The 114449-nt window shown below is 65.2% G+C and carries 96 protein-coding genes and 1 pseudogene (2 of these 97 only partly in view); 58 read left to right on the top strand and 39 right to left on the bottom strand.

Annotated elements, in window-relative coordinates; all coding sequences use genetic code 11:
* The 4 genes in view from ACVI1L_RS41130 to ACVI1L_RS41115 are tightly spaced (at most 31 nt apart) and all read left to right on the top strand, a layout consistent with a single transcriptional unit that may run on beyond the window.
* Nucleotides 1–860: the 3' portion of a branched-chain amino acid ABC transporter permease gene (locus ACVI1L_RS41130; RefSeq protein ID WP_456785412.1), read on the top strand. The gene continues 172 nt to the left of window position 1, outside the view; the window shows 860 of its 1032 coding nt (coding positions 173–1032); the start codon falls outside the window, past its left edge; its stop codon occupies nt 858–860.
* A complete protein-coding gene (locus ACVI1L_RS41125; protein WP_456785411.1) occupies nt 857–1609 on the top strand; it encodes an ABC transporter ATP-binding protein in 753 nt (250 codons plus the stop codon). The genes ACVI1L_RS41130 and ACVI1L_RS41125 overlap by 4 nt, the downstream gene beginning before the upstream one ends.
* On the top strand, nt 1602–2318 hold the full coding sequence (locus ACVI1L_RS41120) for an ABC transporter ATP-binding protein (protein ID WP_310880057.1): 717 nt from the start codon (nt 1602–1604) through the stop codon (nt 2316–2318). Before ACVI1L_RS41125 ends, ACVI1L_RS41120 begins: the two co-directional genes overlap by 8 nt.
* A 31-nt stretch (nt 2319–2349) precedes the next feature.
* Nucleotides 2350–3468, top strand: a complete 1119-nt coding sequence (locus ACVI1L_RS41115; RefSeq protein WP_456785410.1) for a cobalamin-independent methionine synthase II family protein — start codon at nt 2350–2352, stop codon at nt 3466–3468.
* Nucleotides 3469–3597: 129 nt separating this feature from the next.
* Here ACVI1L_RS41115 and ACVI1L_RS41110 read toward each other — a convergent pair whose 3' ends face one another.
* Nucleotides 3598–5331 carry a caspase family protein gene (locus ACVI1L_RS41110; RefSeq protein WP_456785409.1) on the bottom strand — a complete coding sequence of 578 codons (1734 nt, stop codon included), beginning with the start codon at nt 5329–5331 and terminating at the stop codon, nt 3598–3600.
* A 197-nt stretch (nt 5332–5528) separates the two neighbouring features.
* Here ACVI1L_RS41110 and ACVI1L_RS41105 point away from each other — a divergent pair, with 197 nt between their 5' ends.
* The 3 genes from ACVI1L_RS41105 (at nt 5529) to ahcY (ending at nt 9695) form a co-directional block, all read left to right on the top strand.
* On the top strand, nt 5529–6884 hold the full coding sequence (locus ACVI1L_RS41105; RefSeq protein ID WP_016843649.1) for a hypothetical protein: 1356 nt from the start codon (nt 5529–5531) through the stop codon (nt 6882–6884).
* Nucleotides 6885–6944: 60 nt separating this feature from the next.
* A complete protein-coding gene (gene metK / locus ACVI1L_RS41100) occupies nt 6945–8141 on the top strand; it encodes a methionine adenosyltransferase (RefSeq protein WP_057016728.1) in 1197 nt (398 codons plus the stop codon).
* Nucleotides 8142–8267: 126 nt separating this feature from the next.
* On the top strand, nt 8268–9695 hold the full coding sequence (ahcY, locus tag ACVI1L_RS41095; protein WP_057016727.1) for an adenosylhomocysteinase: 1428 nt from the start codon (nt 8268–8270) through the stop codon (nt 9693–9695).
* 268 nt (nt 9696–9963) lie between these two features.
* On the opposite strand, the gene ACVI1L_RS41090 is transcribed toward ahcY, so the two are convergent.
* The 3 genes from ACVI1L_RS41090 to ACVI1L_RS41080 all read right to left on the bottom strand — a co-directional run bounded on the left by ACVI1L_RS41090 (nt 9964) and on the right by ACVI1L_RS41080 (nt 13927).
* Nucleotides 9964–10758, bottom strand: coding sequence for an IclR family transcriptional regulator (locus ACVI1L_RS41090; RefSeq protein ID WP_057016726.1), 795 nt, complete (start codon nt 10756–10758; stop codon nt 9964–9966).
* A 237-nt stretch (nt 10759–10995) separates the two neighbouring features.
* Nucleotides 10996–12714 (bottom strand): FAD-dependent oxidoreductase, encoded by a 1719-nt coding sequence (locus ACVI1L_RS41085; RefSeq protein ID WP_456785408.1) that lies wholly within the window; start codon nt 12712–12714, stop codon nt 10996–10998.
* 10 nt (nt 12715–12724) lie between these two features.
* Entirely contained in the window at nt 12725–13927 is a 1203-nt protein-coding gene (locus ACVI1L_RS41080; protein ID WP_433994802.1) for an ABC transporter substrate-binding protein, read from the bottom strand.
* Nucleotides 13928–14281: 354 nt separating this feature from the next.
* Here ACVI1L_RS41080 and ACVI1L_RS41075 point away from each other — a divergent pair, with 354 nt between their 5' ends.
* Nucleotides 14282–15211, top strand: coding sequence for an aspartyl/asparaginyl beta-hydroxylase domain-containing protein (locus ACVI1L_RS41075; protein WP_057016724.1), 930 nt, complete (start codon nt 14282–14284; stop codon nt 15209–15211).
* Between the two features lie 90 nt (nt 15212–15301).
* Here the strand turns inward: ACVI1L_RS41075 and ACVI1L_RS41070 are convergent, their stop codons facing one another.
* A complete protein-coding gene (locus ACVI1L_RS41070; protein ID WP_016843659.1) occupies nt 15302–15457 on the bottom strand; it encodes a hypothetical protein in 156 nt (51 codons plus the stop codon).
* A 325-nt stretch (nt 15458–15782) separates the two neighbouring features.
* Between ACVI1L_RS41070 and ACVI1L_RS41065 the strand changes: the two genes are divergently transcribed.
* The 4 genes from ACVI1L_RS41065 to ACVI1L_RS41050 all read left to right on the top strand — a co-directional run bounded on the left by ACVI1L_RS41065 (nt 15783) and on the right by ACVI1L_RS41050 (nt 21437).
* Nucleotides 15783–17480 (top strand): NAD-dependent malic enzyme, encoded by a 1698-nt coding sequence (locus tag ACVI1L_RS41065; RefSeq protein WP_456785407.1) that lies wholly within the window; start codon nt 15783–15785, stop codon nt 17478–17480.
* A 245-nt stretch (nt 17481–17725) separates the two neighbouring features.
* Nucleotides 17726–19408, top strand: coding sequence for a gamma-glutamyltransferase (ggt, locus tag ACVI1L_RS41060; RefSeq protein ID WP_456785406.1), 1683 nt, complete (start codon nt 17726–17728; stop codon nt 19406–19408).
* Nucleotides 19409–19694: 286 nt separating this feature from the next.
* Nucleotides 19695–21041 (top strand): MFS transporter, encoded by a 1347-nt coding sequence (locus ACVI1L_RS41055; protein ID WP_016842171.1) that lies wholly within the window; start codon nt 19695–19697, stop codon nt 21039–21041.
* Between the two features lie 21 nt (nt 21042–21062).
* Nucleotides 21063–21437, top strand: a complete 375-nt coding sequence (locus tag ACVI1L_RS41050) for an SPW repeat protein (RefSeq protein ID WP_229191981.1) — start codon at nt 21063–21065, stop codon at nt 21435–21437.
* Between the two features lie 91 nt (nt 21438–21528).
* Here the strand turns inward: ACVI1L_RS41050 and ACVI1L_RS41045 are convergent, their stop codons facing one another.
* Complete coding sequence (locus tag ACVI1L_RS41045; RefSeq protein ID WP_283070194.1) at nt 21529–21801, bottom strand: hypothetical protein; 273 nt, start codon at nt 21799–21801, stop codon at nt 21529–21531.
* Between the two features lie 209 nt (nt 21802–22010).
* Here ACVI1L_RS41045 and ACVI1L_RS41040 point away from each other — a divergent pair, with 209 nt between their 5' ends.
* Nucleotides 22011–22235, top strand: coding sequence for a hypothetical protein (locus tag ACVI1L_RS41040; protein WP_057016719.1), 225 nt, complete (start codon nt 22011–22013; stop codon nt 22233–22235).
* A 67-nt stretch (nt 22236–22302) separates the two neighbouring features.
* On the opposite strand, the gene ACVI1L_RS41035 is transcribed toward ACVI1L_RS41040, so the two are convergent.
* Nucleotides 22303–23004: a fumarylacetoacetate hydrolase family protein gene (locus tag ACVI1L_RS41035; RefSeq protein WP_076825777.1), complete on the bottom strand. Its 702-nt coding sequence runs from the start codon at nt 23002–23004 to the stop codon at nt 22303–22305.
* Nucleotides 23005–23157: 153 nt separating this feature from the next.
* On the opposite strand from ACVI1L_RS41035, the gene ACVI1L_RS41030 reads away from it, so the two are divergent.
* On the top strand, nt 23158–24336 hold the full coding sequence (locus tag ACVI1L_RS41030; protein ID WP_456785405.1) for a dipeptidase: 1179 nt from the start codon (nt 23158–23160) through the stop codon (nt 24334–24336).
* Nucleotides 24337–24342: 6 nt separating this feature from the next.
* Here ACVI1L_RS41030 and ACVI1L_RS41025 read toward each other — a convergent pair whose 3' ends face one another.
* Complete coding sequence (locus ACVI1L_RS41025; protein ID WP_456785404.1) at nt 24343–26154, bottom strand: ABC transporter ATP-binding protein; 1812 nt, start codon at nt 26152–26154, stop codon at nt 24343–24345.
* A 109-nt stretch (nt 26155–26263) separates the two neighbouring features.
* Nucleotides 26264–27277, bottom strand: coding sequence for a UDP-glucose 4-epimerase GalE (galE, locus tag ACVI1L_RS41020; protein WP_456785403.1), 1014 nt, complete (start codon nt 27275–27277; stop codon nt 26264–26266).
* Between the two features lie 138 nt (nt 27278–27415).
* On the opposite strand from galE, the gene ACVI1L_RS41015 reads away from it, so the two are divergent.
* A complete protein-coding gene (locus tag ACVI1L_RS41015; protein ID WP_456785673.1) occupies nt 27416–28456 on the top strand; it encodes a glycosyltransferase family 4 protein in 1041 nt (346 codons plus the stop codon).
* On the opposite strand, the gene waaF is transcribed toward ACVI1L_RS41015, so the two are convergent.
* On the bottom strand, nt 28438–29502 hold the full coding sequence (waaF, locus tag ACVI1L_RS41010) for a lipopolysaccharide heptosyltransferase II (RefSeq protein ID WP_456785402.1): 1065 nt from the start codon (nt 29500–29502) through the stop codon (nt 28438–28440). The genes ACVI1L_RS41015 and waaF overlap by 19 nt on opposite strands.
* Before the next feature lie 135 nt (nt 29503–29637).
* On the opposite strand from waaF, the gene rfaD reads away from it, so the two are divergent.
* From rfaD to ACVI1L_RS40980, 6 genes are all read left to right on the top strand, one after another.
* Nucleotides 29638–30618, top strand: a complete 981-nt coding sequence (gene rfaD / locus ACVI1L_RS41005; RefSeq protein WP_456785401.1) for an ADP-glyceromanno-heptose 6-epimerase — start codon at nt 29638–29640, stop codon at nt 30616–30618.
* An 18-nt stretch (nt 30619–30636) separates the two neighbouring features.
* Nucleotides 30637–32109 (top strand): D-glycero-beta-D-manno-heptose-7-phosphate kinase, encoded by a 1473-nt coding sequence (gene rfaE1 / locus ACVI1L_RS41000; protein WP_438072806.1) that lies wholly within the window; start codon nt 30637–30639, stop codon nt 32107–32109.
* Nucleotides 32110–32117: 8 nt separating this feature from the next.
* A complete protein-coding gene (locus ACVI1L_RS40995; RefSeq protein ID WP_456785400.1) occupies nt 32118–33398 on the top strand; it encodes an O-antigen ligase family protein in 1281 nt (426 codons plus the stop codon).
* Between the two features lie 84 nt (nt 33399–33482).
* Nucleotides 33483–35396, top strand: coding sequence for an SDR family NAD(P)-dependent oxidoreductase (locus ACVI1L_RS40990; RefSeq protein ID WP_456785399.1), 1914 nt, complete (start codon nt 33483–33485; stop codon nt 35394–35396).
* A 48-nt stretch (nt 35397–35444) separates the two neighbouring features.
* Complete coding sequence (locus ACVI1L_RS40985) at nt 35445–36659, top strand: glycosyltransferase family 4 protein (RefSeq protein ID WP_456785398.1); 1215 nt, start codon at nt 35445–35447, stop codon at nt 36657–36659.
* A complete protein-coding gene (locus ACVI1L_RS40980) occupies nt 36656–37597 on the top strand; it encodes an NAD-dependent epimerase/dehydratase family protein (protein WP_316397638.1) in 942 nt (313 codons plus the stop codon). Before ACVI1L_RS40985 ends, ACVI1L_RS40980 begins: the two co-directional genes overlap by 4 nt.
* A 5-nt stretch (nt 37598–37602) precedes the next feature.
* Here the strand turns inward: ACVI1L_RS40980 and ACVI1L_RS40975 are convergent, their stop codons facing one another.
* On the bottom strand, nt 37603–38613 hold the full coding sequence (locus ACVI1L_RS40975; RefSeq protein ID WP_456785397.1) for an MraY family glycosyltransferase: 1011 nt from the start codon (nt 38611–38613) through the stop codon (nt 37603–37605).
* Nucleotides 38614–38623: 10 nt separating this feature from the next.
* Nucleotides 38624–39610, bottom strand: a complete 987-nt coding sequence (locus ACVI1L_RS40970; RefSeq protein ID WP_038385544.1) for a lysylphosphatidylglycerol synthase transmembrane domain-containing protein — start codon at nt 39608–39610, stop codon at nt 38624–38626.
* Between the two features lie 354 nt (nt 39611–39964).
* Between ACVI1L_RS40970 and ACVI1L_RS40965 the strand changes: the two genes are divergently transcribed.
* The 6 genes from ACVI1L_RS40965 (at nt 39965) to ACVI1L_RS40940 (ending at nt 48390) form a co-directional block, all read left to right on the top strand.
* Nucleotides 39965–41377, top strand: a complete 1413-nt coding sequence (locus ACVI1L_RS40965; protein ID WP_456785396.1) for a mannose-1-phosphate guanylyltransferase/mannose-6-phosphate isomerase — start codon at nt 39965–39967, stop codon at nt 41375–41377.
* 250 nt (nt 41378–41627) lie between these two features.
* Nucleotides 41628–42644 carry a Gfo/Idh/MocA family protein gene (locus tag ACVI1L_RS40960; RefSeq protein WP_092089548.1) on the top strand — a complete coding sequence of 339 codons (1017 nt, stop codon included), beginning with the start codon at nt 41628–41630 and terminating at the stop codon, nt 42642–42644.
* Nucleotides 42645–42677: 33 nt separating this feature from the next.
* A complete protein-coding gene (locus ACVI1L_RS40955) occupies nt 42678–43829 on the top strand; it encodes a DegT/DnrJ/EryC1/StrS family aminotransferase (RefSeq protein ID WP_456785395.1) in 1152 nt (383 codons plus the stop codon).
* A gap of 43 nt (nt 43830–43872) precedes the next feature.
* A complete protein-coding gene (gene murJ / locus ACVI1L_RS40950) occupies nt 43873–45402 on the top strand; it encodes a murein biosynthesis integral membrane protein MurJ (protein WP_229192307.1) in 1530 nt (509 codons plus the stop codon).
* 128 nt (nt 45403–45530) lie between these two features.
* Nucleotides 45531–47840, top strand: a complete 2310-nt coding sequence (locus ACVI1L_RS40945) for a xanthine dehydrogenase family protein molybdopterin-binding subunit (protein ID WP_456785394.1) — start codon at nt 45531–45533, stop codon at nt 47838–47840.
* A gap of 103 nt (nt 47841–47943) precedes the next feature.
* Nucleotides 47944–48390: a c-type cytochrome gene (locus ACVI1L_RS40940; RefSeq protein ID WP_057016701.1), complete on the top strand. Its 447-nt coding sequence runs from the start codon at nt 47944–47946 to the stop codon at nt 48388–48390.
* A gap of 106 nt (nt 48391–48496) precedes the next feature.
* Here the strand turns inward: ACVI1L_RS40940 and ACVI1L_RS40935 are convergent, their stop codons facing one another.
* Entirely contained in the window at nt 48497–48919 is a 423-nt protein-coding gene (locus tag ACVI1L_RS40935) for a CHRD domain-containing protein (protein ID WP_057016700.1), read from the bottom strand.
* Nucleotides 48920–49085: 166 nt separating this feature from the next.
* Between ACVI1L_RS40935 and ACVI1L_RS40930 the strand changes: the two genes are divergently transcribed.
* Nucleotides 49086–50021 (top strand): c-type cytochrome, encoded by a 936-nt coding sequence (locus ACVI1L_RS40930; RefSeq protein WP_456785393.1) that lies wholly within the window; start codon nt 49086–49088, stop codon nt 50019–50021.
* Between the two features lie 122 nt (nt 50022–50143).
* Here ACVI1L_RS40930 and ACVI1L_RS40925 read toward each other — a convergent pair whose 3' ends face one another.
* Nucleotides 50144–50389 carry an Lrp/AsnC ligand binding domain-containing protein gene (locus ACVI1L_RS40925; RefSeq protein ID WP_016845986.1) on the bottom strand — a complete coding sequence of 82 codons (246 nt, stop codon included), beginning with the start codon at nt 50387–50389 and terminating at the stop codon, nt 50144–50146.
* A gap of 194 nt (nt 50390–50583) precedes the next feature.
* Between ACVI1L_RS40925 and thiD the strand changes: the two genes are divergently transcribed.
* The 4 genes from thiD (at nt 50584) to ACVI1L_RS40905 (ending at nt 54579) form a co-directional block, all read left to right on the top strand.
* A complete protein-coding gene (thiD, locus tag ACVI1L_RS40920; protein WP_168855027.1) occupies nt 50584–51381 on the top strand; it encodes a bifunctional hydroxymethylpyrimidine kinase/phosphomethylpyrimidine kinase in 798 nt (265 codons plus the stop codon).
* Between the two features lie 251 nt (nt 51382–51632).
* On the top strand, nt 51633–52445 hold the full coding sequence (locus ACVI1L_RS40915) for a UDP-2,3-diacylglucosamine diphosphatase (protein WP_026193024.1): 813 nt from the start codon (nt 51633–51635) through the stop codon (nt 52443–52445).
* Nucleotides 52442–53533 (top strand): glycosyltransferase family 4 protein, encoded by a 1092-nt coding sequence (locus ACVI1L_RS40910; protein ID WP_456785392.1) that lies wholly within the window; start codon nt 52442–52444, stop codon nt 53531–53533. Before ACVI1L_RS40915 ends, ACVI1L_RS40910 begins: the two co-directional genes overlap by 4 nt.
* 56 nt (nt 53534–53589) lie before the next feature.
* On the top strand, nt 53590–54579 hold the full coding sequence (locus ACVI1L_RS40905; protein ID WP_057016696.1) for a threonine/serine dehydratase: 990 nt from the start codon (nt 53590–53592) through the stop codon (nt 54577–54579).
* Nucleotides 54580–54716: 137 nt separating this feature from the next.
* On the opposite strand, the gene ACVI1L_RS40900 is transcribed toward ACVI1L_RS40905, so the two are convergent.
* Complete coding sequence (locus tag ACVI1L_RS40900; RefSeq protein WP_456785391.1) at nt 54717–56009, bottom strand: hypothetical protein; 1293 nt, start codon at nt 56007–56009, stop codon at nt 54717–54719.
* Nucleotides 56010–56084: 75 nt separating this feature from the next.
* Here ACVI1L_RS40900 and ACVI1L_RS40895 point away from each other — a divergent pair, with 75 nt between their 5' ends.
* Nucleotides 56085–57257 carry an MFS transporter gene (locus ACVI1L_RS40895; protein ID WP_456785390.1) on the top strand — a complete coding sequence of 391 codons (1173 nt, stop codon included), beginning with the start codon at nt 56085–56087 and terminating at the stop codon, nt 57255–57257.
* On the opposite strand, the gene dgcA is transcribed toward ACVI1L_RS40895, so the two are convergent.
* Complete coding sequence (gene dgcA / locus ACVI1L_RS40890) at nt 57254–58255, bottom strand: N-acetyl-D-Glu racemase DgcA (protein ID WP_456785389.1); 1002 nt, start codon at nt 58253–58255, stop codon at nt 57254–57256. The genes ACVI1L_RS40895 and dgcA overlap by 4 nt on opposite strands.
* 141 nt (nt 58256–58396) lie before the next feature.
* Here dgcA and ACVI1L_RS40885 point away from each other — a divergent pair, with 141 nt between their 5' ends.
* From ACVI1L_RS40885 to ACVI1L_RS40875, 3 genes are all read left to right on the top strand, one after another.
* Nucleotides 58397–59530, top strand: a complete 1134-nt coding sequence (locus ACVI1L_RS40885; protein ID WP_057016692.1) for an MlaE family ABC transporter permease — start codon at nt 58397–58399, stop codon at nt 59528–59530.
* Nucleotides 59531–59532: 2 nt separating this feature from the next.
* On the top strand, nt 59533–60303 hold the full coding sequence (locus ACVI1L_RS40880) for an ABC transporter ATP-binding protein (RefSeq protein WP_168855021.1): 771 nt from the start codon (nt 59533–59535) through the stop codon (nt 60301–60303).
* A gap of 117 nt (nt 60304–60420) precedes the next feature.
* A complete protein-coding gene (locus ACVI1L_RS40875) occupies nt 60421–61287 on the top strand; it encodes an MlaD family protein (RefSeq protein ID WP_018272595.1) in 867 nt (288 codons plus the stop codon).
* Between the two features lie 222 nt (nt 61288–61509).
* On the opposite strand, the gene ACVI1L_RS40870 is transcribed toward ACVI1L_RS40875, so the two are convergent.
* Nucleotides 61510–67530: an apolipoprotein A-IV repeat region-like domain-containing protein gene (locus ACVI1L_RS40870; RefSeq protein WP_456785388.1), complete on the bottom strand. Its 6021-nt coding sequence runs from the start codon at nt 67528–67530 to the stop codon at nt 61510–61512.
* 382 nt (nt 67531–67912) lie between these two features.
* On the opposite strand from ACVI1L_RS40870, the gene ACVI1L_RS40865 reads away from it, so the two are divergent.
* Both ACVI1L_RS40865 and ACVI1L_RS40860 read left to right on the top strand, forming a co-directional pair.
* Entirely contained in the window at nt 67913–68290 is a 378-nt protein-coding gene (locus ACVI1L_RS40865) for an Hpt domain-containing protein (protein WP_456785387.1), read from the top strand.
* Between the two features lie 161 nt (nt 68291–68451).
* On the top strand, nt 68452–68772 hold the full coding sequence (locus ACVI1L_RS40860) for a 2Fe-2S iron-sulfur cluster-binding protein (protein WP_016841525.1): 321 nt from the start codon (nt 68452–68454) through the stop codon (nt 68770–68772).
* Between the two features lie 6 nt (nt 68773–68778).
* Here ACVI1L_RS40860 and ACVI1L_RS40855 read toward each other — a convergent pair whose 3' ends face one another.
* Entirely contained in the window at nt 68779–69240 is a 462-nt protein-coding gene (locus ACVI1L_RS40855) for an acyl-CoA thioesterase (protein ID WP_076825837.1), read from the bottom strand.
* Between the two features lie 164 nt (nt 69241–69404).
* Here ACVI1L_RS40855 and ACVI1L_RS40850 point away from each other — a divergent pair, with 164 nt between their 5' ends.
* A complete protein-coding gene (locus tag ACVI1L_RS40850) occupies nt 69405–70433 on the top strand; it encodes an NAD(P)/FAD-dependent oxidoreductase (RefSeq protein ID WP_057016688.1) in 1029 nt (342 codons plus the stop codon).
* Between the two features lie 127 nt (nt 70434–70560).
* A complete protein-coding gene (locus ACVI1L_RS40845) occupies nt 70561–71127 on the top strand; it encodes a DUF2147 domain-containing protein (RefSeq protein WP_057016746.1) in 567 nt (188 codons plus the stop codon).
* Between the two features lie 78 nt (nt 71128–71205).
* On the opposite strand, the gene ACVI1L_RS40840 is transcribed toward ACVI1L_RS40845, so the two are convergent.
* Both ACVI1L_RS40840 and ACVI1L_RS40835 read right to left on the bottom strand, forming a co-directional pair.
* A complete protein-coding gene (locus tag ACVI1L_RS40840; RefSeq protein WP_376708480.1) occupies nt 71206–73173 on the bottom strand; it encodes an SGNH/GDSL hydrolase family protein in 1968 nt (655 codons plus the stop codon).
* Nucleotides 73174–73276: 103 nt separating this feature from the next.
* Nucleotides 73277–74353: a lysylphosphatidylglycerol synthase transmembrane domain-containing protein gene (locus tag ACVI1L_RS40835; protein WP_456785386.1), complete on the bottom strand. Its 1077-nt coding sequence runs from the start codon at nt 74351–74353 to the stop codon at nt 73277–73279.
* A 617-nt stretch (nt 74354–74970) separates the two neighbouring features.
* Between ACVI1L_RS40835 and ACVI1L_RS40830 the strand changes: the two genes are divergently transcribed.
* Both ACVI1L_RS40830 and ACVI1L_RS40825 read left to right on the top strand, forming a co-directional pair.
* Nucleotides 74971–76359 (top strand): MFS transporter, encoded by a 1389-nt coding sequence (locus ACVI1L_RS40830; RefSeq protein WP_456785672.1) that lies wholly within the window; start codon nt 74971–74973, stop codon nt 76357–76359.
* Nucleotides 76360–76506: 147 nt separating this feature from the next.
* Nucleotides 76507–78909, top strand: coding sequence for an EAL domain-containing protein (locus ACVI1L_RS40825; RefSeq protein WP_253589847.1), 2403 nt, complete (start codon nt 76507–76509; stop codon nt 78907–78909).
* A 14-nt stretch (nt 78910–78923) separates the two neighbouring features.
* On the opposite strand, the gene ACVI1L_RS40820 is transcribed toward ACVI1L_RS40825, so the two are convergent.
* Nucleotides 78924–79358 (bottom strand): hypothetical protein, encoded by a 435-nt coding sequence (locus tag ACVI1L_RS40820; RefSeq protein WP_016840859.1) that lies wholly within the window; start codon nt 79356–79358, stop codon nt 78924–78926.
* A gap of 44 nt (nt 79359–79402) precedes the next feature.
* Between ACVI1L_RS40820 and ACVI1L_RS40815 the strand changes: the two genes are divergently transcribed.
* Nucleotides 79403–80050 carry a hypothetical protein gene (locus ACVI1L_RS40815; RefSeq protein ID WP_057016685.1) on the top strand — a complete coding sequence of 216 codons (648 nt, stop codon included), beginning with the start codon at nt 79403–79405 and terminating at the stop codon, nt 80048–80050.
* Between the two features lie 86 nt (nt 80051–80136).
* A complete protein-coding gene (locus ACVI1L_RS40810; RefSeq protein ID WP_156436156.1) occupies nt 80137–80493 on the top strand; it encodes a hypothetical protein in 357 nt (118 codons plus the stop codon).
* A 90-nt stretch (nt 80494–80583) separates the two neighbouring features.
* Here ACVI1L_RS40810 and ACVI1L_RS40805 read toward each other — a convergent pair whose 3' ends face one another.
* On the bottom strand, nt 80584–81927 hold the full coding sequence (locus ACVI1L_RS40805; RefSeq protein ID WP_456785385.1) for an aminotransferase-like domain-containing protein: 1344 nt from the start codon (nt 81925–81927) through the stop codon (nt 80584–80586).
* Nucleotides 81928–82184: 257 nt separating this feature from the next.
* Between ACVI1L_RS40805 and ACVI1L_RS40800 the strand changes: the two genes are divergently transcribed.
* Both ACVI1L_RS40800 and ACVI1L_RS40795 read left to right on the top strand, forming a co-directional pair.
* Complete coding sequence (locus tag ACVI1L_RS40800; protein ID WP_080583391.1) at nt 82185–82346, top strand: DUF1127 domain-containing protein; 162 nt, start codon at nt 82185–82187, stop codon at nt 82344–82346.
* Between the two features lie 294 nt (nt 82347–82640).
* Nucleotides 82641–85181, top strand: a complete 2541-nt coding sequence (locus tag ACVI1L_RS40795) for a sensor domain-containing protein (protein WP_456785384.1) — start codon at nt 82641–82643, stop codon at nt 85179–85181.
* A 236-nt stretch (nt 85182–85417) separates the two neighbouring features.
* Here the strand turns inward: ACVI1L_RS40795 and ACVI1L_RS40790 are convergent, their stop codons facing one another.
* The 3 genes from ACVI1L_RS40790 to ACVI1L_RS40780 form a co-directional block, all read right to left on the bottom strand.
* Entirely contained in the window at nt 85418–87844 is a 2427-nt protein-coding gene (locus tag ACVI1L_RS40790; protein ID WP_456785383.1) for an arylsulfatase, read from the bottom strand.
* 495 nt (nt 87845–88339) lie between these two features.
* Nucleotides 88340–89980: an arylsulfatase gene (locus ACVI1L_RS40785; RefSeq protein WP_456785671.1), complete on the bottom strand. Its 1641-nt coding sequence runs from the start codon at nt 89978–89980 to the stop codon at nt 88340–88342.
* Between the two features lie 13 nt (nt 89981–89993).
* Nucleotides 89994–90932, bottom strand: coding sequence for a formylglycine-generating enzyme family protein (locus ACVI1L_RS40780; protein ID WP_456785382.1), 939 nt, complete (start codon nt 90930–90932; stop codon nt 89994–89996).
* Between the two features lie 461 nt (nt 90933–91393).
* Between ACVI1L_RS40780 and ACVI1L_RS40775 the strand changes: the two genes are divergently transcribed.
* Nucleotides 91394–92485 (top strand): SphA family protein, encoded by a 1092-nt coding sequence (locus ACVI1L_RS40775; protein WP_456785381.1) that lies wholly within the window; start codon nt 91394–91396, stop codon nt 92483–92485.
* Here the strand turns inward: ACVI1L_RS40775 and ACVI1L_RS40770 are convergent.
* The 5 genes from ACVI1L_RS40770 to ACVI1L_RS40750 are packed head-to-tail and all read right to left on the bottom strand — an operon-like array spanning nt 92431 to nt 97211.
* The gene (locus ACVI1L_RS40770) at nt 92431–92760 is read right to left on the bottom strand and encodes a hypothetical protein (protein WP_199805218.1); all 330 of its coding nucleotides are present in this window, start codon (nt 92758–92760) and stop codon (nt 92431–92433) included. The two genes, ACVI1L_RS40775 and ACVI1L_RS40770, sit on opposite strands and share 55 nt — an antisense overlap.
* On the bottom strand, nt 92761–93309 hold the full coding sequence (locus tag ACVI1L_RS40765; RefSeq protein ID WP_141340719.1) for a hypothetical protein: 549 nt from the start codon (nt 93307–93309) through the stop codon (nt 92761–92763).
* 25 nt (nt 93310–93334) lie between these two features.
* Entirely contained in the window at nt 93335–95263 is a 1929-nt protein-coding gene (locus ACVI1L_RS40760) for a DUF3604 domain-containing protein (RefSeq protein ID WP_456785380.1), read from the bottom strand.
* Nucleotides 95260–96270 carry a HupE/UreJ family protein gene (locus ACVI1L_RS40755; protein ID WP_456785670.1) on the bottom strand — a complete coding sequence of 337 codons (1011 nt, stop codon included), beginning with the start codon at nt 96268–96270 and terminating at the stop codon, nt 95260–95262. The genes ACVI1L_RS40760 and ACVI1L_RS40755 overlap by 4 nt, the downstream gene beginning before the upstream one ends.
* Nucleotides 96271–96326: 56 nt before the next feature.
* On the bottom strand, nt 96327–97211 hold the full coding sequence (locus ACVI1L_RS40750) for a peptidylprolyl isomerase (protein ID WP_456785379.1): 885 nt from the start codon (nt 97209–97211) through the stop codon (nt 96327–96329).
* A gap of 277 nt (nt 97212–97488) precedes the next feature.
* On the opposite strand from ACVI1L_RS40750, the pseudogene ACVI1L_RS40745 reads away from it, so the two are divergent.
* A pseudogene (locus ACVI1L_RS40745) lies at nt 97489–97785 on the top strand (IS5 family transposase); the annotation flags it as partial.
* Between the two features lie 363 nt (nt 97786–98148).
* On the opposite strand, the gene ACVI1L_RS40740 reads toward ACVI1L_RS40745, so the two are convergent.
* Both ACVI1L_RS40740 and ACVI1L_RS40735 read right to left on the bottom strand, forming a co-directional pair.
* Complete coding sequence (locus tag ACVI1L_RS40740; RefSeq protein WP_016840840.1) at nt 98149–98574, bottom strand: universal stress protein; 426 nt, start codon at nt 98572–98574, stop codon at nt 98149–98151.
* Between the two features lie 157 nt (nt 98575–98731).
* Nucleotides 98732–99274, bottom strand: coding sequence for a SixA phosphatase family protein (locus ACVI1L_RS40735; protein ID WP_456785378.1), 543 nt, complete (start codon nt 99272–99274; stop codon nt 98732–98734).
* 95 nt (nt 99275–99369) lie between these two features.
* Here ACVI1L_RS40735 and ACVI1L_RS40730 point away from each other — a divergent pair, with 95 nt between their 5' ends.
* The 5 genes from ACVI1L_RS40730 to ACVI1L_RS40710 all read left to right on the top strand — a co-directional run bounded on the left by ACVI1L_RS40730 (nt 99370) and on the right by ACVI1L_RS40710 (nt 107274).
* On the top strand, nt 99370–100866 hold the full coding sequence (locus tag ACVI1L_RS40730) for an NAD(P)/FAD-dependent oxidoreductase (RefSeq protein ID WP_057016675.1): 1497 nt from the start codon (nt 99370–99372) through the stop codon (nt 100864–100866).
* A gap of 76 nt (nt 100867–100942) precedes the next feature.
* On the top strand, nt 100943–101443 hold the full coding sequence (gene msrB, locus ACVI1L_RS40725; RefSeq protein ID WP_057016674.1) for a peptide-methionine (R)-S-oxide reductase MsrB: 501 nt from the start codon (nt 100943–100945) through the stop codon (nt 101441–101443).
* A 183-nt stretch (nt 101444–101626) separates the two neighbouring features.
* The gene (locus ACVI1L_RS40720; protein WP_057016673.1) at nt 101627–103459 is read left to right on the top strand and encodes a flagellar hook-basal body complex protein; all 1833 of its coding nucleotides are present in this window, start codon (nt 101627–101629) and stop codon (nt 103457–103459) included.
* Between the two features lie 46 nt (nt 103460–103505).
* Nucleotides 103506–105383 (top strand): flagellar hook-associated protein FlgK, encoded by a 1878-nt coding sequence (gene flgK, locus ACVI1L_RS40715; protein WP_456785377.1) that lies wholly within the window; start codon nt 103506–103508, stop codon nt 105381–105383.
* A gap of 7 nt (nt 105384–105390) precedes the next feature.
* Nucleotides 105391–107274: a flagellar protein gene (locus tag ACVI1L_RS40710; protein WP_456785376.1), complete on the top strand. Its 1884-nt coding sequence runs from the start codon at nt 105391–105393 to the stop codon at nt 107272–107274.
* A 135-nt stretch (nt 107275–107409) separates the two neighbouring features.
* Here the strand turns inward: ACVI1L_RS40710 and flbT are convergent, their stop codons facing one another.
* Together flbT and ACVI1L_RS40700 are read right to left on the bottom strand one after the other, a co-directional pair.
* Nucleotides 107410–107841, bottom strand: coding sequence for a flagellar biosynthesis repressor FlbT (gene flbT, locus ACVI1L_RS40705; RefSeq protein WP_028337700.1), 432 nt, complete (start codon nt 107839–107841; stop codon nt 107410–107412).
* A 227-nt stretch (nt 107842–108068) separates the two neighbouring features.
* On the bottom strand, nt 108069–108221 hold the full coding sequence (locus tag ACVI1L_RS40700) for a hypothetical protein (protein ID WP_159109478.1): 153 nt from the start codon (nt 108219–108221) through the stop codon (nt 108069–108071).
* Between ACVI1L_RS40700 and ACVI1L_RS40695 the strand changes: the two genes are divergently transcribed.
* The 3 genes from ACVI1L_RS40695 (at nt 108208) to ACVI1L_RS40685 (ending at nt 110344) form a co-directional block, all read left to right on the top strand.
* A complete protein-coding gene (locus ACVI1L_RS40695) occupies nt 108208–109377 on the top strand; it encodes a flagellin N-terminal helical domain-containing protein (protein ID WP_028337699.1) in 1170 nt (389 codons plus the stop codon). The genes ACVI1L_RS40700 and ACVI1L_RS40695 overlap by 14 nt on opposite strands.
* Before the next feature lie 207 nt (nt 109378–109584).
* Entirely contained in the window at nt 109585–109950 is a 366-nt protein-coding gene (gene flaF / locus ACVI1L_RS40690) for a flagellar biosynthesis regulator FlaF (protein WP_016846762.1), read from the top strand.
* Nucleotides 109951–109978: 28 nt separating this feature from the next.
* Entirely contained in the window at nt 109979–110344 is a 366-nt protein-coding gene (locus tag ACVI1L_RS40685) for a hypothetical protein (protein WP_016846761.1), read from the top strand.
* An 18-nt stretch (nt 110345–110362) separates the two neighbouring features.
* On the opposite strand, the gene ACVI1L_RS40680 is transcribed toward ACVI1L_RS40685, so the two are convergent.
* The 4 genes from ACVI1L_RS40680 to ACVI1L_RS40665 form a co-directional block, all read right to left on the bottom strand.
* A complete protein-coding gene (locus tag ACVI1L_RS40680; protein ID WP_028337698.1) occupies nt 110363–110749 on the bottom strand; it encodes a hypothetical protein in 387 nt (128 codons plus the stop codon).
* A 160-nt stretch (nt 110750–110909) separates the two neighbouring features.
* A complete protein-coding gene (locus ACVI1L_RS40675) occupies nt 110910–111413 on the bottom strand; it encodes a hypothetical protein (protein WP_057016670.1) in 504 nt (167 codons plus the stop codon).
* Nucleotides 111414–111432: 19 nt separating this feature from the next.
* Entirely contained in the window at nt 111433–111789 is a 357-nt protein-coding gene (flgJ, locus tag ACVI1L_RS40670) for a flagellar assembly peptidoglycan hydrolase FlgJ (protein WP_028337696.1), read from the bottom strand.
* Nucleotides 111789–112913 (bottom strand): flagellar basal body P-ring protein FlgI, encoded by a 1125-nt coding sequence (locus ACVI1L_RS40665; protein ID WP_057016740.1) that lies wholly within the window; start codon nt 112911–112913, stop codon nt 111789–111791. Before ACVI1L_RS40665 ends, flgJ begins: the two co-directional genes overlap by 1 nt.
* 268 nt (nt 112914–113181) lie before the next feature.
* On the opposite strand from ACVI1L_RS40665, the gene ACVI1L_RS40660 reads away from it, so the two are divergent.
* Nucleotides 113182–113595: a flagellar assembly protein FliX gene (locus tag ACVI1L_RS40660; RefSeq protein WP_057016669.1), complete on the top strand. Its 414-nt coding sequence runs from the start codon at nt 113182–113184 to the stop codon at nt 113593–113595.
* A 51-nt stretch (nt 113596–113646) separates the two neighbouring features.
* On the opposite strand, the gene ACVI1L_RS40655 is transcribed toward ACVI1L_RS40660, so the two are convergent.
* A complete protein-coding gene (locus ACVI1L_RS40655; RefSeq protein ID WP_456785375.1) occupies nt 113647–114033 on the bottom strand; it encodes a winged helix-turn-helix transcriptional regulator in 387 nt (128 codons plus the stop codon).
* A gap of 104 nt (nt 114034–114137) precedes the next feature.
* Here ACVI1L_RS40655 and ACVI1L_RS40650 point away from each other — a divergent pair, with 104 nt between their 5' ends.
* Nucleotides 114138–114449: the 5' portion of an NAD(P)-dependent oxidoreductase gene (locus ACVI1L_RS40650; RefSeq protein WP_456785374.1), read on the top strand. It continues 300 nt past the right edge of the window; 312 of the gene's 612 nt are visible here — the first part of the coding sequence; it begins with the start codon at nt 114138–114140; its stop codon lies off the right edge, out of view.

The raw sequence follows: 114449 nt of genomic DNA, 5'->3' as shown, positions 1-114449 counted from the left end.
TCCTCGGCTACGCCGGCATCGTGTCGCTCGGCCACGCGGCCTTTTTCGGCGTCGGCGCCTATTCCGCCGGCTTGCTGGCGCTGCACGGCATCATCAACGAGCCTGTCATAGCGCTGGTCGCCGCCGGTCTGGTCGCGGCGGTGCTCGGCTTCCTGACCAGCTTCCTGGTCATCCGCGGCGTCGACCTGACGCGGTTGATGGTGACGCTCGGCATCGCGTTGCTGCTGGAAGCGCTTGCCGAGCGCTTCTCCAACATCACCGGCGGCACCGATGGGCTGCAGGGCATCGAGATGCAGCCGATCCTTGGTCTGTTCACCTTCGACATGTTCGGCAAGACCGGGTTCTTCTACTCGCTGATCGTGCTGTTCATCCTGTTCCTGCTCGCGCGACGCGTGGTGCATTCGCCGTTCGGCCTGTCGCTGCGCGCGATCCGGAACAATCCGCTGCGCGCGGCCGCGATCGGCGTGCCGGTCAACCGTCGCCTGATCGCGGTCTATACGCTCGCGGCCTTCTATGCCGGGATCGCCGGCGCGCTGTTCACCCAGACCACGGCGCTCGCCTCGCTCGACGTGTTTTCCTTCGAGCGCTCCGCCGACCTGATGCTTGTGCTCGTGATCGGCGGCACCGGCTATCTCTATGGCGGCCTGATCGGCGCCGTCGTGTTCAAGATGCTGCAGGAGCTGTTTCAGAGCATCACCCCGCAATACTGGCTGTTCTGGATCGGCCTCGTGCTGGTCGTGATCGTGCTGGTCGGCCGCGCGCGCATCCATCGCTGGGTGCTGTTCGTGCCCAACCTGATCATCCGCCAGTTCGCCGGCCGCAAGGCCGCCGTTGCCGTGCCGGAGAACGACGCGTCATGACGATCGCGCTGGAAACACGTGGCCTCGAAAAATCCTTCGGCGCCCTTCGCGTCACCCGCGATCTTTCGCTGAAGGTGATGCAGGGCGCGCGCCACGCGCTGATCGGGCCGAACGGCGCGGGCAAGACCACCGTCATCAATCAGCTGACCGGCGTGCTAACGCCGAACAGCGGGCGCATCCTGCTCGAAGGCAGCGACATCACCGGCCTTTCCGTCCACAAGCGGGTGCTGCGCGGGCTGTCGCGCACGTTCCAGATCAACCAGCTCTATCCCGACCTGACCCCGCTCGAAACCATCGGGCTTGCGGTCTCCGAACGGATGGGGCGCGGCGGCGACTGGTGGCGACGGATGGGAACGCGGAGCGACGTCAATGCCGAGATCGCCGAGATCCTGTCGCGCTTCGATCTGCTCGACGTGATGACGGAGCCCACCTCGACCTTGCCCTATGGCAAGCAGCGCCTGCTCGAGATCGCGGTCGCGATCGCCGCCAAGCCGCGGGTGCTGCTGCTCGACGAGCCCGCAGCCGGCGTGCCCGAGAGCGAGCGCCACGATATCCTGGCGGCGGTGGCGGCACTGCCGCGCGACGTCACGGTGCTGCTGATCGAGCACGACATGGACCTCGTGTTTTCCTTCGCCGACCGCATCTCGGTGCTGGTCAATGGCGGCCTGCTCACCGAGGGCGCCCCCGATGAGGTTGCGCGCGATCCGCAGGTGAGGGCGGTCTATCTCGGCGAGGCCGCCGATGCCTGAGCTTCTTTCCATCCAGGGCCTGCGTGCCGGATACGGCGAGGCGGTGGTGCTGCCCGACATGTCGCTGGCGCTTGCCGAGGGCCAGGTGCTCGCGCTGCTCGGCCGCAACGGTACCGGCAAGACCACGCTGATCAATTCGATCGTCGGCATCGTCAGGCGCTTCGGCGGCAGCGTCGCGCTCGCAGGCCGCGACATCACGGCGATGCGGCCCGACCAGCGCGCCCGCGCCGGGATCGGCTGGGTGCCGCAGGAGCGCAACATCTTCCGCTCGCTGACGGTGGAAGAGAACATGACCGCGGTGGCGCAGCCCGGGCCGTGGACGGTCGAGCGGGTATACGAGATGTTTCCGCGGCTGCAGGAGCGGCGGCGCAATTTCGGCAACCAGCTGTCCGGCGGCGAGCAGCAGATGCTGGCGATCGGCCGCGCGCTGACCCTGAATCCGAAAGTGCTGCTGCTCGACGAGCCGACCGAAGGCCTCGCGCCGATCATCGTTGAGGAATTGTTAAAGGCGATCGGAACCATCACGCGCTCGGGTGGCATCTGCTCGATCATCGTCGAGCAGAACGCGCAAAAGATTCTGGGGCTGGCCGACCGCGTTGTGATATTGGAACGCGGCACGATCGTGCACGATGCCGCAAGCAGCGCGCTGAAAGCCGATCCCTCCGTCCTCGAGCGCCACCTCGGCGTCTCCGGGGCCAAGGCACATTAGAAGGCACATTAGAAACGTCCGGGAGTTGACCATGCAGCGAACCAAGCCTCCGTTCCGCGCCGACGAGGTCGGCAGCTTGTTGCGGCCGCCGAAGATCAAGGAGGCCCGCGCCAGATTGGAGAAGGGCGAGATCTCGGACGACGAACTGCGCAAGGTCGAGGACATGGAGATCGAGAAGGTCGTGCACAAGCAGGCCTCGGTCGGCCTGAAGCTTGCGACCGACGGCGAGTTCCGCCGCTCCTGGTGGCACTTCGATTTCCTCAGCCATCTGACCGGTTGCGAGCTGTTCCATCCCGACATGGGTATCCAGTTCGCCGGCGTGCAGACCCGGCACGACGCCATCAGGGTGATCGGCAAGCTGGATTTCTCCGATCATCACCCGATGCTCGATCACTTCAGGTTCCTGAAGAAGTACGCCGACCAGGCGCACGTCACGCCGAAGATGACGATCCCCTCGCCGGCGGTGCTGCATTTCCGCGGCGGCCGCAAGCTGATCTCGAAGGAGGTCTATCCGGACCTCGAGGAATTCTATCAGGACCTCGGCAAGACCTATCGCAAGGCGGTGAAGGCGTTCTACGACGCCGGTTGCCGCTATTTGCAATTCGACGACACGGTGTGGGCCTATCTGTGCTCGCAGGAGGAATTGCAGAAGTCGCGCGACCGCGGCGACAATCCCGATGGCCTGCAGGAGATCTACGCCCGGGTCATCAACTACGCGATCGCCGACCGTCCGTCCGACATGGTGATCACGACCCATGTCTGCCGCGGCAATTTCCGCTCGACCTGGATATCCTCCGGCGGCTACGAGCCGGTCGCCGAGACTCTGCTCACCGGCACCAATTACGACGGCTACTTCCTCGAATATGATTCCGACCGCGCCGGCGGCTTCGAGCCGCTGCGCTTCCTGCCCAAGGGCAACAAGGTCGTCGTGGTCGGTGTCATCACCTCGAAGTTCGGCGAGCTCGAGAAGAAAGACGACATCAAGCGGCGGCTGGAGGAGGCATCCAAATTTGCCCCGATCGAGCAGCTCGCGGTGTCGCCGCAATGCGGCTTCGCCTCGACCGAGGAAGGCAACATCCTTTCCGAGGAAGAGCAGTGGGCCAAGCTGCGGCTCGCGGTCGAGGTCGCGAACGAGGTGTGGGGGAAGTGACGCGCTAGCGTCATTCCGGGATGGTGCGCGAGCACCAGACCCGGAATCTCGAGATTCCCCGGGGCGTAATCGCACCCCCGAGGTTCGACGCTGCGCGTCGCCCCGGAGTGACGCTGTCCCGTCGCACCGTCACTGCTCCGCCAGATAGACCTCGCCGAGCAGCGAGGAGTTCGACCACGGCACCTGCTTGCCCTTGGTCGCGGCGACGACCTCGGCGCGGACCCGGGTCAGCATCTGCTGCACCTCGAGGCCGGGCGTGCCGACATGGCGCGACAGCGCCGCCGAGAACGGGCTGTTGGCGCCTTCGCCGTCGAGCGCGACCTGGCCCGGCGCGGTCGCAAACGCGATCAGCATGCCGGCGCCGAGCGTCGAGCCCGATCCGAGCGAGGCGGGCGCGGCAAGGCCGGAGCCCGCTTCGATGCCGCGGCCTGGACCTTCGGAGGCCAGCTGCGGTGCCATCGGATTGTTGCGGCAGGCATCGAGGATCAGGATGTTGGTGCGGATCTGGTCGTCGAGCCCGGCCATGATCGTGTCCATGTCGACCATCGCGTCGGTCATGCGCGCGCCCGCCCTGAACTCGATGTCGACCGGCACGAGATAGTTGCGGCCGTCGACCTGCACGCCGTGACCGGCATAGTAGACCACGGCGATCTGCGACCGCGCCGCCTCGCGCAGGAAATCGTTGATCGTCTTCCGCATCGTGTCGCGATCGAGATCGTGTCCCTCGGAGACGGTGAAGCCGATGTCGCGCAGGCTCCTGGCGATGGCGCGCGCATCGTTGGCCGGATTGGGCAGCGCCTTGACATGCGCATAGGCGCCGTTGCCGATCACCAGCGCGAGGCGTCGGCCGGTTGCTGCCGCCGGGGCCGCCGCGGCGGGCGGCGCCGGTGCCGGTGTCTTGACGGAAGCGGCCGGTGGCGCGGCCGGGCTGCTCTCGGCGGCCGGCGCTGCCGCGGTCTTGCGCGGTGCCGCGTCGGTCTCCTTGAGCAGCGCGAGCCGAACTTTCGCGGTGGCCTGGTTGGCCTTGCTGCCGGCATCGGATGCCACGCCTTCGAGCACCGAGGCGTAATCTTCCTTGGCATGCGCAGCATCACCCTTCGCTTCATAGCTGAGGCCGCGCTGGGTATAGGCCGAGATCAGCACGCTGCCGGGCGGCGTCATGATGTTGACGGGCGCCTTGGCTTTGGCGAGCCGGATCGCTTCCGTCGTGTCCGCAATCGCGCGCTCGATCTCGCCCTTGGCGCGCCAGATCACGGCGCGGCTGATCAGCGGCTGCGGCAGCGACGGGTCGATCCTGACCGCCTCGTTGATGTCGGCGAGCGCGCCGTCGAGATCGCCGAGCGCCCGCTTCGAGGCGCCGCGGTTCTGATAGGAGAAGGCCGACTTCGGACCGGCCTTGATCGCGGCGTCATAGTCGGCGATCGCCTTGGCATAGTCGCCCTTGCTGCGATAGGCGTTGCCGCGGTTGTGAAAGATGATGCCGCTCGGCCGCCCCAGGCGCAGCGCATCGTTGAAGTCGGCGATCGCGATGTTGTACTCGCCTTTGTCGAAATAGGCCGAGCCGCGCAAATTGTAGACGGCGGTGCTGGGCTTGAGGCGCAGCGCCTCGGTGGCGTCGGATATCACCTGGGCGTAGTTGCCCTTCTTGTTCCAACCGACCGCGCGCCAGAAATAGATGGTCGCGAGCTTCTCGCCGGAAAACACCTTCAGCGCGATGATCTTGGTGCAGGCGTCGATCATCTGGTCGGCCGGCGTGGTCTCGGTCGTGCAGAGCGGGCCGAGCTGGGAGCGCGCCTGGGCGAAACAGGGCGCCGACCAGAGCAAAGCGGCAAGGAGGGTGGGGATCAGGAGCAGGCGGCGCATCGGTCATCCGGGGTAAGGCCGTCATGGCGATCGACGACGGCAGGGCGGTCCAAGAGACCGGTCCAGGGGGCGGTCCATGACTGTTTGGTGATCGGGCAGTAGAGGGGGTTCAACTGGTGGGAAAATGGTGATAAGACGCTGCCAGTCATCATTTCTGCCCACTCTCGTCCCACTCGCCGCTGCCCACCCAAGGCGCCATGAAGAACGACGAAATCCTCAGCCAGATCACGGATTTCTGCCGCCGCTCCGACATGGCGGAGACGACGTTCGGCCGCCGTGCCGTCAATGACGGCAAGCTGGTGTACCGGCTGCGGGAGGGCAAGCGCATCACGATCGATACGCTCGACCGTATCAACGCCTTCATCGCGACTTCGACGCCGGGCGGCGTGGCGCCGCCGCGGGGCCTCGTGGTGCCGCCGGAAAAGCGCGATCCGCGGGGCAATTTCCGGTTTTTCGAGAACCGCCAGCGCTATTTGCTGTTCGTCCACACCTGCAGCGAGAAGCGGGTGATCGCCGACCGGGTTGCGCTGGAATTGGCCGCCATCCATCCGCGGCCGCCGGCGCTGCGGGTGTTCGATGCCGGAATGGGCGACGGCACGGTGCTGGCCCGGGTCCTGCGCGCCATGCATGGCCGCTTCCCACATATGCCGTTCTATGTCGCCGGCAAGGAACTGAGCCTGGAGGACGTCCGCCTCACCCTCGACAAGGTCCCCGACCGCCTGTTCGAGCATCCGGCCAGCGTCTTCGTGTTCACCAACATGTATTACGCCGAGGCGCCGTGGCTGACGCCCAAGAACTCCGCGGCGGCCGCCAGCATGATCTGGCACGAGGTAGCTCTGCGGGGAGCGTCGTCGGGTGAGTTCGAGGCCCAGATCGCCGAACTCGGTCCGTTTCTGGAGCAGAACTGGCGCGCCAATCTCAGCCCCGGCAATGCGATGCCGATCTATGAGCGGCCGGTGGCGCTGGTCCTGTACCGGGACGATCACCGGTTCCTGCTCGATTCCATCATTCCGCGGGCCGGCCGCACCGAAGCCAATTTCGATCTTGTGATCGCCTCGCAACCTTACCGTGCCAAATCCTCGGTGAACTTCCGCGCCAAGCGGATTATCGCGCCGCTGGCCCGCGCGCTGCGCGGCGGCGGGCGGCTGATAGGAATCCACTCCCACGGCGGCGATCCCGGGCTTGAAATGATTCAAGCGGTCTGGCCCGGAGAAAATCCTTTCGCCGTCAGCCGCCATGAGATACTGCGCGCGGTGAAATACGAGTTGGGCTCCGCCGGCCGCGAGCTGAACTTCAACGCCTACGCCGATAACCGTTCGATCTTCCGATATGATATGGAAGCGCTGCCCAATGAGGTGACCGGCTCGATCGGAACCTCGACGGCCTTTGCTGCGTGGAATGCGGCGGTGTATGTCGCGCAGATCGAAGATGAGCGGTTGACCGAAACGACCGAAAACGGACGAGCTCTCGAGGCCACACGCGAAGTTCTCCGCAAACACAACGGACTGTGGTTCTACGACGAATCCTACGTCATCTCGCGGCGACGAGACTGACATGCCGGGGACATATTCACCAACCAACGTCGGACTTCGACTTAACAAGGGGTTTGCTTGATGCGCGCGTCTTACCTGTTCACCAGCGAGTCGGTCTCGGAAGGCCATCCGGACAAGGTCTGTGATCGTATTTCGGATGAGATCGTCGATCTGTTCTATCGCGAGGGACCGAAAGCGGGCATCGACCCGTGGCAGATCCGCGCGGCGTGCGAGACGCTCGCGACCACCAACAAGGTGGTGATCGCCGGCGAAACGCGCGGCCCGAGCTCGGTCACCAACGACCACATCGAGAGCGTGGTTCGCTCTGCAATCAAGGACATCGGTTACGAGCAGGACGGCTTCCACTGGAAGAACTGCGACATCGAGATCCTGCTGCATCCGCAGTCGGCCGACATCGCGCAGGGCGTCGACGCGCTGCAACCGGGCGAGGTCAAGGAAGAGGGTGCCGGCGACCAGGGCATCATGTTCGGTTACGCCACCAACGAGACGCCGGACCTGATGCCGGCGCCGATCTTCTACGCCCACAAGATCCTGCGGCTGATCTCCGAAGCGCGCCACTCCGGCCGCGAGAAGGTGCTGGGTCCGGACTCCAAGAGCCAGGTCACGGTGCAGTACGAGAACGGCAAGCCGGTCGGCGTCCGCGAGATCGTGGTCTCGCACCAGCATCTGGTCGAGGACCTGTCGTCCAAGCAGATCCGCGACATCGTCGAGCCCTACGTCCGCGAGGCGCTGCCGAAGGAGTGGATCACCGACAAGACGATCTGGCACATCAATCCGACCGGCAAGTTCTTCATCGGCGGTCCCGACGGCGACTCCGGCCTGACCGGCCGCAAGATCATCGTCGACACCTATGGCGGCGCGGCTCCGCATGGCGGCGGCGCGTTCTCCGGCAAGGATCCGACCAAGGTCGACCGCTCGGCCGCCTATGCCGCGCGCTATGTCGCCAAGAACATCGTCGCGGCCGGTCTTGCCGACCGCTGCACGCTGCAGCTCGCCTATGCCATCGGCGTGGCGCGTCCGCTGTCGATCTACATCGACACCCACGGCACCGGTAAGGTGTCGGAGGATCAGCTCGAGAAGGCGGCGGCCAAGGCGATGGATCTGACGCCGCGCGGCATCCGCAGCCATCTCGATCTCAACCGCCCGATCTACGCGCGCACCTCGGCCTACGGTCATTTCGGCCGCACGCCCGACAATGAGGGCGGCTTCTCCTGGGAGAAGACCGATCTCGTCGAGCAGCTGAAGCGCGCGCTCTGATACTTGCGTCATTCCGGGTCGCTCGCGAGAGCGAGCGAACCCGGAATCCCTAATCATCACCTCGAGATTCCGGGTTCGCCTCTTCGAGGCGCCCCGGAACGACCCGTTCAACAACAGGACGCTCAAATGAACGCCCCCACGAAGCCCGGCTTCACCGACTACATCGTCAAGGACATTGCGCTCGCCGATTTCGGCCGCAAGGAGATCTCGCTAGCCGAGACCGAGATGCCCGGCCTGATGGCCACCCGCGAGGAGTTCGGCCCCAAGCAGCCGCTGAAGGGCGCGCGCATCGCGGGCTCGCTGCACATGACGATCCAGACCGCGGTCCTGATCGAGACGCTGGCCGCGCTCGGCGCCGACATCCGCTGGGTCTCCTGCAACATCTATTCGACCCAGGATCACGCCGCGGCCGCGATCGCCGCCGCCGGCATTCCGGTGTTCGCGATCAAGGGCGAGACGCTGACCGAGTACTGGGACTACACCGCGAAGCTGTTCGACTGGCACGGCGGCGGCACGCCGAACATGATCCTCGATGACGGCGGCGACGCCACCATGCTGGTGCATGCCGGCTACCGCGCCGAGCAGGGCGACACCGCCTTCCTCGACAAGCCGGGCTCCGAGGAAGAGGAGATCTTCTACGCGCTGGTCAAGCGCCTCCTGAAGGAGAAGCCGAAGGGCTGGTTCGCCGAGATCGCCAAGAACATCAAGGGCGTCTCGGAAGAGACCACCACGGGCGTGCATCGCCTCTACGAGATGGCCAACAAGGGCACGCTGCTGTTCCCGGCGATCAACGTCAACGACAGCGTCACCAAGTCGAAGTTCGACAACCTCTATGGCTGCCGCGAGTCGCTGGTCGACGGCATCCGCCGCGGCACCGACGTGATGCTGTCGGGCAAGGTCGCGATGGTTGCCGGCTTCGGCGACGTCGGCAAGGGCTCGGCCGCCTCGCTGCGCCAGGCCGGCTGCCGCGTCATGGTCTCCGAGGTCGATCCGATCTGCGCGCTGCAGGCGGCGATGGAAGGCTATGAGGTTGTGACCATGGAAGACGCGGCGCCGCGCGCCGACATCTTCGTCACCGCCACCGGCAACAAGGACATCATCACCATCGAGCACATGCGCGCGATGAAGGATCGCGCCATCGTCTGCAACATCGGTCACTTCGACAACGAGATTCAGATCGCCGCGTTGCGCAATCTGAAGTGGACCAACATCAAGCCGCAGGTCGACGAGATCGAATTCCCCGACAAGCACCGCATCATCATGCTGTCGGAAGGCCGCCTCGTGAACCTCGGCAATGCGATGGGTCACCCGTCCTTCGTGATGTCCGCCTCCTTCACCAACCAGACGCTGGCGCAGATCGAGCTGTTCGCCAACAACAAGGACAGCAAGTACGCCAAGAAGGTCTACGTGCTGCCCAAGACCCTCGACGAGAAGGTCGCCCGCCTGCACCTCGCCAAGATCGGCGTCAAGCTGACCGAGCTGCGGAAGGACCAGGCCGACTACATCGGCGTCAAGCAGGAAGGTCCGTACAAGTCGGATCACTACCGCTACTGATCCACGCCCGCAGCGATCGATCAAGTGAAGAGCCCCGGCATCGCCCGGGGCTTTTTGCTGGGGTGACGCATGCAACAGATGGGCCGTCTTCGCGGCGGAACGACGCTCTGACGTCGCCAAATACCCCGTCGTCGTCCCTGCCTGGTGCGCAATTGCGCACTAGGCAGGGACGACAGCGAGTCTGTTGCACGACTGGATCATACGTCAGCATTCTCGCGACATGAATGTCCGAGCTTTGCGCTTCGTCCCGCCCTCTCACCTCTTGGCGTCACTCCAACGCCCGCGCCGTGCCGTGCCCCAGTTGCCGTGAGATCTCGCCCGCACAATCGCGCAGCGCAGTTGCGATTGCGCTGTCCCAACCGGCGTCGAAGGTGCCCTCCGGCCCCATCGCGGTGATGACCAGCGCGACGTGGCCGGCGTGATCGAACACCGGCGCGGCGAAGGCGTTGACGCCGGGTAGGGGATCGCCGATCGCGCGCGCCAGCCCGCGGCTGCGGACCTCGGCGAGGATCTCGGCCGTTTTCGCGTCCGCCGGCGGACGCTTCGGATTGTAGCCGACACCGAGGCGATCGAGGCCGCTCTCGAGCGCAGTCCTGATCGCGTTCGGCGGCATGAAGGCGGCGAAGGCGCGGCCGGTCGCGGTCTCGAGCAGCGCCACGACCGATCCAACGCGCATCGCGATGTGCACCGGATGGCTCGGCTCCTCGAGCCGCACCACGGTCGCGCCGTGGGTGCCCCAGACCGACAGCGACACCGCGTGATTGATGCTGTCGGCGAGCGCTGCGATCCGCGGCGTTGCGATCCGCACTGCGGACTGCCGGCGCAGGCTGATCAGGCCGAGCTCGAGCGCCAGCGCCCCGATCTCGTAACGGCCAGTGGTCTCGTCCTGCTCGATCAGGCCGATGCGGGAAAAGCTGACGAGATAGGGATGCGCCTTGGCCGGCGGCATGCCGGCTTCGCGCGCGAGATCGCGCAGCATCATCGGTTCGCCGCTGCGGGCCAGCGCGCGGAGCAATTCTCCGCCGACCTCGATCGACTGTATGCCGCGGCTCTCTCTCGTCATGTGGCCCTGTTTGGGTTCGCGCGTTCGCACTTAGCAGGAAACCTTGCCGTCCGCGAGACGTCGATCTGCGCGGAAGTCGTTGTGAGTGACAGGTCCCCACCCGTCATCCTGAGGAGCCCGCGAAGCGGGCGTCTCGAAGGATGCACGGCCCAGCTGGTGGCCGATCCATCCTTCGAGACTCGCTCCGCTCGCACCTCCAGCGACAAAGGCGAAGCCTTTGCGCGGGGATGACGGTACTCACAACTTGCTTCTCTCCGCCGCCACGCCGGCGATGTGCTTGCCCGCGATGTAGCCGAAGGTCAGCGCGGGCCCGAGTGTGATGCCGGCGCCGGGATAGTTGCCGCCCATGATGCTCGCCATGTCGTTGCCGGCGGCATAGAGGCCGGCAATCGGCTGGCCGTCGGCGTCGAGCGCACGGGCATTGGCATCGGTCCTTATGCCGGCGCAAGTGCCGAGATCGCCGATCACCATCTTGATGGCGTAGAACGGCCCGTGCTGGATCGGCGCGATGCAGGGATTGGGCCCGTGCAGCGCATCGCCCTGGTAGCGGTTATAGGCACGCGAGCCCTTGCCGAAGGCGGGATCGCGTCCCTCCGCCGCGGTGGTGTTGAACTCCGCGACGGTCGCCTCGAGCGCCTTGGCGTCGATGCCGGCCTGCGCGGCGAGCTCCGCCAGCGTCGCGCCGCGCTTGAGATAGCCGGTCTTCAGGTGATGGCCGAGCGGCATGGGGCGCGGTGGCACGCAGCCGAGGCCGTATTTGCGCAGCGTCTCGTGATCGCAGATGAGATGCGCCGCGATCTCCTCGCCGGGCTTCGCCGCCTTGATCATCGCCTGCACGAAGTCGTGGTAGGAATTGCCTTCATTGGCAAAGCGCCTGCCGTCGGCCATCACCGCGATCACGCCCGGCTTGGCGCGATCGATGAAATGCGGCATCACGCCCTTCGAGCCGTCCTTGCGCGTCGTGACCGAGACCGGCACCCACGCCGCGGCGTTCGGCAGCGAGTCGTCGACGCGGCCGCCGGCGGATTCCGCAAGACGCAGGCCGTCGCCGGTGTTGCCGGTCGGGCCCGGCGAATAATGTTCTTTTCCAGTGGGGGCGTGCGTAAACATCTTTTGCCGTCGCGCGACGTCATGCGGAAAACCGCCGCAGGCGAGCACCACGCCACGCTTGGCGTTGACGCGGATCGTGCGCCCTTCACGCACGACGACCGCGCCGCGCACCACGCCGTTCTCGACGATCAATTCGCGCACCGGCGAGTTGAGCCAGAGCGGGATCTTGAGGTCGAAGGCGGATTTCGCCAACCGTCCGGCGAGCGCGTTGCCGTTGGTCAGCGTCATGCCGCGGCCGTTGCGCATCACGTCGATGGCGTGCTTCGACAGCCGTTTGGCGACATAGGCCGCCGAGGTCAGCGACCGGGTCGCGCGCATGAAATGCACGATCTCCTTGCCGGAGCCGAGCATCATGCCGAACACGGTGAGCTCGGGCAGGGGGCTGCCGAGATCCTTGAGAGCGTCGCCGAGCTCGTGGGCGTCGAACGGCCGCGTCACCATCGAGCGGCCGCCCTGCGCGCCGCCCGGCGCTTCCGCATGATAGTCCGGGAAGGTCAGCGGCATGTCGAAGCGTACCGCGGTGCTGGTGGTGAAGAAGTCGACCGCCTTCGGCCCCTCGGTCAGGAACGCATCGACGCGGGCGGCGTCAAAGCTGTTGCCGGCCTCGTGGCGCAGATAGGTTTTGGCCTGATCGGGGCTCTCCTCGATGCCCCAGGCCTTGGCCAGCGAGGTGCCGGGGATCCACAGCCAGCCGCCGGAGCGCGCGGTGGTGCCGCCGAACCGCGGCTCCTTCTCGACCACCAGGACCTTGAGGCCGTGATGGCCGGCGGTGACCGCCGCCGACAGCCCGGCGCAGCCGGAGCCGACGACCAGCGCGTCGCAATCATAAGCTTCTTCGTTGGCCACGCGATCGATCCTATTTCTTGAGCAGCGGGCACTTCGACTCGGAGACCGGACGATAGGCGTCCTCGCCCTTCACCGTCTTGACGATGTCGAGATAGTCCCACGGTTCCTTGGATTCCGAAGGCTTCTTCACCTTCGCCAGATACATGTCGCGGATCACGCGGCCGTCCTCGCGCAGCTTGCCGCCATGCACGAAGGTGTCCTCGATCGGCAGCTCGCGCATCTTGGCCATCACCGCCTTCGGATCGTCGGTGCCGGCGGCCTGGATCGCCTTGAGATAATGCAGCACCGAGCCGTAGACGCCGGTCTGGATCATGGTCGGCATCACATTGGCGCGGGCGTAGAACTTCTTCGACCAGGCGCGCGTCTTCTCGTCCATGTTCCAGTACGACGCCGTCGTCATGTAGGTGCCTTGCGCGGCGTTGAGGCCGATCGCATGCACGTCGGTGTCGAACATCAAGAGCCCGACCAGCTTCTGGCCGCCCTGCACGAGGCCGAACTCGCCGGACTGCTTGATCGAATTGTCGGTGTCCTGGCCGGCATTGGCGAACGCCACCACGTCGGCCTTCGAGCTCTGCGCCTGCAGCGCAAAGGAGGAGAAGTCGGCGGTGTTGGTCGGATGCTTGACGCTGCCGAGCACCTTGCCGCCCATCTCGTTGATGAAGCGCGTCGCGTCCTTCTCGAGCTGCTGGCCGAAGGCGTAATCCGCGGTGACGAAGAACCAGGACTTACCGCCTTCCTTGATCACGGCCGAGGCCGTCACCTTGGACAGCGCGTAGGTGTCGTAGGCGAAATGCACCGTGTTGGGGCTGCACAGTTCGTCGGTCAGCGAGCTCGCGCCGGGACCGGACAAGAGCGCGATCTTGTTGCGCTCGCGCACCATGTTGTGCACGGCGATCGCGATGCCGGAATTCGGGATGTCGACGACCGCGTCGACCTTGCCGTTGTCGAACCAGCCGCGCACGACCTGCACGCCGACATCGGTCTTCATCTGGTGGTCGGCGGAGATGATCTCGATCGGCTTACCGAGCACGGTGGGGCCGAATTCCTCGACCGCCATCTTGGCCGCCTCGACCGAGCCCGGGCCCGAATTGTCGCGTCCCCAGCTCGACAGGTCGGTCAGCACACCGATGCGCACGACGTCGTCGGAAACCTGGGCGTGAGCGGCCGTGGTCATCGCCGCGACAATGGCTGCCGCCAAAAACTGTCTCATCATTCCTCCCTTTGGATGTCCGCGTTCTTCGGCGGGTCACCTCAGGATTAGGAATTATCTAATCAATTTGTCAATGACGAATTTTGTATGTGAATGGTGTCACAAAGCTGGCGCCTGTGCGGCGCGACGCTTCACATTTGGTGAGCGAACGCTTACATAGCGCATCCGGGGACGGCACCGCGGCAACGATTCCGGCTCATTTGCCAGACCGCGCCGCAGTGCCAAGTCACTATGAAACAGGGGAATTTTCGCGGACGGCGACGCGTTTCGCCGCCCGGACTGGGCCGCCCGTCAGGGGAACGGCTCCTGCTGGGCGGGGCATGAAGAGCGTCGGCGGGCAGCGATCATAGACGGATCATGTTGAGACAGCTCTTCGCGCCGCAGCTCGTCACTCTTTACGTGCTGGTGGCCTCTACGCTCTACGTCCACTTCCGCGGCAAGCAGCGGTTGCGCTTCGCCCGCCAGCTCGGCGATCACTCGACCTACCTCGCGCCCTACAATGTGCTGATGTATGCTGGCTCCGCCGTGCCCAACACGCCGGTGATTCCGGTCGAGCAGTTTCCCGAGCTCAAGAAGCTCTCCGACAATTGGGAGACGATCCGCGACGAGGCCACGCGCCTGTTCGACGAAGGCTTCATCCGCGCCGCGGCCAAGAACAACGACTGGGGCTTCTATTCCTTCTTCAAGAGCGGCTGGAAGCGCTTCTATCTGAAATGGTACGACGACTTCCTGCCGTCGGCGCGGACGCTGTGCCCGAAGACGGTGGAGCTGCTCAACTCGATCCCGAACGTGCATGGCGCGATGTTCGCGATGCTGCCGCCGGGCGGCAAGCTCGGGGCGCACCGCGATCCCTTCGCCGGCTCGCTGCGCTATCACCTCGGACTCGTGACGCCGAACTCGAACCAGTGCCGCATCCTCGTCGACGGCGTCGAATGCGTCTGGCGCGACGGCGAGGCCTTCATGTTCGACGAAACGTTCATCCACAGCGCCGAGAACAAGACCGACGTCAACCGCATCATCCTGTTCTGCGACGTCGAGCGCCCGATGAAGTTCGGCTTCATGACGGCGATGAACCGCTGGGTCAGCCACAACATCGTCAAGGCGTCGGCGACCCAGAACGTCGACGGCGAGCATGTCGGCGCGCTGAACAAGGTGTTCGGCAAGCTCTACGAGATCCATCTCGCCAGCCGCAAGGTCAAGGAGTGGAATCGGAACGTGTATTACACGCTCAAATATTCCGCGATCGCGCTGATCCTCGGCCTGATCGTGATGTCGGCGCTGCACTGATTGCAGAGGCGTTGCCGCGTTGAAAACAGAAGCCCCGGAGCATGCTCCGGGGCTTTCTGTCTGGGACGAGAGCTGTGAGGCGGAACAGCGTCAGTCGCGCTCGAAAACCTTGGCGCCGGGGTAGATTCGCCTGGCGTAGGCGACGACCCACTCGCGGTCCTGGGTCTCCAGGAACGGAGTTCGGATCTTGCACGACCCGACGATAAGGTGCCACAGGCCGTTCAGCTTCTGAATGTTGACGATCATCTGAGTGTTCCTCGAAACCCGCGTTCCAGTCGACACCTGCTACCCGTGACAGTTTTGCGATTGACGGCTCGGAGCAGTGATCCTGATCACGCTGGAGTAGCCGCGAGTGTAAAAATCTCTCGCCATCGCTCAACTGTACGGGCGTAAGCACGGGCCATCACAAGGAATCAGGCGGGCTATACCAAGGTATGTTGGTGTCGGTCCGCAGCTGCAGCCGCAGCGTCGGGGCCGTTCAACTTTGCGCGGCGGCGCGCCTTCGCACTCCGATCCGTTACATGGGCGTGATAACGTCCGATCTGGCGTTTCGCATTGAGGGGACCTTGCCATGTCGGAGTCATCAGGAGCTTTTGCGACCACTGCGCTGAGCGGCTACGAGCTGCTGGCCGATCCGCAGCTGAACAAGGGCACGGCGTTCTCCGAGGCCGAGCGCGAGGCGTTCGACCTGCACGGCTTGCTGCCGCCCAATATCTTGACGCTGGACGAGCAAGTCTCGCGCCGCCTCGAGGCGCTCCGCGGCTTTGAGACCGACATCGAGCGCTATGCCTTTCTGCGCGAGCTGCAGGACACCAACGAGACGCTGTTCTACGCGCTCCTGGTCAGCAACCTGGAAGAGCTGTTGCCGATCGTCTACACGCCGACCGTCGGCGAGGGCTGCCAAAAATTCAGTCGGCTGTTCCGCAAGCCTCGCGGGCTGTTCCTCAGCATCCCACATCAGCACCGGATCGACCGCATTTTCGCCCATCCGCGCTTCGATCACGTCGAGGCGATCGTGGTGACCGACGGCGAGCGCATCCTCGGCCTCGGCGACCAGGGCGCCGGCGGCATGGGCATCCCGATCGGCAAGCTCGCGCTCTATACCGGCTGCGGCGGCCTGCATCCGGCAACGACGCTGCCGATCATGCTCGACGTAGGCACCGACAATCCCGATTGCCTCGCCGATCCGCTCTATGTCGGCTGGCGCAACGAGCGCGTCCGCGGCCAGGCCTATGACGACTTCATCGAGGCGTTCGTCGCGGCGGTGGTGAAGCGCTGGCCGCGCGTCCTGCTGCAATGGGAGGACTTCGCCAAGAACAACGCGACGCGCATGCTCGAGCGCTATCGCGACCGGCTCTTGACCTTCAACGACGACATTCAGGGCACCGCGGCGGTGGCGACCGGCGCCTTGCTCTCCGCGATCAACGTCACCGGCGTGCCGCTCACCGAGCAGCGCGTCGCCGTGCTCGGCGCGGGCTCGGCCGGCTGCGGCATCGCCAGCCTGATCCGCGCCGCGATGGTCGATGCCGGCCTGTCCGAGAGCGAGGCGGCGAAGCGCTTCTTCATGGTCGACCGCGACGGGCTGCTGCTCGAGGGTATGAGCGGGCTCGCCCCGTTCCAGCTTCCGTTCGTGCAGAACGGGCAGGCGATCGCGGGCTGGCAGCTCAGCCATCCCGACAAGATCGCGCTGCTCGACGTCGTGCGCAACGCGAGGCCGACGGTGCTGATCGGCGTCTCCGGCCAGGCCGGCGCTTTCTCCGAACCGATCGTCCGCGCGATGGCCGAGTGCAACAAGCGGCCGGTGATCTTCCCGCTGTCCAATCCGACCTCGCGCGAGGAGGCGACGCCGGTCGATATCGAGGCGTGGACCGAGGGGCGGGCGCTGATCGGCGTCGGCAGCCCGTTCCCGCCGATCATGCGCGACGGCGCGCGCTTCAAGGTCGACCAGACCAACAACTCCTACATCTTCCCGGGGGTCGGCGTCGGCGCGCTCGCGGTCGGTGCCAGCCGGGTCAGCGACGGCATGTTCATGGCCGCCGCCAAGGCGCTGGCCAGCGTCTCGCCGGCGCGCGACAACCCGAAGCACAATCTGCTGCCGCCGGTCAGCGCGTTGCGTGACGTCTCGCAGACCGTGGCGCTTGCGGTCGCGCTGCAGGCGCACAAGGAGGGATTGGCGAGAGACGTTCCGATCGACCAGGTCGAGGCGCGGATTCACGCCAAGGTCTGGACGCCGCGCTACGTGCCGTACCGCCGCAGCGATCGTGCTTAGAGCTCGGCGCGGCGCGATCTTCCGCGCCGCGCGCGGGCCGCATCGATTTAGCGACCATCATGATCGGGGTGGGCCGGGCTCGACCCCGCTCGCGTCTACTCGACGGGCTTGACCGAAGTAAGAATTTTCTTCAAGCTTGGCATGCCAAATGCCAGTGGCGGTCCTTCGGGGATTTGGACGTCGCGGTGTCCGCAGCCCGCGATCGCACAACATCGACGCAACGAGGAAACGGGGAGGGAAGTCGAATGGCCAATCTTGGCATGTCGCGCAGGGAGTTGCTGATCGGGTCCATGCTCACGGCGGTCGCCGCGGCGGCGCCGCGACCGCTCCGGGCCCTCGACAATACGGGCGCGCTGGCGCGATCGAAGACTGGCATGGTGACGAGCCCGCACGAACTTGCCACGCAGGCAGGGCTCGAGGTGCTGCGCAAGGGCGGCAATGCGATCGAGGCGGTCATCGCCATCGGTGCCACGCTGTGCGTGACCTATCCGCATTTCAGCGGCCTCGGCGGCGACAGCTTCATGGTGATCAGCGACCGCAAGGGAAATGTGCGGACGCTGTCCGGTGCAGGTCAGGCTGCGCTCAACCTGCCGAACTACAGCGGTTCGGTCCCGATCCGGGGGCCTGGGTCGGCGCTGACCGCGGCCACGACCGTCGACGTCTGGGACCAGGCGTTCGATTTCAGCCGCAAGTCCTGGGCCGGAAAGCAGAGCTGGGCGTCGCTGTTCGAGCGCCCGATCGAATACGCCGGCAAGGGCTTCCCGGTCACGCCGTCGCAGCGCTTCTGGCAGGACATGGAAGCGAAGAACCTGAAGGACTGGCCCGACATCCAGCGCATCTTCATGCCCGCCGGCCGGATGCCTGAAATCGGCGAGCCGCTGGTCCAGCCTGAACTCGCGAAATCGCTGGAGATGCTGGCGGCAAATGGCGGGCGTGATTTCTACGAAGGAAAGCTCGCCGCGCGCATTGCGGCCGGACTGAAGCAGATCGGCTCGCCGCTGACCGCCGACGATCTGGCACGCTGCCGCGCGCGCGACGAGACGCCGTTGCGCGTCGGCTATCGCGGCGGCGAGCTGCTCGGGCTGCGCCCGCCGACGCAGGGTCTCACGACACTCGAGATCATGGGTATCCTCGACCGCTTCGAGCTCGCGAAATATCCGGAAGGGAGCGCGGACTACTATCACCTGCTGGTCGAAGCGGTGAAGCAGGCCTTCATCGACCGCAGCCGCTACATCGGCGATCCGGAATTCGTCGACGTTCCGGTCAATCAGCTGCTCTCGGCGAGCTACCTCGACGCGCGCGCGAAGGCGATCAACCTCGAGAAGGCGATGCCGTGGCCGCACGTGTTCAAGAAGGGCGACACGGTTTATCTCGCCGCGACCGACCGGGACGGCAATTGCGTCAGCATGCTGCAAACCGTCTACTACGATTGGGAAAGCGGCATGGTGGCCGGCGACACCGGCATCATCTGGCACAACCGCGGTGCGTCGTTCAACCTCGACCCGGCGAGCCCCAACTGCCTCAAGCCGGGCAAGCGGCCGTTCCACACGCTCAATCCGGGAATCTACCTCAAGAGCGGACGGCCGCATCTGCTGTACGGCACGCAGGGAGCCGACGGGCAGCCGCAGACGCTCGCGGCGGTGCTGACCAGGCTGATCGACTACAACATGGATCCGCTTACCGCGCTGTCGCGACCGCGCTTCCTGCTCGGCAAGACGTTCTCCGATGCGCGCGACAGCCTGAAGCTGGAGAAGGATGCCGGTGAAGAGGTCTTCAAGGCGCTCGCCGGGCGAGGCCACGAAATCAGTCCGATACCGGCCCAGAGCCCGCTCGCGGGACATCCGGGTGCGATCCGGATCGACGCCGACGGAAGCATCACCGGGGCGCATGATCCGCGCAGCGACGGGCGGGCGCTCGGGCTGTCATGAGACGAAGCGCGGCAGATTGACGAAGCCGCCCGGCGGCTGCCGAATCCGGCAGCCATCTGCGAAGCATGGTCCCCCCGGTGGGCGAGCGGTGGCGGACGACGCCCTCGACGCGTTGCGATCTGTCGCTCGCCATGGCCGACTGAAGGCCGACTAAAGTTCAAGCGTCGATGGTCCGTTCCGGTGGAACTTTCCGGCGCGCCTTATCGTATGTACTCAAACAAACCACAGTCAATATCCGTCCGGGGGCCTGTGCGAGGGAGACACCCCCATGGCAAGATTTGGCCCAATGCTTGGTCTGACCCCCGGCCTCGACGCCAACCGGCTCACACCATCCGAGCATCAGCTGCAGATGCGCCGTGCGGTGATCGCCTCCACCGTCGGGACCGCGATCGAGTGGTATGACTTCTTTCTCTACAGCACCGTCACCGGCCTGGTGTTCGCAAAACTGTTCTTTCCGCATTCCGATCCCTGGGTCGGCACGCTCGAGGCCTTCGCCATCTATGCGGTCGGCTTCGTCGCGCGGCCGATCGGGGCTGCGATCTTCGGGCACTATGGCGACCGCATCGGCCGCAAGTCGACGCTGATCGCGACGCTGCTGTTGATGGGACTGGCGACCGCGGCGGTCGCATTGGTGCCGACCTATTCCAGCATCGGCATCTGGGGTGCGGTGATCCTGACCGTGTTGCGCTTCATCCAGGGCGTCGGCGTCGGCGGCGAATGGGGCGGCTCGGTGCTGATGTCGATGGAATGGGCGCGCAACGATCGCTCCCGCGGCCTGATCGCCTCATGGCCGCAATTCGGCGTGCCCTGCGGACTGTTCCTCGCCAATCTCGCGGTGCTGGCTTTCAGCCAGATGTCGGGCGACCAGTTCCTGTCGTGGGGCTGGCGCATTCCGTTCGCGCTCAGCATCGTCCTGGTCGGTGTCGGCCTCTACATCCGGCTCGGCATTCTGGAAACGCCTGTGTTCAGCAAGCTGCTGGCCGAGCGTCAGCTCGACCGCACGCCGATGCTGACGGTGATCCGCGATCATCCGAAGGAGATCCTGCTGTCCGCCTTCGCGCGGATGTCCGAGCAGGCGCCGTTCTACATCTTCACCGCCTTCGTGTTCTCCTACGGCGTCGGAACGCTGCACGTGTCGCGTGACTTCCTGCTGACCGCGGTGCTCGCGGCCTCGGTGCTGTCGTTCGTCTCGATCCCGCTGTGCGGGCACATCTCCGATCAGATCGGCCGCAAGAACATGTACATGATCGGCGCTGCCGTGACCGGCGTGTTCGGCTTCATCTATTTCGCGATGCTTAACACCGGATCGGAAACGATCATCTTCCTTGCGATCTTCCTGTCGCTGATTCCGCACGACATGCAGTACGGCCCGCAGGCGGCCCTGATCGCAGAGAGCTTTACTGGTCGCCTGCGCTACAGCGGCGCCTCGCTAGGCTATCAGCTTGCTTCCGTGATCGCCGGCGGTCCGGCACCGCTGATCGCGACCTGGCTGTTCGGCACGTTCCATTCGGCGACCGCGATCGCGGCCTATATCGCGGCTTGCGCAATCATCACGCTGGTCGCGACCGCGATGATGACCGACTACACGGGCAGGGACATCAATGCGCCCGAGGCGCATCAGCAGCGGGTTTGAGTAGCAAGGGAGCAATCGATGATGAAGTGGCGAAAAGAATCCGCGCTCGATCTCTATAACCTCATCGCAGCGATTTTCCTGCTCGCTGCGCCGTGGCTGTTCGTGCGGGCCAATCCGACGGCGGCGATCGATCTCAGGATCAGCGGCGCGGCGATCGCGATCATGTCGCTGGCGGCGATCGTCGCGTTCTCGATCTGGGAAGAATGGATCAACCTGGTCGTCGGATGCTGGCTGATCGTCTCGCCGTGGCTGCTCGGCTTCACGCATACCCGCGCGATGCATTTTGCCATCGCCGCCGGCGCGGTGGTGGCATTCATGGCGCTGCTCGAGCTGTGGCTCGAATACGAGAAGACGCATTTCGGCCCGGCGGCGCCGCAGGCCGCCGAAAGGCAGTAGGATCCGCCGCCGGCGAGACCGAGGGGTGTGGCTCCTTGTCTTTGAGCATGACCTCCTCGGAAAACCGCTTCGCGCTTTTCCGGATCATGCTCTAGCAGCCGCGGCAAATCCCCTTGATCTTGCGGTCGACGATCGCGTCCTCCTGATCGATGATCTGCTGCGATGTCGATGTCGTCGCCGGAATATCGGCGGCGCGCGGCTGGCGATGGCCGACCGGCGCCGACCACGGCCTGCTCGCGGTTTCGTTTGACGCGTAGGCGCGGGGCTGCTGGACCGCCGCCTGTGCGAAGCAAGCGGTCGCCATTGCCGCGGACATAATCGCAGCCAAGCCAAGTCGTACGCCGGGTCGTTGAAGATCGATCATGAAAACCTCCATATCGTCGTCGCCGCGTTTTGCGCGCGGCCTTGATGACATGGAGTGCCCCGGTCGTTCCGGTATTCCCCGCTCCATCCGATGTGATCGGGCGCTCGCGGCGCGGTGATCGCGCGTGATGAAATAATTTCGGGGCGCTCGCGGTCCTTGATCACAGGAGCCGAGCTGGGTCGGCTTCACCCACCGTACGGAGAAATCCCATGACCAAATTGACCCTCGCGGCGCTTGCGCTGGTTGCCGCAGCCGCCTGTTCGGCGCAGGCGTCGGCCGCCGGCAACAACGCTGCGGTGCGGCGCGCCAATGCTTCGATGACGACAACGACGGTCAGCAGCAAGACCACCGATTGCGTGCGCGCGCCGAAGGTTGGATCGTTCGCAACCGCTCCCTTCACCGAGCCGCCCTGCATGCCCGGCACGATGCGCTGATGGCGCACAGCAAAAAGCCCCGGACCTGAGGTCCGGGGCTTTGGGCCTTGCCTCGTTCCTGAGGCGGTTATTCCGGCTTGCCGATCGTCACCGCGAGCTTGCCGACGCCGTCGACACCGCATTCGAGCTTGTCGCCCACTTGCAGCTGCGAGACGCCCGCGGGCGTGCCGGTCATGATGATGTCGCCGGCGGCGAGCTTCACCTGCTGCGAGAGCTGCCAGATGATTTCAGGCACGTTCCAGATCAGCTCGGTGAGGTCGCCCTTCTGGGCTTCCTTGCCGTTGACGGTGAGCCAGATCTTGCCCGCGGTCGGGTGGCCGATCTTCGCGGCCGGCTGGATCGCCGAGCACGGCGCGGAATAGTCGAACGACTTGCCGATCTCCCAGGGCCGCTCCTTCTTGCGCGAGGCGATCTGCAGGTCGCGGCGGGTCAGGTCGATGCCGACGGCATAGCCGTAGACATGCTCGAGCGCCTTGTCGGCGGGAATGTTCAGCCCGCCGCTCTTCATCGCCACCACTAGCTCGACCTCGTGATGCAGGTCCTTGGTCAGTGGCGGATAGGGGATGATCGCGCCATCGGGCACCAGCATGTCGGCATGCTTACCGAAGAAGAACGGCGGCGCGCGCTCGTCATTGCCCATCTCCCTGATATGCTCGAGATAGTTGCGGCCAACGCACCAGATGCGGCGGACCGGATAGGTGCCGGATTCGCCGACGACGGGAAGCGAGGGCTGCGGGGGAAGCGGAATGACGGTGGATGCGGCGTTCATGAACGGGTCCCGGAGGGTTGAAGGAGGGAGCGCGGGCGGTATTTACGCGCTTACGCCGCTCAGGGCTAGTGGCCGCGGCTGCATCCGGCGCAGAGGTGAGGCCAGCTTTCCGCCGAGCGCAGCCGCCTTTGGTCGACAAAGGCGGTGGTGTCCATGAGGAAATGGCTTTCGATCGGCCTGGCGCTGGTCGCCGCGGTCCTGATCGCCGCCGCCGTTCGCTTTTTCACGGTCGTCCCGGAGCGGATCGACCGGGCGCAGAACAGGGTCCAGCGCGTGGCGCTGGATATCACGCCCGCCGCTACGGCCCTGCAGGCGTCGCTCGACGTGGCGGACATGCATGCGGACAGCCTGCTGTGGAAGCGCGACCTGATCGCGCGATCCGATCGCGGCCATATCGACCTGCCGCGCCTGATCGAGGGACACTACGCGCTGCAGGTGTTCTCGTCGGTCACCAAGTCGCCCAAGGGCCAGAACTATGATGCCAACGGCGCCGACACCGACACCATCACGAACCTCGCCATCATCGATCTGCAGCCGCCACGGACGTGGTTCTCGTTGCTGCAGCGCTCGCTGTGGCATGCCGAGAAACTGCGGAGCTTCGCCGAACAGTCCGCCGGACGGCTGCGCCTGATCGCAACGCCGGCCGACCTCGATCGCCTGCTCGCCGACCGCAAGAGCGGCGCGACGGTGGTTGGCGGCATGCTCTCGATCGAGGGTTTGCAGGACATCGAGGGCAATATCGCCAATCTCGACGTGCTCTACGCCGTCGGATTCAGAATGGCCGGTCTCGCTCACTTCTTCGACAATGATGTCGCGGGCTCGATGCACGGCGTCGCAAAGGGCGGACTGACGCCGCTCGGCCGGCAGGTGGTGCAGCGGATGGAGGCGATGGGCATGATCGTCGACCTCGCGCATGCGAGCCACGCGGCGGTCGCCGAGGTGCTGGCGATGGCGACGCGCCCGGTGGTCTCGAGCCATGGCGGCGTTCAGGCGACCTGCAAGGTCAACCGCAACCTCACCGACGACGAAGTCCGCGGTGTCGCGCGGACCGGCGGCGTGGTCGGCATCGGTTTCTGGCAAGGCGCGGTCTGCTCGCTCGATCCGAACAACGTGGCGCGGGCGATCGCGTATGTCCGCGACCTGGTCGGGATCGACCATGTCGGCCTCGGCTCGGATTTCGACGGCTCGACCACCACGGGCTTCGATGCCAGCGAGATCGTCGCCGTGACCCAGGCGCTGATGTCGCGCGGGTTCTCGGAGGACGACATCCGCAAGGTGATGGGTGGCAATGTCCTGCGCGTGCTGCGCGCAGGCATTGCCCGGAGGGGATGACAGGCTCTAGCCGGTGGCGCTGATCGGCGCCAGCGCCAGCGGCGACGGGTCGTGGTGGTGCTGCAGGCGGAAGAACGAGGCGTAGCGGCCGCCGCGGCGCAGCAGCTCCTCGTGCCGTCCGCGCTCGACGATCTCGCCGCCCTCGACCACCAGGATCGCATCGGCATGCATGATGGTGTGCAGGCGGTGCGCAATCACGATTGTGGTGCGGCCCTGGCAGAGATGCTCGATCGCTTCTTGCACCTGCTTCTCGGACTCCGAGTCGAGCGCGGCGGTGGCCTCGTCGAGCAGGATGATCGGCGCGTTCTTGATCAGCGCGCGGGCGACCGCGATGCGCTGGCGTTGCCCGCCGGACAGCTGGGTGCCGTGCTCGCCGACCGGCGTGTCGTAGCCGAGCGGGAAGCTCATGATGAAGTCGTGCGCGCAGGCGGCCTTGGCGGCGTCGACGATCTCTTGCTCGGTGGCGCCCTGCTTGCCGAAGGCGATGTTGGCGCGGATGGTATCGCGGAACAGATAGACGTCCTGTCCGACATAAGCGGTCTGCTGCCGCAGCGACTTGCGCGATACTGACGAGATCGGCTGTCCGTCGATCAGGATGTCGCCCTCGCGCGTCTCGTAGAAACGAAGCAGCAAGGCCAGCACGGTGGATTTGCCGCCGCCGGAGGGGCCGACCAGCGCGGTCACCTTGCCAGGCTCGGCCACGAAGCTCATGCGGTTCAGCACCGGCTCGCCCGGCCGATAGGCGAAGCTGACGTCGCGCAGTTCGATCTGCGCCTCGGAGAGTTTCAGCGCAGGCTTGCCGTCATCGGACTGTTCGCTCGCCGGGCTATCGACCACCTCGAGCAGCATCCGCGCGCCGACCAGCTGGCTGTTGAGGTCGATGTTGAGCCGCGCCAGCCGCTTGGCCGGCTCGGTCGCCATCAGGAAGGCGGTCAGGAACGTGAAGAACTGGCCCGGCGTGGAACCGAGCGCCACCACGCTGTAGCCTCCATACATCAGGCAGCCGGCGACCGCGAAGCCGCCGAGCATTTCCATCAGCGGATTGGAACGGTTGGCGACGCGCGCCATCTTGTTGGCATTGCTCTCGACGGTTGCGATGTGCTCGTCGATCCGCTGCTGCATGGTGCCTTCCAGCGTGAACGCCTTCACGGTGCGGATGCCCTGCAGCGATTCCTGCATCGTCTCCATGATGTCGGCGGTGCCGGTGAACTGGTTGTAGGCGAGCCCCTTGATCCGCTTCACCAGCCTGCGCAGCATCAGCATCGCCGGCGGCACTGCCACGAGCCCGATGAACGACATCAGCGGGTCCTGCCAGACCATGACGGCGACCAAGCTGATCAGCATCAGGAAGTCGCGGCCGATCGCATTGACCAGCATGTTGAGTACGTCGGTGATCGACTTGGCGCCGGCGGTCAGCCGCGCCAGGAATTCCGACGAGTGCCGTTGCGAGAAGAAGCCGATGCTCTCGCTCATCAGCTTGGCGAACAGTTGCCGCTGGTTGCTGGCGAGGATGGCGTTGGAGATCTTGTTCAGGATCACCATGTGGCCGTAGGTCGCCACGCCCTTGATGAACAGCAGCACCACCGTGATCCCGGCGAACATCGCGATGCCGGGGATGTTCTTGTCGACATAGGCCTGGTTGATCACCTGGCCGAGCACGTAGGTGGCGCCGGCCGTCGAGCCGGCCGCAACGGCCATCAGGGCGAACGCCGTCAGATAGCGCCGCCAATAGGTAATCCCTTGTTCCATGACGAGGCGGCGAATCAGGATCGCCGCGCCATAGGGATCGTCGGTAATTTTCTTTGGAAACTGGGCCATCCGCGTTCCATTGACGGCGGGCAGCGCCGGCCGTCAGGGTTGCGGGACCTCCTTGCCCGCTTGGCGGGGCTTTTTCAAGCACAATAACTGCTTGATAACGGTTTGTTTTTTAGGCCGATTCCGCCTGTCGCGCGGAGCCCGCGCGCTCCCGGAACAGCTTCTCCTCCCAGGCCAGCGCGTGGCTCGCGATGGTCTCGAGATCGTCGAAGCGCGGCGTCCAGTCGAGCAGCGAGCGGATCCTTGTCGTGTCGGCCACCATGGTCATGATGTCGCCGGGCCGGCGCGCGGCGTAGGCGACCGCGAAATTGCGCATCGAGACCCGGCGCACCGCCTCGATCGTCTCGAGCACGGAATAGCCGCGGCCATAACCGCAATTCATCGTCACCGATTGCCCGCCGGCGCGCAGATAGGACAGCGCCGAGCGATGCGCCTCGACGAGGTCGCTGACATGGATGAAGTCTCGGATGCAGCTGCCGTCCTGGGTCGGATAGTCGGTGCCGAACACGTCGATCTTGGCGCGCTGGCCGGTCGCGGCCTCGACCGCGATCTTGAGCAGATGGGTGGCGCCGATGGTGGCAAGGCCGACGCGGCCCTTCGGGTCGGCGCCGGCGACGTTGAAGTAGCGCAGCACGACGTAGCTCATGCCATGAGCGGATGCGACGTCGTGCAGCATGATCTCGGTCATCAGCTTCGACGAACCGTAGGGCGACAGCGGACGCGTCGGTGCGATCTCCGGCACCGGCACCTGGTCCGGATTACCGTAAACGGCCGCGGTCGAGGAGAAGATGAAGCGGCTGACGCCGCCCTTCACCGCCGCGTTGAGCAGGCTGCGCGTCGTCATAGTGTTGTTGCGGTAGTAGCCGAGCGGATCGCGCATCGAGTCCGGCACCACGACGGAGCCGGCGAAATGGATGATGCTGTCGATGCCGTGCTGGGCGATCACGCCCTCGACGAGATTCTCGTCGCCGGCATCGCCGATGAACAGCGCCACGCCTTCGGGCAGGAACGCGGAGAAGCCGGTGGAAAGGTTGTCGATCACGACGACGCTCTCGCCGGCATCGACCAGCGCATGAACCATGTGACTTCCGATATAGCCGGCGCCGCCGGTCACGAGCACGGTCATGGATAGAGCTCTCCCGATATTCTTTAACCGGTGATGCTAGCGGGAGTGCGGTGAAGAGGGGGTTTCGCCGCGGCCGAACTGGCCACTATGCTTAATGTTGCGTATAGGAACTGGCACGAAACGGAGACTTGAGTGCCGATCGAGAACACACCTGCCGGCGAGCTCGAGCTCATCGTGCCCAATCTGCACCGACGCTATTCGGGTGTTACCGCGACCAATCGCATGGTCGCGCCGAAGCTCGCCAAAATGTTTCGCGCAGCCTGGCTCGGCTCGCATCGGCCCGACGGCATCGACGCGATCGGATTCGCCGGTCTCCTGCGGCTGTGGCGGCGCGCATCGCCGCTGATCTGGCATGCGCGGCGCAACGACGAGATGATCGTCGGGCTCGCGCTGCGTGCGCTCGGTTGGCCGCTGAAACTGATCTTCACCTCGGCCGCGCAGCGCCACCACACCTGGCTGACGCGCTGGCTGATCAGCAGCATGGATGCGATCATCGCCACCAGTCCGCTGTCGGCCTCCTATCTGAAGCGCGACGCGACAGTGGTGATGCACGGCGTCGACACCGATCGTTATGCGCCGCCGGCCGATCGCGCGAGCGCCTTCGCCGAGAGCGGATTGCCGGGGCGCTATGCGATCGGCTGTTTCGGGCGGGTGCGCGCGCAGAAGGGCAGCGACGTCTTCGTCGAGGCGATGTGCAGGCTGCTGCCGCGCTATCCCGATTTCACCGCCGTCATCGTCGGCGCCGTGGTGCCGGAGCAACTCGCCTTTGCCAACGAGCTGAAGCGGAAGATCGAGGCCGCCGGCCTGCAATCGCGCATCATCATCACGGGCGAACTGCCGATCGAGGACGTCGTGCGCTGGTACCAGCGGCTGACGATCTACGCCTTCACCTCGCGCAATGAAGGTTTTGGCCTGACCCTGATCGAGGCGATGTCGGCAGGCGCGGCGCTGGTGGCGGCGCGCGCGGGCGCGGCCGAGTTCGTCGTCGAGGACGGCGTCACCGGCGTGCTGACGCCGCCTGGCGATGCCGACGCGCTGGTGGCCGCGCTGGAGCCCTTGATGCGCGATCCGGCAGCGGCCGCGGCGATGGGGGCGCGGGCGCGGCAACGAGTTGTGGATAAGTTCAGCCTCGATGCCGAGGCGAATGCGATCGCCAAGGTCTACCGCGCGCTGACCTGAGCCAGCACGCGCTGCGCAATCTCCACGACCTCTTCGGGGGCGATGTCGCGCATGCAGCGATGATCGTTCATGGTGCAGACCGTGCGCTGGCACGGCTGGCACGACAGCTTGCTCCTGGTCTGCCGCACTGTCGCGGCGAGGCCGTTGAGGGGCGCCCAGAGATAAGGATCGGTCGGGCCGAAGATGCCCATGGTCGGCGTGCCGATTGCGGCGGCGATGTGCATCAGCCCGGAGTCGTTGGTCACAGCGACGCTGGCCGCGGCCATCGCAACGATGCCGTTGCGCAGATCGGTGCCGGTGAGGTCGCGGACCCGCGCGCCGCCGGCTGCCGCGATCTCCTGCGCCAGCGCCTTCTCGCCGGGGCCGCCGACCACCCAGACGTCGAAGCCATGTTCGGCGAACAGCCGCGCGGCCTCCGGATAATAGGTCCAGCGTTTCGAGGCGCCGACCGAGCCGGGGCCGAGCGCGATGGCGGGACCGCGGCCGAGGCCGTTGGCCTGCCGCCAGCGTTCGATTTCGTCCGCGCGAACCCGCAGCTGCGGCACCGGCCATTCCGGCGGGCGGGCGGCGCCGTCGGGCAGCGCCAGGATCGCGTTCTTGTCGATGAAGCGCGGCTGCCGCTTTTCGCCCCATCGCATCGCGTTGATGAGGCCGAACCGCACCTCGCCAAAGAAGCCGACACGTTCCGGGATGCCCGCCAGCGCCGGTGCGAGAGCGGCCTTCCAGGTCCGCGGCAGCACCAGCGCGGTGGCGTAGTTCCGTCGGCGGAGCTCGGCCGCGAGCGCCTGCTGCTGGGCCAGCGCCAGCCGGCTGCGCGGCAGGTCGGACACGATCCCGGCGCGAACATCGGGCATATAATCGACCAAAGGGGCGCAAAGCCTGGATGTCAGAAGGTCGATCGGCCGGTTCGGCCAGCGCTTGCGGAGCACCCTGACCACGGTGTGGCCGCGCACGAAATCGCCGATCCAAACATAGGGCACCACGAGGATAGGTCTGGTATCCCCGGTGTCCTGTGTTTCGATATCAGGTATTGAATCAATATTCATTTCTAGATAGGCCAAAGCCGATCGGGCGCGGCCAAGTCGGTAACCGGTTCGCGATGAGAGGTAAAGCCGTCGTTGCCTGTGACGCGGGAGTGGGGCAAAGCTGACGGCTGCAAAGGAATCTGGCGGGATTTCATCATGTTTCTGGTAACCGGGGGCGCCGGTTTTATCGGATCGAACGTCGTGGCCGCGTTGAACGACGCCGGGCGCAGCGACGTCGCGGTCTGCGATCTGCTTGGGCAGGACGGCAAGTGGCGGAACCTGGCCAAGCGCCAGCTTGCCGATGTCGTTCCGCCGGCCGAGCTTGGCGACTGGCTGAAGGGGCGGCGGCTCAGCGCCGTGATCCATCTCGGCGCCATCTCCGAGACCACGGCAACCGACGGCGACCTGGTGATCGAGACCAATTTCCGTCTCTCGATGCGGCTGCTCGACTGGTGCACGGCGAATGCCACGCCGTTCATCTATGCCTCCTCGGCCGCGACCTATGGCGACGGCGAACAGGGGTTTGACGACGACGCGTCGGTCGAGGCGCTGAAGCGGCTGCGGCCGATGAACCTGTACGGCTGGAGCAAGAACCTGTTCGACCTTGCGGTCGCCGAGCGCGCGGCGAAGGGCGAGCCTCTGCCGCCGCAATGGGCCGGGCTGAAATTCTTCAACGTGTTCGGCCCCAATGAATATCACAAGGGCCCGATGATGAGCGTGCTGGCGCGCCGCTTCGACGACATCAAGGCGGGCCGCGTCGTGCAGCTCTTCAAGTCGCATCGCGAGGGCATCGCCGATGGCGATCAGCGCCGCGACTTCATCTATGTCGACGACGTCGTGCGGGTGATGATGTGGCTGATCGCGACGCCGCGGGTCTCCGGGCTGTTCAATGTCGGTACCGGCAAGGCGCGCAGCTTCAAGGACCTGATCGTCTCGGCCTATGGCGCGCTCGGGCTGGAATCGAACATCCAGTATGTCGACATGCCCGAGCAGATTCGCGACAGTTACCAGTACTTCACCCAGAGCGTCGTCGATCGTCTCGGACGCGCCGGATACAATGGCGGTTTCACTCGCTTGGAAGACGCAGTCGGGGCCTATGTGAAGGGCTTTCTCGATCGCGCGGATCGCTATCGCTAGAGCGGATGACGGTGACTGATGTTCGATTTTGAAGCGATCTCGCGTGCCATGTCCGGCCAGACCGTGCTCTGCGTCGGCGACCTCATGCTCGACGAGTTCGTCTATGGCGAGGTGTCGCGGATTTCGCCGGAGGCGCCGGCCCCGGTGATCGCGGTCAGGCGCAGCGAGACCAATATCGGCGGCGCCGGCAACGTCGCGCGCAACATCGCCGCGCTTGGCGGGCGCTGCATCTTCGTCGGCCTGATCGGCGAGGACGCCGCCGGCGCGGTGCTGGCCGAAGCACTGGCAAAGGAGCCCGCTATCGAGACCGTGCTGGTGCGCGACGCCGCGCGTCCGACCACGCGCAAGGTGCGCTTCGTCTCCGAGCAATTTTCGACCCACATGCTGCGCTCCGACTGGGAACTCGCCGCGCCGGCCGCGCCGGCCATCGAGCAGCAGCTGATCGATGCGATCCTGCCGCGTCTTGCGCGGGCCGACATCGTGCTGCTGTCGGACTACGCCAAGGGCGTGCTCACCGCGCGCGTGATCCGCAACGTGATCGACGCGGCGCGCCAGGCGCAAAAGCGCGTTATCGTCGACCCCAAGAGCGCCAACCTCGCGATCTATCGCGGCGCGACCGTGCTGACGCCGAACCGCAAGGAATTCGCCGAAGCGACCCGCAGCCGCGCCGATAGCCAGGACAGCATCGCGCAGGCCGCGCCCGATGCGATGTATCTCGCGGATTGCGAGGCGATGCTGGTGACGCAGGGCGAGCGCGGCATGACGCTGGTGACGCGGGGCGGCGAGTCGATCCATGTGCCGGCGCTGCCGGTCAAGGTGCGCGACGTCTCCGGCGCCGGCGATACCGTTGCCGCGGCGCTGGCGCTGGCGCTGGCGGGGGGCGCCGACTGGGAAGGCGCGCTGCGGATCGCGAGCGCGGCGGCGGCGGTTGCGGTCGGCAAGACCGGTACCGCGATCGTCAAGTCCGCCGAATTGCGCCGAAGGATTCTGCCGCACGCTTCGCTGGCGGCCGAGGAGAAGATCGTCCCGGCCGGCGGCGACATCGATGCATGCCTCGAGGAGTGGCGCAGGCAGGATCTGCGCATCGGCTTCACCAATGGCTGCTTCGACATCCTGCATCCCGGCCACGTCAAGGTGCTGACCGCCGCGCGCGGCGCCTGTGACCGCCTGGTCGTCGGGCTGAACAGCGACGCCTCGGTGAAGCGGCTGAAGGGCGAGGGACGTCCGGTGCAGGACGAGCGCGCCCGCGCCGAGGTGCTGGCGGCGCTGGAAGCCGTCGACCTCGTCGCGATCTTCGAGGAGGACACGCCGATCAATCTGATCACGCAGGTACGGCCGAGCGTTCTGGTCAAGGGTGGCGACTATACCCGCGAGCAGGTGGTCGGCCACGAGATCGTCGAAGCCGCCGGCGGCGAGGTGGTGCTGGTCGAGATCCTGCCCGGCCACAGCACGACGTCGCTGGTTGCGCGGGCCCGTGAGGGCAAGGCGTGAGCGCAAGCATGGCATCCCCGGCAGGTGCCGCGGCGTGTCCGGCCTGGCGCGATCCGGCGCGCTGGCAGACCGCGACCGATGTGGTCGCGGTCCTGATTGCGCTGTCGCTGCCGTGGTCGACCTCGCTGGTCGGCATCTTCGGCGTGGTGCTGCTGATCGCGATTGCGCCGACGGTCGATCTGAAGGCGTTCTGGGCGCTGCTGAAGCGGCCGATCTGCCTGGCGCCGGTCGCGTTGTTTTGCCTTGCGCTTGTCGGCACGCTCTGGTCGGACGCGGCCTGGGGCGCGCGATTCTACGCGGTCGGGCCGACCGCAAAGCTCCTCGTGCTTCCGGTCCTGCTCTATCATTTCCAGCGCTCGGCCCGCGGGACCTGGGTGTTCGTCGCCTTCCTGGTCTCCTGCACGCTGTTGATGCTGATGTCATGGCTGGTGCTTGCCTATCCGCACCTCGCGCTGCGGGCGCCCGCTCCGGGCGAGCAGGGAGTCTTCGTCAAGAACTACATCGACCAGAGCCAGGAATTCACCTTGTGCGCAGTCGCGCTGGCCTATCCGGTCGTGATGCTGCTGCGGGCCAAACGCATCCTGCCGGCCATGTTGCTGATCGCGATCGCGCTCAGCCTGTTTGCCAACATGGCGATGGTGGTGGTGTCGCGGACTGCATTGGTGACGGTTCCGATTATGTTCGCGGTGTTTGCGCTGCTCCATCTGCGCTGGCGCAGCATCGCCCTGATCCTTTGCGCGGCCGCTGCGTTAGCCGCGGTGGCGTGGTTCGGCTCGCCGCAATTGCGCTCGACGGCGGAGTCGTTCGAGCGCGACTACAAGCTCTACATGCAGCGCAACGAGCCGACCTCGCTCGGCTTGCGGCTCGAATTCTGGCGCAAGTCGCTCGGCTTCTTTGCCGAGGCCCCGGTCATCGGCCATGGCACCGGCGCGACGCGGGGCCTGTTCGAGCGCGTCGCGAAGGGCGGTGCGACCCAGGCTTCCGGCGAAGTGATCGGAAACCCCCACAATCAAACGTTGAACGTCGCCGTGCAGTGGGGCATTGTGGGTGTGGCGATACTGTACGCGATGTGGCTCCTGCACCTTTTGCTGTTCCGCGGCGACGGTCTCGTCAACTGGATCGGGCTTCTCGTCGTGGTACAGAATATTTCTAGTTCGTTGTTTAATTCACACATCTTCGACTTTCATGAGGGCTGGATGTATGTGCTGGGCGTCGGAGTTGCGGGCGGCATGGCGTTGAAGGGGCAATTGGGGGCCGATATGGAACCCGAACCTCCTGCTCGTCCATGATCGCTGGCAAGGGCTCTGCAGATACGCTATCAGCCTGCCAATGTCCCATCGCGAACTCCCAGTTGCCGGCAACCCGTCCGTTAGATGACGCGCCTTTCACAATTCACCCTGCGCAATTTCCTGATTTTGGTGCATGACGCGCTCGCGACGACGTTTGCGTTGCTGGGGAGCTTCTATCTGCGTTTCGAGGGCAGCCTTCTCACCGATCGACTGCCGCATCTGCTGCTCATCCTGCCCTGGTTCGTGCTGTTCAGCGTTTTCGTCAGCTATTTCTCCAATCTGACCACGGCGAAATGGCGCTTCACCTCGCTGCCGGACGCGCTGAATATCCTGCGGGTCGCAGCCGTGCTGACGCTGGCACTGGTCGTGCTAGACTACGTCTACTTCTTCACGGGAACGAATTCGCAAAGCCCGGTGTTTCTCGGCCGGGTCACGATCATCCTGTTCTTCTTCCTGGAGGTGTTCGCGCTGAGTGCGTTGCGCCTCGGCTACCGCTATTTCCGTTATTCGCGCACGCGGCTGCATGCCCGATCCGACAATGCCGCGCCGGCGCTGCTGGTTGGACGTACGGCCGATGCCGAAGTCGTGCTGCGCGGCATCGAGAATGGCGCCATCAAGCGGCTCTGGCCGGTTGGCGTGCTCTCGCCGTCGGACGCGGACCGCGGCCAGATGATCCGCAACATTCCCGTGGTCGGCGGCGTCGACGACATCGAGGCCGTGATTCGGGATTTCGAGACCCGCCAGCGGCCGATCAAGCGCGTGGTCATGACACCGTCGGCCTTCGAACCCGAAGCGCATCCGGAAAGCGTGCTGATGCGCGCCAGGCGGCTCGGCGTGATGGTCAGTCGCCTGCCGTCGCTGGAGGGCGGCGACGCGCCGCGACTGACCAACGTCGCCGTCGAGGACCTGCTGCTGCGCCCGAGCCAGAAGATCGACTACGCGCGGCTCGAGACGCTGGTGAAAGGCAAGTCCGTCATCGTCACCGGCGGCGGCGGCTCGATCGGTGCCGAAATCTGCGAACGGGTCGCGACCTTCGGCGCCGCGCGCCTGCTGGTCGTGGAGAACTCGGAGCCGGCGCTCTATGCGGTCACCGAGGCGCTGTCCGCGCGCGACTCCGGCCCCGAGATCGAGGGCCGGATCGCCGATATCCGGGATCGCGAGCGCATCACGCGGCTGATGAGCGAGTTCAAGCCCGACATCGTGTTCCATGCCGCGGCGCTCAAGCATGTGCCGATCCTGGAGCGCGACTGGAGCGAAGGGGTCAAGACCAACATCTTCGGGTCGGTGAACGTGGCCGACGCCGCCCATGCCGCGGGCGCGAGCGCAATGGTGATGATCTCGACCGACAAGGCGATCGAGCCGGTGTCGATGCTGGGCCTGACCAAGCGGTTCGCCGAAATGTATTGCCAGGCGCTGGACCATGACCTGATGACCGAGGCAAAGGGCAGGCCGCACATGCGGCTGATCTCGGTGCGGTTCGGCAATGTGCTGGCGTCCAATGGATCGGTGGTGCCGAAATTCAAGGCGCAGATCGAGGCCGGCGGACCGATCACGGTGACCCATCCGGACATGGTTCGCTACTTCATGACGATCCGCGAGGCCTGCGATCTCGTGATCACCGCAGCGACGCACGCGGTGACGCCGGCGCGGCCCGACGTCTCGGTCTATGTGCTGAACATGGGGCAACCGGTGAAGATCGTCGATCTCGCCGAGCGGATGATCCGTCTGTCGGGCCTGCAGCCCGGCGTCGACGTCGAGATCGTGTTCAGCGGCATCCGTCCGGGCGAGAGGCTGAACGAGATCCTGTTCGCAAGCCAGGAGCCGACGCTCGAGATCGGCGTCGCCGGCGTCATGGCGGCCAAGCCGAACCAGCCTCCGATGTCGACGCTGCGCAAGTGGCTCGCGGCGCTGGAGGATGCGATCGAGAGAGATGACCGTGTGACCATCCGCGCCGTCCTTCAGGACGCCGTGCCCGAGTTCGGATCGAATGCCGCCTGACCGCGCCGTTCTGCGGACGCCGAGACAGGACCGTTTCGAAAGCCATTGATGCGTAGTTCTCGAAAAGTCGTGGTCGTCAGCCAGCACTATCCGCCGGACCACAGCACGACCGCCGCGATCATGTCCGCGATCGCCGAACGGATCGCGCAGGAGTCGGAGGTGATGGTGGTCTCCGGGATGCCAGGCTCGGCGCGGGCGCCGGCGCCCGGGCGGCCCGCCGTCGTCGAGATCAGGAACTGGCTGCCGGGAAAGGCGGCGCTGATCAAGCGCGCGCTGGCCGAGGCGCTGTTCACCGGCCGGATCTTCTTTGCGCTGTTGTCGCGCCTGAAGCGGGGCGACGTTGCGCTGACGGTGACCGCTCCCTTCGCGCTGCCCTATGCGGTTGCCGCCGCGGCAAGGTTGAAGGGGGCCAAGTCGGCGCTGATCCTGCACGACCTGTTTCCCGACGTGCTCGTGATGGCCGGGCTGCTGCGGCCGTCCTCGCTGGTCGCGCGGGCGATGCGCGCGATCAACGCGCTGATGTTCCGGGCCCTGAACGCTGTCATCGTGATCGGCCGCGACGCCGAGAAGCTGCTGCTGCGCTATGGCGGAATGACACAGGACAAGATCAGGTTCATCCCGAACTGGGCCACGCTCGCGCCCGGCAACCGTCCCGTGAGCCCGGACAATCCGTTTCGCACGGCCATCGCCGCCCGCTTCGTCGTCGGGCTGTCCGGCAATCTCGGCTTCACCCACGATCCGGACATCGTCTTCCAGGCCGCGCGGCTGCTGCGTGACGAAGGCGAGATCCATTTCCTGCTCTCGGGATGGGGCATCGGCTTCGCGCGGCTCAAGGAGCTGCAGGCCACCGCGCGGCTTGCCAACGTCACGCTGGTCGACCGCGTCGCGGACAGCGAGCTCGATGCGCTGCTCTCCAGCGCGGATGTCTGGCTCATTCCCTATCGCAAGGACGTCGCCGGCGTGTCGGTGCCGAGCCGGTTCTATAATCTGCTTGCGGCCGGCCGCCCCGTCATTCTGGTCTCCGAGCCCGAGGCCGAGGCCGCGCTCACCGTCAGCGAAAGCCGGCTCGGCTGGGTCGTCACGCCGGGAAGGCCCGATCAACTCGCCGATGCCATCCGCCTGGCGTCGCGATCGCAGGACGCCGCGATGGCCGAGCGCGCGGTCGCGACAGCGCGGAACTTCAGTCCCGAGCGGGCGCTGGCGAGCTACGCTGCGCTGGTCCGGGAGCTGCTATCCAATCGCGATGTGGAGCGGACGGTATGAATGATGGTCGCCGGACGGTTCTGGTCACGGGCGCCAGCGGCTTTGTCGGCCGCCATGTGGTGCCCGTATTGGCGCGCAACGGCTGGGTGGTGCGACGCGCGGTGCGAACGGCGCCGCAGGATGCGAACGACGTGACGATCGGCTCGCTCAGCCCGGTCACCAATTGGGGCACGGCGCTCGATGGCGTGGACGCGGTTGTTCATCTTGCGGCCCGCGTTCACCAGCAATCCGACGAACAGGCGATCGAGCTCTACCGCAACGTCAATATCGAGGGCACGCTGCATCTGGCGCGTTCCGCGGCCGCCGCCGGCGTGCGCGATTTCATTTTCGTCAGCACGATCCTTGTGCATGGACGCAGCAATTACGGGCGTCCTCCGTTTCGCGAGGACGATGTCCTGACACCGCGCGGCCTCTACGGAAACTCGAAGGCGGCCGCCGAGGTTGGCTTGAAGGAAATTGTGCCGGGCAGCGGCATGAGGGTGACCGTGATCAGGCCGCCGCTGATCTACGGCGCCGGCGCGAAGGGAAACTTCGCGTTGCTCAAGCGTGCAGTGATCAATCGCATGCCGCTACCGCTCGCGTATGTGAAGAATCGCCGCGCGTTCGTGTCGGCGGAAAACCTCGCGTCGTTCATCTTGCACCGGTTGTCGCACCCGGGAGATGATTTCGACGTGTTCCTGGTGGCTGACCGCGAGCAGGTCTCGACGCGGGAATTCGTCGAGCGGCTGGCCCGGGCGGCGGACACCTCGCCGCGTCTGTTCTGGCTGCCGGCGCCGCTGTTGAAGATGGCGCTCGGCATCAGCGGCCGCAAGGAAGCCTATGACAGCCTGTTCGCCTCGCTCGAGCTTGATCTTTCCAAGATCGCGGGCACCGGATGGCAGCAGCCGATCAGCCTCGACGAGGGGCTGCGGCGCGCGCTGCGTCAAACGGACAGCTGAGGCGATCAGAGCGGTCGCGAGAACCGCCGCAGCTGCCAGGCGACGGCGAGCGCGCCGGTCAGCAGCAGCGCGATGTCCGAGGTGAGCGAATTGAGGGCAACCGAGGCGAATGCGAGCAGCGCCAGCACCGCGTTCAGCGCAAACACCTCGCCGACGACGCGCCACACCGTGAATCCGTTGTCGGTCGCGCGCTGGTAGAAGTGCGAGCGATGCGCGGCCCAGAACGGCTCGCGCCGCGCCATGCGGCGAAACAGCGTGACCGTCGCATCCGTCAAATAGTACAGCGGCAGCAGCAGCGCGGCGGCGAACTGCCGATGCAGGGCGAGCTCGAGCAGGCACCAGCCGAGCAGCAGGCCGATCGGCAGGCTGCCGACATCGCCGAGGAATATCCTTGCGACCGGTCGGTTGAACGGCGCGAAGCCGAGCAGCGCGCCGCACAGCGCTGCCGCGACCAGCGCGGGAGCTGCGGGGAGATAGCCGAAGCTGCCGAGCAGGGCGATCGCCACGGTGATCGGCACCGCCTCGGCCGCGGTCATCAGGTCGAGCCCGTCCATGAAGTTGACGAGGTTCACGAACCAGAGGCCGGCGATCAGCAGCAGGCCGCGTTCGAGCCAGACCGGGCCGGCCGGAACCAGCCTCAGACCATCAGGCGCGGAAAACACCACGGCCGCAACGGCGGCGGCCTGCAGCAGCAGCCGCGGGACGACGGGCAGCGAGCGGATGTCGTCGGCAAAGCCCACCACCGCGATGAACAGGCAGGCCGCGAAGACGATGGAGGGAATCGTCAGGTCCTGCGATCCGGCCAGGACGATGACGATCCCGCCCGCCAGCAGCGTCGCCGCCGTGACCGCGATGCCGGCACCCTGCGGCGTTGGAATACGGTGCGACGAGCGCGCATTCGGCTTCGCCAGTGCCACACGCAGCAGCAGTGGCCGCGTCGCCTGGATCAGGACAGCCGAGATCGACGCAGCCAGAACCGCCGCGATCAATGACAGGAGGATTTCGAAAGCGCTCATTCTGGTCCGGCTATTGCGATCCCGGGACTCGCGATTGCGATCCCGGGACTTCGATCGGTTCTGTGCCCTTGGCGGCCTTTTCCGGGCTCAGGATCCACACCAGGCCGCCAAACACGCCAACCACGAACGATACCGCGCCGAACAACAGCGAGATGTTGACGCCCTCATTGGCGATCAATCCGGCATAGCCGAAGGCCAAGGCCATCGTGGCCTCGCGTACGCCCCAGCCCGCGATCGAGATCGGCATCATCGTGATCAGCATCACCGGCGGCAACAACTGGAAGATCTGGCCGAAGGTGACGGGGGCCGTGATCGATTTCACTACGCACCAGGCGATCACGACGGTCACGACGTGAATGGCAATCGAGAGGGTTGCGACCCTCAATCCGTGCTTGCGGCTGAACAACACCCGGTTCGCGATGACCGCGCAGGCGTGGATGTGATGCGTCGCCCACCATTGCTTCAGCCAGGCCCACGGCAACACGCCGATCAGCAGAAAGCCAAATCCGGCCGCGAGTGCGGCGAGGTCGAGAAGCAGCAACGCCATCCAGCCGTGGGAATCGGAAATCAGCCGATAGCTCCAGGGCAGGGTGGCGGCGATGACGACGGCGAGGGCGATCAGTCCGATCGCGCGATCGACGAAAATGGAATAGGTGGCTGCGCGCCAGCCCGCACCGGCGCGCGCGACGAGCCAAAGCCTCACCGCGTCGCCACCGATCGAGGACGGCAGTGTCTGGTTGAAGAAGGTGCCGATCACGTTGAAGCGCATGGCCTGACCGGTCTCCAGCGGGGCGCCGCACTCCACGCTGATCTCCCGCCAGCGCAACACCCCGAGGAATATCTGCAGGAACGTGACCGCGATCGCGAGGCCGAGCCAGCCCAGGCTCTCGACCTGGATACGGGAGGCAAGGTCGTACAGATTGACCTTGCGCAGCGAGAAATAGAGCAGCGCGGCCGAGATCAGGATCTTGACGGTCGAAAGCAGGATTCGGCGCATTTCCGTTCGCGCTGCCAGGTTTCAGAATGTGTCAAAAACAGCGCAAAACGCTTTCGCGCGCCCAAATTCGCCGCCTTGGTATGGTTTCCGCGCCGATCTGGCAATACCCGTACTGGTCCCTATTGCGGCAGGCGCGAAGGGGTGGCTAAAGAGGCCGGAACGGGGGGACGGCCGGCCACTCACCGGGGGTTTACGTTACCGGTAAAATCCGACCAGACGCGCGGGGGGCGCGTGCTACTGCTTGGATAGTGCTTCCGAGGCAACAGGGCCGCCGGCCGCGACGGCCCGGGCCGATTTGGTGTGTCGTCCGCAGGCGGACACGACAGGACTTGCACGACAGGATTTGAGGCATCGATGGATCGACGAATTATTCCCCTGATCATGTGCGGCGGCGCAGGCACGCGATTGTGGCCGGCGTCACGCGAGGTGCATCCGAAACAGTTCCTGTCGCTGTTCGGGGCCCGCTCGACCTTCCAGGAGACGCTGCTGCGGGTTTCCGACGCCGGCCTGTTCGAGCGTCCGATCGTGATCACCAACGAGGCCTATCGCTTCATGGTGCTGGAGCAACTGGCCGAGATCGGCCGTGAGGCCGACGTGCTGCTGGAGCCGATGCGCCGCGACTCGGGGCCGGCGATCGCGGCCGGTGCGGCGTTCGCGCAGAGCCGCGACAGCGAAGCGATCGTGCTGGCGCTGGCCGCCGACCATCTGGTGCGGGACACGGCGGCCTTCGTCGCCGCGTGCCGCGGCGGATTGGTGGCTGCGGACGCCGGCCGCATCGTGACGTTCGGCGTCAAGCCGGAGCGGCCGGCCACCGAATACGGCTACATCAATCCGGGTGAGGTGGTCGCCGGCGAGGTGCGCGCGGTGGCGAAATTCGTCGAGAAGCCGGATGCCGCGACGGCGGCGGGCTATATCGATGCAGGCTATCTCTGGAACAGCGGCAACTTCATGTTCCGCGCCGGCGTGCTGCTCGACGAGTACCGCAATGTCGATGCGGACAGCGTCGCCTCGGTGGAGCAGTCGGTTGCGTCGGCGGCGCGCGATCTCGGCTTCGTCAAGCTCGATGCGCAGGCCTTTGGCGCGGCGAAGGCGATCTCGATCGACTACGCGGTCATGGAGAAGACATCGCGTGCCGCGGTGGTGCCGGTGGCGTGCGGCTGGTCAGACATCGGCTCGTGGCGTCAGGTCTGGGAGCTGTCGGACAAGGACAGCCTCGGCAACGCTGCGCGCGGCACTGTGGTGTTCGAGGACTCCCGCAATTGCAACGTCTCGACCGACCGGGCGCTGGTTGCGCTCGAAGGCGTCGACGATCTCGTCGTGGTCGCGACCCAGGACGCCGTGCTGGTGTCACGCCAGAAGGACGCCAACGGGCTGAAGCGGCTGGTCGCGAAATTGAAAGTGGCGGCGCCGGAGGTGACCGAGAACCACATCAAGGTGCATCGCCCCTGGGGCTCCTATCAGTCGGTCGACAATGGCGATCGCCACCAGGTCAAGCGCATCGTCGTCAAGCCGGGCGGACGGCTGTCCCTGCAGAAGCACCATCACCGCTCCGAGCACTGGATCGTGGTGCGCGGCACCGCGCAGGTCACCGTCAACGAGCTGATCAAGACGGTGCACGAGAACGAATCGATCTACATCCCGATCGGCGCGGTGCACCGGCTGGAGAACCCGGGCAAGATCCAGCTCGAGCTGATCGAGGTGCAGACCGGCAGCTATCTCGGCGAGGACGACATCATCCGCATCGAGGATGACTATCGGCGCACCTGAGGCGAACGGCCGCGCGCTCAAGACCGAGTCGCGGGCGATGTAACTCTTTGAATCAAAACGTGTCCGGATTTCGCCGTTGGCATTCGCCACATTTGTGACGCCGTGCTATAGCGGCTGCCAACGAAGCGGGTCGTGATTTGCGCCAAAGGCGCGGATCGGGCAGAGGGGCCTTGGTGCTGATTCCCTCGGAGCCGGGATGGCTCCCTGAGAAGCCGGGACAACCGCCAGAACGTTACTTGGGGTCTACGATATGAATGCAAAAGTGTCCGCGGCCGGCGCGAAAGCCGATATCGGCCGCGCATTGCGCGTCGGCGTGATCGGCGCCGGCGTGATGGGCAGCAACCATGCCCGCGTGCTGGCCGGACTGCCCGGGGTGCTGCTGATCGGCATCGTCGATCCGCTGCCGGAACATCGCACCCGCGCCATCGACCTGGTCGGCTGCCGCGCCTTCGAAAGCCTCGATCAGCTGTTCGCCGAGGGCATCGATGCGGTGACGATCGCAGCTCCCACCCATCTGCATCACGAGATCGCGCTCGCCTGCATCGCGCGCAACATTCACATCCTGGTCGAGAAGCCGGTCGCATCCACGGTCGAAGAGGGCCGCGAGATCGTCACGGCCGCCGAGCGGGCCGGCGTCACGCTGATGGTCGGCCATGTCGAGCGTTTCAATCCGGCGGTCGCCGCGATCAAGAAGGCGATCTCGGGCGAGGACATCCTGTCGATCGGCATCACCCGGGTCGGCCCGTTCCCGCCGCGAATGTCCAATGTCGGCGTCGTGATCGATCTGGCCGTGCACGACATCGACCTGATCCGCTGGTTCACCGAGTCCGACATCGTCGAGGTGCAGCCGCAGCTCTCCAGCGCCGTCGCCGAGCGCGAGGACATCGCGCTGCTGCAGTTCCGCACCGCTTCCGGCGTGCTCGCCCACATCAACACCAACTGGCTGACGCCGTTCAAGGCGCGCAACGTGACGGTCGCAACCCGCGGCAAGTATGTGATGGGCGATCTGCTCACGCGTCAGGTCACCGAATGCTTCGGCTTCAAGCCGGACGGCAGCTATTCGATGCGTCATCTGCCGGTCGGTCACGACGAGCCGCTGCGCGCCGAGCTGATCGCCTTCCTCGATGCCGTACGTAGCGGCAAGCTGCCGGCTGTGTCCGGCGACGAGGGCGTGGCGAGCCTCGAGATCGCGATCCGCTGCCTGGAATCGCCCGCCAGACCCGCCGCCTCGACGATGCGCAAGGGACCGCGCCGCATCGCCGGCTGATTGTCATTCATTCAATACGTGCAAAGAGCTTCCATGAACCAGCATATGCAGCTTGAGCCCATTCCCTTCATCGATATCGCCGCGCAGCGCCGGCGGCTCGGCAAGTCGATCGATGACGCGGTCGCGCGCGTGCTCGACCATTGCCAGTTCATCAACGGTCCCGAAGTGACCGCGCTGGAGAAGGCGCTGGCGGACTATAGCGGCGCAAAGCATGTGGTCAGCTGTGCGAGCGGCACCGATGCACTGCTGATGGTCCTGATGGCGAAGAACGTCGGGCCGGGCGATGCGGTGTTGTGCCCGACCTTCACCTTCTGTGCGACCGGCGAGGTCGTGACGCTGACCGGAGCGACGCCGGTTTTCGTCGATGTCGATGAGGAGACTTTCAACATCGACGTCAACTCGCTGAAGCGCGGCATCGCAACGGCGCGCGCGCGCGGGCTGAAGCCGGTCGCCGTGATCCCGGTCGACCTGTTCGGCCAGAGCGCCGATCACGATGCGATCGGCGCGGTCGCCGAGGCCGAGGCCCTGTTCGTGCTCGATGACGCCGCGCAGGGCTTTGGCGCAACCTACAAGAACCGCAAGCTCGGCACCTTCGGGCTCGCGACCGGGACCAGCTTCTTCCCGGCCAAGCCGCTCGGCTGCTTCGGCGACGGCGGCGCGATCTTCACCGACGACGAGGAGCTCGCGCGCACGCTGCGCAGCATCCGCGTGCACGGCCAGGGCTCGGACAAGTACGACAACGTGCGGCTCGGCCTCACCGCGCGGCTCGACACCATGCAGGCGGCGATTCTGCTCGAGAAGCTGAAGATTTTCGACGACGAAATCGCGGCGCGCAACAGGGTGGCGGAGCGTTATTCGCGCGCGCTCGGCAACCTCGTCGCGGTGCCGCGCCTTGCGCCAGGCTGTACCTCGGTGTGGGCGCAATACACCATCCGCCTGTCCGATGGCATCGATCGTGACACCTTCGCGGTTGCCCTGAAGGCGCACGGCGTCCCGACCATGATCTACTATCCCAAATCGGTGCACCAGCAGACGGCCTACAGCCACTATCCGGTTGCCGACGGCGGCCTGCCGGTAAGCGAGCGCCTGTCGAAGGACGTCATCGCCCTGCCGATGCACCCCTATCTCGACGAGGCGACGCAGGACCGCGTCATCGCGGCTGTGCGCAGCGCGCTTTCGGCCTGATAGGAAACTTTTTCAGACCGCAATCATGCGCTAGAAGCAGCGCATGCTTGGGCGCATCTTCACCGTCGGCGGCTATACCCTGCTATCGCGGGTCACCGGGTTCGCGCGCGACATCATGCTCGCGGCGATCCTCGGTGCCGGGCCGGTTGCCGACGCCTTCTTCGTGGCGCTGCGGCTGCCCAATCATTTCCGCGCGATCTTTGCCGAAGGCGCCTTCAACGCCGCCTTCGTGCCGGCCTATGCCCATGTCCATGGCGAGCGCGGTGAGGCGTCGGCGCGGCTGTTCGCCGACCGCATCTTCACGCTGCTGTTCGCCTCGCAGGTGATCCTGCTGGCGGTGGCGATGGCGTTCATGCCGCAGGCGATGAGCATCCTCGCGCCAGGCTTCACCGAGGACGCGGCGCAGCGCAAGCTCGCGATCGAGCTGACGCGGATCACCTTTCCCTATCTGCTTCTGATCACGCTGGTGACGCTCTATGGCGGCATGCTCAATGTGATGCATCGCTTCGCCAGCGCCGCCGCGGCGCCGATCTTCCTCAACCTCGCCATGATGATGACGCTGGCGCTCGCGGCGTTCTTCCCGAGCGCGGGCCACGCCGCGGCCTGGGGCGTGCTGATCTCGGGCTTCCTGCAATTCTTCCTGCTCGCCGGCGACCTCGCGCGCCATGGCGGCCTGCCGCGGTTCGCGCCTCTGAAGCTCGACGAGGACGTCCGCGGCTTCTTTCGCGCGCTGGGGCCGGCGACGTTGGGCTCGATGGGCACGCAGGTGGCGCTGTTCGCCGACACCATCATCGCGACCTTCCTGCCCGCAGGCGCGCTGTCGGCGCTGTATTATGCCGACCGCCTCAATCAATTGCCGATTGGCGTGATCGGGATCGCGATCGGCACCGTGCTGCTGCCGGAGATGTCGCGGCGGCTGAGCGCCGACGATCACGCCGGCGCGATGGCGGCGCAGCGCCGCGCCTTCGATTTCACCCTGCTGTTCTCGGTGCCGTTCGTGGCGGCGTTCCTGACCGTGGCCGATCCGATCATGCGCGCGATGTTCGCCCGCGGCGCCTTCTCCAAGGCCGATGCCGCAAGCGCCGGCGCCACGCTCGCGGCCTATGCTGTGGGGCTCATTCCCTTCGTGATGATCCGCAGCGCGGTCGCGACCTTCTACGCCCGCAAGGACACCGCAACGCCGGTGAAAGCGGCGCTGACCGGGGTCGCGGTCAACGTCGCGCTGAAGATCGCGCTGGTCGGCACGCTGGCGCAGGTCGGGCTCGCGCTCGCGACCGCAATCGGGGCCTGGGTCAATCTGCTGCTGGTGCTGATGTTTGCCGTGCGCCGCGGCTACCTCGCGCTCGATCGCGCGCTGATCCGCTCGTTCGGCACCTTCGCGCTATGCGGGGTGCTGCTCGCGGTCGCGCTGTGGCTGACCTCGCATTTCGCGGTGGTGTGGTTCGCGCCGATGCAGATCTTTCGCGATGAGCTGATCCTGCTGCTGCTGATTGCGGTCGGCGTCTTCGTCTACGCCCTCCTGATCCTCACGCTGTTCGGCCGCGGCTGGCTGTTCGCGCTGCGCCGCGTATAGTTTTACCTGTCAAATCAAATGCATAGGAGGCCGCTGTGTGATTGCGCCGCGCGCGGCGGAAAGCGGTTTGCGCTTCGCCGACAACCACGCCAATATGCGCAAAACACACCAAGGCAATTGGAGAGACGATGGCAGCTCCCATCAAATTCGGCGTCGGACAAAGTGTGCGGCGCAAGGAGGACGACGCTCTGATTCGCGGCAGGGGCCGCTACACCGACGACGTCGCACCGTCTCCCGCATTGCACGCGCTGATGCTGCGATCGCCGCATGCGCACGCGACCTATACGATCGATGCCGGCAAGGCCCGCGGCATGCCCGGCGTGGCGCTGATCCTGACCGCCGCCGACGTTGCAGAGCTCGGCGGGCTGCCGTGCCTGTTCAATCTCGAAACCGATCCGTTCACCGCACCGCCTTATCCGATCCTCGCCAAGGAGGAGGTGCGCCATGTCGGGGACGCGGTGGCCTTTGTGGTCGCCGACACCGTCGATCATGCCCGTGACGCGATCGAGGCGATCGACGTCAAATGGACGCCGCTGCCGGCGGCGGTCGGCCTCGTCAATGCGGTGAAAAAGGACGCGCCGCAGGTGTGGCCGGACAAGCCCGGCAATGTGCTGTTCGATGTCTCGATCGGCGACAAGAAGGCCGCCGAGGACGCGTTCGCGAAGGCGCATGCGGTGGCCGAGATCACCATCGTCAATCCGCGCGTCATCACCAATTTCATGGAGACGCGTGCCGCGGTCGCCGAATACGACGCCAAGAAGGATCATCTGACGCTGACGATCGGCAGCCAGGGCAGCCACCGTCTGCGCGAGATCCTCTGCGACATGATCCTGAAGATGCCGAAGGAGAACATGCGGGTGATCTGCCCGGATGTCGGCGGTGGCTTCGGCACCAAGCTGTTTCCCTATCGCGAATATGCGCTGATCTCGGTCGCCGCGCGCAAGCTAAAGAAAAGCATCAAATGGACGGCCGAGCGCTCCGACCATTTCATGGGCGACGCGCAGGGCCGCGACAATCTCACCACCGCGAAGATGGCGCTCGCCGAGGACGGCAAATTCCTCGGCATGGATGTCGACCTGATGGGCGACATGGGCGCCTATCTCTCGACCTTCGCGCCCTACATCCCGCATGGCGGCGCCGGCATGCTGCCGGGCCTCTACGACATCCAGGCCTTCCACTGCCGGGTCCGCACCGTGTTCACCAACACGGTGCCGGTCGATGCCTATCGCGGCGCCGGCCGCCCGGAGGCCGCCTATGTCATCGAGCGCCTCGTCGATGCCGCCGCGCGCAAGCTCGGCATGACGCCGGACGCCATCCGGCGGAAGAATTTCATTCCGCCGAAGTCGCTGCCCTACACGACCGCGACCGGCAAGGTCTACGACTCCGGCGACTTCGTCGCGCATATGAAGCGCGCGATGGAGATTGCCAACTGGAAGGAGTTTCCGAAGCGTGCCAAGGCCGCCAGGAAAGAGGGCCTGGTGCGGGGCATCGGCATGGCGAGCTATGTCGAGGTCTGCGGCACTATGGGCGAGGAGACCGCCAATGTGGCGCTCGATCCCAATGGCGATATCTCGGTCCTGATCGGCACGCAGTCGAGCGGACAGGGCCACCAAACCGCCTATGCGCAGATCGTCGCCGAGCAGTTCGGCGTGCCGCCCGAGCGCGTCCATGTGCTGCAGGGCGATACCGACAAGATCGCGACCGGCCTCGGCACCGGCGGCTCGGCATCGATTCCGTCCGGCGGCGTCAGCGTGCAGCGGGCGACGCATGATCTCGGCAACAAGCTGAAGGAGCTTGCGGCGCAGGCGCTGGAAGCCGGCGCCGGCGACCTCGAAATCGCCGACGGCCGCATCCGCATCGCCGGCACCGACCGCTCGATCAGCTTTGCCGATCTCGCCAAACGTCCCGGCGGCGATACGTCGAAGATGAATTCGAGCGCGACCTTCGCCAGCGCCGACGGCACCTATCCGAACGGCACCCATCTCGCCGAGGTCGAGATCGATCCCGCCACCGGCATCATCAAGATCGTCAGCTACGTCATCGTCGACGATTTCGGCGTCACGCTCAATCCGCTGATGCTGGCGGGCCAGGTTCACGGCGGCGCGATGCAGGGCATCGGGCAGGCGCTGATGGAGCAGGCGGTGTACAGCCCGACCGACGGTCAGCTCGTCACCGGCACGTTCATGGACTATGCGCTGCCGCGCGCCTCCGACGGGCCGTCCTTCGTGTTCGAGACCCATAACGTGCCCTGCACGACCAACCCAATGGGCGTGAAGGGCGCGGGCGAGGCCGGCGCGATCGGCTCGTGCCCGGCGGTCGTCAACGCGATCGTCGAGGGGCTGCATCGCGAGTACAAGATCGACCACATCGACATGCCCGCCACGCCGGAACGGGTCTGGATCGCGATCCGCGAGGCGCAGCGCCGCCATAATCTCTGATAAATTGTCGCAGGCGGAATGAAGATTCCGTCTGCGGTGTTTTGCAAACCAAGCCGGCCGCAGATCGCGGACCGGGACAGAGCGGAATTGAGGGGTTTTGCCGATGAAGCGGATTGTCGTCGTTGTCGCGATGCTGGCGTTCGGTGCCGGTGCAGTCGTTGCACAGCAAGATCAAGTCAAGAAGACCCAGGCCATGATGAAGGACAATGGCAAGAATGCGGGTGCGCTGTCGGCGATCATCAAGGGCGAAAAGCCCTACGACCAGGCGACCGTCAATGCCGCGCTGGCCCAGTTCGAGGATACCGCCAAGCAGCTTCCGACGCTGTTCCCCGAGAGCATGAAAGGCGTCAAGCTGGAAGGCGATTACGCCCCTTCGCCGAAAATCTGGGAAGACAAGGCGGGCTTCGCGCAGCAGTCCGCGAGCTTCGCGAAGGTCGTCACCGATGCCAAGGGCAAGATCAAGGACGTCGATACGCTGAAGGCCGAGCTGGGCGTGATCGGCAAGCAGTGCGGCGGCTGCCACGAGACCTATCGCGTCAAGAAGGGCTGATCGCCATTCCATCAACGAAAAGGGCGGACGCTTTAGGGCGTCCGCCCTTTTTTGTGTCGGCCGTTTCTTATTGGCGTTGCGTCGCGAACGATTACTTCGTCACTTGTTATTTGGTCACCTGGCCGCGGATCTCACCGCCCGGATTGGCCGCGGTGTGGACGTTGACATAGTACTTGCCGGCGAGGAGATCGGCGGCCTGCGCGTCGGTCAGCGTGGCGCTGCCTTCGACCGGGCTCGACGTCGCGTTCGGGATCGCGACTGCGACACCGGAATTCTTGCCGGCCTCCGCGGGGCCGTGGAAATGCGCGGCGGTGGCCGGACCCGACAGGCCGGAATAGGTCAGCTTCCAGCTCAGCTTCTTGCTGGCGGCATCGTAGTCGATGTCGGCGGTGCCGGTGGCGGTGCTGGTATTCGGCGGCACTTCGCTCTTGCTGTCCAGCTTCGCCGTGAACTTCTCGGCAAAGGCAGGACCGGCGAAGGCGATGGCGGCGCCGAGCGTCAGCGTGGCAAGCAAGGTCTTGTTCGACATGGTTCTCTCCCCTTTGACGTCACAGGATGGTTGCAATCTTCAAACAGCAGTTTTTCGGATTTATTCCCCAAATGGATCGTGGGTGCGGCAAATTTGATGCGAGCTTGTCCGGCTGGTTGCCATCATACTGGTCCATGAATTGACGCGACCAATGACGGATCGGTGAATGCTGCGACGAATTTTCCTCCTGGCGATTCTGGCCGGCGTAATCGGCTTTGGCGTGTTCTGGTGGCTGACGATCCCCGCGACCGTTGCCGCCGACGCGCTGCCTGCCTATCAGCCTGACCTGGCCAACGGCCTCACAACGTTCAATGCCGGGGGATGTTCCTCCTGCCATGCCGTGCCGAAGCAGGACGACCGCACGAAGCTCGGCGGCGGGCTCGCGATCCCCTCGCCATTCGGCACCTTCTATGCGCCGAACATCTCGCCCGACCCGAACGACGGCATCGGCCGCTGGAGCGAGGCCGATTTCGTCACCGCGGTCATGAAGGGCACCTCGCCATCGGGCGCGCACTATTTCCCGGCGTTTCCGTATCCGTCCTATCAGCACGCCAGGGTCAGCGATGTGCGCGACCTGTTCGCCTATCTGAAGACCTTGCCGCCGGTCGCCGGCAAGGTGCGCGACCATGATTTGCCGTTTCCCTTCAACATCAGGCGCAACGTCGGGGTCTGGAAACTCCTGTTCATGAACGGCAAGCCGTTCATCGCGGATGCAAGCCGCTCGGCGCATTGGTACCGCGGCGCCTATCTCGTCAACAGCTTCGGCCATTGCGCCGAGTGCCACAGCCCGCGCAATGTCCTCGGCGGCATCGTCACCGCGCAGCGCTTCGCCGGTGGTCCGAATCCGGAGGGCGAAGGCTGGGTGCCCAACATCACGCCGAGGGGGATCTCGGACTGGAGTGTGAAGGATATCGCCTATTTCCTCGAGAGCGGCCAGACGCCGGACGGCGATAGCGCGGGCGGATCCATGGTGCGCGTGATCCGCAACACTTCGCAACTGTCGTCGTCCGACCGCGACGCGATCGCCGAGTACATCAAGTCGCTGCCGCCGGTCGAGGGACCGCCGAAGCCGGTGAAGAAGGAGAAGGAGAAGGAGTTGTAAAGCGGGATGGGTTTGGTTGAATCGGCTCGCCGCGGTTTCGGTTCACCTCTCCCAAAGGAGAGGTGAACTTTCGACGCCGTTCAAGCTCGACCTAAATCTCATCATGCTCTCGCGGGCGCGTCCTACTTCGCGCCGAACGCCTTGAAGGTGATGATCGTGAGGGTGTCCTGGATGCCCGGGATCACCTGAACCTTTTCGTTGATGAAATGGCCGATGTCGGTGTCGTGGTCGACGTAGAACTTGACCAGGAGGTCGTAGTTGCCCGCGGTGGAATAGATCTCGGACGCAATCTCGGCCTCCGCCAGTGCGTTGGCGACGGTGTAGGACTGGCCGAGCTTGCATTTGATCTGGACGAAGAAAGGAACCATCAAAGTCGTCTCCGGGGATTTCCGCGACTATAGGCCCAAAACGGGCGGCCAAGGCAAGGGGCGAGGCAGGGGGGCAAGGTGAGGCCAACTTGCGGTAAAGTCAGGCTAACTTGCTGCCGATCGGCGGCCGGGCTAGGACAGGCCATGGTCTTGTTCGTGATGGTCTCACTCGTATCAACCGCCGGTGCTGCAAGATGACGCCGGTCGCGCTCACCATTGCCGGCTCGGACTCCTCGGGCGGGGCGGGCATCCAGGCCGACCTCAAGAGCTTTGCCGCGCTCGGGGTCTATGGCGCCTCCGCGATCACGGCGCTGACCGCGCAGAACACCATGGGGGTCAGCGGCATCCATCCGGTGCCCGCGTCATTCGTCACCGCCCAGATCGATGCAGTGTTCTCCGACCTCGAGGTCGGCGCGGTCAAGATCGGCATGGTGGCGCAGGCCGACACGATCGCTGCGATCGCCGATGGGCTGAGGCGCTGGGCGCCGCGCCATGTCGTGCTCGATCCGGTGATGGTCGCAACCTCCGGTGATCGGCTGCTTGCCGCCGAGGCGGTCGATGCGCTGAAGGTCCTGCTGTTTCCGCTGGCCTCGCTGATCACGCCGAACCTGCCGGAAGTGGCGGCGCTCTTGAACGAGCCGGTTGCCTCAAGCGAGGCCGACGTCGAGCGACAAGGCAAGCGATTGCTGGCGATGGGATGTCGCGCGGTGCTGGTCAAGGGCGGCCATGGGCACGGCGCCGAGAGCATCGACTATCTGATCGACGCCGAGCACAGCATCGCGCTGGCTGCGCCGCGGATTGCGACCGCCAATACGCATGGCACCGGCTGCTCGCTGTCCTCGGCAATCGCAGCAGGGCTCGCGAAGGGCGAGAGCATGGAGACCTCCGTGCGCAACGCCAAGGCCTGGATCACGCAGGCGATCGCCGAAGCCGATCGCTTCGCCGTCGGCCACGGCCATGGGCCGGTGCATCACTTCCACGGATATTACTGACGCTCTTGTAGCCCGGATTGCGCTTCGCTCCATCCGGGCTACGCATTCGATCGCTTCGCTGTTCCATCGCGCTGTGCAGGCAACACAACGCCTCTTCCACACAGCCGCGACCGCCGATGTCGCCAGATTGTCGCACGCTGCTGTTATCCGCAGGGAAGGGGCGTGCTGCTGATTCTCGTCAACTGTTTGTGGGGCCTTGGGTCGCGGGGATCGTCATCGCCTTGTCACAGGAATCTGTTAGGTGCACAGGCATGGGAAGTGACTCCTTGAGTGAAGAAAGTCCCGAGCGGCACTTTCGCACTTTGTTTATCTCCGATGTCCATCTCGGAGCCCGCGGTTCGCAAGCCGACCGCCTGCTCGACTTCCTCCGTTCTCACGATGCCGACACGATCTACCTCGTTGGTGATATCGTCGACGGCTGGGCGCTGAAGTCGAACTGGTACTGGCCGCAGACCCATAATGATTTCGTGCAGAAGATGCTGCGCAAGGCGCGCAAGGGCGCCAAGGTGATCTACGTCCCGGGCAACCACGACGAGTTCCTGCGCAAATATTACGGCACGCATTTCGGCGGCATCGACGTGGTGGAGAACACCGTTCACACTGGCGCTGACGGCAAGCGCTACCTCGTGATCCACGGCGACATCTTCGATCTCGTGGTGCAGAACGCGCGCTGGCTCGCCCATCTCGGCGACAAGGCCTACGACTTCGCGATCCAGATGAATCGCTTCGTCAACTTCTTCCGCAAGATGTTCGGCGTGCCGTACTGGTCGCTGTCGCAATGGGCCAAGCTGAAGGTCAAGAAGGCGGTGAACTATATTGGCGCGTTCGAGGCGACGCTTGCCGGCGAGGCGCGGCGCCACGGCTGCGACGGCGTGATCTGCGGCCACATCCACTACGCGACGATTCATGACGAGCACGGCATCCGCTACATGAATTGCGGCGACTGGGTGGAGAGCTGCACCGCGCTCGCCGAGCACGAGGACGGCCATTTCGAGATCATCACCTGGACCGACCCGGTGCGCCGGATCGCGCCGGTTCCGCGAGTGACGGCACGCGCTGCATGACGCATATCCTGGTCGCGACCGATGCGTGGCATCCCCAGGTCAACGGGGTCGTCCGCACGCTGACCATGATGGCACAGGCGGCGAAATCGCTCGGCGTCGAGGTGAGCTTCCTGACGCCGGACGAGTTCCGCACCTTCGCGATGCCGAGCTATCGCGATCTCCGGCTGGCGCTGCCCTACCGGGCCAAGGTCGCAAGTCTGATCGAGGCGGCGAGGCCCGACAGCATCCATATCGCGACCGAGGGCCCGATCGGGCTTGCGGTGCGCCGCTATTGCCGCAAGCGCGGCCTGCCGTTCACGACGAGCTTCCATACCCGCTTCCCCGAATACGTCTCGGCGCGGACGCCTGTCCCGGAAGCCTGGGTGTGGCGCGCATTGCGCTGGTTCCACCGGCCGAGCCGGGCGGTGATGGCGGCGACCCCGGCGCTGGCGGCCGAGTTGCGTCAGCGCGGCTTCCGCAACGTGGTGCTGTGGTCGCGCGGCGTCGATACCTCACTGTTCCATCCGCGCGACGTCGATCTCTGCCTGCCGCAGCCGGTCTATCTCAGCGTCGGCCGGGTGGCGGTGGAGAAGAATCTCGCGGCCTTCCTCGATCTCGATCTGCCGGGAACCAAGGTCGTGGTCGGCGACGGCCCGGCGCGGGCGGCGCTGGAGCGGAAATATCCGGACGCCGTGTTCCTCGGTGCTCGTCATGGGGAAGAATTGGCTGAGATCTACGCCGCGGCCGATGTGTTCGTTTTCCCGAGCCGTACCGATACGTTTGGTCTGGTGCTGCTTGAAGCATTGGCGAGCGGCCTGCCGGTTGCCGCTTTTCCGGTCACCGGTCCCCGCGACGTGATCGGCGCGGCGCCGGTCGGCGTGCTCGACGAAGATCTGCGCCATGCCTGCCTGGAGGCGCTCAGCATCGCGCGGCAGGCCTGCGTCGACTTTGCCGCGCTCCACACCTGGCAGGCGTCGGCCCGGGTGTTCATCGATCGCTGCATGAACGTCCGCCCCGCGCCGCCGGACGGCGAGGGGGAGGCGCTCGAATTCGGTGCCGAAGAGCACCATTTTGTGGCGCTGCCGGCGACCCAGCCGACCTCACGCTAGTCAGGTCACGCTAAAGCGTCTTGCCCGCCAGCCCGGCGCCGCGATACAAATCGCGAATGACGGACACCGTTCTCAATCCACCCGTCGCTGCCGCGGACATCGATGCCGCCGCGAGGGTGGTCGCGCCGTTCGCGGTGCGCACGCCGCTCCTGACCTTCCCCGTTCTCAACGAACGCGTCGGCAGCAAGGTTTTCCTCAAGCCCGAAATGCTGCAGCGGACCGGATCGTTCAAGTTTCGCGGCGCCTTCAACAAGCTCGCCTCGATCCCGCAGGACAAGCGGAGCGGCGGCGTCGTCGCGTTCTCCTCGGGCAACCACGCCCAGGGCGTCGCCGCGGCGGCCAAGATCCTCAACATGCAGGCGACCATCGTGATGCCTGCGGACTCGCCGATCACCAAGCGCGAGCGCACCAAATCCTATGGCGCCGAAGTCGTGCTCTACGACCGCGATCGCGACGACCGCGAGGCGATCGCCAACGGCATTGCCGGCAAGCGCGGCGCGACCTTGGTGCGCCCCTACGACGATCCCTTCGTGATCGCGGGCCAGGGCACCGCCGGCCGCGAGATCGCCGAGGACATGGCTGCGCTCGGACTGACGCCCGACATCGTGGTCGCGCCGGCTTCGGGTGGCGGATTGATCGCGGGCGTTGCGACCGCGGTGAAGGCGAAATATCCGCAGGCCCAGGTGATCGTCGCCGAGCCCGCGGGCTATGACGATCATGCCCTTTCGCTCAAGGTCGGCCATCGCGAGGCGCATGCGGTTGCGCCGCGCACCATCTGCGATGCGCTGATGGCGATGATGCCGGGCGAACTGACCTTCGCCATCAACAGCAAGCTGCTCGCGAATGGCGTCAGCGCCTCCGACGACGAGGTCGGCGCCGCCGTCGCCTTTGCCTACCGCGAGCTCAAGCTCGTGGTCGAGCCCGGCGGCGCGGTCGGACTCGCGGCGTTGCTTGCCGGGCGGATCGATGCCAAGGGCAAGAACGTCGTCATCGTGCTGTCGGGCGGCAATGTCGACGCCGACCTGTTCGCGAAACTGGTTGCCTGACACCGGGTTAGGCACAGATGCTGCCGCGGTACATGAGCTGGCTCACGTTGCGTGCGCGGTCCATGGGACATGAATGCTTCGCGCCAGTCGTCGTGCGCGGGTCAAGCCCGGCAATGACAGGATATGAACAGTCGAGGTTACGAGAAGAACGCGATCTTCTCGGCCTGGCTCATGCGTCGGATTGGCGCGAGCGGGTCGTTGGCCGCAACAGTCGGCCTTTTCAGCAGGCCGCTGGCGATGATGGTCGAGCCAAGTGAGATCTCCGCTGCGGGAGCAGGGGCAGGCTCAACGGCGGGCCGGAGAGGCGGCGGCATCACCAGAGTTTCGGCAATCGGCGCCACAGCCACCGGCTCGATCTTGACTTCGGCCCTGACCTCGACCTTCGGCGCGGGCGCCGGTGCAGGCTCAGGCTGAATGGCCGGCGCAACCACTTTGGGCTCGGCGGCCATCGCCTCAGCGACGCGCATCTCCTCGGCGGCGCGCATTTCCTCCGCGATCGCCTCTTCGTCGATCGGATCGGGCGCGCCCATCTCCATCGCGATCAGGTCGAGCACCGCGTCGTCATGGGCGTCGGCCGCCGTTTCGTCGGTGACGCGGGCGAGTTCCGCGGCTTCGGCTTCGGCCAGCGCGGCTTCAGCCTTGAGCCAGGCTTCGCTCGGCTGTGGCGTGACGGCCGTAGCGGCCTCAGTGCCGGGCGCAGCGGCGAGAATCGCGGCTTCGACGATCCGCGCCGCAGCGGCCTCCTGAGGCGGCGCTGGCGGCGTAGCGGCCATATCGAGGGCTGCACCGTCGGCCACCGGTGGCGGCGTGGCGGCCGCTGCCGGCGGCTCCGCAACCGGCGCCTCGGCCACGTCAGGCTCGGCCGCAGGCGTCGCCGCCTTGTCCGGATCGAACTCGCTGAGCCGGCGCGCCAGCGCCGCGAAGGCGGCATCCAGCACGGCCTTGGCGTCGTTCATCGAGACCTCGGCGGCGCCGGCCTCGATCGCGCTGACCTGCGAATCGATGATGTCGCAGATCCGGCCGTCATTGCCGATCTCGCGCAGCCGCCAGGAGATCTCCCTGATCACCCGCACGCCCTTACGCACCGGCGCGAGGCTTTGCTCGAAGCTGATGCCGTCGAGCGCGGCGATGGCGGAGGCCTGGGCGGCCTCGATCGCGCCGCGCAGGGCGGCCAGCGCCTGCGCCAGTTGCTCGTCCCTGATCGCCGCCGCGGCGGCTTGCCGCTGTGCGCTGAGGCTTTCCTCGATCCGCGCCACGGCATCGAGCACCATGCGGGTATCGGCATTGCGGTTGCGCTTGGCGTATTCGCCGAGGAACCAGCGGCCCCGCGAGGTCTCCATGAAGGCCGCGCTGATCGCGGCATAGTCCTCCTCGCTCGGCAGGGCCGCGCGGGCGGATATCGGCGACAGGGCGAATGCTTCTTCGGCCATCACAATCTCTCCGCGCAAATCACTGCGCGTTACGCTAACGATCACCACGATATCGCGCGAATCGCAATTGAATTGATGTCTTCCGAATCACAAATCCCCATTGCAGCAAAGGTTGCATCGCGGCGATTCGCGCGCAGCCTTGCGGCATTCTATGCAACGCTGTTCGGCATGACCGGGGTTCACCTGCCGTTTTTCACGGTGTGGCTGAAGGCGGTCGGCATCGACGCCACCTGGATCGGCATCATCACCGCGGTGCCGCCGGTGACGCGCTTCACCGTGCTGCCGCTGGTCACCGCGGCGGCGGAGCGGCGTCAGATGCTGCGCGGGGCGATCATCGCCACCGGATTCGCCACGGCGTTCGGCTTTGCCGTGATCGGCACCCAGCATCAGTCGTTCGTGCTGCTGGTGATCTATGCGCTGACCTGCTGCGTCTGGACCCCGATGGTGCCGCTCACCGACGCCTATGCGCTGCGCGGCGTCAGGCAATTCGGCCTCAGCTACGGACCGCTGCGGCTCTGGGGCTCGGCCGCCTTCGCGGTCTGCGCGCTGCTGAGCGGCTTCCTGCTCCGCTATGTCGCCGAGGTCGACCTGATCTGGATCATCACGGCCGTGACGGCGCTCGGCGCGCTGGTCGGGCTGACGCTGCGGCCGCTGGGCCGCCCAGCGGCAGCCGCCACACCTGCGGCCGGCGCGCCAAAACTGCTGCGCAATCCCACCTTCCTCGCCATCATCGTATCCTCGGCGCTGATCCAGGGCAGCCACGGCGCCTATTACATCTTCGCATCGATTGCCTGGCAGCAGGCCGGCTTCAGCGGCCTGACGATCGCCTGTCTCTGGGTGCTCGGCGTGATCGCCGAGATCGCACTGTTTGCGGCCTCGCCGCGCTTCACGCTGCCGTCGGCTGTGCTGGTGATGATCGCGGCGTCCAGTGCCGCGGCGCGCTGGGCGATCACCGCGCAGGACCCGCCGCTTGCGGTGCTTGCAGTTGTGCAGCTCGGACACGGGCTGAGCTTCGGCCTGACGCAGGTCGGCATCATGGGACTGATGGTGCATCACGTGCCGGTTCACGTGATGGCGCGCGCGCAAGGCTATCTCACCGCCTGCGGCGGCATTGTCGCGAGCACCACGGCGATCGTCAGCGGCATGGTCTATGCGCGCTTCGGGCTCGGCGTCTACGACATGATGGCCGCAATGGCGGCCACGGGCGGGCTCGTGATGTGGCTGGCGCGTAAGCGTCTCACCGATTAGCCCCAGAGCGCGGCGTCGGGCGGATAGACCAGGCTGCCCTCGTAGCGCAGGCCGTGGTCGCGGTCCTTCGCCAGCAGCAGCGGACCGTCGAGATCGACGAAGCGCGCGGCTTGCGCGATCAGCATCGCCGGTGCCATCGCGAGCGAGGTCGCGACCATGCAGCCGATCATGATCTCGAAGCCGAGCGCGCGGGCGGCATCCGCCATCGCCAGCGCTTCGGTCAGTCCGCCGGTCTTGTCGAGCTTGATGTTGACGGCGTCATATCGGCCGTGCAGGCCGGCAAGCGAGCCGCGGTCGTGCACGCTCTCGTCGGCGCAGACCGCAACCGGCCGCCTGATCCGCGCCAACGCCTCGTCCTTGCCCGCCGGCAGCGGCTGCTCGATCAGGGTGACGCCGGCATCGGCGCAGGCCGCGAGATTGGCGGCAAGGTTGTCCTCGGTCCATGCTTCATTGGCATCGACGATGAGTTCGGCTGCCGGCGCCGCCTTGCGTACGGCGGCGATCCGCGCGGCGTCGCCATCGCCACCGAGCTTGATCTTGAGCAGCGCGCGATGCGCGGCCTTGGCGGTGGCCTCCGCCATCGCCTCTGATGTCCCGAGCGAGATCGTATAGGCGGTGGTCCGCGGCTCCGGCGCGGGCCGGCCGAGCAGGTTCCAGATCCGTTTGCCGGCGCGTTTGGCCTCAAGGTCCGCCAGCGCGCAATCCAGCGCATTGCGGGCGGCGCCGGCAGCCATCCCGGCCTGCAAGGCGATCCGGTCCATGCCATTGGCGAGTGGCGCCTGCAGGGCCTGGATCGCCTGCAGTGTCGCCTCGGGCGTTTCGCCATAGCGCGGGTAGGGTACGCATTCGCCGCGGCCGGTGAGGCCGCCCTGGCTCACCTCGGCCACCACGACGACAGCCTCGGTCTTGGTGCCGCGGCTGATCGTGAAGGTCCCCGCGATCGGCCAGCGCTCGATCCGACTGCTCAGGGAAATCGCTCCGGGAGGGGTGGAAGTCATTTTAAAGTCTACTATTTCCTGAACCGTAGCTTGCGACGCGCAACCAACTATGGCTGTTTAGCGACAGATTCGACAAGCCGATCCGGCAGCGCCGGAGATCAGCGTTAGCGGCAGCCAGCCGGCTTGAGGGGTGGGTTAGAGGTGAGCGGCGACCCGACACTGGAGCGGATAGCCCAAGGCGAAGGACTGGCGTTGTGCGCGGCAGGCAACTGGACGGCCCGCTTTGCTCCTGCGCTTGAGCGGATCGTCTCCGACGCGGAGAAGCTGCGCGGCAGCCGGCCGCACATCTTCATCGACGTGTCGCAGGTCGCGAGCCTCGACACCTTCGGCGCCTGGCTGATCGAGCGGCTGCGTCGCAGCCTGAGCGACGCCACCGCCGAAGCCGAGATCGCGGGCCTGTCGGCCAATTATTCCAGCCTGGTCGACGAGGTCCGCCGCGTCGGCCCCGCGCCCGGGGTCGTCAGCGACCGGCTGTCGATCTCAGGCATGCTCGAGCAGATCGGGCGCACCGTGGCCGGGATCGGCGGCACCATCATCGGCCTCGTCGACATGCTCGGCGCGGTGCTGGCGGCCGCCGGGAAGGTGCTGATCCATCCGCGCAGCTTCCGCCTGACCTCGACGGTGCATCACCTCGAGCAGGTGTGCTGGCGCGCGGTGCCGATCGTGGTGCTGATCACCTTCCTGATCGGCTGCATCATCTCGCAGCAGGGCATCTTCCATTTCCGCAGGTTCGGCGCCGACATCTTCGTCGTCGACATGCTGGGCGTCTTGGTGCTGCGCGAGATCGGCGTGCTGCTGGTCGCGATCATGGTCGCGGGCCGTTCAGGCTCGGCCTATACCGCCGAGCTCGGCTCGATGAAGATGCGCGAGGAGATCGACGCGCTGCGCACCATGGGCTTCGATCCGATCGAGGTCTTGATCCTGCCGCGCATGCTGGCGCTGGTGCTGGCGCTGCCGATCCTGGCCTTCCTCGGCGCGATGGCCGCGCTCTATGGCGGCGGCCTGGTGGCCTGGCTCTATGGCGGCGTCGATCCGGAGGCCTTCCTGCTCCGCCTTCGTGATGCCATATCGATCGACCATTTCATCGTCGGCATGGTCAAGGCGCCTGTCATGGCGGCGGTGATCGGTATCGTCGCCTGCGTCGAAGGCCTGGCGGTGCAGGGTTCGGCGGAGTCGCTCGGACAGCACACCACCGCATCGGTGGTGAAAGGGATCTTCTTCGTGATCGTGATGGACGGCGTGTTCGCGATCTTCTTCGCCTCGATCGGGATGTGATCATGGCGGAAGAGGACAACGACGCCATCATCCGGGTCCGCGACATTACCGTCCAATTCGGCAACACGCGGGTGCTCGACGGCCTCAACCTCGACGTCAGGCGCGGCGAGATCCTCGGCTTCGTCGGGCCCTCGGGCGCCGGCAAGTCGGTGCTGACGCGCACCATCATCGGGCTCGTGCCGAAGGTCGCCGGCCGGATCGAAGTGTTCGGTGTCGATCTCGACGCCGCGAGCTCGTCGCAGCGCCGCGCCGTCGAACGGCGCTGGGGTATCCTGTTCCAGCAGGGCGCGCTGTTCTCCTCGCTCACGGTGCGCCAGAACATCCAGTTTCCGGCGCGCGAATACCTGCGCGTCTCGCAGCGGCTGCTCGACGAGATCATGGTGGCGAAACTCGTGATGGTCGGCCTGAAGCCCGAGGTCGCCGATCGCTATCCGTCGGAATTGTCGGGCGGCATGATCAAGCGCGTCGCGCTGGCGCGCGCACTCGCGCTCGATCCAGAACTCGTGTTTCTCGACGAGCCGACCTCGGGTCTCGATCCGATCGGCGCCGGCGAGTTTGACGAGCTGGTGCGCACCCTGCAGCGCACTTTGGGGCTGACCGTTTTCATGGTAACCCACGATCTCGACAGTCTTTACACCGCGTGCGACCGTATCGCCGTTTTAGGGAACGGTAAGATCATTGCTGCAGGATCGATCGCCGACATGAAGGCGTCGCAGCATCCCTGGCTGCAGCAATATTTCAACGGCAAGCGCGCCCGTGCCGTTGTGGCCTAGCCCATGATCCCGAAACCTGGAGCCGACTTCGGACGAGATCATGCGCCAACAGGAATTCGACGGGCTCGAGCGCAGCCGGCTGCGCGAGGGCCCAAGAGTGATTAACGCGAGTAATTGATGGAAACGCGGGCGAACTACGTCTTGATCGGGGCTTTCACGCTGGCGGTGATCGCCGCCGCGTTCGGCTTCGTGCTGTGGTTCCAGAGCCTGCACACCACCAAGCAGCGCAGCCCCTTGCGGGTGATCTTCGAAGGTCCGGCGTCAGGCCTGCGCAACGGCGGCAATGTCAATTTTAACGGTATTCGGATAGGGGAAGTGGTCTCGGTGAAGCTCGACAACCCGCGACGCGTGGTTGCGCTGGCGATGATCGAGAACAACGCACCGCTCCGCAAGGACACCCTGGTCGGTCTCGAGTTCCAGGGTCTCACCGGCGTCGCCGCGATTTCGCTCAAGGGCGGCGAGGAGGCAGCTCCGCCGGTGCCGCTGGACGAGGACGGCATCCCGGTTCTGACCGCCGACCCGAATGCGCTGCAGGACGTCACCGAGGCGATCCGCGCCACCCTGCAAAACGTCAACCGCATCGTCGCCGACAATCAGCAGTCGGTGAAGAATTCGCTGAAGAATCTCGAGGTCTTTACCCAGGCCTTAGCGCGCAATTCCGAGAAGATCGACAACGTCATGCTCAAGGTCGACGGCGTGATGGGCAAGGCCGACAGCCTGATGCTGGGCCTCAATGCGATCGCGGGCGGCAACAATGGCAGCGAGCTGAACCTGATGGTGAAGTCGATCCGCGAACTCGCCGAGGATCTCGACAAGCGCTCCAACCTCCTGATCAACGACGGCCGCAGGACGCTGTCCGACATCAGCCGCGCGGTGAATAATTTCGACCGCAACCCGAGCCGGGTGATCTTCGGCGGCAGCAACAACGCCGCACCCGAGCCCGCGCCGGCTCCGGCCGCACCGGGGCCGCGGCGGCGGCAATAAAGGGCGAATGGCGAACAGGTTCGCTGCCCTCTGGTCGCACAGTCATTCCGGGGCGGTCCGTAGGACCGAACCCGGAATCTCGAGATTCCGGGTTCGATGCTTCGCATCGCCCCGGAATGACGCTGTCGAGTCTTCGTCGACGCGAATTTTCCAATCCCCTCCAAAACAAAACGGAGGCCGTGAGGCCTCCGTTTCCAATCGCTACTCGCTTACTTCGCCAGCTTACCCCAGCCGTCCCGCGGCGTGCGCGAGCAGGGTGTAGACCAGCCCGGTCTCCGAGGTGAGGTGGCTGCTCAGCTCCTGCTGGCCGCGGCCGTCGCGGGCGACTTCGTCGAGCAGGCGCTCGAACTCCGCGATGTAGCGGTCGACCGTCTGCTTGAAGCCGCGGTCGGCGCGATACTTGCGGGCCACCTCATCGAAGGCCTTCTGGCCGGCCGGCGTGTAGAGGCGCTTGGAGAACGCCTTGTTCTCGCCGCGCTGGTAGCGATCCCACATCTCGGCCGCAAGCGTGCGGTCCATCAGCCGGCCGATGTCGAGCGACAGCGACTCCAGCGGATTGACGGGCTGCTGCTGCGGACGCGGGCGCTGCTGGGCGTCGCGGCTCTGCGGGGCAGGCGGCGGTGCGTCGCTGCGGTTGAGCAGGTCGGACAGCCAGCCGTCGCCGTTGTTGTTGTTGGAGCCTGCCGGGCTGACCGGCGGGGCCTCGGTGCGGCGCGAGCTCATCATGCCGAGATCGGGCGGCGGCAGTGTCGAGGCGCTGTTGCCGTTGTCCCGCATCCGCACATCGCCGCGGCCGCCGGCGGCAGCCACCGCCGGCTCCTCGTGGCGAACGCTGGCGCGGTTGGTCGAGACCACGTCGAGTCCGCGGCCGTGATGAGCGACGATGCGGTTCAGCTCGGCCAGCGCCTCGATCTGGTCGACGATCACCTTGCGCATCTGCGCTGTGTTCTCGGCGGCCTCCTGCGGCATCTCGAGCACGCCGCGGCGCAGCTCGTTGCGGGTGGCCTCGAGCTCGTTGTGCATCTCGCTCGCCATCTGCTTCATCGCCGTGACCATCGCGGAGAACTTCTCCGTCGATTCCTTGAACATCGCATCGGTCTCGGCGTTGCTCTGCTGGTAGAGGTCGTTCATGGCGTCGACGGTCTGCTGACGCTCGTTCTCGGCCGCCTGGCGCACCGCCTCGAACTGCCTGCTGATCGCAGCCGAACCGGCGCCTGCGGTCTCCGCCACCACGCGGGCGATGTCGCGGGCGCGTTCCTCCGCCGCTCCGAGCGATTCATCGAGCAGCCCGGTGAAGCGCGACAGCCGCTGGTCGAGATCGGTGGTGCGCAGGTCGATGGTCGTGACCAGCGCTTCCAGCGCCGACTTGCGCTCGCTGACGGAGGCCGTCGTCGAGCGGTTGGCCTGCTCGACCACGGCAGCCGCATCAATCAGCGCCTTGCCATGGGTCTCGAACTGGCTCGACAGCGCGCTGAGATCTTCCAGCGCCTTGCCGGTCTTGCTGTTGAACACCGTGAGCTGGTCTTCCAGCGTCTGGGTTGCCACGCCGTTGCGCGAGGTGACGTCGTTCATGGCGGACACGAAGTCGGCCACGCGGGTCACCAGCGCGCGCTCCAGCGAGTTGAGGTTGTCGTGGGCGCCGGTCAACACTTCCTGCAAGAGGATGTTGCCTTCGCGCAGCCGCTCGAACAGCGCGACCGTATCGGTGCGCAGGATCTTGCTGGTCTCCTGCATCTCCGTGACGGCCGAGATCGAGACCTGGCGCGACTGGTCGATCGCCGTGCGCGAGGCCTGCTCGAGCTCCTTGAGCGACTTCGCCACCGCGCCGGTCGCCTGATCGCCGGCCGAGGTGATGTTGCGCGCGACATCGCTGCCATGGGCCGCCATCGACTGCGAGAAGGCGAGGCCGCGGGTTTCGATCGCCTTCAGCGCATCCGCAGTGGCGCGATCCATGTCGCTCGACAGCTGCGTGGTCTTGGCGGTCAGCGCCTCGACCAGCGAGCCGCGGCGGCCGTCGACCATCTGCGACAGACGCTCGGTCTGCTGCTGCACATAGGTGACGATCTCGTCGGTCTTGCCGGTCATCGCCGAGCCGAAGGCGCTGGAGGCCGACAGCACCGAACGTTCGATGTCGGCGGAGGTCGTCTTGACCTTGGTCGAGACCTCGTTGGACATGGTGATCAGCGCGGCCTGCGCGTTCTGCGCCGAGGTCTGGATGTTGTCGGTGGTCTTGACCGTGACCGCACCCAGCGCGCGCTCGATATCGGTCGAGAGCGTGCGGATCTGGGCGGCGGCATCGGCAGAGGTCGCCGCAAACGAGCTCTGGGCTTCGCGGGCGCTGCCCAGGATGGTCTGCGCAGTCTCCGCGCTGGCCGTGGTCAGCGAGCGCTCGATCTCGGCGGAGATCTCGCGGATCTGGCTTGCGGCCTCGCTGGAGGTTGCCACGAACGAGCTCTGGGCTTCGCGGGCGCTGCCGAGGATCGCCTGCGCGGTGTTGGTGCCGACCGAGGTCAGGGTGCGCTCGACATCGACGGCCAGCGACTTGACGTGGTTGGCTGCTTCCGTCGACGCGGTGACGAGGGTGTTCTGCGCCTCGCGGGCGCCGGCCGTCAGCATCTCGACGGTGCCGGAGCCGGCCATCGACAGCGCACGCTGGATGTCGGCGGCAAGCGCCGACACCTTGGTCGCAGCCTCGGTCGACGCGTTGACCAGGGTGCTCTGGGCCTCACGCGCACCTGATGTGATCGATTCCGCGGTGGCGGAGCCGGCCATCGACAGCGAACGCTCCATGTCGGCCGCCAGCGAGCGGACCAGTTCGGTGGCCTCGGTGGATGCGCCGGCCAGCGTGCTCTGGGCCTCGCGGGCGGAAGCGACGACGGCTTCCGCGGTGGCGGAGCCGGCCATCGACAGCGAGCGCTCGATGTCGGCCGACAGCGTGCGGACCAGATTGGTGGCGTCGGTCGACGCGCCGGCCAGCGTGCTCTGGGCCTCGCGGGCGGAAGCGACGACGGCTTCCGCGGTGGCGGAGCCGGCCATCGACAGCGAGCGCTCGATGTCGGCCGACAGCGTGCGGACCAGATTGGTGGCGTCGGTCGACGCGCCGGCCAGCGTGCTCTGGGCCTCGCGAGCGGAGGCGACGATGGATTCCGCGGTGGCGGTGCCGGCGGTCGAGAGCGAGTGCTGCACGTCGGCCGCGAGCGTGCGGACCAGGTTGGCGGCTTCGGTGGATGCACCGGCAAGCGTGCTCTGGGCCTCGCGAGCGGAGGCGACGACGGCTTCCGCGGTCGCGGTGCCGGCCATGGAGAGCGAGCGCTCGACGTCGCTGGCGAGCGACTTGACCTGGCCGGTGACGTCGGTCGACGTCGAGATCAGCGTGGTCTGGGCCTCGCGGGCACCGGTCATGATCGCCTCGGCGGCGGCAGAGCCGGCCATCGACAGCGACTGCTCGACATCGGTGGCCAGCGACTTGACCTGGCTTGCGGCCTCGACCGAGGCGCTGACCAGCGTGGTCTGCGCGTCGCGGGCGCCGGACAGCACGGAGGCTGCGGTGGCGCTGCCGGCCGCCTGCAGCGTGCGCTCGACATCCTCGGACAGCGCCTTGATCTGCGAGGCGACGTCGCCGGAGGCCGAGACCAGCGACACCTGGGCGTCGCGGGCACTGGTGAGGATCGAGTTGGCGGCGCTGGTGCCGACCGCGGTCAGCACGCTCTCGACCTCGGCCGAGCTCAGCTTGAGCTGGTTGCCGACGTCCGCAGACACGGTAAGCAGCGCCTGTTGCGCGGTGCGCGCGCCGGTCTGGATGGTTTCGCTGGTGTTGACCACGAGGTTGGTCAGCGAACGCTCGGCGTCCTCGACATGGGACTTGATGCTCGACGACAACAGCTCGGCGCGGGACATCAGGTCCTCGCTCGCCTGGCGGCCGCTGCTCTCGATGCGGCCGGCGACGGCCTCGACGCGCGAGCCCAGCAGGTCCTCGAACTGCGCGACGCGGGTGTCGATGTCGCCGGCGATGACGCCGACGCGGCTCTCGATGCCCTGCTGGATGTCGGCGAACCGCGCCGAGATGGTGTCGGTCAGATTCGCGCTGTGACCATTGATGGTGTCGACGAGGCGGGTGCTGTGGCCGTTGAGGGTGTCGACCAGGCGGACGCTGTGGCCGTCGATGGTTTCGGTGACGCCGTTGATGCGATGGTCGACCGCGGCGATCGCCTGCACGGTGCCTTCGGTCAGGGTGGTGGTGAGCAGGCCAAGCCGCGAGTCGATCGACTGGATCGCCTGGGAGGCGCCGTCGGTCAGCTGGGTCGCGAGCGTGCCGAGATGGCCGTCGATGGTGTCGGTGACCGACTTGGTGCGGCTCTCGAAGGTGACCTCGAGGGACTTCATGCGGCCGTCGATCGCATCATCGAGCGATTGCAGACGGCCGTCGAACGAGCCGATCTTGCTGGCGAGCGAACTGTCGAACGACGACAGCTTGTCGGTTAGCGAGGCGTCGAGAGTGGTGACGCGGCTGCCGAGCGTGGTCTCGAACTGCAGCAGGCGCTGGTCGAGCGAGGCGGTGATCTCGCCGCTGTTGGTGGTGACACGATGGTCGAAGGTGTCGACATAGGTCTTCAGGCTGTCGGCGATGTCCTGGGTGCGCTGGCCCATGCGCTCGACGATGTCGCCGCCGAAGGTCTTCACCGTGCGGTCGAATTCCGAGATGTGACGGGTGATCAGCGCGCCGAGCGTGCCGGAGTCGCGGGCGAATTTCTCGGCGAGCTCGCTGCCATGGTTCTTCACCAGGTCGTCGAACGCGCTCATCTGCAGCGAAAGCGAGTCGTGCGCGGTCTCGGTCTGGCCCACCACCTTGGCGACCAGCGAATGGACGGTAACGTCGAGCGCCTCGCTTGCCTTGTCGCCGGACGTCATGATCTGGCCGGCGAGGCGGTTGCCGGCGTCGTCGATCTTGCTGACGAGGTCGTTGCTGCGCAGCTCGAGCTCGAGTAGCAGCGAGTCGGCGGAGTTCTTCAGGGAGTCGTGGACCTCTTCGGTGCGGTCGGAGATGCCGTCGACGATGACGGACGAACGCTGCTCGAACTCGCCGGTGATGCGGTCGATGCGCTCGTTCAGCAACTCGTGGACGCGATCGGCCAGATCGACGAACTCGTCATGGACGTGGCCGGTCTTGAAGTTGAGGCTGGTGGTCAGCCGCTCGGAGGCGTCCATCACCGCGCGCGTGGTCTCGGCGCTGGCTTCCTCGAGGCGGTCGAGCAGGTCGCCGCCGCGCTCGCCGAGCGCGAGGATCATGTTGTCGCCGGCATGGCTCAGCGCGGTGGTGATGTGCTGGCCGCGCTCTTCCAGCGCGCCGGTGATGCTCTTGGCGACCTCGTCGACGCGCGAGGCGATCGCGTCCGAGATCAGCGCGATGTCGTGGCGCAGGTCGATCTGCACGCCGGAGATCGCGCTGCGCACCTGCTCGGCCTGGCCGACCAGGTTGTCGCGCTGGTGGGCGATGTCCTGCAGCAGCGCGCGGATGCGCACCTCGTTGTCGGAATAGGCGCGTTCCAGCGCCGCGACCTCGTTGGCAACGAGGGTCTCGAGTTCGCCGGCGCGCGCGATCGCGCGCTCGACGCCGTCGCCCATCGCCGCGACCTCGCGGCGGATCGCCTGGCCGACCGTCACCATGGAATCGGCGGCGGCGTTTTCTGGCTCGGAGAATCGCATCGCGACCTGCGCCATCGATTGCGCGATCATCTGCATGCGCTGACCGTGCGCGGCGAGGCTGGCGAGATAGTAGAACAGCAGGATCGGCACGGCGAACAGCGCGGCAAGGCCGGCGAGCACCAGGACGCCGGTGCCCTGGGCCATCGAGGCCTGCAGGGCCGGCCAGAACGCGATGGTGAGGATGACGCCGCCCAGCAGCCAGGCGCCGGAGCAGACAAAGAACAGCGTGAAGGTGTTGCGCGCGCGTCCTCCCTGCAGCGTCTGCAGCATCTGGCCGATGGTTTCGCGATCATCATTGGCGGCGCGGCGCGGCGCGCGCGGTTCTTCGATCGGCTCGAAGGCGGAACGATCGGTATTACTCGGACGGGACTCGAACGATGTGGCTGAAAAATCGGCGGCGGGCGGCAGGTTCGGCGGCGCGGCGCCTTCGTTGAGGGGGCTGCGATTCTCCGCGCCCTGTTCGCTGACGTTGAGGGCTTCCTGGATGGCAGAAAGCGCGACTTCGGTGGGATCTTTGACCTTCTTGGGAGTGTTCGCCATGTTCAGTCTGAGCCCTCTCACTATTTTACGCGTCGGCGAGCCTGCTATCGTCCCCACGCAAGCTCGAAGCCGGTGCCCACAAGCGGAGCGCAAGCCGGCCCCCTGGGCGGCTTGTCCGCTACATCCGCAAACATCCTATTGGGAGAGCGATGCGAATGAAATGCTTGCGATTAATACTTTCTTAATCATCGTTAACAGCTTTGCGCCATAAGGCCTTATGGGCACTCGAAATTCCGGCTGTAGAGCGCCGATTGTGTCCGGAAATTGTCCAGAATCGGGCGGTTTTGCCGATCATCCCAACAACAATCCGTTAACCAGTTTCGTGATTGGCTGGGCCAACGATCCGCCGGCGAGGGCCCGGCGGAGACGACAGGGACAGGCCATGCCGCTTCACCTCGAACGGGTCGAATGGACGCAATCGCCGCCGCTGGCGCCCGGCGCCGAGCCGATCGACGTCGATCATCTTCAGCGCATGACGCTGGGTGATCCGGGCCTCGAGCGGGAAGTGCTGGCCATGTTCTCGACCCAGTCGGCCCGGATCCTCGGTGAACTGGCCGCCTTGCCGCCCGAGGCGGCGACCCATGCCCATACCCTGAAAGGATCGGCGCGGGCGATCGGCGCCTTCGGCGTCGCCGAGGCTGCTGCCCAGCTGGAGACCGCGCTGAGCGGCGGTTCCGATGCGGCCCAGCCGCTTGCCGCGCTCGGCGCCGCGATTGCCGAGGCGCGCACGGCGATCGAGCTGATCCTGGGCCGCTCCTAGGCGTCTGGCGTCTCGGCGGTCCGCCGCGACAGCTTGGGCGGCATCCCAACCGGCGGGCAGGTTTTCAGTCTCCGCGCTAGCGCTGTGCGGACCGACCCGTTATACGACTGCCCGGGACCTTTCCATCCATCGTCCGGCGCATTCCGGCAGCACGAGCAATCATGGCCAAAATCCACTTTATCGACCATTCCGGCGAGAAACGCACAGTTGACATCGAGAACGGCGCGACGGTGATGGAAGGCGCGATCCGCAACGCCATTCCCGGCATTGAAGCCGAATGCGGCGGCGCCTGCGCCTGTGCGACCTGCCATGTCTATGTCGATGAAGCCTGGCGCGAGAAGGTCGGCGCGCCGTCACCGATGGAAGAGGACATGCTGGATTTCGGCTTCGACGTGCGTCCGAATTCGCGGCTGTCCTGCCAGATCAAGGTGACCGACGATCTCGACGGATTGGTCGTGTCGACGCCGGAGCGACAGGCCTAAGATCTCTTATTCGCCGTCCGGATTCACTCCGCGACGGACCCAGCGGCGGAAGTTCTGCTTGACCTCCGCCGGCAGCGGCGTCGGCCTGCGCGTGGCCTCATCGATCATCACCGTGACCGCCTTCGCCGACGCCACGCATCTGCCTTCCGAAAACACCACCTGGTCGAAGGTGGTCGATGTGCGTCCAAACTTGACGAGACCGAGCCCGAGCTCGATCTGACCCGGCCAGTGCAGCTCGGCGCGGAAATGGATGTCGAGGCGCACCATGATCCAGCCGAGCCCCGCCGGCATCAGCCCCATGCTGCGATCCTTCACCAGCGTGACGCGGCCGGTTTCAAAATAGCTCGCATAGACGGCGTTGTTGACGTGCCCGTTGGGGTCGAGATCGGCAAAGCGCACATTGTCGGACAGGCGGTAGGGAAAGTCTTCCAGGCGCGGCGCATCGTCAGCACGAACAGGGGCATTCACGCGGGGGATCTCCGTCGGTTTCCCGCCCATACAGCCGACTTGCGCAGGCTCGGCAAGGGGTTGCCGCGCCAGCCGCTGTCCCTATTATGCATGTCGCGATCCGGCCCACTTGGCTGGACAGGCGAAAAAGCCGTCCAGTCGATTTCAACTGAAAAGAAGCGGACATGAGCGAAGCGATCAAGACCGATGTGCTGATTATTGGCGCGGGCCCCTGCGGACTGTTCGCCGTGTTCGAACTGGGCCTGCTCGACATGAAGGTGCATCTGGTCGACATCCTCGACAAGATCGGCGGGCAGTGTGCCGAGCTCTATCCCGAGAAGCCGATCTACGACATTCCCGGAATTCCCTTCGTCACCGGTCAGGGCCTCACCGAACAGCTGCTGGAGCAGATCAAGCCGTTCAATCCGACCTTCCATCTCAACGAGATGGTGGAGAGCATCGAGAAGATCGGCGATCCCTTGTTCCGCGTGAAGACCGATGCCGGCAAGGAGTTCGAGTGCAAGGTCGTCGTGATCTCGGCCGGCGGCGGCTCGTTCCAGCCGAAGCGTCCGCCGGTGCCGGGCATCGAGGCCTATGAAGGCACGTCGGTGTTTTATGCCGTGCGCAAGATGGAGCAATTCCGAGACAAGAACATCCTGATCGTCGGCGGCGGCGACTCCGCGCTCGACTGGACGCTCAATCTGCATCCGATCGCCAAGCGCATCACGCTGCTGCACCGGCGCGACGATTTCCGCGCGGCGCCGCACAGCGTCGAGCAGATGCGTGCGCTCGTTGCCGACGGCAGGATGGATCTGAAGATCGGCCAGGTCACGGGGCTCGAAGGCGCCAACGGCCAGCTCTCGGGCGCGGCGCTCAAGGGCAACGACAATGCGGTCTCGACGATCGCCTGCGATACGATGCTGCCGTTCTTCGGACTCACCATGAAGCTCGGCCCGGTCGCGAACTGGGGCGTGGCGCTGGAGAACAATCTGGTGCCGGTCGACACCGCGGCGTTCGAGACCAACGTGTCAGGCATCTTCGCGATCGGCGACATCAACACCTATCCGGGCAAGCTCAAGCTCATTCTCTCCGGCTTCCACGAGGGTGCGCTGATGGCGCAGAAGGCGCACCGCTACGTGTATCCGGACAAGCGGCTGGTGTTCCAATACACAACCTCGTCATCGAGTCTGCAGAAGAAGCTCGGGGTGAACTGATTTCACTCGGGCAGAGACCAATGCCAGGGGCATGGGCCACTTCCTGCGCGGCGCGGGCACTGGAACGCTCCGTGAAATGGCCGTAGTCTGCTTGTAGTCGAGTTGGTCGATTGATCAGGTGATGATAATGCGGAACACGCTATCCAGACTTCGGCTGATCCTCGCGATCGCCACGGCCTTTGCGCTAGCTGCTCCGCTTGCGGCCTCGGCGGCCGACCCGTCGGCTGCCGGCCTGTGGCAAAAGATCGAAGACGGCAAGCCCGAGGGCTGGTTCCTGGTGATCGAGCGCAATGGCCTGTTCGAAGGCATGATCGCAAAGATGTTCTCATCGCCCGGCGACCCGCCCAATCCGGTTTGCTCGAAATGCACCGACGATCGCAAGGACATGCCGTGGCTCGGCATTCCCCTCATCCGCGACATGAAGCGCAACGGGCTCGCCTATGAAGGCGGCAACGTGCTCGATCCGCGCAACGGCAAGGTCTACAAGGCCAAGATGACGTTGAGCGCCGATGGTCAGACGCTGACCATGCGCGGCTTTCTCGGCATCTCGCTGTTCGGCAAGGATGAGGTCTGGACCCGGCTGCCTGACACCGCGGTAGCCCAACTCGATCCCGCGATCGTCGCCAAATATCTGCCGGCGCAAGCCGCCGTGGCGAAGCCGGCGGCGCCGGTGCCCGCGACGAAGCGGCACTAACACTTCTTCTCTACAATCCGCAGCTAACGCTCCAATCTGCGCGGCTCACGCTCCGCTCTTGCGTGGCGGCGTGAGCGTTCAGCGCTGTCCCGTCGGTGCAATCGGCATCGGCAGTGGCGCGACCGGCTCGGTAATCACTTCGGGCACAGCGGTGTTCAGCTGCAGCACTGTGGCGGCCGCGGGGACCGCCGCATCGGCCATCGCGGCATGGCCTTCGGCGCTCGGATGCACCGCGCCGCCATACACCGCCGACAGGATGCCCCATGTCGCGTCGTGGATGTCGCTTGGCTGCATCGAGGACGGCAGGCCCTGCGGGTAGGTCATCGCCGTGAAGTAGCTGTCATTGGCGTCGCGGATCCAGCGCGCGCGCGGCAGATAGGCGCGGTATTCGCCGGCGCTGCGGCCGCATTTCAGCGGCTGGTTGGCCGCGGCGACGATGTCCGAGACGAAGCTGTCGCCGTTGGCGGCGAAGCAGTCGCGGTCGAATTCCGGATCGGTCGAGGCGCGTGCGCAGAAGCCATGGCTCGCAAACGCGTCCTGATGCGCATCGACGAAGGTCATGCGATCGGCCTGCGGATTGCGGCAGATGATGCCGGACTGGCACTGCGCGATCGCTTTGAGCTGCGGCAGGAACTCGTTCTGGACGAAGCTCGACACCGACGCGAGGCGGTTGGGATCCGCGTTGAACGAGGGATGGATCTCGAAGCCGGCGCGGCCGCCGGGGCAGGGCGCGCCGCCATTGGCCAGCGCCGGATTGGCATAGGCCGTGTAGATCACGTGCGAGAGATCGCCGCCGACCAGCGGCTTCAGCGCATCGCGCAGCTTGGCAAAATCGGCCGGCAGGTCGCGCGCCAGCGCCGAACGGGCATCGTCGACGCTGGCCATCGAGCCGCCGCGGCTGAACAGCGTGCGCTCGGTCGGCGTGTCGACGATCACGTTGGCGACGAGGCCGGAGAAGTAGATATCGTTGGCGCCGATCGAGAGCAGCACGAGGTCGAGGGTGCGGTCGGGCTGACGGCGCTTGGCGGCGGCGAGTGCCGTGCGCAGCTCCGCGATCTGGCCGTTGACGGTGCCCGAGCAGGTGTTGGCTGTCTTCGTCGGCAGGCATTCCCGCGCCTGCTGCGAGCCGAGCAGGCCGTCGGCGATGGTGGCGCCGGTGCAGGCCAGCGGCAGATAGGTCACCGCAATGTGCGGATATTGCACGGCGAGCGCGAGCGCCGTGCGGGTCTGGTAGCTGTACAGCGACCGGTGACAGGCGGAGTTGAGCCACAGCGCGCTCTGGCGCTGCCAGTTGGTCAGGGTGTCCGGTGCTTCGCAGGCGCGGCCGCCTTTGTAGCCGGCGCGGCTCGGCCGGTAATATTGCGCTCCGCCGAGATAGGAGCGGAAGCAGAACCCCTCGTCGGAGAGCGCAATCGCGCGGTCGGGATTGCCCTCGCCGGATGCGATGCTGTCGCCGAGGCCCGCGATCAGCAAGTCGCGTACCTCGATCTGCGTCGTCACGCGCTGGTTGGCGTCCGAGCCGCTTGCGACGTCGACGGTCGCGACCGTGGTGCGGCCGTAGCGGACGCGCAGGTTGATCGGCTCGGCGCAATCGAATGTCGAGGATTGCGGCCCATCGCCGTCGTCGAACGACCAGGCGCAGGTCGCGCCGACCGGAACCGGCCCGGTGAGCCGTACGACGATCGGATGATCGATCGGCGTCAGATAGCTTTCCTTGACGTTGTCGCGCGTGCAGGGCTCGCTGACGCGGCCCTGCAGGTCGATGCAGAGCCGGTTCACGGTGTTGCGCGCCCAGCCGCGGCCGTCGCTTTGCAGTTCCAGCGTCTGTTCCGAGGCCAGCACGCTGCGGCCAAGCCCGCTCTCGACATGCAGGCGGAAGTCGCGTTCCTCGCGGAACAGGCGGAAGCGGTTGCGGACCTCCCAGGAGATCTGCAGCTGGTTGTCCTGCGCCTCCGCGGCCGATGCGAAGACCGCGGCCAGCGCGCTGCCGAGCAGCACGCTGCAGACCGTCACCCGAAACGAAAATCGAACCAAAAAGCCAATCATGGCGCGGTTTGACGCGAGCGGTACGGCGAAAATAAGAGAAGCGGCCGCGAGGATCGAAAATCCGGGGTCGAGGGGCCCGCACAGGGGCCGATAACGTTGTCCGTTACCGTTTCAGCTGCCTGACCCGCTGCTGCCGGCTTTCGATCGGTTGCCGCACGGTCGCCGAAGCCGTGCAGGCTTGGCTTAGTCGTTTCCGCTCTTGCCAAGGCTGCACCACGTTGAGCCAGAGCTCGCGCATGCCCATGATCGAGATCGAAATCCCGAACGGGATCAGGAAGTAGAGGATGCGGAACACGACCAGCGTCGCCAGCAATTGTTCCTTGCTGAACTCCGGCAGCGCCACCAGCATCGCGGCGTCGAACACGCCGATCGAGCCGGGGGCGTGGCTGGCGAAGCCGAGCAGCGTCGCCAGGATGAACACGACCGCCAGCGAGACGAAGTCGATATGCGGCTCGGTCGGCATCAGCAGGTACATCGCGAGCGCGCAGAAACCGAGATCGACCACTCCGATCAGGATCTGCAACAGCGTCAACTTGGCCGAGGGCAGCACCACCTTCCAGCCGTTCTGGCCGAGCTCGCGGCGCTTCACGCCGGTCAGGAGCCAGACGAAATAGGCGCCGATGCCGGCAAGGCAGCCGAGCGCGATCAGCCGGTTCATCGCCGGCGGCAACAGGTCCATCGCCGACGCCGCCGCCGGGTGCCAGGCCATGCCGAAGCCGAGCACGAACAAATTGCCGAGCCAGAAGGTCAGGCCCGACAGAAAGCAGATCTTGGCGACGTCGATCGCGGAGAGGCCATAATCGGAATAGATCCGGAAGCGGATCGCGCCGCCGGTGAAAACCGTGGCGCCGATATTGTGGCCGATCGTGTAGCTCGTGAAGCTCGACAGCGCTGCGATGCGGTAGGGGATATGGATCTTGCCGATCGTGCGCAGCGCGAAGAAGTCGTAGAAGGTCAGCGTGCAGAACGCCCCGACCACGCAGAGCGCCGCCAGCGCGATCCGGTGCGGCGCGATGTTGGTGAGCGCGGTGAGAATGATGCCGGTATCGACGCCCTTCAGGGTGTGAACAAGCGACGTGATCGCGAACGCGATGATCAACACGCTCGCGGCGATCCCGAGCCGTTTCCAGCCGATCTTTTCCTTGAAACCACGCCCAAGCGTGGTCAGCAGCCGAAGCATTCATCCTCCCGGCGGGGCGGCAAATTTCAGTGGGACCCGATCACGGACGGCGACGGGTGACGGGCAAACGCACCGTACGCGATGACCCATAAGGCAAAACCGATGCGTTGTGCAGCCCTTGACAAGCCAACCTTCGGCCCTCGTCCAGCGTCATTGTCATATTGGCTACATATGTTCTCGCCCTGCGGAATGTGAGTCGCAGGACCGCGATGGGGCCACTGCATGTTCCGCCGTTTCAGGCAGTTTCGTCGGCTTTTTTGCCGATTTTGCGGCCGTCCCGGCGTCGATGCGGGTTCGTTGGCGCGAGGCGAATGGACGATATGCATCAGCATGGGGACGGCTGAGCCGGCTGTGACGTTTACCAAAGTGTGAAGTCGGCGCGCGCATGCGCATGATCCGCCCTGCGCTCGGGCCGGTGAGCCGCGCGAAGGCGGTCCGTAGGTCTATTGAGGCAAAACGCCGCGCAAGCGGGCCGCCGTCGGACAGATCGGCAAGGCACGCGATTTCACACTTCGATCCGTGGCGAAGTGTTGCGGCGAAACGAAGGCCTATGTCTCGCATTGGTTGCCGAGAGCAAGGACAAGACCATGCAACAGACATCCCTGAACGTCCGGCACATGCCGGGCCGCCGCGCAACGTCGCATCAGCAAACGAGCGGGCTCGCGGCGACGTTGACGCTCGCCGCGATGAGTCTCGGCTATGGCGTCGTGCAGCTCGACGTCACCATCGTCAACACGGCGCTCAACGCGATCGGCGCCTCGCTCGGCGGCGGCGTTGCCGAACTGCAATGGGTGGTCAGCGCCTACACGATTGCCTTTGCGGCCTTCATCCTGACCGCGGGCGCGCTCGGCGACCGGATCGGCGCCAAGCGCATCTTCATGGCCGGGTTTGCGATGTTCACCGCGGCATCGGTTGCCTGCGTGGTCGCGCCTGATGCGGCGACGCTGATCGCCGCGCGCTGCGCGCAGGGGCTGGCCGCGGCCATCCTGGTGCCGAACTCGCTGGCGCTGCTCCGCCATGCCTATGAAGACGAGAAGGCGCGGGGACGCGCGGTCGGTGTCTGGGCCGCGGGCGCGAGCCTTGCGCTGACCGCCGGCCCGTTCGTCGGCGGCGGACTGATCGCGCTGGTCGGCTGGCGCGCGATCTTTCTGGTCAACCTGCCGATCGGCCTCGCCGGCTTGTGGCTCGCCTGGCGCTTTGCCAGCGAAACCGCGCGTCATCAGCAACACCGGCTCGATCTGCCGGGGCAGGTCGCGGCGATCGCCGCGCTCGGCACGTTGGCCGGCGCGCTGATCGAAGGCGGCGCGCTCGGCTGGGGCAACCCGTTCGTGATCGCAGGCTTCGCTCTCGCCGCCGTCTTCTCCGTGCTGTTCGTCTGGCGTGAGGCGCGCGCGCCGCAGCCGATGCTGCCGCTCTCGCTGTTCCGCCACCGGATGTTTGCCCTGACCTCGCTGGTCGGCCTCCTGGTCAATGTCGCGTTCTACGGCCTGATCTTCGTGCTCAGCCTCTACTTCCAGCAGGTCAACGGGCTGTCGGCGTTCGCCACTGGCCTCGCGTTCGTGCCGATGCTCGGCGCCGTGCTGCCCGCCAACCTGATCGCACCGCATGTCGCGGAGCGGATCGGCGCGCCGGCGACAATCGCGCTCGGCGCCGCTCTCTCCGCCACCGGATGTCTTGCGCTGCTGTTCATCGGCCCCGGCACCAGCTACCTCGCGATCTGCCTGCAATTGCTGGCCATGAGCGGCGGCCTCGGCCTGCTGGTGCCGCCCCTGACATCGGCGCTGCTCGGCAGTGCCGGGCCACAGCATGCCGGCATCGCGGCCGGGGTGTTGAACGCGACCCGGCAGACCGGCAGCGTGCTCGGTGTCGCGCTGTTCGGCTCGATGGTCAGCCGGTCCGCGGCCTTCATCACCGGCCTGCATGCGGCCCTCGTCATCTCCGCCGGCGTGTTGCTGGCGGCGGCTGCGCTGATCTGGATCGGCGCATGGTCAGAGGCTCGGCGCTGAGACGAACCGCAGCGAGGCATCTCCGCGTTGCCCTGACCCGATCGCCTGCATTCAAGGCTTCTTCACCATGCGTGGAACCTTGCTGCGGTGCGGTTACCGTTCCTACACGAATGCGTCTGTTCTTATAGGTCCATAAAGGGGGCCTATATGTATCGCGTTCTGACCTGTCTCACTTTGGAACATGACTGGCGGTTGGTCGTCCTCGGCGGGGTGATCTGCCTGCTCGCCAGCGCCGTCGCGATCAGCCTGTTTCACCGTGCCCGCGCTGCGCAGGGGCGGGCCCGCGAGATCTGGATCGGCCTCGATGCGGCGGTCGGCGGTTGCGGTATCTGGGCCACCCATTTCGTTGCCATGCTGGCGTACGATCCCGGCATCGAGGCCGGGTACAACATTCCCATCACGCTGCTGTCGCTGGTGCTCGCGGTTGCGATCCTGGCGGTCGGATTGGCCGTCGCCACGCTCGATGGACGCTGGCAGACGGTTGCGGCCGGTGGCGCGATCGTCGGCGCCGGTGTCGCGGCGATGCATTACACCGGCATGCTCGGGCTGGAGCTGCCCGCGCGCATCATCTGGTCGCCCGGCATCGTCGCCTCGTCGATCGCGTTCGGAAGCCTGTTCGGCGCGCTCGCGCTCGTCGTTGCCACCCGTGGCGAACGTTTCGGCACCACCGCCGCCGCGACCGGTCTTCTGACCGTCGCGATCGTCTCGCATCATTTCACCGCGATGGGCGCGGTGACGCTCGTCCCGGATCCGACCATCGTTTCCGGCGGACTTACGGTCTCGCCGCGCGTGCTCTCGTTCATGACCGCCGTTGCGGCCTTCGCGATCCTCGGCCTCTCGCTGATCGCCTCGATCCTCGACCGTCGCGCCAAGACCGAACTTCACAAGCAGAAGGTGGTGCTCGATACCGCGCTCGAGAACATGTCGCAGGGGCTGTGCATGTTCGATGCCGACGGCCGCATCATGCTGTTCAACGAGCGCTACAGCGAGATGATGGGGCGCAGTCGCATACCGCTGCAGGGACGCCTGCTGATCGATGTCCTGCAGGACCTCCATTCCATCGGCGAGTGGGACGGCGATCCCGAGGAGTTCTGCAATGCTCTCGTCGCCGAGGCAAAGGCCGGCCACAGCGCGACGCGGATCGTCAGCCGCAACGAGCGCGCGATCCGCGTCGTCGACCAGCCGATGAAGGGCGGCGGCTGGGTCGCGACCTTCGAGGACATCACCGAATGGCAGCAGGCACAGGAGCAGATTTCGCACATGGCGCGGCATGACGCGCTGACCAATTTGCCGAACCGGACGCTGTTCCGCGAGCAGCTCGAGAAGGCCTCGAGACTGGCCAAGCGCTCCGACCAGCTGGCCGTGCTCTGTCTCGATCTCGATCATTTCAAGGAAATCAACGACACGCTCGGACATCCGATCGGCGACGCGCTGCTGCGCGAAGTCGCGCGCCGGCTGGGCGAATGCGTCACCGAGCACGACACCGTGGCGCGGCTCGGCGGCGACGAATTCGCCATCGTGCAGTTCTGCAGCAATTGCGAGCCGTCCGTCGTGTCGTCGCTGGCAAGTCTCGTGGTCGAGCGGATCGCTGCGCCCTACGAGATCGGCGGCCATCAGCTCGTGATCGGCGTCAGCATCGGCATCTCGCTTGCGCCCGAAGACGGCAAGGATCCCGACGAATTGCTGCAAAAGGCCGATCTCGCGCTGTACCGCGCCAAGGCCGACGGCCGCGGCACCTATCGCTTCTTCGAGACCGGGATGGATGCGCGTGCGCAGGCGCGCCGCCTGCTGGAGCGCGACCTGCGGCTCGCGCTCGAGCATGACGAGTTCGAGGTCTACTACCAGCCGATCCGCGATGTCGCGGGCGATCGGATCGTCGCCTTCGAGGCGCTGGCGCGCTGGAACCATTCGCTGCGTGGCCTGATCGCGCCGAACAATTTCATTCCTGTCGCCGAGGAAACCGGGCTGATCGTTCCGCTTGGCGAGATCGTGTTGCGCAAGGCCTGCGCGGATGCCGCGGGCTGGCCCGAGGCCGTCGCGGTTGCCGTCAATCTCTCGCCGGTGCAGTTCAAGAACCCGAACCTGGTGTCGTCGGTGAAGGCGGCGCTGGAAGCATCGGGCCTGTCGGCGGACCGGCTTGAGCTGGAGATCACCGAATCGGTGCTGCTGCAGAACAGCGAGGCGACGCTCGCGGTGCTGCATGAGCTTCGCGGCTTCGGCGTCCGCATTTCGCTGGACGATTTCGGCACCGGCTATTCCTCGCTGAGCTATCTGCGCAGCTTCCCGTTCGACAAGATCAAGATCGACCGGTCCTTCGTCACCGACCTTGCGACACGCGAGGACTCGATGGCGATCGTGCGCGCGGTCACCGGCCTCGGCAAGAGCCTCGGCATCGTCACGACCGCCGAAGGGGTCGAGACCGATACCCAGTTCGACCTGCTGCGTCGGGAGGGCTGCACGCAGGCGCAGGGCTATCTGTTCAGCCCGCCGCGGCCGGCAGCCGACGTCGCCAAGATGTTGCGCAGGACGCCGGAACGGTCGGTCGCCTGAGTTGGAGGGCTAGCTCAGCTCTTGCGCAGGGCAAAATAGGCGCCGCAGAACGCCATCACTGCGCCGAGGCACAGGGCGGCAAGGCCGGCGAGCACGGCGGATATGGTCGAGACCGTGCTCGGCGCCGACGCGGCCTGGCCGGCACCGGCCAGCATCAGCACGCCGACGACGATCAGGAAGTTACGCATCCGCTGCGGGATCTGGCCGGCCACCGCGCTGTGCATCAGATTGGCGGTGAAGTAGCCGCCCGAAAATCCGACGGTCGCGATCAGCCACCACGCAATCGCGGCGCCCGCCGGCATGAACTCGTGGCTGTCGGAGCGCCACAGGCCGCCGAGATCGAGCCCATAACGCGCGCCGAGCATGTGCACGGCAAGCGCCAGCAGCACGCCGGATATCATCGCGCCGCCGAGGATGAGGTAGCGCGGAAAATAGGTCGTCTCAGGCATGGCTCGCTTGTAGGATAGCCGTGACGTCCCGCGCAAGCGCGTGGATGGATTTGGACGGGTGGAACGGCGGCTTGCCAACAACGTTGCAGGATCGATCGGAGGCAGGCGAGGGCTCGCCGCTGCGCTATGCCTACAAGGCCTCATTGATCGGCTCGGCGCACCAGTTCGAGCTGACCGAGGACGGGCTGTCGTGGCGGATCGCCGGCAGGTCGGGCGTGTGGGACTATGCCGACATCTCCGCGGTGAAACTGTCCTATCGCCCGGTCTCGATGCAGCAGCAGCGGTTTCGCGCCGACATCGACAACGCCAGGGGCGGGCGGATCGCGATCCTCTCGACCACCTGGCAGACCGCGACGCTGGTGGCGCCGCAGGGACATCTCTACCGCGACTTCATCGTCGAGCTGCATCGCCGGATGCAGGCGGCGGGCAGCAGGGCCAGGCTGGTCGGAGGCCTCGGGCCGAAGACGTATACCGCCGCGCTGGCGCTGCTGGCCTGCCTTGCGGTGGCAATGATCGGATTGCTGCTGACGGCGCTGCTCACCTCGAACTGGATGGGCGCGCTGTTCCTGGTCGGCTTTGCGGCGCTGTTCACTTGGCAGGTCGGCGGCTTCGTCACGCGCAATCGGCCGCGGCGCTACAGCTTCGATCAATTGCCCGATGCGCTGCTGCCGAAGGCGGTTCGCAATCGGTGAAGCGGTTCGCGCGGCCGGACTGTAAGCGGGTTGTAAGCAACGCGCTGTAAACTCGGCGACGGATTTGCTTTTGGCTGGAGCGTCAGATGACAATCCGGACCCCATTTTTGGCTCTGTGCCTTGTGCTCCTGAGCATCCCGCCGGCTCTTTCCAAGGGCAGCGTGGGCAACAAACATGATCCGCTTGATCACAATCACGTCGACAATCTGCCGCCCGACGTGCGGCGATACGTTGCCGGAATTTGCAAGGGAACGCCGGTCGCGCAGCACGACTTTGCGACCTACTCGCCGCAAGAAAAGCGCTGGCGGATAAACCTCGAATATCTGCAGTGCGGCGTGATCGGGGAGTATCGCAAAGGCAACCAGTGCATGGATGTGGACTTCGTAGCCGAGGGCGCGCATTTTCGTCTCGTGAGAAAGACGTATGCGGCCTGTGGCTTTTGATGCCCTGGCGCTCACTGGAAATGGGCCGCTGCGAGTGCCACTCCTATCCAATTCTGGACTGCGGCGCTGCTTCGGAGTGAACGTGCGATGTCACTCCGTCGAGTCAAAATCCTCTTCGGTCGCGCTCAGCATTCCCGCCAGTGTCCGCAGGCCGAGGTCGAGTTGCTCCATCGGCGGTGCGGCGAGTGCGAGCCGCACCGCATTGGGCGCGTGCCCCGGCGTGGCCGCAAAGGTGGTCGACGGCGTCAGCGCGATGTCGCGGCGCGCCGCGGCCGCGACCAATGTCTGCGAGCGCCAATGCGGCGGCAAGGTCAGCCAGAGATGATACGACTTCGGATTGGTCTGGATTTCGAAATCGGCCAGATGCTTGGCCGCCAGAAGCTGGCGGCGGCCGGCATCGATCCGCTTCAGCCGTGACAATTCGGCGGCGGTGCCGTCGGCCATCAGCCGCTGCCCCGCGGCGAAGGCGTAGCCCGACGCGGTCCAGCCGCCCGAGCGCACCGCGGCCATGATGCTCTCGCGCAGCCGCGGCGGCGACACGATGAAGCCGAGCGCAAGGCCCGGCGCGACCTTCTTCGACAGGCTGTCGAGCATGATGCAGCTGTCGGGCGCGAGCGCGGCGAGCGGCGCCTCATCGTCGAGAAATCCGTAGACGCCGTCCTCGATGACGATGAGGCCGAGCTTCTCCACCACGCGCAGCAGCTCGGCGCGGCGTTCGGGCGGCATGGTGATGCTGAGCGGGTTCTGGATCGTGGGCTGGACGTAGATCGCGGACAGGTGCGCCTCGCGATGCGCCTTCTGCACCGCATCCGGTCGCACGCCGTGTTCGTCCATCGCGAGCGGCACCAGCGAGATGCCGAGCCGCGCCGCGATGCCCTTGACGAACGGGTAGGTCAGCGCCTCGACGCCGCAGCGTCCGCCGGGCGGCACCACGGCGGCGAGCGCGGCGGCGATGCATTGCCGGCCATTGGCGGTGAACACGATCTGGTCGGGATTTGGCGTCCAGCCTTTGCGCGCCAGAAATTCCGAGGAGATGGTGCGTGCCGCCCGCGTGCCAAAGCTGGTCGCCGGCCGCAGCGCGCCCTCGAGCACCTCGGGCCGCTCCAGTCCTTCGAGGCTCTTGGCGATCATCGTCGCCTGGTGCGGCAGCAGCGGGTAGTTGAACTCGAGGTCGATGCGGGCCCCGCGCGGTTCGGTCGGGGCCGTGATGCCGCGGCGTGCCTCGCCGGACACGAAAGTGCCGCGGCCGACTTCACCGACCACCAACCCGCGCCGCAACAGCTCGGTATAGACCCGGCTCGCTGTTGAGACGGCGATGTTGCGGTCATAGGCGAAATGACGCTGCGGCGGCAGCCGGTCGCCCGCCTTCAGCGCGCCGCTGGCGATCTCGGCGGCCACCGCATCCGCCAGCTTCAGATATTCGAACCTCGACATTATTGCACCGAGAGCAATGTTTTACTTGCTCCGAGCAATGTACCGGATCATTTAAGAGGGAACAAGCCCATGATTGCACCGAGGAGTGCGCAAGCAATCCGAGGTCCCGGCGGCGCAGGCGCTGAAACAGCATTTGCGTCAACGGCGTAGCTTTGTCTATGGGCAGCGAAGGAGAGATGACAATGTCAGCGATATCCTCAGCCGCCGCAGCGCCCGCGCGGCCTAGTACATTGGGCGGATTGCTCCGATTGCTCCGAGTGTGGGGCGATGCGCTCGCGACCTATTGGGTGCGCCGCGAGGCGATCAAGACGCTGCGCCAGCTCGATGACCGGGCGTTGCGCGATATCGGACTCTCGCGCTGCCAGATCGAGACCGCCGTCACCGGCGACTTCGACCTGGAGCTGGTGCGGATCCGTTAAGATGCCGGTGCTGCGCTAATGCATGATCCGGAAAAGTGCGAAGCGGTTTTCCCTCGCGACAAACGCGGGACGCGTTTGCGCGGAGGTCATGCTCAAACAAAGAGTTAAAGCGCGATGACGATTCAACCCAATCACGTCGCGCCTTAGGGCCGGGCGCCGACTGCCGGTTGCAGAATTCACCGAAACTACACCAAAGAAGCGGAAGAGCCCCATCTCGTCACCGCCGTCGCTCCAAGGTTGTGACGCTCTATGCTAGCCTGTTAGCTGCGTACGCTAGCGTTGAGTTGGGGACCGATGGCCGCTCGCAAATTGTCGCAAGGGCAGGCCCCGACCCGGGAAGCGCGTCGCCGCTGGCATGAGGAGCGATCGCTGCGCTGTGCGATCCGGTTGGCCCGCATGGGCTACTGGGAGTCGCAGAGTGCCGCCGCGACCGATCTCTGGATATCGCCCGAGCTCGCCGCATTCTACGAATTCGACACCGCCGACGGCTACATCCCCATCGCCACGGTGCGCGAGCGCTATCTGCCTGAAAGCCGGAAGCTTCTGGAGGCGCATTACGCGGCCTGCTGGGCGGAGGGGCGGCCCTATGCGGTGCGGACGAGGCTCCGCAGTTCCGATGGCAGCCTGCTCGACTGCGTGGTGCATGGCGAGCCGGAATTCGACGCGGACGGCCAGGTCCGACGCGTGTCCGGCATCGTCCGCGACGTCACGGAGGAGACCTCCGCGCTGCGGCGCCTGGCGGAGAGCGAGCAACGGCTGGCCGATTTCGTCAGCACCGCCTCGGACTGGTGCTGGGAGAGCGATGCCGAACATCGGCTGCTGCCCTATCCCAAATCGCTTGCCGGCAATGCGGCGTTCCAGACGGTGGCCGCTGGCAGGAAGGCGCGCTGGGAACTGACTTATGCGCCCGAGGACGGCGAGGCGATGGCGCGGCACCGGGCCGATATGGAGGCCCATCGCCCTTTTCGCGACTTCACCTATACGCTGATCGGCAAGGACGGCTCGCGCGTCAGCATCTGCACCAGCGGCAAGCCGATCTTCGCCGATGACGGCAGCTTTCTCGGCTATCGCGGCACCTCCAGCGACATCACCCAGCTCAGGGCGGCCAAGGCGCTGCTCGACCAGCGCACGCGGGCGCTGGAGGAGGCCCACCGCCTCGGCAAGATCGGCACCTGGAGCTTCCGGCTGGACAGCGGCCGTACGATCTGGGCGCCCGAGCTCTACCAGCTTCTCGGCCTGCCCGACACGTTCGAGCCGACCGATGAGAAAATGGGACCCTATTTCCTGGACGGCGACGCCGACCGCTTCCGGGAGGTGCAGAAACGGGTGCTGCGCACCCGCCGTACCGAGGCCACGGATCTACGCATCCTGCACGCGGACGGCATGCCCCGCGATCTGGCTGTGATCTGCAAGGCGGAGGTTGCCCACGACAAGGTCATCGGCATCATCGGCACCGTGCAGGACGTCACCGAGCGCAAGGAAGCCGAGCGCCAGCTCGAGCAGCTCGCCTACAGCGATCCGTTGACCGGCCTTGCCAATCGCGCGCTGTTCACGCGCCAGCTCGCCGCGCTGACCGAAGGCTGCTCCCAGGGAGGCCGGACCGGTGCGCTGCTGCTCATCGACCTCGATCGCTTCAAGGAGGTCAATGATTCCCTCGGCCATGCCGCCGGTGACGAATTGCTGATCAAGGTGGCGGCTGCGTTGCGGCAGGAATTGGGGCCGCGCGCCTTCATCGCCCGGCTCGGCGGCGACGAATTCGCCGTGCTGGCGGATGGATGCGACACGTCCGACGCCGCGCTGACCGGGCTTGCCGATCGGCTCGTCGGCAAACTGTCCGGCCCTGTCGATCTCGCCGAGGGCGAAGCCTCGGTCGGCGCCACCATCGGCATTGCCCGCCTGCCGGAGCACGGCGCGACGGCGGAGACCGCCGTGCGCAACGCGGACCTCGCGCTCTACATGGCCAAGGAGGCCGGGCGCGGCCGGGCGCAACTGTTCGAGCCGGTCTATGCGCAGGCGGTCGATGAAAGGCTCGATCTCGGCCGCCATCTGCGCCACGCCGTGGAGGCCGGCGCCCTCGAGGCCCATTACCAGCCGCAGGTGGACCTGAAGACCGGCCGCGTCACCGGCTTCGAGGCGCTGCTACGCTGGGCTCATCCCGAGCGCGGGCCGATCTCGCCGGCGGAGTTCATCCCGATCGCCGAAAGCTCCGGCCTCATCGTCGACCTCGGCCTGTGGGTGCTGCGCGAGGCCTGCCGGCAGGGCCGCGCCTGGCTGGATGCCGGGCTGCCGCCGCGCTCCATCTCGGTCAATGTCTCGCCGGCGCAGATCTGGAGCGTGGATTTCGAGACCGCGGTCTCGGCCATCCTGGCAGAGACCGGCTTTCCGGCGGAGCTGCTCTGCCTGGAGCTGACCGAAAGCCTGTTCGTGGATCATACCGAGCAACGGATCAGTCGCACGCTGACGGCGCTCTCCGGCTTGGGCGCCCGGCTGGCGCTGGACGATTTCGGCTCCGGCTATTCCTCGCTCGGCTATCTGACGCGCCTGCCTTTCGACTGCCTGAAAGTGGACCGGGCCTTCGTGGATGGCATTTCCACCGCGCCGGAGAAGCGCAAGCTGCTCGGCGGCATCATCGCCCTGTCGCACGGACTCGGCATGACGGTCGTGGCGGAGGGCGCCGAATTGTCCGCCGAACTGGACGTGCTCGGCGGGCTCGATTGCGATTTGGTGCAGGGCTTCGTGTTTTCCCCGCCGATCGCCGCCGACAAGGCGCCGCTGGTCGCCGCCAGCATCGAGCGCGAGGTGCGCCGGATGCAGCCGCAACGGAATCGCCTCTAGCCGAACACCGCTTGCGGCATTGTTTTTGTGCGTGGCTTTGCCTCGATGGTGGCAGCTGACCAATCAACTGGGCCGTGTACTCATAAAGCGGAGCTGGATGAGGGACGCTTGATGTCCGCTCTCACCCTGACAGCCGCGAGAAAGCGGACGTCGCCGGAGGTTCGAGAAGGGCCACGAACCGATACTTGGCCGCGAGCCAACGGGCCTCCTGACTTGCACCTCGATCTCATCGATCCCTATTCGATGGCCGATTGTGCAGCCAGTTCGGCCTTGCGTAGCGTTTTGATGTCGTTTTCGGTGTGGTTCACCGGGGCGAGGTGAATCTCCACTTTTAAGAGCTTGCCTGTATAGGGATTGGGCGACGCGTAATCATCGCTGACCGGCGATCCCGTATCCATCCCGATGTCGAAAGTTTCATCGGCCGAGAACCGGCCCAAGACGCTCTTTTCGACCCGCCCCTCTCCAACCTTCGTGTCATTGACGAAAAGCGTGACTACGCCACCCTTTCCGAGCCCACCGCCGTCGTACTTGAAGTCCACGCGAATGATTGCCGGACCCGGTGCGAGCTTCTCCGAACTGGCGACTTTGTATCGTTGCAAGGAAAACCAGTTGTATTCGTAAGTCGGCTTACCGTCCTTGATGTAGAGAGCGTAGCCGGCAACGGTGCCGCCAGCCGCGATCAACACACCATCACCGCCTGCTTGCGGAACATCGATATACGCCGCGATGCTGTGCGAGCGGTTTTTCACGTTGGGCGATGAGCTTTCGGGGATCCGCGTGGCGCCGGGGTAATAGGTAAAATCGGTGCGTCCCGCGATCAGGCTCGGACGCAAGCTTGGGTCGGCGCGCTCGATGAACCGGTCGTCCAGCGGGAGCACGTCGTATTTTGCTGCCTCGACCCAGAACAGGTCCTGCATGTCGTGCAGACGCTTGGGCTCCTGAGCCGCCAAGTCGTTGGCCTCGCTGAAATCGCTCTCAATCCGGTAAAGCTCCCACTTGTCGTTGGCGAAATCATACGAGCCGATGTTTTGCCAGGGCAGCCGTCCATGGCGGACGCACGCAACCCATCCGTCGCTGTAGATCGCACGGTTGCCGAACATCTCGAAATATTGAACGCGACGCTGCTCTTCAGCCTTCGGGTTGTCGAAGGTGTAAACCATGCTGACGCCTTCGATCGGCTTTTGGGCAACCCCGTTGACCGACGAGGGCTGCTCGATTTGAGCAGCCTCCAGGATCGTCGGAACGATGTCGACCGCGTGATGGAATTGAGTGCGAATGCCGCCTTTGTCCTTGATCCTGTTGGGCCATGAGATGACGAGCGGATTGCGCGTACCGCCGAAATGCGAGGCGACCTGCTTGCCCCATTGGAACGGTGTGTCCATGGCCCACGCCCATCCCACGGGAAAATGATTGTAGGACTTGGGACCGCCGATCTCGTCGAGATGCGCCAGGATATAGCTCGGGTCCTCCTGCTGACCGTTAACGCCGACCATCTCGTTAAAGGTGCCATTGAGGGTACCTTCCATCGAGGAGCCGTTGTCGCCAATCTCCCAAAAGATCAGCGTGTTGTCCGTTTGGCCGACTGCTTCCAGAGCATCGAGGACGCGCCCAACATGAAAGTCGGTTTGGGCCGTGTAGGCGGCGAAGGTCTCCATTAGCCGCGAGGCGATGCGCTTCTGATCAGCGGAAAGGGAATCCCAGGCAGGAATCTCCGCCGGCCGCGGGGTCAGCTTGGTGTCGGCAGGGATCACGCCCAGGCGCAATTGTCGCTGGTATGTTTCTTCCCGATATCTATCCCACCCCTGATCGAACTGCCCCTTGAACTTGTCGATCCATTCCTTCGGCACGTGATGAGGCGCGTGCGTGGCACCGGGCGCGTAATAGATGAAGAATGGCCGGTCCGGTGTCACCGACTTTTGCTTGTTGATGTGACTGATCACCTCGTCGGCGAGGGCTTCATTCAGGGTGTAATCGGCTTTCCGGCCGCTCGGGACCTCCATCTCGATTGGCGTATTGTCGCGATAGAGCGCCGGCACCCACTGGTTCGCTTCGCCCCCCAAGAAACCGTAGAAGTGATCAAATCCCTGCCGGGTTGGCCAGCGGTCATAGGGACCCGACACACTGGTCTCCCAATCCGCAATATTGTGGTTCTTGCCGAACCAGGCTGTGCTGTAGCCATGCTGGCGCAACGGCTCTGCCACCATGGCTGCGCTGTTGGGAATCTGTCCGCTGTAGCCGGGATAGCCGTCGCCCAATTCGGTGATGTTGCCTGTTGCGGCGGAATGATGATTGCGGCCCGTGAGCAGCGCGGCCCGCGTTGGAGAACATAGCGCCGTGGTATGGAAGCGCGTGTAGCGCAATCCGGCCTTTGCGAGCCGGTCCAGGTTCGGGGTAGGGATTTGGCCGCCGAAAGTCCCCCATTGTCCGAAGCCGCAATCGTCGATCAGAACGAGCAGGACGTTCGGCGCGCCGCTTGGTGCACTAATGATCGGTATCTTGTCCGGAAACGAGTCCTTATAGGTGGTGCCGATTTTTCCCTTGAATGGCGGCTGCGGAAGCGGCAGCACTTCTTGAGCCTGCGCCGACTCGCGAAGCCAGGACCAACCGAGTGCCGACGCAAGCGCGCCCTTTGCGGTGGAAAGAAAAAGCTGACGGCGATTCATCGATGCCTCTCCTTCTGTTACCCGCTTGGGCTTTCGGACGCCTCCGCTAACGTGTGGTACGGAGAGGTGTCACTCCGCTCACCCGACGCTGTACAACCATTGGGGGATCGAAATGGAAGCGCCGCTTTGTTCCCTTGATCTAGATCAACGGAGGGCCCCTTGGTACTTCGGGCCAAAACCGGGTCTCGCGACCGCTTTGGTCAGAAGCTGAAGAACTCGATGTGAACACAATGCATCCGCTTTCGGGGGTATAGCGACCAATCGCCGTCGGTCAGCGCCTGATTGAGCCGGACTGCCGAGCCGATGCTGCCCAACAAGCCGCGCGGCGTGCGACGAGCGAATGACCGCCGCGTCCTCAATGGCATCGTGCGCAATTTCGGAATATTAGAAGAATGTCCCTGAGCTGCCCGACGTGTCAAGTCGCCTGGTCGAACGCCGGCCGAAAGGCGAGACGGTGTTGGGCGGCATGGACGCCGCCCAACACGATCATGAATCTCATTTTGCCATTGCCGTCCTGGCGGCCTCGATTTTCGCCTTCACGGAATCGAGGTTGAAGCTCGCGCCCTTCTGCATCGGCGGAAACTCGATTGCGGTCATGGCCAGCTTCTCGACCTCCTGTTGAACGAACACGAAGCGCCAGAATTCATATTTGAACCAGTCGAAGTATTGTTGCGCGCCGTATTTGGTCCCGCTGTCCGGCCAGCCCGTTCGCTCGAACGGATCCAGGCGGAGGTTGATCAGGTAGGGCACGTCAACCTTGGTTTTTTCGCCCAGCCAACCCCCGGGCTGGTCGATGAAGCGATACTTGTAGTCGTCGATGCGCACGGCCCCCAGCTCGCTCTCGCCGAAGTACCAGATTTCGTGCCGGTTCGACGGCCCCTTGCCGGTGATCATGTCCATCTGATTATAGCCATCCAGATGGCACTTGTAGGTGCGATCGCCGATCTGCTTGCCCTTCTTCAGTTCCTCGGCAATGTTCGGGTTGCCGGCAGCCGCCAGCAAGGTCGGGAACCAGTCCAGACCGGAGATGATTCCGTTCTCGACCTTGCCCGCCGGCACCTTGCCCGGCCAGCGGATCATCGCCGGCGCGCGGAAGCCGCCTTCCATGACCGTACCTTTGCTCTGCGCGAAGGGTGTCTGTCCGCCATCCGGCCAAGTGAAGACCTCGGTGCCGTTATCCGTGGTGAAGATGACAATGGTGTTGTCATCCACGCCCATGTCCTTGAGTTTTTTCATGACGAGGCCGACATCGTCGTCGAGCTGCGCCATGCCGGCTTCATGAATCGACCAGCCGTTCTTGGAGTTGCGCATCGCCTCGTACTTCGGCGACAAATGCGTGACGATGTGCATGCGGGTCGGATTGAGCCACAAGAAGAACGGCTTGTTGTCGGCCTTGGCCCTTTCAATGAACGACAAGGCGAAGTCTCGGATCTCATCGTCCACCGTTTCCATCCGCTTGGGATAGAGCGTTCCGGCGTCTTCAATCCTCTGCTTGCCGACCTTGCCCCAGCGCGGATCCACGGTGGCGTCGTCCACATTGGTCGCCCACGAATGGATCATGTTGCGCGGGCCGACCTTGTTCAACAGCTCCTGCGGATAAGCGGGGTGGGCCGGATCTTCCATCGCGTCGAGGTGATACAAATAGCCGAAGAACTCGTCGAAGCCGTGCACTGTCGGCAGAAACTCGTTCTTGTCGCCAAGGTGGTTCTTTCCGAATTGGCCGGTGGCATAGCCCATGCCTTTGAGCGCGGTGGCAATGGTCACGGCCTCCGCCGGCAAGCCTGTGGGAGCGCCGGCCTGACCGACCGTTGTCATGCCGGTGCGGATCGGTAGCTCGCCGGTGATGAAGTTGGCGCGGCCTGCGGTGCAGCTCGCCTCGGCGTAATAATCGGTAAACAGCATGCCTTCTGCGGCGATCTTGTCGAGGTTCGGCGTCCGGCCGGCCATCATGCCACGATGGTAGGCACCGATATTCCAGATGCCGATATCATCTCCCATGATGACGACGATATTGGGCCGCTGGCCGCTCGGTGCCTGCTGCGCCTGGGCCAGAGCCTTTTCGACCGATGCGGCTGCGCCTAACGCGGATGCCGCCGCCAGGCTTGTCGTCGCGAGCAAAACATTTCGACGGCTCATATCGCGTGAGGCGTTATCCTTGTCGTCGCTCATCACTTGCTCCCTTCCTCATGATGCATCGAAAGCCAACATGGCTCGTGGACGTATCCACCGCTTCCGCATGGCGCGCAGCCGGGCGATAGCGACGGCAGTAGTTCGGCGCGCAGAGATGCGAGCCGCCTTTGAGAACCTTGCGGGGAATCTTGATCTTGGGCAGAGACGGATCGTGGCTGTCTTGCTCTCGCCTGCCGCGTGGATCCTGAGGAACGCAGCACGCCTTGGCCGCGTCGGGCGCATGCCTGGTGGACCACCAATCGGTGGTCCACTCCCAGACGTTGCCGATCATGTCATGAAGGCCGTAGCCGTTCGGCGGGAACGCCATCACCGGCGAGGTGCGCGCGTGACCATCGTCAGTAAGATTCTGGTATGGAAAAACACCTTGCCAGGTATTCGCCATTGGCCTGCCGCCGGGCATCAGCTCGTCGCCCCAGGCGAACTCGGCGCCGTCGAGGCCGCCGCGCGCGGCAAACTCCCATTCGGCTTCGGTCGGCAAGTCCTTGCCAGCCCATATCGCGTAGGCCTCGGCATCGCGATAGGCAATGTGGACCACGGGATGATCGTCGAGGCCGCTGATCGAACTGCGGGGGCCATATGGCCGGCGCCAGTTGGCGCCAAATTTGAAATTCCACCATTGCGACCAGTCGCGCAAATCGACCGGACGCTTCGGTGGCGTGAAAACCAGCGAGCCTGCCTTGAGCATGTGTGACAGCGCGCCTGGATAGTCCCTTGCGTCAGGCCGCGTCTCCGCTGACGTCACGTAGCCTGTTGCGTTGACGAACTTGCGAAAATCGCGATTGGTGACCGGCGTGCGGTCCATCCAGAAGCCGCTCACCGAGACGCGATGGACCGGCGCCTCTTCGGCATAGTGCCTGTCTGAGCCCATGCGGAACGTGCCGCCCGGAATCCAGATCATGCCTCTTTGGCTGGGCCCATCCGACAAAGGTACGCCTGCCGCAACGCCAACGTCGTGCATGGGCTACTCGCAGTGAACGAGCTTTCAAAATTACGAGCGTCGCCTCCAGGAATCTCTCGGCAGCTTTCTAGCGCCGATTCTGCCAGGGAGGAGCGCGGCTTAACACCTTAGTCGGTCAACGTGACAATCGAACATCTGAAGCGGTGGCACGTTCGCAGCGGCACAACCTTCTCCCATTGATCTAGATCAATCGAGCCAGGTCGCCCGTTCCTTGTGGAGAGCCCTGATGACTATGCAAAAAGTGCCAGGGTTGTGGCGTCATGGACACAACCTTCCAATAAACCTCCGGCTGAACTCAAGTGTGCCGAATTCGCGTGGACGAACGGCGGCGTCAGCTTATTCTTTCCGAGTTTCTACCCCGCCGGAGCAATGGTGGGATCGCGAGAGTCGGGGAATCGGCGATGCGGCGCTTTAAACCGAATTTGGGACGCAGATTTTTTTCGCAGTGGCATTTGAGTGTTGGGGCGCTTGCCGCTTTGCTGGCGCTTTCCACCCAACCGGCTCGGGCCGATGAAAATGGCATCAGCTTTTGGATACCCGGATTTTTTGGCAGCCTCGCGGCTGTTCCCCAGCAGGCGCCGGGCTGGTCGGTGAGCACGGTTTATTATCACACCTCTGTTTCCGCTGGCGGCGACGTGGCGCGGTCGCGCGAAATCACGCTTGGTCGCTTTCCCGCGAATCTGACGGCCAACGTCAACGCGAACGTCAATGCGAATGTGAACCTTGGCCTTGTGGCCGGGACCTACACCTTTGCAACACCCGTGCTGGGCGGTCAGGCTTCTGCCAGCCTGTTGGCGACCTACGGCTCCAACTCCACGTCGCTGGCGGGATCGCTCGTTGGGACATTGACGGGACCGGGCGGCGGCACGTTCCCCTTCTCCCGGTTTGACAGCATCGACAGCTCGCTCATTGCATTCGGTGACCTGATCCCGCAGTTCGCGCTGCGCTGGAATGCCGGTGTCAACAATTACATGACGTACGTCACCGCCGACCTTCCGGTCGGCGCCTATCAGTCGGGCCGCCTGGCGAATTTGGGGATTGGGCACTGGGCGGTCGACGCGGGCGGCGGCTACACCTATTTCGATCCAAAGACCGGGCATGAATTTTCGACGGTGCTGGGATTCACCTACAACTTCGTCAACCCCTCCACCCAATATCAAAGCGGCGTCGACATGCACCTCGACTGGGGCGCATCGCAGTTCCTGACCAAGCAGTGGCAGGTCGGCCTCGTCGGTTACTTCTATCAGCAGCTCGGCTGCGACAGCGGCTCCGGCGATCGCGTCGGCTGCTTCCGGTCGCGCGTGGCCGGTGTCGGCCCGCAGGTCGGCTACATTTTCCCGGTCGGAGACATGCAGGGATATCTGAACCTGAAGGGCTACGGCGAATTCGCCAATGAAAATCGGCCAGCAGGCTGGAACGTCTGGCTGACGTTCAATCTTCAGCCCGCGGCGCCAACGCCGCCGACATCCACAAGGCCCAGATTCACGAAATAGCAATAGCGGTGACGCTGCCACCGGTGCCGTGCTGAAGACATGCCGATTAGCGGCGGACCGGGCCAGCAAGCAATGCCTAGCGCGATAAGGGCAATACCGGTCAGTCGCCCGATCGGAATGGCAATACCAGAAAGGTCTTCACCGAACAGCAAATGTCCGACGAGTGACGGAACGATTACCAGGGCAAGGCCGGTTACTGTTTCGGTTATGGCGGCGAAAATCAACGCTTTGTTCAGCGCAGGATCAAGACTGCTGCTGGACTTGACCCAACGCATTTATGCACACCGGCAATAGAACTGCAGAAAGCGCGACACCTCGGTTTCCGTGCCGTAGAGGCGGATGAGGCCGTGTCGGTAGGCGTCGCCTACCGACAAGCGATGGTTGGCTATCTCCCGAACCACGTCCTCGCCACTGATGAGGACGAGTTCGCCGACAGGCGGTGCAGAGACATGAACTTGCGCATGCAGGTCGCCGCCCTCTGGCGTGAAGCGAGTCCATAACATCGGCTCTATCAACAGCAGCGCAAAAGCCATCGGCGCGTTCTCACCCGCCGGTATCCGCAGCTGCTCTCCCAACTGTTCGAGCGATCGCACGGTGCGGTGATAGGCCCAAAGATCGGGCGTACGCGCCGGGGGCGGAAGCCGCCGCTCGCTCACCGCCTGCGCCATTGCGCCCAGGACATGCAGCGCGTCGGGGTAGGTCCAATTCAGCATGCCGCGCGCGAGCGTGACGTCATCGTGGTAACCGCAAGCCGGGGCTTGGGACGGCGCCCAGGCAGCGCACCAGCCGAGCACGAAAACTGCGGCAATCCGGTGCTTTCGCATGAAGCCCTCCGTTTCAGCCCCGGCACTACTTCGCCGGCGTGTACCAGATGGGTGACGTAAAGGCTCGCTCGGTGACCTTCATGGCGGTGCCGGGCAACGGCGTGACGCCGTAGCGTTTCGCGTCGTAGGCGGTCCAGCGCGGGGTCGGAATCTCGATCACCCGGCCGTAGTAGAAGGCCGGCCGACTTGGGTCGAATTCGTGATCTTTCCACACCGTGATGAGCTCGGGCGCGCCGATCGTGTTGGTCCACGTGGCATTCGCTACGTCTACCGTATCGCCAACTGATGGCAGCTTGCCATCGTTGCCGGGCTTGCGATCTCCCGACCAGACGACATCAAAAACCTTTTCGCTCACGCTGCCGTCCTTTTCGAGCCAGCCCTTGATGATCTGGTAGCGATCAAGGTTGGCGCCGATCGGGTCCTTCAGCGCGGCGACCAGAAACGTCGGTACCTTTCCCTGCGGCGCTGCGCGCAGGTCGCCGCCCATGGGCACGCCCTTGCTGTAGCCGACCTGGGCCGGCAGGCGATTGTCCGCGTCCTGGGGCACGAAATCCCAGCCCCCGAAGAAGCGCACGATCACGCGGGTGCCGGTGGTGGAGTAGGTCTCCTTACGTTGCATGGCATCCCAAATGGACGTGCGGGTGTTCTCATTAGCCCACACGGCGGCATAGCCGGAGGAGCCGACCTCCCAATCCATGATCTTCACGCCGGTCGTCTTGTTATCGATGAAGGTAGCGCCCATCCGGTGCGGGCTCGGCTCTTGCGGAACGGTCTTGCCGAAGAAGTTGTTCTCCTCCATCGCGGAGAGGGCGGTGTGCGCATCGCTGCCGCTGACGAGGCCGAACTTGTAGGGGTTGATGCCGAGGCGCTGCTCGAGCTTGAGGCCGTTCTTGTAGGCTGAACGTACATACTCGAACTCAAGCATTTCCTTCTTCTTGGCAACACTGCCGTCGAGGTTGCCCTTGTCCCAGATTTCGAACGCAGCGAACTCGTCGTTCGGCGACAAATACGGATGAGACTCGCCGGTGCCCTTGGTCTGTGTGGCCTCGTAGAGCCGCTCCCACTTGGCGCGTTGCTCCGCATAGTCGCGGTCGAGGGCCTTGCCGAAAGCCTCGACCACGGGGAACATCGTTCCGTTGCTCAAATTGCCGTTGTGGGCAATCGCCAGTACGCTGCCGCCGGTCTTGGCTTCGTAGCCTTGCATCCATTTCCACAGGTCGGCCGGATTGTCGCTGCCGTAGGGCGGATACACGGTGAACGGCTCGACCTGGCTCGCCTTGTCACCGTTGTCGCGGTAGATCACGTTGCGATGGAGGTTGTTGCCGCCGGTATTCGAGGTCCATTCGTAGGCGATGAAGGTGGTAAAGCGGCCGGGATCGTTGAACTGTTCAGCAGCCTCGATGGTCTTCTGCCACGCGCCCCGATAGGCACGCGTTCCCGGGAAGTACATCAGGTCCTTCGGAAACGTACCGTGCGAAAACTGAACGATGATATCGATCGCGGCCTCGGCGCCCTGGCCAGACTTGATCATGTCGTACCATTTGCGACCGGTCGGGTCGGCGAGAAGATCAGGCTTACCCGCGAACAGGTCCGGGAAGAAGCCCATGTTGTCGGAATGATCTGTCACCGCAAGCCAATCAAGCGGCCGGGAAAGCTTCACCGGCTGGCCCGTGTTCGAAGTGACTTGTTCGCCGCGGGCAAAGCGATAGGCGTCCTTCGGGTCGAGCCGGGCGCCGAATGCGCCGGCATCCATCGAAAACGAAGTATGCAGGTGCGTGTCGCCAAAGAACGGTCGCGTGGGAAACTCGCGATTCACGTAAGGCGAATAGGCGGGCTTCTGCAGGGATTGTTCGAGCTGATCCTTTTCCGGCGCGCCAACGTCCTGGGCGAATGTTGGCGAGATGAAACAGGCGGCACTCAACCCGGTAACGATCTGCAACACCGTTCGTTTCATGTGTTTCCTCCCCAAAATCGATGAGCCACGTCAAATGCAGCGATACGCTCGATTACCCAAAACATGGCAAGACTCCCGATGGCATAAGACGTCGCGACGCTTGCCCAGCGGATTCTCGATCTGTGAAAACGCAGAAACCAAAAGGAGAGGCACACCGTCGCTGCGATGAACAGCAGCTGGCCGATCTCCACCCCGATGTTGAAGAACAGGAGCGCCAGCGGCACGTGTCCTTCCGGCAGCCCTACCTCGCGCAGCGCGCCGGCAAAGCCGAATCCGTGCAACAGGCCAAAAGTGAACGCGACCAACCACGGCGCTCTTGCCGCCAGGCCTTCACGCCCCTGCTGCAAATGCACGATCTCACCGGCCACAAACACGATGCTCAAGGCAATCACCGCCTCGACCGGAGCAGCCGGCACATGCACATAGCCGAGCGTCGCCAGTGCCAGCGTGATGCTGTGCGCGACCGTGAATGCGGTTACCGTCTTCACCAGCAGCCAGGTCCCGCGGGTGAGGATCAGCAGCGCCAGCACGAACAACAGGTGGTCGATACCGAACAGGATGTGCTCAACACCCAGCCTGAGATAGACGCCGGCGACCGACCAACCGGTCTGCTGCAGGGGTATCATTGCTGCCGGCTCTTGCGGAGTGAGCCGCCGCACCCAGTTGGTTCCGTCAAGGAAGACCATGCGCACCAGGGCGTCTGTCATGGTGTTTTGCAGTCCATCGATGCGCACCGTCTGTCCACGCAACGGAACGAGCGCGCGAAAGCGCCACGTTTGCACGGCGGCATCGACGGCAGCACGCGTCGTCATCGGCGTGAGGTCTTCCGCGCTGCCGGAGAAAGTCGCCGTGAGCGCCAAGCGAAGCTGCCCGCGCATCGGCGTCTTGAACAGGACGTCGAATTCACCGGGCCGCTCTTCGCGCACTTCAAGATAGGAGGGACGAACCTCATGGGCCGAACAGGGCGTCAGCCACGCAAGGCCCCAAGCCGCAAAAATCGCGATCATGGCGAGCTTGACGGAGTGGTGCGCCCAGGAGCGAAGCTTGCGTGAGCGGCGCGCTGTCACGGCTGCCTCGAGGAGGCGGCCGCGATCGGCACCATCAGCGGCTTTAAGGCGTCATCGACGACAAGACGGTATTTCTTGCGCAGTCCCGCGAGATACAGTTCCTTCGCCGTTCTCTCCTCCTCGCTTCTCCACGCCTCGACGGCCTGCTCGCGCAGATCGGCAAATGGACGTAATTGGCCTTCTTGCCGGGTCGAAACGCGCACCAGGTGCTGGCCGTACCCTGATTCGATCGGGCCGCTCCAGACACCGGGCTCAAGCGAGAACACCGCCCGTGCAAAGGCGCCGCCGAAAGCCGCGGATACAGACTGCTCGGTCTCGTCGCGGAAATCAGCTTCGAGCAACAAGCGGTCGCCCAAGGCTGCCGTCGAGAGCGCGCCGTCGTCGCGCAGCCGCTGCAATGTTGAGGTGGCGTCCGACTGCGCGTTGGCGCGTTGCTGCGGGCTGAAATAGACCTGCGTGAACGAGATGCGTGCATCGCTGCGGAAGAGCTGGGCATGCCCGGCGTAGAACTGCTGCAATTCGGTATCCGATGGTTCGGCCCGGCGTGCGGTATCCTCAACAAGAAAGGTCAGTTTCTGCGCCAGGCGTCGCCGGACGATCACGTCGTTATCTTCGAGTCCCAGGGAGCGCGCCTCGCGTGCGAGCAGCAGTTCATCGGTGTAGTCCGTGACCAGCCCGCGCAGCTCTTCCGGTGTTGGCTGACGCCGCCACTGAGTGGTCCAGTTTTGTGCCAGCCACTCGATATCGCCAGCGCCGACCTGGAGGGACGGGGTTTGACCCGCGTTCGGATCTTCCGGCGCGCGATTCATCCAGGCATAAGCGCCGAACAAGGCGGCGCCTGCGATCAAGAAATGAAGCAAAGGCTCTTTCAACAGCTTCATGGTAGCCTCTGTAGCGACCAGCGTATCGCGTCAGGTAAAGGTCGCCTTCACGCCCACATCTTGATCCAGATCAATCGCCCGGCCTCGCGCCGGCGTGTCGCGGAACACAGGCGAAAGCGGGCAATGTCCGCATTGGGCTATTCTCGACGGATTCATCAGCGATTGTCGGCAGGTTGATGTCCGCCTCTGCCCGTAAGCGCCGAACGGGGGCTGAGCCAGGAGCGTTGCGTTTGGCCGGACTCCCGTGATTCAAACTCTCAAACTGTTCGCTCGAATCATGCGCTACGAACTCGCCGACTATGAATGGACTGCCATAAGGCCGATGCTACCGAACAAGCCGCGTGGCGTTCCTCGAGTGAACGATCGACGTGTCCTCAATGGCATCTTCTGGGTCCTCCGATCAGGAGCACCCTGGCGTGATCTGCCGGAGGCGTTTGACCCATACACCACTTGCTACAACCGGTTCGTCCGCTGGCGGCGGGCTGGTGTCTGGGGCCGCATCATAGAAGTGATTGCCGCCGCCCATGATGCCGCTGTCCAGATGATCGACACCTCCATTGTCCGCGTGCATCAAGAATCAAACAATGTCGTCGCGTGGCGACGCGGTACGACAGGCTTGCCGCTAACTATCTTGCCTTCGTTCAACTCGCGTCAATCAGGCTATGGCTGCGCCTTAATGAGTCCGCGCCCTAGTCCACGTCCTGGTTGGATTAAAGCAGGCTGAGATTAGGCTGCGACCGCAAATAGGGCGCGTCCCGTCTCCCGCCTGGGGGCGAGGGGACGCGGGAGCGATTTCGGAATACTAGAAGAATATCCCTGAGTTGCCCGACGTGTCAAGTTGCCTGGTCTAACGCCGGCCGCCGCCGGCTACTTTGCATGGGGTTGTTTTCGATATTTTGGCAGCGCCGCCTGCGGCGGCCCTGTAACGCATCCCGCTTTAGTGCCGCACCACCAGCACCGAGCATTTGGCGTAGCGCACCACGTGCCCGGCATTCGAGCCGAGGAAGTAGGTGCGCATCGCCGGCCGGTGCGAGGTCATCACGATCAGGTCGGCCTTCATGGTCGCGGCCTCCTCGAGGATCTCGTGATAGATGCCGCCCTGGCGGACCACGCCCGAGATGCGGGAGGGTGCGATGCCGGATTCGCGCGCGACGATCGCAAGCGCCTCTTCCGACGTTTCGCGTTGCTGGCTGTCGAAATCCGCCGGCACGTATTCGGCGAGCATCACCGGCGTCATCGGCAGCACGTTGAGCAGACGCACCGTCCCGTTCCATGTTTGCGACAATGTTGCAGCGGTTGCGATCGCCGGTTTCGCCAGGTCGGTATCGGCGAGGTCGATCGGAACGAGAATGGACTTGTACATCTGCGCCTCCTGTCCGCGATTGGTCTGGAGCCGTTTGGTCCCTGTGCCCGGGACGCGCGCCTTCTTTTTCTTGAAGTCGGTCTGGTATCGACGCGAACCGGTCCCCCTGTCGCGCAGACGTCAATATAGCATGGCGGCGCGGCGCTGTCCGCTTGCGTCAGCTGCGCGAGGCCTGCTTCAACAGTTTAGGGCTGACGAACAGGACGAGCTTGCCGCGCCGGAACGAGACGTCGTTCCAGTCGTCGGTCGCGAAGTCGAAGACGGCGAGCCCCGAGGTCGGCAGATTGTCGCCGAGCGCGCGCTTCGCGGCCTCGTCGCCGCTGCCGGTCAGCGTCAGCGCGAGCTCGTGCATGCCGGGATTATGGCCGATCAGCATCAGCCGCTTCGGATCGCTGGCCGAAGCCATCCGGATCGCGGTCAGCAATTGCACCGGATCGGCGCCGTAGAGGTCCGGCACGAATTCGACTTTCGGCGCATGCCCGGCGCCCTTCAGCGCCTCGCGCACGATCTCCCAGGTCTGCCTGGTGCGGACCGCCGGCGAGACCAGCGCCAGATTGGGCAGGGGTGGATGACGGGCGATCCAGCCGCCGATCTCCGCTGCGTCGCGGTGGCCGCGCTCGTCGAGACGGCGGTCCTGGTCGTGCCCCGAAGGCGCGTCGTGTTCGGTTTTGGCGTGACGCAGCAGCAGCAAACGGCGCATGGACTTCCATTCTCGATTCGGTCAGGTCGAATTAATTCTACAGGCTCATGCCCTGGACAAGGTGACAAGCGCCGCAGCGGTCCGTAAGAAACGCCATGAGCGAGAGTTCCACAAGTGCGGCGGACGGCCCCGATCAGGCGGCCTCGCCGTTCCGCGACCGTCTGGCGTTCGACCTCGACGTCGACATTTGCGTGGTCGGGGCCGGGCTGGCCGGCCTGACCGTGGCGCGTGAGGCGGCGCGGCTCGGTGCGAGCGTTGCGGTGCTCGAGGGCCGCCAGATCGGCTGGAACGCCTCCGGTCATCATCTCGGCACCGTGATGCCGGGATTCGGCCTGCCGATATCAGATGTGATCGAGCGCGTCGGCCTCGACGATGCCCGCGAATTGTGGGCGCTATCGAAGGAGGGCGCCGACTATGTCCGCGCCACCGCTACCGAGGATTTGATCCCGGGCATCGAGCCGAGCGATGGCGCGCTGGAAGTCTCCAATGTCGATGTCGGCGAGGCGCTGATCGGCCGCCTGCAGACGCTGGGCGAGGATTTCGCGACCGAGGTCGAGGGCTGGCAGGTCGATCGCGTGCGCAGCGTGCTCAGGACCGGCCGCTATTTCCACGGCATCTATTATCCGAAGGCGTTCCAGATCGATGGCCGCAAATATGTGCACGGCCTCGCCGCGCTGGCGATGCGGGCTGGCGTGCGGATCTTCGAGGAGACGCCGGTCGTCAGCATCGATTTTTCGGGCATCCGCAAGCGCATCGTGACGCCGACGGCGCGGCTGCGGGCCAACCATATTGTCCTCGCCGGCAATATCCACCTCGGTGCGCCGCTGAAGCGGCTGTCCGATACGCTGCTGCCGGTGTGGCGCTACGCGGCATTGACCGAGCCGCTCGGGGAGCGGCTGGCGGAGTCCATCGCCTTTCCCGGCTCGGTCGTCGACAGCGACGGCATCGACCATTTCCGTGTCGTCGATGGCGATCGGCTGTTGTGGGCCAGCCCCGAAACCACCTGGGACGCACGGCCGGAGCGCCTCGGCGCCGCAGTGCAGCGTCGCGTCGCCACGGTGTTTCCGCAACTCGGCAAGGTTCCGGTCGCGGAGATGTTTGGCGGCGCGGTCGGCGTTACCGTGCACGGCATGCCGCAGATCGGCCAGTTGCGCCGAGGCCTGTGGGTGGCGAGCGGCTTCGGCCGGCAGGGACTCAACACCTCGGCGCTCGCCGGGCAGCTGATCGCGCGCAGCATCCTGTGGGGTGACGATCGTTGGCGGCTGTTTTCGCCGTTCGAGCTGGTCTGGGCCGGCGGCACCACCGGCCGCGTCGCCGGTCATTTCGTCAGCCTGTGGGCGAGGGGGGCCTCGTCCGTGGCGGGTGTTCTGGCGCGCTACCGCGAGGGTGCGCGTGCGAAGGAGCGCCTGCGCGAGGCGCGGCTCGCCGAGGCCAATCTCAGGGCGGGAACCCGGGGACCCGCACTCCGCCGTCCACCCCCGTCGGCTGTGCGGCCGGCGCGTCCGCCCGCGCCCAGGCAGATCGAGGACGGCGAGGCGCCGTATCCGGATGCCTCGCAAGAAAGTGAGCGGATCTCCGACGGGCGGATGTAACGTCCGCCGGCGGGATTCGTATCTGTTGACGAACCTCGGGGCACGCCCCCTGAGCCGTCCGCACCGGAGATGATTGATGATCGATCGCCGCATCCTGCTTGCTTCCGTCGCCGGCCTGTTCGGCTTCGCCGCCTTCCGCTGGCTGCGCGCCTCGCCGGCGCAGGCCGCCGAGAAATTCGAGATCGAGAAGACCGACGCCGAATGGCGCGCCCAGCTGACGCCGCAGCAATACGAGATCCTGCGCAACCAGGGCACCGAGCGGCCGGGATCGAGCCCGCTGCTCAAGGAGCACCGCAAGGGCACCTTCGCCTGCGCCGGTTGCGACCTGCCGCTGTTCTCGTCCGAGACCAAGTATGAGAGCGGCACCGGCTGGCCGAGCTTCTACAAGCCGCTGGACAATGCGGTCGGCACGACGTCGGACCGCACCTTCGGCATGGTGCGCACCGAGGTGCATTGCCGCCGCTGCGGCGGCCATCTCGGCCACGTCTTCGACGACGGCCCGAAACCGACCGGGCTGCGCTACTGCATGGACGGTTTCGCGCTGGTGTTTCACCCGGCGGCGCCATCGGCGACCTGACATTCCTTCCCGGCAATTGTTGCCGCTCCCGGCAAATGTGCCCCGGTCGAACGACCGGGGCATTTTTTTCAAGCGGATGATTTTGTTACGTTTTGTTTCGTGGCACGACCTTTGCGACATGCTCCGCCGATGCGGCCATTCCTGTGATTGCCAGCCGCCGGGAATCGAATTGGAGAACATGTCATGGGTATCTTCGGCGCTCTCACGACGGCTGTCGGTGGCTTGCGCGCAGGGTCGTACGCGCTCGAGAACATCTCCGGCAACATCGCCAACTCGCAGACCACCGCCTTCAAGCGCATCGATACCTCATTCCTTGACCTTGTGCCGCAGACCGCGCTGACCGCGCAACTTGCCGGCGGCGTCACCGCGCAGTCCCGTTCGACCAACTCGGTCCAGGGCGACGTCCAGTCGGCATCGGTCGCGACCTTCATGGCGATCAACGGCAACGGTTTCTTCGCGGTGCAGAAGCCCGGCAGCTTCACCGACGGCGCCCCGGTGTTCGACGGCGTCGACCGCTATACCCGCCGCGGCGATTTCCAGCTCAACAAGGACGGCTATCTCGTCAACGGCGCCGGCTACTATCTCGAGGGCGTGCCGATCGACCCGACCACCGGCAACCCGGCAGGCTCATCGCCGCAGGTGCTGCAATTCAAGAACGACTTCCTGCCGGCGCAGCAGACCACCAAGATCGACTATCGCGCCAACCTCGCGTCCTATCCCTTGACCACCGCGCACGACACTTCGGTTCCCGGTTCGGAGCTGATCCGGCCGGGCGCGTTCAGCAGTGGAAACAATCCGTTGGTGCTGGGCACGCCGGCTGCGCCGTATACCGATTCCGCCATTACCGGCACCGCGCAAAACAACAAGGCGACGCCGTCGGTGGCCATTACCGCCGCGACCCTGCTTTCAGGCGCAGCCGGCACCGATTCTATCAATACCAACTTCAGCGCCGGCTCTGCGGGCCCGCCCGTCGTGCCCGCCGACACGATCACGGTCAACGGCACCGTCATCACCTTCGTGGCGTCGGGGGCGACCGGCAACCAGCTCAACGTCACCGACAGCATCGGAACGCTGCTCGCGAAGATCGACGCGATTACCGGTACCACGACGCCATCGACGATCAGCGGCGGCAAGATCACCCTGCACTCCGGCAAATTGGCCGATCTCAACGTGACGAGCTCGAACGCGACCGCCTTTGCGGCGCTCGGCTTCACCGGGTCGGCGGTCGCGGTTCGCGGCGGCGGCGGCACGGTCGGCACCGGCCAGGTTATCGGCAACGACAACTCGACCTTCCTGAACGAATCCGTCTCGGGCGGCGCCGTCACGGCCTACGACGTCTCGGGTGCGCCGGTGAACCTGCAATTCCGCTGGGCCAAGACCGACAGCTCCTCGCTGGGCAGCGGACATACCGACACCTGGAACCTGTTCTATCAGGTCAATCCCAATGCGACCGGCACGCAGGTCTCCTGGCAGAACGTCAACGTCAACTTCACCTTCGCCTCGAACGGCCAGATGTCGCCGGCGATCTCCTCGGTGGCGCTCACCAATGCCGTCGTCAACGGCGTGTCGCTCGGCAGCCCCGTGATCAATTTCGGCTCCGGCGGCGTGACCCAGTTCGCCGACGCCAACGGCAACGTTCAGGTCAACCAGATCCAGCAGGACGGTTTCCCCGCCGGCCAGCTGCAGTCGGTCAGCGTCTCGACCAACGGTCGCATCGTCGGCAACTACACCAACGGCCGCAACATCGATCTCGCCGAAATCTCGGTGGCGACCTTCAACGGCACCAACTTCCTCAAGCGCATCGACGGCGGTGCGTTCGAGGCGACCGACGAGTCCGGTGCGGCGCTGTTCGGCAAGGCCGGCACCATCGTCGGTTCCTCGCTCGAGAGCTCGAACACCGATATCGCCGACGAATTCACCAAGCTGATCGTGACCCAGCAGGCCTATTCGGCGAACACCAAGGTGATCACCACGACCAATTCGATGGTGCAGGATCTCCTGAACGTGGTGCGCTGATCGCATCGTTGCTGCACGTGTGAAGAAGTAAAGGCGAGTACATATCATGGGTTTGAGCCAAGCCCTTTCCACCGCGATGTCGGGCCTGCGCGCCACGCAGGCCTCGCTCTCGCTCGTGTCGTCGAACGTCGCCAACGCGGAGACGCCCGGCTACGTCAGGAAGACGCTGAACCAGACTACCGGCACCACCGGCCAGTTCGGATCGAGCGTCCTCATCGCCGGCGTCAACCGCCAGCTCGACGAATTCCTGCAGACCCAGCTTCGCACCGAGACGTCGGGCGCGGCCTATGCCGACGTCCGCTCGGATTTTCTGGCCAATTTGCAGGGCGTGTATGGCAATCCCGACTCCACCGGCACGATCGAGGACGCCTACAACAAGTTCCTGACCGCGCTGCAGGGGCTGTCGACCAGCCCGGAATCGCAGTCGGCCCGCATCGGCGTGATCAATGCCGCGCAATCGATGGCGCAGCAGCTCAACGCGACTTCGCAGGGAATCCAGACGCTGCGCGCTAACGCCGAGGCTGGCATCAGCGACTCCATCAACAGCGCCAACAATGCGTTGCGGCAGATTGCGCGCCTCAATGTCCAGCTGGCGGCCAATGGCGGCACGACCGATGCCTCGACCGCGGCATTGCTCGATCAGCGCGACCGTTACGTCACGCAGCTCTCGCAGCTGATGGACATCCGTACCGTCACCAACAGCCAGAACCAGGTGAGCGTGTTCACCAATTCCGGCGTGCAGCTGGTCGGCACCGAGGCCGCGACGCTCAGCTTCAACGCCCAGGGCACGATGACGCCCAACACGTTGTACAATACCGACCCGACCAAGAGCACGGTCGGCACCATCACCATCACGTTCCCGCATGGCGGCACCTATGACATGGTGTCGACCAACTCGATTCGCTCCGGCAAGATCGCCGCCTATCTCGAGTTGCGCGACAACACGCTGGCGCAGGCCCAGACACAGATCGATCAGTTCGCGGCCGCGATGTCGAGCGCGTTGTCGGACAAGACGACCGCGGGCACCGCGGCGACGGCGGGGGCGCAGTCCGGCTTCGACCTCGACCTCTCGGGGCTGCAGAACGGCAACACCATCCACGTCTCCTACAAGGACAACACCACCGGCCTCACGCATAATCTGTCGATCATTCGCGTCGACGATCCGAACGTGCTGCCGCTGAGCAATACCGCGACCGTCGATCCGAACGACGAGGTGCTGGGCATCGATTTCTCAGGCGGCATGAGCTCGGTGCTGTCGCAGCTCAACGGCGCACTCGGCGGAACCGGCCTGCAATTCTCCAATCCGTCCGGGTCGACGCTGCGCGTGCTCGACGACGGCGCCGTCAACAAGGCCGATGTGACCGCGGCGTCGGTCACGTCGACGGTTTCGTCGCTGACCTCGGGCGATCCGCACCTTCCGCTGTTCACCGACAATGGCGGACTCTACACCGGCGCGATCACCGCGAACGGCTCGCAGACCACCGGCCTTGCCGCGCGCATCAGCGTCAACACCGGCCTGATCGGCGATCCCTCGCGCATGGTGGTGTACTCGACCAATCCGCAGACGCCGGCCGGCGACACCACGCGCGCCAACCTCGTTCTGAACCAGCTGTCGAACGCCTCGTACAGCTATTCGCCGCAGACCGGCCTTGGCACGTCAGGCGCGCCGTTCACCGGCACGCTGCTCAACTTTGCCAAGCAGTTCATCAGCCAGCAGGGCGAGTCGGCGACCGCCGCCAAGCAACTGGCTGACGGCCAGGACGTCGTGCTGAACACGCTGCAGACCAAGATGGACTCGACCTCCGGCGTCAACATGGACGAGGAGATGGCGCATCTGCTTTCGCTGCAGAACGCCTATTCCGCCAATGCGCGCGTGATGTCGTCGATCAAGCAGATGTACGACGCGCTGCTGCAGCTCACGTGAGGGTAACATGTCGATCGACGGCGTAAGCGGCAGAACTTCCTATATCGGCACCACGATCCTCAACCTGCGGAATCAGCTCAATGACCTGACGACGCAGCTTGCGACCGGCAAGGTATCGACGACCTATGCGGGGCAGGGGCTCGATCGCGGTTTCGCGCTCAGCCTGCGCGCGCAGATCAGCGGCATCAACGCATTCTCCGATACCGCCACCAACCTCAACACGCGCCTGAGTGTCGCTAACCTCACCCTGCAGGGCCTGTCCGACGTCGGGACCCAGGTGAAGAACGCCGCGACGACGGCGACGCTGACGCTCAACGACAGCGGCCAGACCTCGGGCCAGATCACGGCGCAGGCGGCCTTCGCCAACGCGGTCGCGATGCTGAACAGCCAGTCGGGCGACCGCTATCTGTTCTCCGGCCGCGCGATGGATACGCCGGCCACGGTGTCCGCCGATACCATGCTCAAGGGCACGGCTACCCAGGCCGGCCTCACGCAGCTCATCAATGAGCGCAAGCAGGCCGATCAGGGCACCGGCATGATGGGGCGCCTGAGCGTCTCGTCGCCGCCGGCGACCACGACGGTCACGAGTATCGCCGAGGACGGCTCGCCGTTCGGCCTGAACCTCTTGTCGGTGCAGTCGTCGTTGACGGGTGGCGCCACGGTGACGCAGCCGACCGGCACGCCGAAGTCGGCGTCGGTCGATCTCGGCGCCGTCAATCCGAAGGACGGCGACAAGATCAAGTTCAACTTCACGCTGCCCGACGGCACCACCGAAGCGATCGAACTCACGGCGACGACGACGAACCCGCCGCCCGCCGGTTCGTTCCTGATCGGCGCCGACACCGCGGCGACGACGGCCAACCTGCAATCGACGCTGACCTTGTCGATCAAGACGTTGAGCGACACGTCGCTGGTCGCGGCGTCCGCGGTGGCGGCGTCGAACAATTTCTTCAATCCGGTCGCAACCGTCTCGGGTGCGGCGGTCAACAACCAGAACACGCCGCCGGCGCCGATCAGCGGCGCCACGGCGCTGTCGGGGACGGCGGGCACCGACTCGCTGTCGACGAGCTTTGCCGCCGGCGATACCATCACGGTGAACGGCACGCCGATCACCTTCGTGGCCTCGGGCGCCACCGGCAACCAGGTCAACGTCACCGACAGCGTGCAGACGCTGATGGCCAAGATCGACCAGATCAGCGGCACCAAGAACCCGTCGACCATCAGCAACGGCGCGATCACCCTGCACGGCGCCGACGGCGAGAGCCTGTCGATCTCGAGCTCCAACACCGCCGCGCTCGGCGCGCTCGGCATCGTCAACAACACCACCGCAGCGCCGGCGCCGCTCAGGGTAGGAGGACCGCCGTTCGACACCGCGACCAACCTGGTCGCGGGCACGCCCGGCAACACCGTCTACTGGTACACCGGCGAGAATGGCCCGGGGTCGGCGCGCGGCACCGCGGTCGCCCAGGTCGATCAGTCGATCACCGTGCAGTATGGCGCGCGCGCCAACGAGCAGGCCTTCCGCTATTTGCTGCAGAACGTCGCGGTGTACGCAGCCGTCACCACCAATGCCAGCAACCCGAATGCGAGCGCGCAGGTGACGGCGCTCGCGCAGCGCGTGAGCGGCAACCTCGCCCCGCAAAACGGTCAGCAGCAGATCCAGGACGTGCAGGCCGAGTTCGCCGGTGCCCAGACCGCGACCAAGGCGGCCACCGATCGGCAGACCCAGCTGAAGGGGATGGCGGAAACGATGCTCGACTCGGTCGAGGGCGTCAATCAGGACGAGGTCGCGACCAAGATCCTGGCGCTGCAAACCAGCTTGCAGGCGTCGTACCAGACCACGTCGATGCTGTATCAGACGACGCTCCTGAAATACCTGCCGATCAGCTGATCGCGCGCTCCTCATCTCCAGCCAGCAAAAAGGCCTCCGCGCGGAGGCCTTTTTCGTTCAGGCGAGTGGGGCTGGAGCGTTTTCAAGCGACGTGGACGCCGGTTCGCGCGAAGAAACGCGTCAAAACAAGAAGCTCTACGCGCTCTTGCGTGTGTCGTCCCGTTCGGCGTTCTGCTGGTCGCGCGCGGTTTCCAGCAGCTTCTCTTCGTGTGCGATCAGCTTCTTGGATTCCTTCAGCGCGTGATAGAGGTCGCCGTTGAGGATGAAGTTGTTGACGCTTTCGATGAAGGGCCACGCGCTCGGCATCGCGGTGATGATGTCGCGCACCAGACTGAAATAGGTCGGGTGGTGCGCCATCGGGTCCGGCGACAGATACATCAGCTGCACGGCGAGATAGATCAGCTTCGCCGGCGTGTCCGCGGTCTCGGGCGTCAGGATATCCTTCTCGCGCAGGATCGGGATGCGGTCGCCGTCGATCAGCAGGCGGGCGCGCTGGTCGGTGTTGGTGATCACGCAATTGCCGACGATGATGCGTTCGTTCGGTTTGAGTTCGACCTTCAGGGCCATGACCGTTCTCCTTTGCCTGCAGTCGCGCGATGTCTTCGCTGGCGGAGCGAAGTGGTTCGGCACTGCTTAGCAGCCGCCGTTGCGGGCAGGGGCCGATGCGACAGCGATCCTTTCCCATGATGGTTAATGCTTGGTGAACGAGGGGCGGGCGCTAGCGTCGTTATCTAGCCGGAATTGTCAGTCGTCTCAGTAGTTTTCGGGGCGAACCTCGCCCAATGGCGACAATTTTATTCTTCGGCCTTTGTCTCAAATACCGTGCCGGAGATTTCTTTTTCCTTCGCGGCCAGACCGCAGGATCGGCCATCCGCCCGATCAGAAAGGATTGGAGCGGCTTTTTCCTCAGTTTCACACCAGAAAGGTATGAAAATGTCCGATATCATTCTCTCCTCCTCCGTTCGCCAGAACCTCCTCTCCCTCCAGTCCACCGCCGATCTGCTCTCCACGACGCAGAACCGCCTTGCCACCGGCAAGAAGGTCAACACGGCGCTCGACAACCCGACCAACTTCTTCACCGCGCAATCGCTCGACAACCGCGCCAGCGACATCAACAACCTGCTCGATGGCATCGGCAACGGCGTGCAGGTGCTGCAGGCCGCCAACACCGGCATCACCTCGCTGCAGAAGCTGGTCGATACCGCGAAGTCGATCGCCAACCAGGTGCTGCAGAGCCCGACCGGCTACACCACCAGGTCGCAGGTCACTTCGACTGCGGCGCTCGGCGGCACGTCTGCCAACCTCGTCGACGGCACCACGATCAAGAGCGGTGACGTGCTGGCGATCGCGGCTTCGGCCGGCCAACCCGCCTTCAGCTTCACCTTCGGGGCCAGCACGTCGCTGGCGCAGCTGAACACGTCGCTGGCGGCCAGCAACCTGACGGCGAGCCTCGACAGCTCCAACAAGCTTGTCATCACCACGACCAATGACGCGGCGTCCTCGACGATCGGTGCGGTGACGTTCACCAACACCGGCGGCGGCACCGCGACGTTCAGCGCGGCCGGCACGGCCCCGGTCGCCGACCAGGCCTCGCAGTCGGCGCGTGCCGCTCTGGTGACGCAGTACAACAACACCATCGCGCAGATCACGACCACGGCGCAGGACGCCTCGTTCAACGGCATCAACCTGTTGAACGGCGACAGCCTGAAGCTGACCTTCAACGAGACCGGCAAGTCGACGCTCAGCATCACCGGCGTCACCTTCAATGCCAGCGGCCTCGGACTGAAGGCGCTGACCGCCGGCACCGACTTCCTCGACAACAACTCGGCGAACAGCGTCATCTCGTCGTTGAGCTCGGCGAGCTCCGCGTTGCGCAGCGAAGCCTCGACGCTGGGTTCGAACCTGTCGATCGTGCAGATCCGTCAGGACTTCTCGAAGAACCTGATCAACGTGCTGCAGACCGGTTCGTCCAACCTGACGCTGGCCGACACCAACGAGGAAGCGGCCAACAGCCAGGCGCTGTCGACCCGCCAGTCGATCGCGGTCTCCGCGCTGGCGCTCGCCAACCAGAGCCAGCAGAGCGTGCTGCAGCTGCTCCGCTAAACGCGCCGGCAAGTGCTTCGAGAACGGCGGGGGAAACCCCGCCGTTTTCTTTTGTCTCCGGGATATTACGGTGTCTGTCCATGCCGTCAGAACGACGCATTTCGTAACGCCTGCTAACCATATTTAAAGACGCCGGATGCATAAATATCGGGCGCTAGAATTGCGTCTTCGCGGCTCGAGAAATCCGCATCCCATCGAGGTCATTGAATGTCGAATGCAGCCCAGGCCTACGCTCGTACCTCCACGACGACGGCGTCCCCACGTGAAATCGAAGCGCAGGCGCTGTTGAAGGCCGCGCGGCAGCTGCAGGAAGTCCAGACGAACTGGAACGGTCCCGACAAGGCGCTCGATCACGCGTTGCTGTTCAACCGCCGGCTGTGGTCGATCTTTCTCAGTGCCGCGCAGGGCGACGACAATCCGCAGCCGCTCGAGATTCGCCAGAACATCGCCAATATCGGCGTGTTCGTGATGAAGCAGACCGTCGACATCCAGATGAATCCGGATCCGGCGAAACTGAAGTCGCTGATCGATATCAACTGCAATATCGCCGCCGGCCTTTCGGGCCGCGGCTGATCGATCGATTCCTGACGGAGCCCTCGGCATGGCCGACGTGTTGAGCATCCTGTCGGCCAACTACAAGGCTGCCGGCCTGACGGTCCCGTCGAAGACGCCCTATGTGGCTGTCGATCCGAACCTCTATGAGGGAAGCTGGAGCGGCAAGTACGCCAACAACAAGTCGTTCAACATCTCGGTGTCGAACGTCGACGGCTTCCGCGCCAAGGTCCACTACCAGAGCGACGGCACCAGCAAGTATCAGGACGTGCTGATCAAGGATGGCGGGTTCCGGATCGGCGATACCAAGTTCGCGCTGGTGCAGCAGGGGACGGCGTTGATCGCCAATGTCGTCACCGATCCGGCCACCGGCGCGACCTATCTCGACAAGGCCTACGCCACGCAGAAGACCTGAGCGGTCGTTGCTCCGCGCCTAGGCGCGACGATCGGTGGCGCGCACCCGCGTCGGCGCGTCCTTGCTGAGATCGAGCGCGTGGAAATAGGCGCGGCGGCGCAATACGGCTTCTTCCGGAAACTGCCTCACCACCAAATTCGTGCGATTGTCGACCACCTGATAGACTACGGCGCGCGCGTCGCGGTCGATGATGACCTGATCGCTGACCGACGGAGCCTGATTTGAAATCGATGCGTTGACGGCGTTGGGATCGATGGTGACGCGCACGCTCGGCTCCGGAGCGGTGACGCTCTGGCTCGCCGGCAGTTCAGTCTTGACCGCCTTCTGCGCCGTATCGCTCGTGGGAGAGACCATCGGCGCCGCGACCGGTGCCCCCACCGGCTTGATGTTGAAATCTGTACTCATGGCAGCCTCGTAGTGCACAGGCACTAGTTTGCTTGAGTCAAATCCCAACCCCTCACGGTCCGCAACTCTACGGGGAACCTCTCAACAGGCTGTTAGAAAACACGCTGAATGCCGCGCTGCCTGGGCGGCGTCGAATTGAGCTAAATTGTAAGCGTAGGCGTCAGAGCGTGCGGCTGACCGCGATCGGCGTCATGTTGCGGGGGCCCGGCGTGGCGCGCTGTCCGCTCGCGGTATAGGTGTTCGGAATGTTGCGGCGCTGCACCTCGGCATTGACGCCGCGCACGATGCCTTCGGAGACGGCGTGCGCCGTTGCGAGCACGGTCAAATTGACCTGCAGCATGGCGCGGAATGTCTCGTGATGACGGCGCAGTGTCGCGAGCAGCTCGGGATCGGTCTGCGACAGCATCTTCTGCATCGATTTCAGATGCTCCACCGCGAGCATGTAGCGCCGCGACAGCTCGGACTTCTGCGGCTCGAGCCGCATGCTCTCGCGGATCTTGCCGGCGCGGACGAACTCGGTCTCCTGCTCGATCACGGCAAGCAGGCCGCTCATCACCTCGGTCAGCTCGTTGGCGAGACGCGCGACGTCCGGCGGCGTCGATGTCGCGGACCGCGCGGCGGAGGCGGATGCTACTGGCCGCGGCTGCTGTGGACGCTGGTTCATCGCGCTGCTCCTTGAAACCCTAGCTCTTGTTCGCCTGCTGCAGGATCAGCGAGCGGAACACTTCGTTGGAAATGCCGACGCCGCCGGCCTTGGCGAAATTCTTCGAGTATTCGTCGGTCAGCATCGACCGCCACGCGCCGGTGCCGACGGTGTCGCCGTACGGGCCATCGCCCTTCAGGCCGGTCGTCATCTGCGAGAACATCGAATTCAGGAACATCGATTCGAAATCGGTCGCGGTCGCCTTCGCCTTGGCGGCCTGCTGCGGCGTCACCTTCTTCAGCGCGTCCTGCAGTACGGGATCGGGGCGGCCGTTGAACATCGGCATCAACGCCTTGTTCGGCATGCTGCCGGTGGTGCTGTTGATCAGGCTCGCCATCACATCACCTCGATGTCGGCTTCGATCGCGCCGGCGGCCTTGATCGCCTGCAGGATACTGATGAGGTCGCGCGGTCCGATGCCGAGGCCATTGAGGCCGTCGACCAGCTGCTGCAGCGAGACGCCGTCCTTGACCACGGCGAACTTCTTGCCGTCCTCGCTGACGCCGACGCTGGTGCGCGGTGTCACGACTGTTCGGCCGCGCGACAGCGGATTGGGCTGGCTGACCTGCGGACTCTCGGAGATCGAGACGGTGAGATTGCCCTGCGCGACGGCGACGGTGGCGACGCGGACGTCGCGGCCCATCACGATGATGCCGGAACGCTCGTCGATCACGATCTTCGCCACCAGATCGGGATCGACCTGCAGCTGCTCGATCTCGGTCAGGAAGGCGACGACGTTGCCCTTGAACTCCGTCGGGATCGAAAGCTGCACCGTGGAGGGATCGATCGGCTCGGCGGTCTTGACGCCGAGATAGTCGTTGACGGCGGCGGCGATCCGCTTGGCGGTGGTGAAATCGGCGTTGCGCAGCGCGAGGCGCACATTGGGCAGGCGGTTGAGCGCGAATTCGATCTCGCGCTCGATGATGGCGCCATTGGCGATCCGGCCGACGGTCGGCACGCCGCGCACGACGCTGGCGGCGGCACCTTCGGCCGCGAAGCCGGCGACCGCCACCGATCCCTGCGCCACCGCATAGACATTGCCGTCGGCGCCGAGCAGGGGGGTGACGAGCAGGGTGCCGCCCTGCAGGTTCTTGGCATCGCCGAGCGCCGAGACGGTGACGTCCATGCGCGTGCCCTGGGTGCCGAACGCCGGCAGATTGCCGGTCACCATCACCGCGGCGACGTTGCCGGTGCGGATGGTGGCGCCGCGGATGTTGACGCCCATGCGCTCGAGCATCGCTTGCAGCGATTGCTTGGTGAAGGGGATGTTGTTGAGCGTATCGCCGGTGCCGTTGAGGCCGACCACGAGGCCGTAGCCGATCAGCTGGTTCTGGCGCACGCCCTCGATATTGGCGAGATCCTTGATCCGCGACGTCGCGGCCGCCGGCATGACGGAGGCCGCCAGCGCCAGCAGCGCGGCGCAGGCCACTCCGAACAGATTTGCGATGCGGATGCCAGGCATCCCGATGCTCCCCTCGAACTGAACTCGCGGATCGCGCGACACTCCCATGACGGCGATCCGCCATTAACCATGCGAGCTGCGTGCCACTCTGCTTCGCTTGGGCAATGTGTTGATATATTTATCGAAATTGTCGGGTCGTCATTTTGCTCCGGTTCGCCAGGGAGCGCGAAACTGCCGCGCGGCGGCAGAAATTGCCGGGTCGTTTACGCGCCGTTAACCATAAAACAGCGATGCTCGGCCCATTCAGGCCTGCGGGATCATCACGACGATGCGCATCTACGGACCGAACGGCACCACGCTTGGCACGTCCACCAGCGCCACGCGGCGCACCTCGTCGAGCGGCTTCTCGCTGCCGGATGCGACGACCGCGCAGGAGGAGGTCCGCTCCACCGCGGCGCCGAAGGCCGCCGCCAGCCTCGATGCGCTGCTCGCGCTGCAGGGCGTCGAGGACCCGACCGAGCGCCGCAAGCGCTCGGTGGCCCGCGGCAAGGGCGCGCTCGACGTGCTCGATGCGCTCAAGCTCGGTCTGCTGTCCGGCAATTTCGATTCCTCCACGGTGAACCGGCTGCGTGACGCCGCGGCGAGCCTGAAGGAATCTTCCGGCGACCCCGGCCTCGATGCCGTGCTCGGCGAGATCGAACTGCGCGTCGAGGTCGAGCTCGCCAAGGCCGGGCAATACTAGGCTCCTCCCGATCAACTCACCTGTCCGACGCCGCCGGTGCCTGCAGGTGCCTCAGGCCGCCAGCGCCTTGCGCTGCGCGTCGTAGCGGCGCTGCGCGGCCAGCACGTCCTTCAGATTCCGTTCGGCCCAGTCGCGCAGCGGATCGACGGCTTCGGCGAGCGTCGATCCGAGCGGCGTGATTGAATACTCCACCGTCACCGGCACCGTTGCGATCGCCCGGCGGCGCAGCAGCCCGTCGCGCTCCAGGCTTTTCAGCACCTGCGACAGCATCTTCTGCGAGATGCCTTCGATCGCACGTCGGAGCTGGTTGAAGCGCATCGGCTCGCTGCGCAGCAGCAGCAGGATCAGCACCGCCCATTTGTCGCCGACCCGGTCGAGGATCTGGCGCGTCGGGCAATTGGCGGCATAGGCGTCCGGCTTGAGGCTCATGGCTTTCATCGCGGTTACTCCGGCGTGATCAGGTGAGGCGAGAGTGCCTTCTTCACACCTACATCCTTTTCGCTATCTAGTCACCATTGGAAACCATCAATCGGAGACTTGAGATGAAGATCGCCATCGCCGGCGCGTCCGGCCAGGCCGGCTCGCGCATCACCGCGGAACTCGCCCGCCGCGGCCACGCCGTCACCGCCATCGCCCGCAACCCTGAGAAGATCGCCAGCCTGCCCAATGTCGCCGCCCGCAAGGGTGACGCGAACGACCAGGCCGCCCTGGCCGCGCTGTGGGCCGGCCACGACGCCGCGGTCAGCTCGATCCATTTCCTGGCCAGCGACCCCGCCAAGCTGATCGGGGCGGCCAAGTCATCCGGGGTCGGCCGCTATCTCGTGGTCGGCGGCGCCGGCAGCCTCGAGGTGGCG

It is taken from the genome of Bradyrhizobium sp. USDA 4516 (assembly GCF_054055915.1).
This window is presented reverse-complemented; position numbering and strand designations above follow the sequence as displayed.

Bases quoted from the DNA above. Each gene is read 5' to 3' on its own strand.
- ACVI1L_RS40830 (WP_456785672.1), top strand. From the start codon at position 74,971: ATGCCGGGCCGCCGCGCAACGTCGCATCAGCAAACGAGCGGGCTCGCG.
- ACVI1L_RS40915 (WP_026193024.1), top strand. From the start codon at position 51,633: ATGGGAAGTGACTCCTTGAGTGAAGAAAGTCCCGAGCGGCACTTTCGC.
- ACVI1L_RS40970 (WP_038385544.1), bottom strand. From the start codon at position 39,610: ATGCGCCGAATCCTGCTTTCGACCGTCAAGATCCTGATCTCGGCCGCG.
- flgJ (WP_028337696.1), bottom strand. From the start codon at position 111,789: ATGGCGAGCCTGATCAACAGCACCACCGGCAGCATGCCGAACAAGGCG.
- ACVI1L_RS40930 (WP_456785393.1), top strand. From the start codon at position 49,086: ATGCTGCGACGAATTTTCCTCCTGGCGATTCTGGCCGGCGTAATCGGC.
- ACVI1L_RS40775 (WP_456785381.1), top strand. From the start codon at position 91,394: ATGCGGCGCTTTAAACCGAATTTGGGACGCAGATTTTTTTCGCAGTGG.
- ACVI1L_RS40945 (WP_456785394.1), top strand. From the start codon at position 45,531: ATGGCAGCTCCCATCAAATTCGGCGTCGGACAAAGTGTGCGGCGCAAG.
- ACVI1L_RS40660 (WP_057016669.1), top strand. From the start codon at position 113,182: ATGCGCATCTACGGACCGAACGGCACCACGCTTGGCACGTCCACCAGC.
- ACVI1L_RS40740 (WP_016840840.1), bottom strand. From the start codon at position 98,574: ATGTACAAGTCCATTCTCGTTCCGATCGACCTCGCCGATACCGACCTG.
- ACVI1L_RS40900 (WP_456785391.1), bottom strand. From the start codon at position 56,009: ATGGCCGAAGAAGCATTCGCCCTGTCGCCGATATCCGCCCGCGCGGCC.
- ACVI1L_RS41045 (WP_283070194.1), bottom strand. From the start codon at position 21,801: ATGATCGATCTTCAACGACCCGGCGTACGACTTGGCTTGGCTGCGATT.
- ACVI1L_RS40790 (WP_456785383.1), bottom strand. From the start codon at position 87,844: ATGAATCGCCGTCAGCTTTTTCTTTCCACCGCAAAGGGCGCGCTTGCG.
- ACVI1L_RS40935 (WP_057016700.1), bottom strand. From the start codon at position 48,919: ATGTCGAACAAGACCTTGCTTGCCACGCTGACGCTCGGCGCCGCCATC.
- ACVI1L_RS40960 (WP_092089548.1), top strand. From the start codon at position 41,628: ATGAATGCAAAAGTGTCCGCGGCCGGCGCGAAAGCCGATATCGGCCGC.
- ACVI1L_RS40770 (WP_199805218.1), bottom strand. From the start codon at position 92,760: ATGCGTTGGGTCAAGTCCAGCAGCAGTCTTGATCCTGCGCTGAACAAA.
- ACVI1L_RS41105 (WP_016843649.1), top strand. From the start codon at position 5,529: ATGAAGAACGACGAAATCCTCAGCCAGATCACGGATTTCTGCCGCCGC.
- ACVI1L_RS40795 (WP_456785384.1), top strand. From the start codon at position 82,641: ATGGCCGCTCGCAAATTGTCGCAAGGGCAGGCCCCGACCCGGGAAGCG.
- ACVI1L_RS40955 (WP_456785395.1), top strand. From the start codon at position 42,678: ATGAACCAGCATATGCAGCTTGAGCCCATTCCCTTCATCGATATCGCC.
- ACVI1L_RS41050 (WP_229191981.1), top strand. From the start codon at position 21,063: ATGAAGTGGCGAAAAGAATCCGCGCTCGATCTCTATAACCTCATCGCA.
- flbT (WP_028337700.1), bottom strand. From the start codon at position 107,841: ATGGCCCTGAAGGTCGAACTCAAACCGAACGAACGCATCATCGTCGGC.
- ACVI1L_RS40810 (WP_156436156.1), top strand. From the start codon at position 80,137: ATGACAATCCGGACCCCATTTTTGGCTCTGTGCCTTGTGCTCCTGAGC.
- rfaD (WP_456785401.1), top strand. From the start codon at position 29,638: ATGTTTCTGGTAACCGGGGGCGCCGGTTTTATCGGATCGAACGTCGTG.
- ACVI1L_RS40765 (WP_141340719.1), bottom strand. From the start codon at position 93,309: ATGCGAAAGCACCGGATTGCCGCAGTTTTCGTGCTCGGCTGGTGCGCT.
- ACVI1L_RS40835 (WP_456785386.1), bottom strand. From the start codon at position 74,353: ATGCTTCGGCTGCTGACCACGCTTGGGCGTGGTTTCAAGGAAAAGATC.
- ACVI1L_RS40675 (WP_057016670.1), bottom strand. From the start codon at position 111,413: ATGAACCAGCGTCCACAGCAGCCGCGGCCAGTAGCATCCGCCTCCGCC.
- ACVI1L_RS40965 (WP_456785396.1), top strand. From the start codon at position 39,965: ATGGATCGACGAATTATTCCCCTGATCATGTGCGGCGGCGCAGGCACG.
- ACVI1L_RS40695 (WP_028337699.1), top strand. From the start codon at position 108,208: ATGTCCGATATCATTCTCTCCTCCTCCGTTCGCCAGAACCTCCTCTCC.
- ACVI1L_RS40760 (WP_456785380.1), bottom strand. From the start codon at position 95,263: ATGAAACGAACGGTGTTGCAGATCGTTACCGGGTTGAGTGCCGCCTGT.
- ACVI1L_RS41065 (WP_456785407.1), top strand. From the start codon at position 15,783: ATGTCGGAGTCATCAGGAGCTTTTGCGACCACTGCGCTGAGCGGCTAC.
- ACVI1L_RS40685 (WP_016846761.1), top strand. From the start codon at position 109,979: ATGGCCGACGTGTTGAGCATCCTGTCGGCCAACTACAAGGCTGCCGGC.
- ACVI1L_RS40710 (WP_456785376.1), top strand. From the start codon at position 105,391: ATGTCGATCGACGGCGTAAGCGGCAGAACTTCCTATATCGGCACCACG.
- ACVI1L_RS40720 (WP_057016673.1), top strand. From the start codon at position 101,627: ATGGGTATCTTCGGCGCTCTCACGACGGCTGTCGGTGGCTTGCGCGCA.
- ACVI1L_RS40850 (WP_057016688.1), top strand. From the start codon at position 69,405: ATGAGCGAAGCGATCAAGACCGATGTGCTGATTATTGGCGCGGGCCCC.
- ACVI1L_RS40750 (WP_456785379.1), bottom strand. From the start codon at position 97,211: ATGAAGCTGTTGAAAGAGCCTTTGCTTCATTTCTTGATCGCAGGCGCC.
- msrB (WP_057016674.1), top strand. From the start codon at position 100,943: ATGATCGATCGCCGCATCCTGCTTGCTTCCGTCGCCGGCCTGTTCGGC.
- flgK (WP_456785377.1), top strand. From the start codon at position 103,506: ATGGGTTTGAGCCAAGCCCTTTCCACCGCGATGTCGGGCCTGCGCGCC.
- ggt (WP_456785406.1), top strand. From the start codon at position 17,726: ATGGCCAATCTTGGCATGTCGCGCAGGGAGTTGCTGATCGGGTCCATG.
- ACVI1L_RS40700 (WP_159109478.1), bottom strand. From the start codon at position 108,221: ATGATATCGGACATTTTCATACCTTTCTGGTGTGAAACTGAGGAAAAA.
- ACVI1L_RS40865 (WP_456785387.1), top strand. From the start codon at position 67,913: ATGCCGCTTCACCTCGAACGGGTCGAATGGACGCAATCGCCGCCGCTG.
- ACVI1L_RS40655 (WP_456785375.1), bottom strand. From the start codon at position 114,033: ATGAAAGCCATGAGCCTCAAGCCGGACGCCTATGCCGCCAATTGCCCG.
- ACVI1L_RS41070 (WP_016843659.1), bottom strand. From the start codon at position 15,457: ATGATCGTCAACATTCAGAAGCTGAACGGCCTGTGGCACCTTATCGTC.
- ACVI1L_RS40895 (WP_456785390.1), top strand. From the start codon at position 56,085: ATGTCTTCCGAATCACAAATCCCCATTGCAGCAAAGGTTGCATCGCGG.
- ACVI1L_RS41080 (WP_433994802.1), bottom strand. From the start codon at position 13,927: ATGATGAGACAGTTTTTGGCGGCAGCCATTGTCGCGGCGATGACCACG.
- ACVI1L_RS40880 (WP_168855021.1), top strand. From the start codon at position 59,533: ATGGCGGAAGAGGACAACGACGCCATCATCCGGGTCCGCGACATTACC.
- ACVI1L_RS40665 (WP_057016740.1), bottom strand. From the start codon at position 112,913: ATGCCTGGCATCCGCATCGCAAATCTGTTCGGAGTGGCCTGCGCCGCG.
- ACVI1L_RS41110 (WP_456785409.1), bottom strand. From the start codon at position 5,331: ATGCGCCGCCTGCTCCTGATCCCCACCCTCCTTGCCGCTTTGCTCTGG.
- ACVI1L_RS40820 (WP_016840859.1), bottom strand. From the start codon at position 79,358: ATGCCTGAGACGACCTATTTTCCGCGCTACCTCATCCTCGGCGGCGCG.
- ACVI1L_RS40845 (WP_057016746.1), top strand. From the start codon at position 70,561: ATGCGGAACACGCTATCCAGACTTCGGCTGATCCTCGCGATCGCCACG.
- ACVI1L_RS41115 (WP_456785410.1), top strand. From the start codon at position 2,350: ATGCAGCGAACCAAGCCTCCGTTCCGCGCCGACGAGGTCGGCAGCTTG.
- galE (WP_456785403.1), bottom strand. From the start codon at position 27,277: ATGACCGTGCTCGTGACCGGCGGCGCCGGCTATATCGGAAGTCACATG.
- waaF (WP_456785402.1), bottom strand. From the start codon at position 29,502: ATGAATATTGATTCAATACCTGATATCGAAACACAGGACACCGGGGAT.
- ACVI1L_RS40785 (WP_456785671.1), bottom strand. From the start codon at position 89,980: ATGAGCCGTCGAAATGTTTTGCTCGCGACGACAAGCCTGGCGGCGGCA.
- ACVI1L_RS40905 (WP_057016696.1), top strand. From the start codon at position 53,590: ATGACGGACACCGTTCTCAATCCACCCGTCGCTGCCGCGGACATCGAT.
- ACVI1L_RS41035 (WP_076825777.1), bottom strand. From the start codon at position 23,004: ATGAACGCCGCATCCACCGTCATTCCGCTTCCCCCGCAGCCCTCGCTT.
- ACVI1L_RS40840 (WP_376708480.1), bottom strand. From the start codon at position 73,173: ATGATTGGCTTTTTGGTTCGATTTTCGTTTCGGGTGACGGTCTGCAGC.
- dgcA (WP_456785389.1), bottom strand. From the start codon at position 58,255: ATGACTTCCACCCCTCCCGGAGCGATTTCCCTGAGCAGTCGGATCGAG.
- metK (WP_057016728.1), top strand. From the start codon at position 6,945: ATGCGCGCGTCTTACCTGTTCACCAGCGAGTCGGTCTCGGAAGGCCAT.
- ACVI1L_RS40730 (WP_057016675.1), top strand. From the start codon at position 99,370: ATGAGCGAGAGTTCCACAAGTGCGGCGGACGGCCCCGATCAGGCGGCC.
- ACVI1L_RS41025 (WP_456785404.1), bottom strand. From the start codon at position 26,154: ATGGCCCAGTTTCCAAAGAAAATTACCGACGATCCCTATGGCGCGGCG.
- rfaE1 (WP_438072806.1), top strand. From the start codon at position 30,637: ATGTTCGATTTTGAAGCGATCTCGCGTGCCATGTCCGGCCAGACCGTG.
- ACVI1L_RS41055 (WP_016842171.1), top strand. From the start codon at position 19,695: ATGCTTGGTCTGACCCCCGGCCTCGACGCCAACCGGCTCACACCATCC.
- ACVI1L_RS40870 (WP_456785388.1), bottom strand. From the start codon at position 67,530: ATGGCGAACACTCCCAAGAAGGTCAAAGATCCCACCGAAGTCGCGCTT.
- ACVI1L_RS40680 (WP_028337698.1), bottom strand. From the start codon at position 110,749: ATGAGTACAGATTTCAACATCAAGCCGGTGGGGGCACCGGTCGCGGCG.
- ACVI1L_RS40780 (WP_456785382.1), bottom strand. From the start codon at position 90,932: ATGATCTGGATTCCGGGCGGCACGTTCCGCATGGGCTCAGACAGGCAC.
- ACVI1L_RS40980 (WP_316397638.1), top strand. From the start codon at position 36,656: ATGAATGATGGTCGCCGGACGGTTCTGGTCACGGGCGCCAGCGGCTTT.
- ACVI1L_RS40825 (WP_253589847.1), top strand. From the start codon at position 76,507: ATGTATCGCGTTCTGACCTGTCTCACTTTGGAACATGACTGGCGGTTG.
- ACVI1L_RS41125 (WP_456785411.1), top strand. From the start codon at position 857: ATGACGATCGCGCTGGAAACACGTGGCCTCGAAAAATCCTTCGGCGCC.
- thiD (WP_168855027.1), top strand. From the start codon at position 50,584: ATGACGCCGGTCGCGCTCACCATTGCCGGCTCGGACTCCTCGGGCGGG.
- murJ (WP_229192307.1), top strand. From the start codon at position 43,873: ATGCTTGGGCGCATCTTCACCGTCGGCGGCTATACCCTGCTATCGCGG.
- ACVI1L_RS40985 (WP_456785398.1), top strand. From the start codon at position 35,445: ATGCGTAGTTCTCGAAAAGTCGTGGTCGTCAGCCAGCACTATCCGCCG.
- ACVI1L_RS41090 (WP_057016726.1), bottom strand. From the start codon at position 10,758: ATGACGAGAGAGAGCCGCGGCATACAGTCGATCGAGGTCGGCGGAGAA.
- ACVI1L_RS41030 (WP_456785405.1), top strand. From the start codon at position 23,158: ATGAGGAAATGGCTTTCGATCGGCCTGGCGCTGGTCGCCGCGGTCCTG.
- ACVI1L_RS40990 (WP_456785399.1), top strand. From the start codon at position 33,483: ATGACGCGCCTTTCACAATTCACCCTGCGCAATTTCCTGATTTTGGTG.
- ACVI1L_RS40875 (WP_018272595.1), top strand. From the start codon at position 60,421: ATGGAAACGCGGGCGAACTACGTCTTGATCGGGGCTTTCACGCTGGCG.
- ACVI1L_RS41040 (WP_057016719.1), top strand. From the start codon at position 22,011: ATGACCAAATTGACCCTCGCGGCGCTTGCGCTGGTTGCCGCAGCCGCC.
- ACVI1L_RS40805 (WP_456785385.1), bottom strand. From the start codon at position 81,927: ATGTCGAGGTTCGAATATCTGAAGCTGGCGGATGCGGTGGCCGCCGAG.
- ACVI1L_RS40815 (WP_057016685.1), top strand. From the start codon at position 79,403: ATGGATTTGGACGGGTGGAACGGCGGCTTGCCAACAACGTTGCAGGAT.
- ACVI1L_RS40860 (WP_016841525.1), top strand. From the start codon at position 68,452: ATGGCCAAAATCCACTTTATCGACCATTCCGGCGAGAAACGCACAGTT.
- ACVI1L_RS40975 (WP_456785397.1), bottom strand. From the start codon at position 38,613: ATGAGCGCTTTCGAAATCCTCCTGTCATTGATCGCGGCGGTTCTGGCT.
- ACVI1L_RS40940 (WP_057016701.1), top strand. From the start codon at position 47,944: ATGAAGCGGATTGTCGTCGTTGTCGCGATGCTGGCGTTCGGTGCCGGT.
- ACVI1L_RS41120 (WP_310880057.1), top strand. From the start codon at position 1,602: ATGCCTGAGCTTCTTTCCATCCAGGGCCTGCGTGCCGGATACGGCGAG.
- ACVI1L_RS40995 (WP_456785400.1), top strand. From the start codon at position 32,118: ATGGCATCCCCGGCAGGTGCCGCGGCGTGTCCGGCCTGGCGCGATCCG.
- ACVI1L_RS40755 (WP_456785670.1), bottom strand. From the start codon at position 96,270: ATGATCGCGATTTTTGCGGCTTGGGGCCTTGCGTGGCTGACGCCCTGT.
- ACVI1L_RS40735 (WP_456785378.1), bottom strand. From the start codon at position 99,274: ATGCGCCGTTTGCTGCTGCTGCGTCACGCCAAAACCGAACACGACGCG.
- ahcY (WP_057016727.1), top strand. From the start codon at position 8,268: ATGAACGCCCCCACGAAGCCCGGCTTCACCGACTACATCGTCAAGGAC.
- ACVI1L_RS40910 (WP_456785392.1), top strand. From the start codon at position 52,442: ATGACGCATATCCTGGTCGCGACCGATGCGTGGCATCCCCAGGTCAAC.
- ACVI1L_RS40925 (WP_016845986.1), bottom strand. From the start codon at position 50,389: ATGGTTCCTTTCTTCGTCCAGATCAAATGCAAGCTCGGCCAGTCCTAC.
- flaF (WP_016846762.1), top strand. From the start codon at position 109,585: ATGTCGAATGCAGCCCAGGCCTACGCTCGTACCTCCACGACGACGGCG.
- ACVI1L_RS41075 (WP_057016724.1), top strand. From the start codon at position 14,282: ATGTTGAGACAGCTCTTCGCGCCGCAGCTCGTCACTCTTTACGTGCTG.